This is a genomic window from Mycolicibacterium sp. SMGY-1XX (assembly GCF_059132455.1).
Genome location: NZ_CP101139.1, coordinates 3,155,925 through 3,270,354, shown reverse-complemented (window position 1 = coordinate 3,270,354; position 114,430 = coordinate 3,155,925). Strand labels below are relative to the sequence as shown.

Sequence of the window (114,430 nt, the reverse complement as noted above, 5' to 3'; positions counted from 1 at the left end):
CGCCGCCGCGACGAAACGCGGGTCGAGGTCAGCCCCGAGGCCAATGACCGCTATTTCGCCGAGATGATGCGTAAACGGCACCGGCAGATCTTCTGGCAGGACAGCTGCGCCGCCGCCAACAGTTACTACTTCGACAGCCACGGGGACGTACCACTGCGCCCCGCGACCACCTTCGCCGCGGATTGGCGCAGCCGGCACTTCGACCTCGACGACTACCGGTTCACGTCCGCTGCACCTGCCTCAGAACGCGGGTGAGACGTCCCCGCCGGGCCACTGCTCCTTGATGAAGTCGCGGGTGGCATCGCTGTGCAACAACTCGTTGAGTTTCACGATGTCGGGGTTGTCGGCGTTGTCCTGGCGACTGGCCAGGAAGTTGGCGTACGGGTTGTCCTCGATCGACTCGACGATCAGGGCGTCGTCGAGGGTGTAGCCGGCTTCCAGGAAGTAGTTGCCGTTGAGGATCGCCAGGTCGACATCCGGGACGGCCTTGGCCTGCAGATCCGGTGCGGCTTCGATGAATTGGAGATTCTTCGGGTTGCCTACGGTGTAGACGTTGACGTCTCCGCTCGCCGGCAGCGTCACCAGATTCTTCGACGCCAGCAGCGCCAGTGCCCTGGCCTGGTTGGAGCCGTCGTCGGTGATGCTGATGCGGGCGCCGTCCGGCAGGTCCTCGGCATTGGTGAACTTCTCCGAGAAGGCGGCATACGGTTCGATGTGCACACCCGGGAACTCGTGCAGCTGATAACCGAAGTCGGCCACCTGCTCCTCGAAGTACGGTTTGTGCTGGAAGTAGTTGGCGTCGATATCACCTTCGGAGAGCCAGCGGTTGCCCAGCGAGTAGTCGTCGAACACCCGGATGTCGAAGTCCAGGCCGGCATCCTTGGCCGGGCCGTTCTTGATGAACTCGAGGATTTCGGCGTGCGGGATCTGGGTGGCTGCCACGGTGAGGCGGTGCTTGTTCTCGTCACCGCGCAGCCAGAAGAACCCGGCGACGGCCAGAACGAGGACCACCACTGCACCGAGCGCGGCGTACAGCGGCCACTTGGGTTTCGGCGGGCCTGCGGGGGTTTCGGTCATGATGTGTGAATCCGTTCAGTCGATGGTGTGGAAGGACAACCGCTACAAGGACACTCGCTCGAGGCCAGCAGTCTCACCCCCTCCGCGTCGGGCCCGGTGGTCGGTCTTGCGGGCGAAATAGTCGCCCACCACCTGGAAAATGGTGGCCAGCACGATCAGCAGCAGCACCGTCGTCCAGAGCACCGGCCCGTCGTACGAGCGGGCGCCGTAGCGGATCGCCAGGTCACCCAGTCCCCCACCGCCGATCACGCCGGCCAGCGCGGAGTACCCCAGCAGGGCGATGATCGTGATCGTCAGCCCGGCGATGATGCTGCTGATGGCCTCCGGCAGAAGCGTTTTGGTGATGATCTGCCACCGGGTGGCGCCCACCACCCTGGCCGCGTCGATCTTGCCGGCGTTCACCTCGCGCAACGACGACTCCACCAGCCGCGCCAGGAACGGGATGGTGCCGATGGTCAGCGGCACCATGGCCGCGACGGTGCCCAGGCTCGACCCCACCAGCAGCCGGCCCAGCGGCCAGAGGGCGATCACCAGCACCAGGAACGGCAGCGAGCGCAGTACGTTGACGATGACTCCGAGGGTGCGGTTGAGCCAGCGGACCGGCGAAAGTCCGCCTGGCGCCGTGGTGTACAGCAGCACACCCAGCGGGATACCGAAGATGATCACCACGACGAACGGGATGAACACCAGCTGCAGGGTCTGGTTCAGCGCCACCGGTACCGCGTCGGTGTCGAGCAGGATCGAGTCGTGCAGCCAGGCGGTGAATCCGTCGAAGATGCTCACGCCGGTACCACCGCTGAGAGGCCCTGTGCCGCGAACCATTTCGTGTAGCGATCGGCGTGTTCCGGAGCCGAGTGCCCGATTCCGGTCAGGCTCAGCTGGAACTGTGACACCGACTGCCCGCCCAGATGCAGCACTTCGCCGTCGAGGATGCGCACCTCGGTGTCGAGGTCGCGGGCCAATGCGCCGATGAACGCCGCCGAGGCATCGGCGCCGGCGTGCACGTTGACGATGAGCTCGCCGGCGGCGGGGGCCGGTGGGGCCGCCAGCGGCGGCAGCAGACCCGAAGCCGGATCGCTGGCGACCTCAGCCAGCGAGCCGGCAGCGATGACCCGCCCCGAAGACAGCACCGCCACCCGATCGGCGATCTGCCGGACGATGCCCAGGTCATGGGTGATCAGCAGGATCGTCACATCCAGCTCGTCCCGTAACTGGGTCAACAACCCCAGGATCTCCTGCGTGGTGGTGGGGTCCAGCGCGCTGGTCGGTTCGTCGGCCAGCAGCACCGACGGCTTGGCCGCCAGCGCCCGGGCGATGCCCACCCGCTGCTGCTGACCGCCGGACAGCTGCGCCGGGTAGTCCTCGCCGCGGCCGGCCAGGCCCACCAGCTCCAGCAGTTCCTGAGCCCGGTGCCAGCGTTTGGTCCGGTCCCATCCGGCGATCTCCAGCGGGTATTCGATATTGCGCCGCGCGGTGCGGTTGTCCAACAGGTTCGCCGACTGGAAGACATTGCCGAGACGCCGGCGCGCGGTCCGCAGTTCCCGCTCGGACAGTGCGGTGAGGTCCTGGCCGTCGAGCACCACCCGGCCTCTGGTGGGGCGTTCCAGCAGCGCGATGTTGCGGACCAGCGTGCTCTTGCCCGAGCCGCTGCTGCCCACGACGCCGAGGATCTCGCCTTGGCCGACGGAGATCGACACCCCGTCGAGCGCCCGCGTCTCGCCGTAGACCTTCGTCAGGTCTTCGGTGTGGATAGACATTCTGGGCCTGCCTCAACGGTCTGCACGGACAACGCGCTAGATACTAAGAAGCAGCGGCCACCGGTCCTGACCACCCGGCGATGAATTCACCCTTTCCGCAGGGGTTTTCGCTCAAATCAAGGTGAGTAAAACTCGGCGACCGAAAAAGCGACGAGGGTCGTGATCCCAGACGGATCACGACCCTCGAAGCAATCTGGAGACTAGACGGAAGCCTTCAGGTCGTCGACCTTGTTGACCTGCTCCCACGGCAGTTCGATATCGGTGCGGCCGAAGTGACCGTAGGCGGCGGTCTGCGCGTAGATCGGCCGCAGCAGATCCAGATCGCGCACGATCGCACCCGGACGCAGGTCGAAGACCGACGTGATGGCCTTCTCGATGCGGGCCGGGTCGACGGTCTCGGTGCCGAAGGTCTCCACGAACAGACCCACCGGAGCCGCCTTGCCGATGGCGTAGGCGACCTGGACCTCGACGCGCTCGGCCAGGCCGGCGGCGACGACGTTCTTGGCAACCCAGCGCATCGCATACGCGGCCGAGCGGTCCACCTTGGACGGATCCTTGCCGGAGAAGGCGCCGCCACCGTGGCGGGCCCAGCCGCCGTAGGTGTCGACGATGATCTTGCGACCGGTCAGTCCGGCGTCACCCATCGGACCGCCGAGCACGAACTTGCCGGTCGGGTTGACCAGCAGGCGGAAATCGGAGGTGTCCAGGGTCTCGTGCGCCAAGTCGTCGAGCACGGTGTTGACGACCTTTTCCCGGATGTCGGGCGACAGCATGGTGTCCAGGTCGATGTCGGCGGCGTGCTGCGTCGAGAGCACCACGGTGTCCAGCCGTACCGGGGTGGTGCCGTCGTACTGGATGGTCACCTGGGTCTTGCCGTCGGGACGCAGGTACGGCAGGACGCCGTTCTTGCGCACCTCGGTCAGGCGGCGCGACAGCCGGTGGGCCAGCGCGATCGGCAGCGGCATCAGCTCGGGGGTGTCCTTGATGGCGTAGCCGAACATCAGGCCCTGGTCGCCGGCGCCCTGCAGATCCAACGGATCCACGGCGCCTTCCACCCGGGTCTCATGAGCGGTGTCGACACCCTGGGCGATATCCGGCGACTGCGCGCCGATGGCGATGTTCACCCCGCACGAGGCGCCGTCGAAGCCCTTGGTCGACGAGTCATAGCCGATGTCGAGGATGCGGTCACGCACGATCTTCGGGATGTCGGCGTAAGCGCTGGTGGTCACCTCGCCCGCGACATGCACCTGACCCGTGGTCACCAGCGTCTCGACCGCCACCCGCGAACGAGGATCCTCAGCCAGGAGCGCGTCGAGCACCGAGTCACTGATGGCGTCACAGATCTTGTCGGGATGCCCCTCGGTCACCGACTCGCTCGTGAACAGCCGTGCTTTGCTCACGTCCCCATCCCTTCCGGCGCTAGGCCCTCATTCACAGTTCAGCCGGGCGAAGTTTATCGCCGTTGTCGTCGTCAGCCCCCGCAGCGTGCCCGTATGCAGCCGTCATGCGCAACTCGGGGTAGCGGGTGTCAGTTTCTCCCAGACTGAAGAATTTGTCCGATCGCGTCCACAATACGGCTCGCCATGAGTGTTTTGGACCCGTGCTCCAGCGCCGCTTCGGTGCCGTCGGCGGCCAGCAACCACCCGTCATTGCTGTCCACCTCGAATGCGCGCCCTTCGCCGACGGCGTTGACCACCAGCAGGTCGCAGCCCTTGCGCTTGAGCTTCGCGCGGGCGTGGAACAACACATCACCCGAGGCGTCGCCGGTTTCTGCGGCGAAGCCGACGATCGCCTGCATGTTGGGCAGCTGACCGTCGGTGCGGGCGCGGACGGCGCCCGCGAGCACGTCGTCGTTGCGCACCAGCTCGATGGACGTCGGTTCCGAGTCGCCGCCCTTCTTCATCTTTGTCGCCGCGACCTGGGCGGGGCGGAAATCGGCGACCGCGGCCGCCATCACCAAGACGTTCACGTCCGGGGCGTGTTTGGACACCGCGTCGCGCAACTGCGCGGCCGATCCGATGTGCACGACGTCGACGCCGGCGGGGTCGGGCAGCGCGGCGGTGTTACCGGCGATCAGGGTGACCTCGGCGCCACGTTGAGCGGCCACCCGGGCCACGGCGTAGCCCTGCTTACCGGAGCTGCGGTTGCCGAGGAAGCGCACCGGGTCCAGCGCCTCGCGGGTGCCACCCGCGGTCACCAGCATCTTGACCCCGGTGAGGTCGAAGGGCAACGCATCGGCCCGGGCCAGCAGCAGTTCAGCGAATGTGGTGATCTCTTCGGGTTCCGGCAACCGGCCCGGTCCGGAGTCGCGACCGGTCAGTCGGCCGGAGGCGGGCTCGAGGACCACGGCGCCACGCTGTCGCAGCGTCGCCACGTTGTCGACGGTGGCCGGATGCAGCCACATCTCGGTGTGCATCGCCGGGGCGAACAGCACCGGACAGCGCGCGGTCAAGAGAGTGGCGGTCAGCAGGTCGTCCGCACGGCCGGCGACCGCACGGGCCAGCAGGTCGGCGGTGGCCGGGGCGATCACCACCAGATCGGCCTCCTGGCCGATGCGCACGTGCGGCACCTCGGAGACGTCCTCGAAGACGCCGGTGTGTACGGGGTGCCCGGAAAGGGCTTCGAAGGTGGCCGCGCCGACGAAACGCAGCGCGGACTCGGTGGGCACGACGCGCACGTCGTGCCCGGCTTCGGAAAGCTGACGGATCACCGAGCAGGCCTTGTAGGCGGCGATACCGCCTGCCACTCCGACGACGACCCGTTTGCGGCTCACGGGCGACAGCTCTGGTCGACGGGCGGACAGTGACGCCCCTGGTCTTGGCCCCCGAGCCTCATCCGCGCAGCGCCTGCCCTATTCGCCTTCGGTGTGCTCGAGGAGGTCGCCGTGGATCTCGCGCATGGCGATCGAGAGCGGCTTCTCCTGCAGACCCGGCTCGACGAGCGGACCCACGTATTCGAGGATGCCGTCGCCCAGCTGGTTGTAGTAGTCGTTGATCTGACGGGCGCGCTTGGCGGCGTAGATCACCAGCGCGTACTTGCTCGACGCACGGTCGAGCAGCTCGTCGATGGGCGGGTTGGTGATGCCCAGCGGCGTGTCGTAGGCACCCTGGAGCGCCGAGCCCGCAGCCGTGTCGAACTGGTCAACACCGGACAGCGTATCGGGATTGGTCACGTAGAAATCTCCTGGCGATTATCGGGTGGAGCTCAAAAATGCGCGTCAAGACGACGTCGATGAAGCGTCCGGCGCAGTTCCTGCCAGCAAGGATACCAATTCCGCGCAGGCAGCCTCTAATTGCCTGTTCACGACAATGACATCGAAGTCATTCTGGGCGGCGATCTCGGCCCGCGCGGTGTCGAGACGGCGCCGCATCACCTCGGGTGACTCGGTGCCGCGGCCGACGAGCCGGCGCTCGAGATCTTCCCAGCTGGGCGGCGCCAGGAACACCGACACCGCCTCGGGCATGGCTTGCTTGACCGATCGGGCGCCGGCCAAGTCGACCTCGATGAGCACCGGATTCCCGGCCGCCACCGCCTCCAGGACCGGTTGCGCCGGGGTCCCGGAGCGGTGCAGGCCGCGGTGGATCTCCGCCCACTCGAGCAGCGCGCCCCGGTCGATCAATCGCTGGAACGCCTCGGTGGACACGAAGTGGTAATCCACTCCGTCGACCTCCCCAGGGCGCGGGGCCCTGGTGGTGGCCGACACACTGAAATGCAGCTGCGGAAGCCGTTCCCGCAGGCATCTGACCACGGTGGACTTACCGACCGCAGAGGGACCGGACAGCACGACCACACGGCCTCGGGAGCCTGGGCTCCCAGGGCCGCGGGGCGCGCCGCTATCCGGTCCCCCGACAGCGATCACCGACCTCTACGAGGGGTCGAACTTGTCCAGCAGCGCCTTGCGCTGCCGGTCGCCCAGGCCGCGCAGACGACGCGTCGGGGCGATCTCCAGCTCGGTCATGATCTCCTGCGCCTTGACCTTGCCGACCTTGGGCAGGGCTTCCAGCAGTGCGGAGACCTTCATCTTGCCCAAGACCTCATCGGTCTCGGCATCCTTGAGCACCTGGGAGAGGTTGGTGCCGCCACGCTTGAGCCGATCTTTGAGTTCGGCTCGTGCTCGACGAGCGGCAGCAGCCTTCTCCAACGCTGCCGCGCGCTGTTCGTCGGTCAACTGGGGAAGGGCCACGGTTCCTCCGTCTCATAACCATCTTGTCGATCGCGACCTGAACAGATCGCGATCATTGTTTTGTCTCGGCCGGGGTACGCCAGCCAGCGACGACGACCGTACCCACGCTGACTGACGAAATCTAACCCCACCCCCCTTCGGCTCCGACAAAGGCCCAGCGTGTAGGCCCCGACACGCCGTGATCCGGACCGGTGGGCGGGCACCGGCAGACGCGTCGGCGGCGGGTTGCCCGGAGCCGCGGGCCGCCGGTGAATCCGCTGCGCAACACCGCTTTTCGCCATACCCGCCAGTTCTCTGCCACGTCCCGGCTGTCACTCGGGCGCCCGATCGGCCGACTCCAGCGGCTTCTCAGAAGACTTCCTGGCGTGTCGCGCGTGTCGGCAAAAGTCCGCTGACCACGGCAAGAGCACTTTTCATCGCATCTGTCACGCCAGTCACTCCGAACGCATAGGACGGCTAACGGTTCACCGCGACGGATCCGTTACCGGTTGCACAGGCTGGGCCCATCGGCGCCACATCGCGGCCACACGGTCGCTCCATAGCGTCAGCGGCGTTGGTCAACCGCCAACCACGAGATCCTCGACAGATTCGGAGTCGTTCCAGATGAAGTTCACCCGCATGATCGCCACCTCGACGCTCGCGGCCGGCGTCGCCGCCGCCGGCCTCTTCGGCCTCGGAACGGGCGTTGCCGCCGCGAACCCGGGTCAGCCGTGCGGTGGGCCCGGGCAGGCGGTCTGCCAGCCGAACCCCGGGCCGAACGGCAACCTCCCGGTCAACCAGCGCGGAATCGACCAGGGCCGACAGGACCACAAGCCGTTCATGTACGAGGGCCATCAGGTGACCCCGTTGCCCGCGGGCAATGGGGCGGGCTGGGGTTTCTGGTTCCTGGGGCGATGGATCGCGCTCTAGACCGGCCGGTCGAGAGACGGCCGTTCTTGGCTAGCGCTTGATCTCCACCAACAGCACCCACGCGTTGGCGGTGGCAGACAGAAAACCCGTGGCGACGGCGGCGGTCACCCAGTACAGACCGCCGCCGGCGCCGGCGGCCAACGAGACGCCGGCAAGAACGAACATCAGGGCCGGCCCCAGCAGCACCGACACCTGATACCAGGTGCGAGCCGGAGGGCGGCCCTGCCGGTGCCGCAGTCCGGCCACCAGCGCCGCCACCGACATCGCCACACCCAGGGCACCCAGTTCAGCGGCCACGACGCCGACCGGCTGCCCGGGCGTCACCAACAAGATCGAGGCCACCAGGATCGTCACGGTGAGACCCAACGTCGCGGCCGCACGCGCCGGGACACCGGGATAGGCGAGCACGTCGCTGAGATTCAGCGACAGCCCGACGAACAGCAGTCCTGCGAATGCGGCGGCACCTCCCCCGACCGCCTGCGCGAAATCCGACCAGGCAGCCACGTCATAGGCCGTCACCGTGCCCCCTACCCTCGCCCCCTACCCTCGCCGTGCTCCGAGAGTCTAGAGCGGACGGATTCAGCGGCGGGCGATTCCCGAGGTACGTGCGGAGGCCTTCTCCGCGGCCCTGGCCGCGTCTCTGGCCGAGGCATCGGCGATCCAGCGCTGCAACCTGCCCGCGGTGCGCCACAGCGCGGCCTGCAGCGCCTCCGACCCGGCCTCGGCCTGCGCGCCGCGGATGAGCTGGTCGGCGATCCGGGTGACGATGGCCACGGGGATCCGCACCGTCGTGTCACCGGAGGCCTGAACGCGCCCGGCCAGCGTCCTGCTGTCCTCGGCCAGCTCACCGACAGCCTGCGCCGCCCCGGAGTCCGGCTGCTGACGGTAGGCTTGCGCGAGCGCTCCCATGCACGTAATTGCCTGGTGTGCAGTACTTTTCGGTATCATCACGGTGGCACCCGGAGTCATACCCGGATACTGCCTCATCCGCCTTGCCGCCAGGCAACACCCGCGACAACACCGTCCGAACTCCCAGCGGGCGGTTGGTGATTCGGGCCAGCGTCAGGCCAGATGTGCCACGGCGTCGCGCAGCCGCTCGGCGGCGGCACGCACTGCCGCGACGTCGGGCCCGGCCCGCAACACCTCTCGTGACACCGCCGGCAGCAGCTGACCCGGTAGCGCACCTCCCAGGCCGGCCAACGCCTCCGGACGGCCACCCTGAGCGCCGACGCCGGGCACCAGCACGGGGCCGGACAGTGCGCTCACATCCGGTGGGTCGGGCAAGGTGGCGCCGACGACGACGCCCACCGACCCGGGCTCCGGTGCCCGGGTGCGGTTGACGGCTGCTGCGGCGTCCACCATCGACTGCGCGAGGGTGCGCCCGTCCGCCGTCACCGCCTGCTGCACGCCGGCGCCTTCCGGATTCGACGTGGCCGCCAGGACGAAGACACCGCGGTCGTGCGCCGCCGCGGTGTCTAGCAGGGGCGCAAGCGAGCCGAACCCCAGGTACGGCGAGGCCGTCACCGCGTCACATGCCAACGGTGAATCCCCGGCCCACGCCGCGGCGTAGGCCGCCATGGTGGTGCCGATGTCCCCGCGTTTGGCGTCGGCGAGCACCAGCACCCCGGCGCTGCGCAGTTCGGCGATGGTCCGTTCCAGCACGGCGTAGCCCGCCGAGCCGTAGGTCTCGAAGAACGCGACCTGTGGTTTGACGACGGCGAACCCGTCGAGGGCCGTCACGCACACCTCACAGAACGCGGCCAGCCCGTCGGCATCCGCCGTGAGCCCCCATGCGGTCAGCAACTCGGGATGCGGGTCGATCCCCACACACAGCGGGCCACGGGCTTGTACCGCGTCGCGCAACCGGGCACCGAAACCGGGCACCTGGCTAGTTCCCGTCCAGCGCGGCGTGCAACTCCTGCAGCGACCGCACCCCGATATCGCCCCGGATACCGGCCTCGATGCCCTGCACCGCCGCCGAGGCACCCTGCACCGTCGTCACACACGGGATGTTCATCTGCACCGCCGCGGCGCGGATCTCGTAGCCGTCGATACGCGGGCCGGAGTTGCCGTACGGGGTGTTGATCACCATGTTGACCTCGCCGGCGCGGATCACGTCGACCGCCGACCTCGCCGGCCGGTCGGGAGTGGCCTCCTCGAAGATCTTGCGCACCACGTCACAGGGAATCCCGTTGCGGCGCAGCATCTCCGCGGTGCCGTCGGTGGCCAGGACCTTGAAACCCAGATCGGCCAGGCGCTTCACCGGAAACACCAGCGAACGCTTGTCACGATTGGCCACCGACACGAACACCGTGCCCTGGGCCGGCAACGAGCCGTAGGCCGCGGTCTGGCTCTTGGCGAACGCACTGCCGAAGTTCTGGTCGATGCCCATCACCTCACCGGTGGACTTCATCTCCGGCCCCAGCAGCGATTCGACATTGGACCCGTCGGCCTTGCGGAACCGGTGGAACGGCAGCACGGCTTCCTTCACGGCGATCGGCGCGTTCGGCGCCGGGCTGGCCCCGTCACCCTCGGCGGCCAAGAGGCCCTCACTGCGCAGCTGCGCGATGGTGGCGCCCAACATGATTCGCGCGCAGGCCTTCGCCAGCGGCACCGCGGTGGCCTTCGACACGAACGGCACCGTGCGGCTGGCGCGCGGGTTGGCCTCCAGCACGTAGAGCACGTCGTCCTTGAGCGCGTACTGCACGTTGAGCAGGCCCACCACGCCGATACCGTGGGCGATCGCCTCGGTGGCCCGGCGCACCGAGTCGATGTCCTGGCGGCCCAGGGTCACCGGCGGCAGCGCGCATGCGGAGTCGCCGGAATGGATGCCGGCTTCCTCGATGTGTTCCATCACCCCGCCGATGTAGACGTCGGTGCCGTCGCACAGCGCGTCGACGTCGATCTCGATGGCGTCTTCGAGGAAGCGGTCCACCAGCACCGGATGTTCCGGGGACAGTTCGGTCGCGCGGGTGATGTAACCCTCGAGAGTCTGCTCGTCGTAGACGATCTCCATGCCGCGACCACCGAGCACATACGACGGGCGCACCAGCACCGGGTAGCCGATGTCGGCGGCGATCTTGCGGGCCTGCTCGAAGCTGGTGGCGGTGCCGAACCGGGGCGCGGGCAGTCCTGCACCTGCCAGCACCTCACCGAACCGGCCACGGTCCTCGGCCAGGTCGATCGCCTCGGGCCTGGTGCCCACGATCGGCACGCCCGCCTTCTCCAGCCGCTCGGCCAGTCCCAGCGGCGTCTGCCCGCCGAGCTGGACGATCACCCCGACGACGCCCGGTCCGCCTTCACCGGAGGCCTGTTCGGCGTGGTAGACCTCGAGGACGTCCTCGAAGGTCAGGGGTTCGAAGTACAGCCGGTCGGCGGTGTCGTAGTCGGTGGACACCGTCTCCGGGTTGCAGTTCACCATCACCGTTTCGAACCCGGCCTGGCTCAGCGTGGTGGCCGCGTGCACACAGCTGTAGTCGAATTCGATGCCCTGGCCGATCCGGTTCGGGCCCGAACCCAGGATCAGCACCTTGGGCTTCTCCGTCTGCGGCGCCACCTCGGTCTCGGCGCCGGGATCGAGCTCATAGCTGCTGTAGTGATAGGGCGTGCGGGCCTCGAACTCGGCGGCACAGGTGTCGACGGTCTTGTACACCGGACGGATGCCCAGGCGCTGACGCAGCGAACGAACCCCGTTCTCGCCTGCCAGTTCCGGCCGCAGCGCCGCGATCTGACCGTCCGAGAGGCCCTTGTGCTTGCTGCGCCGCAGCAGGTCCTGGTCGAGCACGGGAGCGTCGAGCAGTTCGGCGCGCAATTCGACCAGTCCGGCGATCTGGTCGACGAACCACGGGTCGACGCCGGAGGCCTGGGCCACCTGCTCCACGGTGCCGCCAAGGCGCAGCGCGTATTCGATGTCGTAGAGGCGACCGTCGGTGGGGGTCTGCAGCCTGGTCAGCACCTCTTCCAGCGAACCCTCCGCGGCCGGGCCCGTCCAGAAGCCCGCCTTCTTGGTCTCCAGCGAGCGCATCACCTTGCCGAGGGCTTCGATGAAGTTGCGGCCCAACGACATCGCCTCGCCCACCGACTTCATGGTGGTGGTCAGGGTGGCATCGGCGCCGGGGAACTTCTCGAACGCGAACCGCGGCGCCTTGACCACCACGTAGTCCAGCGTCGGCTCGAAGCAGGCCGGGGTCTCCTTGGTGATGTCGTTGACGATCTCGTCGAGGGTGTAGCCGATGGCCAGCTTGGCGGCGATCTTGGCGATCGGGAAGCCGGTGGCCTTCGAGGCCAGCGCGCTGGAGCGGGACACCCGCGGGTTCATCTCGATGACGATCAACCGGCCGTCGTTCGGGTTCACCGCGAACTGGATGTTGCAGCCGCCGGTGTCGACGCCGACCTCACGCAGGATCGCGATACCCAGGTCACGCATCACCTGGTACTCACGGTCGGTCAGCGTCATCGCCGGGGCGACGGTCACCGAGTCGCCGGTGTGCACGCCCATGGGGTCGACGTTCTCGATGGAGCACACCACCACCACGTTGTCGCGGCCGTCGCGCATCAGCTCGAGTTCGTACTCTTTCCACCCGTAGATCGATTCCTCGATCAGCACGTTGGCACTCGGCGAGGCGGCCAGCCCGTCACCGGCCATCCGCTCCACGTCTTCGACCGTGGCGGCCATGCCCGAGCCCAGCCCACCCATGGTGAAGCTGGGCCGCACCACGACCGGCAACCCGAGCTCCTCGACGGTCTCGCGCACTTCCTCCATGGTGAAACAGACTCGGCTGCGGGCGGATTCACCGCCCACCTTCGCCACGATGTCCTTGAACTTCTGCCGGTCCTCACCACGCTGGATGGCGTCGAAGTCGGCGCCGATGAGTTCGACGCCGTACCTTTCCAGCGCTCCGTTCTCCGACAGCGCGACCGCGGTGTTGAGCGCGGTCTGCCCGCCCAGAGTGGCCAGCAGCGCGTCGATCTTGTTACCGCGCTCGGCCTGCTGGGCGATCACCCGCTCGACGAACGCCGGGGTGATCGGTTCGATGTACGTGTTGTCGGCGTACTCCGGGTCGGTCATGATCGTCGCCGGATTGGAATTGATCAAGGTGACCTGCAGCCCCTCGGCACGCAGCACCCGGCAGGCCTGGGTTCCGGAGTAGTCGAACTCGGCGGCCTGGCCGATCAGGATCGGGCCGGAGCCGATGACCAGGACGTGGTTGAGGTCGGTACGACGCGGCATTACTTGCTTCTCTCCTCAGCGCGAGCGCGCGTGTTTGTACAGATTTCAGCGGCGTGTTGCGCACAGACACGCGCGCTCGCGGGGAAGGTCACTTGTCCCCCGCCATGAGCTCGATGAACTGGTCGAACAGATAGTTGGCGTCGTGCGGTCCGGCCGCGGCCTCCGGGTGGTACTGCACCGAGAAGGCCCGGCCGTTGGCGAGCTTGATCCCCTCCACCACACCGTCATTGGCGCAGGTGTGGCTGACCACGGCGCGGCCGAACTCGGTGTCGAACTCCTCACCGGCCTCACCTTCCAATGCGAACCCGTGGTTCTGCGCGGTGATCGCCACCCGGCCGGTGGTGTGATCGATCACCGGGACGTTGATACCGCGATGGCCGAACGTCATCTTGTAGGTGCCGCGGCCCAGCGCACGGCCCAGGATCTGGTTGCCGAAACAGATGCCGAACAGCGGAATCCCGGCGCCGAGCACCTCCCGGGTCACCGCCACCACATGGTCGGCGGTGGCCGGGTCGCCCGGCCCGTTGGACAGGAACACCCCGTCCGGGTTGAGCGCGGTGATATCGCTGAAACTCGCCGATGACGGCAGCACATGGCTGCGGATACCGCGGTTGGCGAAGTTGCGCGGCGTGTTGGTCTTGATGCCCAGGTCCAGCGCGGCGACGGTGAACCGTTGCTCCCCAACCGGATCCACCACGTAACCGTTGTCCGTGGTGACCTCGCCGGCCAGGTCGGCGCCCAGCATCGCTTCCTGGCCGCGCACTCGTGCCACCAGCTCGTCGAGATCGGCCAGCGCGTCGCCGGAGAACACGCCCGCCTTCATCGAGCCGCGGCTGCGCAGGTGGCGCACCACCGCGCGGGTGTCGATGCCGGCGACACCCACGATCCGCTGCCGGATCAGTTCGTCTTCGAGAGTGCCGGTGGCGCGCCAGTTCGACGCGCGCGGCGACGGGTCACGCACCACGTAACCGGCCACCCAGATCTTGTCGCCGCGGCTCTCGCCGTCTTCGTCGTTCCAGCCGGTGTTACCGATCTGCGGTGCGGTCGCGACGACGATCTGGCGGTGATAGCTCGGATCGGTCAGCGTCTCCTGGTAGCCGGACATGCCGGTGGAGAACACCGCTTCCCCGAGCGTCTGCCCGACGGCACCGAATGCGGTGCCGGTGAAGGACCGGCCGTCCTCCAGAACCAAAATCGCTGTATTCGTGGTCATGCTGTGCTTCCTTCTCCGGGCGTTCCGGCTGGGCTCCCATCGGACCCCGGCGTCACCCACTTGCTGTAATCGGCGCGGTTCTCGCCGCGGAATCCGGTATCGATCTCGGTGCCCGACGGGAGTTTCCACCGGATCGCGAGAATGCCGTCGTGGGTCATCGCCTTGCCGGCGATACCGCGCTCGGCACGGATCGCGGTGATGGACTCGTCGGGAATCCAGATGGGCGTCGCCCCGCTGCGCTGCATCATGATGCCCTCGGGATAGCGGGTCAGCACCGCTTTGGTGCGGTACCCGAGATCGCCGACGGCGATGCGGTCCTGCCAGCTCGGTGCGAGTGTGCTGCCGACGTAGAGCCCTTTGGTGGGGGCGATCAACGCCGGGCCGACGGAATCAGGTAGCGCGGGCAGTCGTCCCACCAGCTCCACCTGCCGTAACGCACGACGTTTCCAGCCGCGCAGCATCAACGTGATCAGCACCGCGATCACGATCGCGATGACGGCCGCGAAGATCAGTGAACCGATGAGGGTCCCAGTGTTCACTGGCGCACTTTCCCGTCCCTGGCGGTGATCGTGCCGCGCAACAGAGTCGCTGTCACCGTGCCCGGCAGCGTCATCGCCTGGTACGGAGTGTTGGCCGACTTGCTGGCCAGATCGGTGCCCTCGACGGTCCAGGTGGCGTCCGGGTCGACGACGGTCAGGTTGGCCGGCTCACCCACCTCCAGGGGACGGCCCTGATCGGGCAGGCCGACGATGCGGGCCGGGTTCTCACTCATCACCGCTGCGACCCCGCGCCAGGTCAACAGCCCGGGGTTCACCATCGTTTCGACGACCACCGACAGGGCGGTCTGCAGACCCAGCATGCCCGGGCGCGCGTTGGCGAACTCCACACACTTCTCGTGCTCGGCGTGCGGGGCGTGATCGGTGGCCACGCAGTCGATCACACCCTCGGCCAAGGCCTGGCGCAGCGCCTGGGCATCGGAGGCCTCGCGCAGCGGCGGGTTCACCTTGTTCACCCCGTCATAGCTGTCCAACCGGCTGTCATCGAGCAGCAGGTGGTGCGGAGTCACCTCGGCGGTGATCGAAATACCTTGCGCCTTGGCCCATTTCAGCAACTCGACGGTGCCCGCGGTAGAGGCGTGACAGATGTGGACACGCGCGCCGGCGTCGCGGGCCAGCAGCGCGTCGCGGGCCACGATGGACTCTTCGGCCACCCGCGGCCAGCCGGCCAGCCCGAGGCGGGCAGCGTTGGGACCTTCATGGGCCACCGCGTTGACGGTCAGCCGAGGCTCTTCGGCGTGCTGGGCGATCAGCACCCCCAGGCCGGTGGCGTACTCCAGCGCGCGACGCATCACCAGGGGGTCCTGCACGCAAACCCCGTCGTCGGAGAACATCCGGACCTGGCCGGCGCTGGCCGCCATCAACGCCATCTCGGTGAGCTGTTTGCCCGCCAATCCGATGGTGATGGCCCCGACGGGATGCACGTCCACCAGTCCCACCTGCTGGCCGCGGTGCCACACATGGTCGGTCACCACCGAGGAGTCGGCGACCGGGCTGGTGTTGGCCATCGCGAACACCGCGGTGTAACCACCGAGAGCGGCTGCCGCAGAGCCGGTTTCGATGGTCTCGGTGTCCTCGCGGCCGGGTTCGCGCAGGTGCGTGTGCAGGTCGACGAACCCGGGCAACAGGATCTGTCCGGTGGCGTCGATCACGGTCTCGGCGTCCAGACCACTACCGATCTCGGCGATCTGCCCGTCGGCCACCAGCACGTCGACGGGATCACCTTCGCCGTAGAGTCGCACACCTTTGAGAACCAGGCTCACGCGCTGATCGCCTCCTGTTCAGCCCCGACCAGCAGATGGAAGAGCACCGCCATCCGCACATGTACACCGTTGGATACCTGTTGCAGCACCGCCGATTGCGGCGAGTCCGCCACCGACGAGGAGATCTCCATCCCGCGCAGCATCGGGCCGGGATGCAACACCACCGCATGCTCGGGCAGCAGCGCCTGGCGCTTGTCCGAGAGCCCGTAGAGCACCGAGTACTCGCGGGTGGAGGGGAAGAAACCGCCGTTCATCCGCTCGGCCTGGACCCGCAGCATCAGTACTGCGTCCGCGGCGGGCAGCTCGGCGTCCAGGTCGTGCGACACCGTGACCGGCCAGCCGGACACCCCGACCGGCAGCAGCGTCGGCGGCGCCACCAGCACCACCTCGGCGCCGAGGGTGGCCAGGAGCATGACGTTGGACCGCGCGACCCGGCTGTGCAGCACGTCGCCGACGATCACCACACGCTTGCCGTCGATCGAGCCGAGCCGCTGGCGGATGGTCAGTGCGTCCAGCAGGGCCTGCGTCGGATGTTCGTGCGTGCCGTCGCCGGCGTTGATGATGCTGGGCCCGGCTCCGTCGGCCTCGGCCGTCCACTCGGCCAACTGCTGCGGCGCACCCGAAGCGGGATGACGGATGATCAGTGCATCGGCGCCGGCCGCCCGCAAGGTGAGCGCGGTGTCGCGCAGCGACTCCCCTTTGGCCACCGACGATCCCGACGCGCTGACGTTGATCACGTCGGCGCTCATCCACTTGCCCGCCACCTCGAACGACACCCGGGTGCGGGTGGAGTTCTCGTAGAACATGGTGATCACCGTGCGCCCGCGCAGCGTCGGGAGTTTCTTCACTTCCCGGCCTAGCAGCGCCTGGCGGAACTTGTCGGCGTCGTCGAGGATGGCCACCGCATCATCGCGGGTCAGGTCAGCGGCCGTCAGCAGATGTTTCACCGGGGCGGTCCTCCATAGGGGGCGATGCGCACACCGTCGCGCCCATCGTGTTCGGTCAGCTGCACCTTGACGTTCTCGCTGCGCGAGGTCGGCACGTTCTTCCCTACATAATCGGCGCGGATGGGCAGTTCGCGATGACCCCGGTCCACCAGAACGGCCAGCTGCACCACCCGCGGGCGACCGACATCGCGCAGCGCGTCCAGTGCCGCGCGCACCGAGCGGCCGGAATACAGCACGTCGTCGACCAGCACCACCAGCGCACCGTCGATGCCACCATCGGGGATGGAGGTGTCGGCCAGCGGTCGCGGCGGCTTGGACATCAGGTCGTCGCGGTACAAGGTGATGTCCAGGCCACCGTGCTCGACGGCGACGCCGGAGAACTCGCTGATCTGGCGGGCCAGCCGGGCAGCCAGATCGGTGCCTCGGGTAGGGATGCCCAGGAGGACGACGCGCGGAGCATCCGGTCCGTCCAGCGCCGTCTTCTCGATGATCTGATGAGCCATCCGGGAGATGGTGCGGCTGACGTCAGCCGACGACAACAACTCCCGATCGACTTCTTGCCCAGTGTTGTCTGGTGCGCCCACGGTCTACCTTGACCTCCTTCTCCGCCTCACCGGACGGTTCTTTAAAGGATGTCGAACTGCCGGGCAGCTTAACACGGCGTCCGCGTAACCTCGGCGTGGTGAATCTGGACCCGAATCAGGCATCCATCCGTGAGGCGTGTGACAACGGACTGCTCGCCGGAGCAGTGACCCTGGTGTGGCAGCGCGGAAAGATACTGCAGGTCAACGAGATCGGCTATCGCGATGTCGAGGCGCGATTGCCGATGCAACGCGACACCATCTTCCGGATCGCATCCATGACCAAACCGGTGACCATTGCCGCCGCCATGACCCTGGTGGACGAGGGCAAGCTCACATTGGCCGAGCCGATCACCCGCTGGCTGCCGGAATTCGCGTCGGTGCGGGTGCTGGCGGAGCCCCGCGGCCCGCTCGAGGCGACGGTGCCCGCGTCGCGACCGATCACCGTGCTCGATCTGATGACCCACCAGAGCGGCCTGGCGTACCCGTTCTCGGTGCTGGGACCGTTGGCCAAGGCCTACGGCAAGCTGCCGCACCGGCAGGAACAGGACCGCTGGCTGGCCGAGCTGGTGGCGCTGCCGTTGGCGCATCAACCCGGCGAGCGGTTGACCTACAGTGTGGCCACCGATGTGCTCGGGATCCTGGTGTCGCGGGTGGTGGGCAAACCCCTCCACGAGGTGCTGCAGGAGCGGATCCTCGGCCCGCTGGGGATGACCGACACCGGGTTCTTCGTCACCCCGGCCGGGCGCCGCCGGGCCGCCACGATGTACAAGCTCGACGAGACCAACACGCTGACCCATGACGTGATGGGCCCGCCGCCGATCGCGCCGCCGCCGTTCTGCCAGGGCGGTGCCGGACTGTGGTCGACCGCCGACGACTACCTGCGATTCATCCGCATGTTGCTCGGTTTCGGCGAGGTCGACGGCCTCCGGGTGGTATCGGAGAAATCGGTCCGCCTGATGCGCACCGATCAGCTGACCGACGCCCAGAAAGCGGTGCCCTTCCTGGGCATGCCGTTCTGGGTGGGCCGCGGGTTCGGACTCAATCTGTCACTGGTCACCGACCCCGCCAAGGCCGGCCAGTTGTACGGGCCGGGCGGCCGCGGCACGTTCAGCTGGCCGGGCGCCTACGGCACCTGGTGGCAGGCCGACCCCGAGAACGACCTGATCCTGATGTATCTGATCCAGAACCTGCCGAACCTGACGGCCGACGCCGCCGCGATCGGCGGTAACACCTCGATCGCCAAACTGCAGTCAGCCCAGCCCCGCTTCGTTCGGCGCACCTATCAGGCCCTCGAACGCTGAGTTGCCGAATCAGCAAGGCCGCTTGCGTATTTGGCCGCACCGGATCGTTCCGGGGTATCAGGCGCTGCACACCATGACCGCGATCCTGCTGGCCGAACGCGCACCGGCTCAAGCGCGGGTACTGATCCTCGGGGCGGGTGGCGGGCTGGAAACCAAAGCGCTGGCCGAGATGCACCCGGGGTGGTCCTTCGACGGTGTGGACCCCTCGGCGGACATGCTCGGCCTCGCCACGCGTGTCCTGGGTCCACACCTCGGCCGGACCCGGCTGCACCACGGTGTCATCGACGACGCTCCCGACGGTCCGTTCGACGCCGCCGTCTGTCAGCTGACCCTGCATTTCCTCGACATCGACGAACGGCGGCGGACCGTCGATCAGGTGCGGCGCCGACTGCGTCCCGGTGCTCCATTCGTGTTGGCGCACATGAGCTTTCCCGCGGAGGACGACGGCGAGCGCGAAACGTGGCTGTCGAGGTACGCGGCCTACGCGATCGGCTCCGGCGGCGATCCCGACGTCATCGACGGTGCGCGCACCGCCATCGCCCAACGCGTGCACACCCTCACACCCGAACAGGACCGTGCTGTCCTGGCCGACGCGGGGTTCACCGGCATCACCGAGTTCTACCGCGCCTTCACGTTTTGCGGATGGGTGGCCTATGCGTGAGATGCCGCCGCTGCGGCTTCTCAAGTTTCGCGTCCACACTGAGCTTGCTGACCTGCGCCGTCAGCGGAGGAAATGAGACACCGCGAGCTGGTGCGTTGCGCTACCCAAAGGCGTTCTCGCTGCTGTCTCGTTTTCTCGAACCGAGACAGGGTTTAGCTGGTCATAGATCGGACGCGCCGCCATCGACGAGTAGCTCCGTGCCGGTGGTATAGGTGGCGTCGAACCCGAGGAAGAGGATCGCTTTTGCCACTTCTTCGGGTTCGCCGAAGCGTCGCATCGGGTTGTCGGCTTTGATCTGCTCGAGGAAAGCGCGGGCGGCCTCGACTGGCATGGTGCGCTCAAGGATGCCGGTGTCGATCGGCCCCGGGGAGACCGCGTTCACCCGGACGCCCCGGTCGAGAAGTTCGCGGGCGAAGGTCCGGGTCATAGATCGCAGTGCCGCTTTGGTTGCCGAATACACGCCTGTCGTCGCGATTCCCTTGGTATTGCTGACCGATGTCGTGAGCACCACGGCGCTGCCTGCGGCCAACAGCGGCAGAAATTTCTGCATCGTGAAGAACGGCGCTTTGGTGTTGAGTTCGAAAAGCCTGTTGTACATAGCTTCGTCGGTGTCCACGACCGTCGCGGCATCGGTGCCACCGGCGTTGAGCACCAGCAGGTCGACGCCACCGAACTCTGATGTCACCCGGTCCACGAGGGTGTCGATGCCGGACACGGCATCGATGTCGACGACGACGGCGCCGGGACCGAGTGTCGCGCGGGCCGATTGCAGCGAGGATGGGGTGCGACCAGTCACCAGCACGCGCGCGCCACGGTCGACCAACATCCTGGCGGTGGCCAGCCCGATTCCGCTCGTCCCTCCGGTGATGACGACGCGCTTGCCTTCGTATATCGTCACTGTCAGTTCGCCTTTCACAGTTGCGGTTCGCCTCCGTCGACGACAAGTTCGATTCCGGCAACATACGTGGCGTCGAAAGCCAGAAACGCCACGGCCGGGGCGAACTCGTCGGGGTGCCCCCACCGCTGCATCGGACTGCTCGCCTCGAACTGCGCCTTCAGTTGCGCGGCTTTCTCCGGTGCTTCCTTCTCCAACTTGCCGGTTTCGATCGACCCAGGGCTGATCGCGTTGACGCGAATTCCGTTGGGCAGCAGCTCCTTGCTGAGCGTCCGGGCCATCGACCGCAACGCCGCCTTGCTCGCCGAGTAGACGCTGAGCGCATCCCAACCGGTCTGGTTCGCAATCGAGGTCGTCAGCACCACGCCGCTGCCCTCGGCCAGCAGCGGGGCCAGCTTCTGCACCGTGAAGAAAGGGCCTTTGGTGTTGATCGCGAAGACGTCGTCGAAGGTCTGCTCGGTGACCGTGAAGAACGGGTCGAAACTCCCGATGCCCGCGTTGACGATCAACGCATCGACGGTACCGAAGTCGCGCCGGGCACGGTCGGCGAGTGCGTCGATCGCCGCGAGCGAGCTCGCGTCGCTCTGCACCGCGATCCCGCGATCACCTAGTTGGCGGGCGGCATCGTCGAGCGTGTTCTGATTGCGCCCGGTCACCATGACCCGGGCGCCGTGCTGGATTAGATAGCGGGCGGCGGCCAGTCCCAGGCCACTGCTTCCGCCGGTGATCACCACATTCTTGCCGTCGTATCTGCTCATACTGTCGAGTCTTCGGCCGCCGGGAGTATCTGTCCAAGACCTGATCGGTACCCCGCTATGCCAAAACGGAATACCTCTGAACGCAGCGAGGTTGAACGCCGAGTGAACGATCTTGGAATCGACCTGGAGCTGAGGCTGATCCGATATTTCACCGTGGTCGCCGAGCATCAGAGCTTCAGTCGCGCTGCGGCCAAACTCCATGTGGCACAGCCGTCGTTGAGCAGGCAGATCCAGCGTCTGGAGCATCGTCTGGGCGTCCGGCTGCTCGACCGCACCCCGCAAGGGGCGCTGCTCACCGAAGCCGGCAAGGCGTTTGTCCCTGAGGCACAGGCCCTTCTACGCGCGGCCCGCCAAGCGGCACTCACCGCCCGCGCTTACGCACCCGCAGGCAAAGTCGTGATCGGCTACGTCGAAGACCTCGTCATCACTCCCGCCGTCCGCGAATTGCGGCGCCGGCACCCCCACGCGGACATCGCGACCCGGCACCTGGAATGCCACGAAGAGGGGGTCTTCACCGACGGGCAGATCGACGTGCTGGTCGCCAGGACGCCGCTATTCATCCCGATCGACGACGTCCGCGTCGTTGCGCTGTACGACGAGCCGCGCATGCTCGTGATGCCCGCCGATCACTGGCTGGCTGACCGGCAGTCGGTGTCGCTGGACGACTTCGCCGAAGGCGAGTCGATCATCTGCTCACACGGCGGAACCCGCGCGATCTTCCCGACAGAGTCCTACCAGCCGAGCGACCCGGGCCCGCTGTCGGCCGGAGCCATCGTCGAAAGTTTCGAGGACAGAATGGAACTGGTCGCAAGCGGCCAGGCCGTTGCGGTCCTTCCGGTCGGCGACCACCGCAGCTCGGTACGCCCGGATCTGACCACGGTGCCACTGGACGGTTTCCCCGCCAGCAGCGTAGTCGTCGCCTCCCGGATCGGCGACGCGAACCCACTAGTCGCCGATTTCGTCTCAGCAGCAAAGATTGCACTCGTGGGTTGACAATGCACAGAGGTGGCCAATCCAAATGGCGGCCGTGGTGGTTGGACATGAGGTGAAGGCAACGACCGAGACAACATGTGAGCCGTCCAACTTCTCTGGATTCGAGACTGGAGCTCCGCCCAAAAGCCGTTGCATTCGGTCTGGGCGGTGAGTTTCAATGCCTGGACATGATTGCTCATGGTTGGTCATCGATTGCCGATGAGTTGGCGGTGGCCGCCACTCTCTTCGGCTCCGACGGCAGCGCGATTGTGGCCTCTTGGTTGGACGTCGAGGCGTCGCGAGTAAGCGACGACGACTTCGCCGCACAGTTCTACAAGCATCTGTCGCTGCCCGGGGTTTTGCCGAGCGACTACTTACACCGCATCATCCGCACCTCCGACGGTGGCCTGTTGGGCGGTATTCGTTTCCGCGGGCGAGACGTCAACCGCCCCTTCGTGGAGATCATCGCGCACGGATTCGACGACCTCCACCGACTGCGCGCATGCGTCCGTGACGAATGGTCGATGTTCAGACCAGAATACTTGAGAATATGCGCCCGCCCTGGCCGCATCTCAGAGCCAAATGCATTGCTAGACATGAGCATTTATGTTTCGCGGTACCGAGACATGCTCGCCCCGGAGCCGTCGGTGCGATTGATCCCGTTTCCGACTGCAGAACATGCGATCGAGATGGTGCGTCGCCGCTATGAACACATGGCAACCCATGATCCAACTGTGGCGCGCAACGTCTCCCCTGCGGCCCCTGACGACCTCCGTCGATGGCACCGTGCAGGCCAGTTGCAGGCAATCACGGTCGACGGCGTGTCGGTCGGAGCCATTGCGATTGCACCAGGTGCTGTTCGCTGGATTGAGGGTGACGAAATCCAGGAAGAGGTGACCGACACCGAGCACAGTGGACACGGCTACGCAGCGCTGGCCCAAGCGGCGTGGGCCAGAAACATCACGGTTGATCCGGACCGGCTTCTGATCGGCACCATCGACGGTCTCAATATCGCGTCGCACAAGACAGCCACCCGCGCCCGTCGTCGCCGCGTGCTCGATCGAGTATTTGTCTCGGTGTGACCGCAGGTGCTCACCGTCTCAGGTGTGTATACCCGAGACAGGGATCGACCTCGGTTCTTCAGATTCGAGAAGGAGACGCCTCATGTTGTAGTGCGCTGCGGGCGGCGAGGTGTCCACACATGCCGTGGACGCCTCCTCCGGGCGGTGTTGATGACGAGCACAGGTAGTGCCCTCTGACCCCAAGCCAGTAGGGGTTTGCACTCAGGCGTGGTCGGGCGAAGAACGTCTGAAGGTCCATTGAGCCGCCGTTGATGTCGCCACCGACATTGTTGGGATTACTTCGCTCGAAGTCGGCGGGACGGCATACCGCCGTTGCGGCGATGCGGTCACGAAAGCCAGGGGCGAAACGCTCGATCTGGGTCACGATGGCCTCTTGGGCGTCGCCGGTGTATCCGTGTGGGACGTGCGCGTAGGTGTAGATCGGTTTCAGGTCACCAGTTGCTCGGCCAGGATCTATTTCTGCCTGCTGGGCGACGATGATGAATGGGCGTTCGGGCATCCGGTTGTTGTAGGTGTCGTGTTCGGCAGCGATCACCTCCTCGGCATTGCCGCAGACATGTACCGTCCCGGCCCGCTGCACGCGGTGGTGGGTCCAGGGAATGCCCTCGTGCACAGCAAAATCCATCTTGAAGGCAGCCGCGCCGTATCGGTATCTGGATAGTGCGCGGCGAATTCGAGAGGGAATCCGATCGCCGAGAAGTCGGGCGGGCAGACCAGGGTTGGTGTCGTAGAGAACGACATCGAAGTCACCGACGTCGCCGATCGACTTGATGGTGACCGCGGTTTCGATGTGACCACCGTGCGATCGCAGGATGCTGGCTAGGCCAGCGGCAAGTTTGGCTGTTCCTCCCTTCACTGCAGGCCAACCGTAACGGTGCCCGACAGCTCCGAACATCAATGCCACCGCGGCCGAGGGTGGGCGCGTCAGGGGTGTCCAGGCATGAGCGGCGTTGCCGGCGAAAAGCGCTCGGCCTGCGGGAGTCCCGAAGATACGCATCATCACCGCGGCTGGCATCATCGCGGGCACACCAAATGTGCCGAGCCGCAACGGGTGCCGGGGAACCTTCACTATCGGGGCGAGCAAGTCCTGGGCAAGGGCGTCGTAGTTGCGTGACAGGGGGCCGAACAGATGTCGCCAGCGACGGCCATCACTGCCCAACCCGTCGGTGGTGCGTGCCAACGACCGATACAGAATGCCCGCCGAGCCGTTATCGAGGGGATGAGCCAAGTCGACGTCCGGCCAGGCCCAGTGGACGCCGTGAGACTCCAGATCCAGTGACTGCAGGAACGGTGAGGACACGGCGGTCGGCACGATGGCTGCGCAATGATCATGCAGTAATCCCGGCAAGGTCAGCTCGCTGCTGCGAAGTCCGCCTCCAATGGAGTCGGCAGCTTCTGCGACGGTGACCTCAACGCCCTCCCGGGCCAGCGTGATCGCGGCAGCGAGACCATTGGGGCCAGAACCGACGACCAGTGCCGACCTCACGGGCATTCGTTTCGAGTGTCGTGCTCTGCGGTGCTGGTGGGTGGTCGCCAGTGACTGACCGATCCCGCCATGAGTCCGAACAGGGGGCTAGGCGTGAGCCGTAAAGCCAGATTGCGGGCCTTCTCCGCAACGTCAAGGCGGGGAGTCGCGAAATATGATCCGGCTTTGGAGGCCGTGTACAGCGCGAGCACGCGTGACCGGCGTCTGTTCAGTCCCGCGAAGCCACAGCGGGCAAGGGTGATGGCGTCCTCCATGGCCAGCGCTGCGCCTTGGCCGAATGTCGGACGCATGGTGTGGGCGGCATCGCCGATCAGTGCGGCCTTGCCGCGCACGAGCTGGCGGGGTGGCCGAGCTTCGAAAATCTCCGGAGTGGCTATCCGCCCAGGATCGGCGGCGTCAATCAGCGTCGATAGGGGTGTTGGCCAATGCCGGTAGTCGTGTAGTTCGGTCCCCCGGTCCTGGGTTCCGCCGTAAATGTAGGTACGGCCATCAGTAAGGGGCAAGATCCCGAAATCCGTGGTGCGTCCCCAGATAGGGCCGAACCCGGCGTCAAGCTCCCGGTCATCGATCCAGGCCCACCCCGTGATGCCGGTAGAGCGTGCCGATGGCGCCTCCGGCCACAGCAATCGTCTGGTGATGCCCCGTGTTCCGTCTGCGCCGATAATCAGATCGAACCGTTGCTCTGTTCCGCCCACAACGACAGCACCGTCGGGCTGCACTCCGGTGACGGTGCTGGAGTAGCGCAGGCACTCCCGGGGGCAGCCTCTCAGTCAGCCAGGTGAGCAGCTGACCGCGTGGCACGGTTGCGTAGTGCTCTCCCCCGGTGAGCTGGGCGAGCGTTCGTCGGATCAGGACATCGCCATCTGAGGTTCGCACGGTGGCCGGCGTTTGCGACCATGGCTCCGTCACCACATGCGCTCGAACACCGAGAATTGACAGACATGTGAGTGCATTCGAAGCCAGAGAGATAGCGCCACCAGCGGCCGACGGCCCAGAACATTTCTCGAAAACACTTACTTCGTGACCGCCTTGGCGGAAAGCAATAGCTGCCGCCAGTCCGGCGAAACCACCACCGACAATCCCCACCCTCATCACACCAAGCTATGACCGCTCGTAGTAGATGTCGAGAAGTTTCCCGCAATAGGGCTGGCACGCTGCAGTCGTGCTCGCGACCGTTCGCGCCGGGAGGTTCACGGCGTTTTTCGACACGCCAGCTACAGCCATGTCACCGATGAAGTCCTGAACCCGAGGTTCGAGACCGCCGACCCGGCAGCGGTGCTCATCGTTGACGGGATTTTCCTGCAGCGTGCCGAGCTCAGCGCCCACTGGGATCTCACCGTTTTCCTCGACGTGGGGTTCACCGAGACGGCCCGGCGCATGGCGCTACGAGACGGAACTTCGCCAGACCCCGAAGACCCGAGTATGCGTCGATACGTCGGGGGGCAACGCATCTACTTCCGCGACTGCCGCCCGCAGCAGCGGGCGAGCATCCTGATCGACAACAACGACCTCCACGACCCGACGATCCTGCGAGGCTGAAGGCGACAAGCCTGACACCCCGTTTTCAACACACGTGACAGCGGGCCCAGGAGGCGGGGTTGATCAACTCGTGGCGCGGGTGGTGCGCAGGTCGACGGTGGCGGGACCTCCGGATCGCTTCCAATATGGTGAACCCCAGCCAAACTTGTTGCACCGCAGCGGATTCACCGTCTCAAACCACCCACCCTGGCTTTTACACTCGTCATCGGCGAAACAGAAAGATCGATGCAATTCTGACTTACGTGGCCCATTGGCCTATGTGTGAGGCTCAGAGCACCACGCCGAGCCGCGGCGGGTTGGTGCCGCGCAGGGTGTGATTACCGAGATGGACGTACTTCCAGCGGGCCGGGTCATGCAGCGAATGCACCCGGACGTTGCGCCAGTGCCGGTCCAGCGCGTACTGAGCGTCGGTTGCCGACGACCCGGCCAATTCCAGGACACCGCTGGCGATTTCGACGGCGAACTCCTGTGCCAGCGCTTTGGCGGCGGCGACCTTCAATGACGCCGCGGCGGCCGCCTCCCGCGTCAGCTCTGCCTCGGCCAGTGCGGCGTCCACCAGCTTCGCGCCCTGCTCCAACAGGGCCTCCAACGCGTACAGCCGCGCGGTGAGCTCCCCGAAGCGGCGCACCACGTGCGGCTCGTCGGCGGCGTTGTCGACACCGGCTTCGAACCACGGCCTGCTGCGGTTGACCACGAACTCGGCGCCGTCGGACAGCGCGGCCCGCGCGATCCCGATGTCGACGGCGGCGTGCAGCGCCTGGTCGAAGGCGCCCAGCACCGCAGGCGGCGCGGTCACCGGATCCAGGTCGGGGCCTTCGTCGATCACATAGGCGTCGTCCACCGCGACCTCGTCGAAGATCACCTCTCCGCTGGCGGTTCCCCGCTGCCCGAACGACGACCACCGGTCGAGGTTCAGCGTGACGCCGGCCTGGTCGGGACGGACGAACACGGTGGCCCCGTGGGTGGGCTCGGTGTCGGGGATCCGGGCGGCGACGGCGATCCAGGAGGCACCGAGCGTGCCGGTGGCGTAGTACTTCGTGCCGCGCAGTACCCAGCCGCCGTCGGCGCCGCGGGTCACCGTGGTCAACCGCTCGGTGGACAACCGGGTGCCGCGTTCGACGGTGGCGTTGCCCAGTTGCGCCCCGGCCAGGATGTCGGCGTAGATCCGCGGCGCGGGATCGTTGGGGCCCAGCTCACGAATGGCCGCCGACAGGACGAAATGGGCCAGCAGCAACTGCCCCACCGCGGAGTCGGCCTGCGACAGCACACGCAACACCTCCACCGCGGTGGACCTCGGCAGGTCCGGTCCCCCGTGTTCTGCGGGCACGATGATGCCCAGCAGACCCGCACGGGCAACCCAGCGAAGCTGCTCTTGCGGCCACACCCCGTCGAGTTCACGCTGCACTGCGCCTGCGGCGATCTCCCCGGCGACCGCGTGTGCGGCCGCCAGCGCGTCGGCAGTAGTGGTCAGCACAGGCACGGGGATATCGGTGATGGTCATACAGCTCCTCACTCAGGGCGACTTCTCGGACGGGAGGTCGCGTCGGCTTCTTCGGTACAGCTGGCTCACACAACGCTGAAAGGGCTTGCAGGCACGCTCGACCCGCGGTTGTCGGTCGAGCGCTCGCCCACCGAACGGACCATGGCGACCAGCACCGCAAGGGCGGTGCCGCTGCGTGGCGGGTGCCTCAGCGCCAGTGCCACCCGCCGCACCGGCGGTCGCCCGGAAACCCTCCGCACCACCACGTCGTCGCGGTTTTGCCTCAACGCCAGCGACGGCACCAGCGAGACACCGAGGCCGGCGGCCACCAGCCCCTGGACGGCCAGGTGATCCTCCGGCGTGAACGTCACCGAGGGAATGAATCCGGCCCGCTCACAAGCTTTCCGGAAAACCCGGCTATCCGGGCACGTTCCGGTGGCCGAACTGACCACCCACTCGTCGCCCGCCAGGGCTGCGAGGTCCACCTCGGGCGCGCCGGCCAACCGGTGCGTACGCGGGAGCATCACGACGAACTCGTCCTCGTAGACCGGGATGGTGAGCAGCCCCGGGAAAGCTGGTGCGTCGCCGGGAACCTCGGTGACCACTGCTACGTCGGCGCCGCCGTGCCGCAGCAACACCACACCGTCCTCCGGGTCGGCAGGCACCAACCGCAGCCGCACCCCCGGGTAGGCGACCCGGAACCGCGCCAGCGCCGGCGCCAGGATCAGCGCGGCAGCACTGGCGAAGGAAGCCACCCGTAGCTGGTCCGGTGCCGCATTCGAGCCTTGTCGCAGATCCCGTTCGGCCGCGGCGACGGCACCGAGGATGGTCGCCGCATGCTCCAGCAGTCGCGTCCCAGCCGGGGTGGGCACCGCGCCGCCTGGCCCGCGCACCAGCACGGCGACGCCGAGTTCACGCTCCAACGCCGAAATCTGTTGCGACACCGCCGAGGTGGTGTAGTTCAGCGCTGTTGCCGCAGCGCTGAGCGATCCGCACCTGGCGACCTCCTGCAACACCAGGAGGCGACGGACGTCGAACACAGCGGCCACAGTAGGAGCCGCTGCCGGCGCAGCCCAGAGTTGCGATCAGCCGGAAGTAATCTCACCTGATGCCGTGATGCAGCGCCGCGACGTCGGGATGAGCCCGGGTGCGCGACTTCCAGGCGTTTTCCCCGTAGGTGGTGAAGATCGGGTTGTGCGGATCGGCCTCCACTCCGCGCGACTGCGCGGCCAATTCCGGCGGAAGCGCGATCAGCGGAACCTGTGCGTCCAGTGCCGGGTTGAGGAAGAACGGGATCGACACCCGGTCCGTGCCCGGTGCCGGCGCCAGCACCCGGTGCCGGGTGGCCCTGAGGTAGCCGCCGGTGGCCACCTCCAACAACTCGCCGGTGTTCACCACGAACGCACCGTCGACCGGCGGCACGTCGATCCACTGTCTGGGCGACAGTTCCACCTGCAGCCCCACCGAACCGGGCTCCAGCAGCAACAGGGTCAGCACACCCGAATCCTTGTGCGCGCCAACACCCTGAGCGGTCTTTACGGTGCCCGGATACCGGACCACCTTGATCAGGGTGGCCGGGGCCTCGGCGAACGCCGCGTCGAACAACTCCTCGGCAGCACCCAGCGATACCGCCCAGTGGCGCAGCAGGCGAAGGCCGACCTCGGCCAAGGCGGTGCTCCAGCCCTCGAACGCCGGCCTCAGCGCGGGCAGAGCGCTCGGCCACAGATTGGGGCCCTGCAGACGCCAGTACCCCTGCGCGCCGGCGATCACCTGGCGTTCCGGTCCGATGTCGATCTGCTCGCGCCAGTCGACCGTGCCGTTGGTCAGTTCACCGCCCAGCCGCGAATACCCGCGGAACTGGGGACTTTTGAGCTGGCTGATCTCGTCCTTGGCCTCCGGCGACAGGGCGAAGAACTGCCGCGCCAACCCCAGCACCTCGGCTACCTGAGCAGCCGGGATGCCGTGCCCGGTCAGGTAGAAGAAGCCGTACCGGTGCGCCGCCTCACGCAGCGCGGCGCGGAACACCACCGGGCCGGTGTCGGCTTCGCCGACGTCCAGAACAGGGAGCATGTCCCCATCATGACGCGATGGCAGGTGGGCATCGGCGAAGGCTCAGCCGAACACGACATGGTGCACACCGTGTGGAAGGTCGATGCGCTGCACTTCGGTCAGGCCGGGCTCGTCGTCGGGGCCCAGCTCGTAGACCCGGAGTCCAGGGCTGGCTTCGAAGACGGTGGCGACGAAATAGCGGCCGCTGGGGTCGAATGCACCACCTTCGGGCAGCACCCCAGTCAGCGGGTAGTCACCGATTTTCGTCAAAGCGCCCGTGTCGAACCGGAACAGGCTCACCGACGCCTCGTCGTCGTGACCCGGCTCGCCCTCGGGTATCGCCGTGCCGCGCATGTTGACCGTCGCCACCCAGCGGCCGTCCGCACTGATGGCAAGACCTTCCGCCGATCGATCGGAGACCACGGTGGTGACCACCCGACCGGTCGCCACGTCGATCACCGAGAGGGTCGACGGCGCCGACGGAAGCCGGCCCGCCAGGTCAGGGGCGGTCAGGTCGCGCCCCCAGTTCGACGTCAGGTAGTGCGCGCCGTCGGGTGTGAACCGGCCGACGAAGGGGTCAGGACCGGTGTCGACCACGCCGCGCACGTGCGCGCCTTCGGGGCCGACGCCGACGAACGCGACCCGGTTCTGGTTGTTGATGTTGCCCGCCAGCAGATCACCGTCGGGATGCCACTGGATGTTGGTGATGTTGGCATCCGGGCCGAACAGCGGGAACTCGCGTGGTGCACCGAAGCCGGCGGCGCCCTGCCAGGGCACCAGGGTCAGCACCGCCGGGGTGTTGGAGACGACGGCGACGGTGCCGCCGTCGGGACTGACGGCCAGCGCTTCCGGCGACTCGGCGATCGTCACCTCCGTCCTCACCTGGGGGGCACTGCGGTCCGACACATCGATGGCGAACAGTCCATCACCGGGCGCCAACTGTGCTGCCGTGGTATCGGCGGGTCCACGCTGGGCCAGCCTTTCGGTGACGAATGCCGTTGCGCCATCAGGTGACAACGCGATCACCTCCGGAGCTGCGGTCACCGAGTTGGACACCTCGACCTCTGCCGTGCGCACCGCACCGTCGGTGACGGACACGGCGGACAACAGGTCGCGGTGCCCGGCTTGGGCGGGTGCGAGCACACCATCGGCGTACGTGCTCGCACGGTGGTCACCGTCGTGGAGCACGAGCATGGGATCGAGGGTGAGCCCCGGCGGCTCCGCAGTCGACGCGCAACCGGTGAGGAGCAGGGCGGTAAGGACGACGGTTCGGCGCATGTCCCCCATGCTCGACTGCCTGTGATCGCGTTTCAATCGGAATGACGGCGGCTGTGATAAGGAACTACGATCAGTGGATGGATCTCCGTTCGGTGCGATGCTTCCTGCGGGTCGCCGACACCCTGCACTTCGGCCGCGCCGCCGAGGAACTGCATCTGAGCCAGCCGGCGCTGAGTCAGCGGATCAGGACACTGGAACGCGATGTGGGTGCCACCCTGCTGGACCGCGACCGCCGCGGCGTGCAACTCACCCCGGCCGGACTCGCTTTCCTCCAACCCGCACAGGCCGCAATTGCCCACGGCGACAAGGCTGTTGACCTGGCACGCCGGGCGGCCGGTGGTTCCCTCGGGCGACTTCGACTGGGGTTCACCGTCATCGCGTCCTACACCTGGCTGCCGCGGGCCGTGCAACGGTTCCGCGGGGCGTATCCCGGCGTGACCGTCGACTTGACCGAAATGAACTCTCCCGCAACCGAAGCAGCCTTGGCCGGCGGTGACATCGACATCGGTGTGCTGCATCCGCCGCTGGCGCGCTCAGAGCTCACCGCGCGGAGGTTACCCGCCGAACCCCTGGTGCTGGCATTGCCCGCCGGGCATCGTCTGGCCGACACCGACTCGATCGCCTTCGCTGATCTGGGCGGCGAACCCCTGCTGGCGGCGCCGCGGTCGGTGGGCCCGGTGTTGTTCGACAACCTCGTCGGGTGCTACCGCGCCGCCGGTGTCGAACCACTCATCGCGCAGGAGGTCACCCCGGTCACCACGCTCGCCGGCCTGGTGGCCGCCGGCGCGGGCATCGGGTTCGTCACCGCCGGGGTGGCGCGGGCCACCCGGCCCGGTGTGGTGTTCCGCGACGTGGCGGGGGCCCCTGAAGTCCCGATGGCCGCCGCCTGGCTGGGCAGCGACCCCGGCCCCACGGCGAGCAGGTTCCTCGGCGTCGTCGAGACCGTGCTGGCTTAGGTGTCCCCGCGCACGGCCTGCGCGGCCGCCCGGATCTGCGGGGTCACCAGCATGACCTGACCCAGTACGCCGTTGACGAAGCCCGGCGAGTCGTCGGTGGACAGTTCTTTGGCCAGTTCGACCGCCTCGTCGACGGCCACCGGTTCGGGCACATCCTCGGCGTGCAACAACTCCCACACCGCCACCCGCAGGATGGCCCGGTCCACCGCGGGCAGCCGTTCCAGCGTCCAGCCCTGCAGATGGCTGCTGATCAGATCGTCGAGGTGGGCGCGATGGTCGGTGACACCGCGCGCCACGGTGACCGTGTACGCATTCAGCGGCTCGATGTCGGCCTTCGAGTTGGCCAGCAGCGTGCGTGACTCGGCCACCTCCGACGGCGTGATGCCGCGGGCCTCCGCTTCGAACAGCAGGTCCACCGCGCGCTTGCGCGCGGCGTGCCTGCCGCGGGATTTCCCGACTTTGTCAGGCATTCACGCGGCCCAGGTAGCTTCCGTCGCGAGTATCGACCTTGAGCTTGTCGCCCTGGTTGATGAACAGCGGCACCTGGATCTCGGCACCGGTCTCCACGGTGGCCGGTTTGGTGCCCGCGCTGGAGCGGTCGCCCTGCAGGCCCGGCTCGGTGAAGGTGACGACGAGTTCCACCGACACCGGCAGCTCCAGGTACAGCGGCGAGCCCTCGTTGAAGGCGATCTGCACGGGCATGCCCTCGAGCAGGAAGTCCGCCAACCGGCCGACCAACTGTTCCGACAGCGGGTGCTGCTCGTAGTCCTCGGAATCCATGAACACGAAGTCGCTGCCGTCGCGGTACAGGTAGGTGGCGTCGCGGCGGTCGACGGTGGCCGTCTCCACCTTCACACCCGCGTTGTAGGTCTTGTCGACCACTTTGCCCGACAGCACGTTCTTCAGCTTGGTGCGGACGAACGCCGGGCCCTTACCGGGCTTGACGTGCTGGAATTCGATGATCTGCCACAGCTGACCCTCGATGTTGAGGACGAGCCCGTTCTTGAAATCGGCAGTCGATGCCACGGTGGGTACTTCTCCTTGTTTGACAGGCGACCCTCGATCAGAGGATCTGGAGTTCCTTGGGGAACCGGGTAAGCAGGTCGGGCGTCTCCGGGCCGACGACCAGGGTGTCCTCGATCCGGACACCGCCGCGATCGGGCAAGTAGACACCTGGCTCCACGGTGACCGCAGAACCAGCAAGAAGTGTACCGGCGGCGGAAGCGTTGATTCCCGGCGCTTCGTGGATCTGCAGCCCGACACCGTGGCCGAGGCCGTGGCTGAACGTCTCGCCGTAGCCGGCATCGGCGATGACCTGCCGCGATGCCGCATCGACCTCCTTGAGCGAGACCCCGGGTGCCAGGGCCTCCCGGCCCGCCCGTTGTGAGGTGGCCACCAGGTCGTAGATCTCGCGTTGCCAATCGGCGGCGTTACCCAGGACGAAGGTGCGCGTCATATCGGAGTGGTAGCCGGCCACCAGCGCACCGAAGTCGATCTTCACGAAATCTCCCTCGGCCAGCACCGCGTCGGTGGGCCGGTGATGCGGGATCGCGGAGTTGGCGCCGGTGGCCACGATGGTCTCGAAGGAGGCGGCATCGGCGCCGTGATCGAGCATCAGGGCTTCCAGGTCGCGGCGAACTTCCTTCTCGGTCCGGCCGGGCCGCAAACCACCCCGTTCGATCAGGTCGGCCAGTGCGGCATCAGCGGCCTCGCAGGCCAGCCGCAGCAGCGCCACCTCACCGGCGTCCTTGATCTCGCGCAGCGCCTCCACCGTGCCGGATGCGCGCACCAGCGACGCCCCCGTGTCTCTCAGCGCACGTGCCAACGTGTCGCAGCCGTCGACGGTCACCACGTGGCTCTCGAACCCGATCCGCCGGGCGCCGTCGGCCGCCGCGCGACCAGCCAGGTAACGGGCACACGCCCGCTCGATGACCACCTCGAGATCGGGTGCCTGCTGAGCGGCCTGGGTGCGGTAGCGACCGTCGGTGCTCAACACCGCGGGGCGCCCGTCGGCGAACACCAGCAACGCCGCGTTGGATCCGGTGAATCCGGACAGGTAACGCACGTTGTTGAGGTCCGTGACCAGCATGGCGTCCAGCGTTGTGGCCCCGTCCTCACCGTCGGACGACCTTCCGATCCGGGCACTGAGGTTGTCGCGTCGCTGGGAATGTGTCACGCCCTGTCACGCTACTCGCTACGCTGCTACCCCATGGCGAAGTGGCTGCTGCGCGGACTGGTGTTCGCGGCGTTGATGGTCGTGGTCCGGCTCTTCCAAGGGGCGTTGATCAATCAGTTCGAGACGAAAGCTCTGATCATCAGCCTGGTGCTGCTGGCCGTGTTCGCCATCGTGGTGTTCACCTGGGGCCTGATCGACGGTCGCAGCGACGCGCGCGCCAACCCCGACCCGGACCGCCGCGGCGACCTCGCCATGACGTGGCTGCTCGCCGGTCTGCTCGCCGGGCTGCTGTCCGGTGCGGTTTCGTGGTTCATCTCGATGATCTACCCCGCGCTGTACGCCGGCGGGCTGGTCAACGAACTGACCACGTTCGCCGCGTTCACCGCGCTGCTGGTCTTCCTGCCGGCCATCCTGGCGGTCGCCATCGGGCGCTGGCTGCTCGATCGCAAGGCCCCGGCCTATGAACGCCGCCGCGAGGACGGCTACGACGACGATCGCGCCGATACCGACGTCTTCGCCGCGGTCCGCGACGATCGTTCCGACACCGCCGAGGGCACCGAGCCGGTGGCGCAGCAGTCCTCGGTGGCCACCATCGAGCGGGACGAGGCCGCCACCACCGACGACAAGAACGACGTCATCCCCCCGGCCGAACGCAAAGAGTAGCCAGGCCCGGCACCGGCTCGGGGGCTGGGTGTGACACCGGACCGGTTCTGCACGTCCGACCAGTGGAGCATCCTGGCGTCGGCGGCGTCGTACTCGAACCTCGCCGGTGTTCTCGGCGGCTTCCTCATCGCCGCGATCGCCCTGCTGTTCGACCGCAGCAGCCGGGAGGCCGTGCACACGCTGGCGTTGTTCGCGGGCGCGGTGTTGATCCTGATGCTGAGCAGTTTCGTGTTCAGCCTCATCACCGGCACGCAGGTCCCCGAAGGCCACGATGCCCGCGACGCCTGCGCCATCGCCTGGACCCAGGGTGCGGTGTCGACGGCCATGCTGGCGGCCGGCACCACTGCGCTGTTCGGTGGGCTGGGCTGGATGCTGGCCGCACACGCGATCAACAAGGCCACCCACGCCGGCCCGAAAGACCTGCAGGCCTTCTGTTTCCTGGCCGATTTCGGGGGCTGGCTGACCTTCGCGGCGTCGATGGCCACCACCGTGATCCTGAGCGAAGTCTTGATCGACTACCTGCGGTTCATGTACGGCCACCGCCCCCAGCTGTGGACGGTCGCGTTGATCGTGGTGGCCGGCGCCGTCGTCATCGTGGTCGATTTCGTGCTGATCCTGCGCCGCACCCGCGCGCTGCGCCGGTCCATGCGCAATCCCGACGACGACACCAAACTGGCGCTGCGCTCGGTGCAGGTGGCCACCGTCGGCGTCGGGGTGCTGGCGGTGGGCGCGTGCTGGCTGGCGGTCAGCCTGGCGCGGTTACCCCGGGAATGGCTGACAGCGCCCAACGGGGTGTTCGTGGTGTTCGTGCTGGGGGTGACGTTCGTGTTGCCGACGGTCGTCTCGACGGCGATCTGCTACTCGGTGGCCAGCGCTGACGAAGATCAGGCGGTCAGTTCGGAGTAGGCCGCGGCCAGCAGCGCCGGGTCGGGGCCTTCCAGGCGACCCGGTTTGGCCAGGCCGTCGAGCACCACGAAGCGCAGCACACCGGCGCGGCTCTTCTTGTCGCCGGCCATGTACTCCAGCAGCTGTGGCAGTGCGTCGGCGTCGTAGCTCACCGGCAGCCCCAGCAGTTGCAGCACACTGCGGTGGCGGTTGGCGGTCGCGTCGTCGAGGCGCCCGGCGAGCCGGCCCAGTTCGGCGGCGAACACCAGCCCCACCGACACCGCGGCGCCGTGGCGCCAGCGGTAGCGTTCGCGTCGCTCGATGGCGTGGGCCAGGGTGTGCCCGTAGTTGAGGATTTCGCGCAGCGCCGATTCCTTCTCGTCGGCGGCCACCACTTCGGCCTTGACGGCGATGGAGCGCCGGATCAGTTCCGGCAGAACATCTTTCGACGGGTCTACCGCGGCTTCCGGGTCGGCTTCGATGAGGTCGAGGATCACCGGGTCGGCGATGAAACCGGCCTTGACGATTTCGGCCATCCCGGCCACCAGCTCATTGCGGGGCAACGTCTGCAGGGTCGCCAGGTCGACGAGCACCGCTTTGGGTTGATGGAACGAGCCGACGAGGTTCTTGCCCGCCTCGGTGTTGATTCCGGTCTTGCCGCCCACGGCGGCGTCGACCATGCCCAACAGGGTGGTGGGTACATGCACCACCGCGACACCGCGCAGCCAGGTGGCCGCCGCGAAACCGGCCACGTCGGTGGCCGCGCCACCGCCCAGGCTGACGATGACGTCCTGGCGGCCCACGCCGATCCGGCCCAGCACGTCCCAGATGAAGCCGACGACGGGCAGATCCTTACCGGCCTCGGCATCCGGGATCTCGATGCGATGGGCGTCGATTCCCTTGTCCACCAAGTAGCTTCGAATGGACTCGGCGGTCTGGGTGAGCGTCGGCTGGTGCAGGATGGCCACCTTGTGCGCGCCGCCCACCTGTTCGGCCAGTTCACCCAGCAGCCCGGTGCCGATCACGACGGGATACGGCGGGTCCACCGCCACGTCGACGACCACCGGGTGGGAATTGTCAGTCATTACGGGTCTCCGCGCGTCGCGCCGCGAGTGCGGCGGGGGTGGCTGGGGTCGGTGGTGTGCTGGGAGGTTTGTCGGCCGCGTTGTCTTCGGATGCCGAACGGTCACAGCGGGGCGGGTTCGGGGACAACCGCCACGGCGGGCGGCGACGGCGGCGCGCCGGCTTGGCGTTCGGGTTCTCCAACCTCGTCGCCAGGTAGCGCACCACCGCACCGGGGTTGCGTCGGTTGGTGTTGATGCGCATGGTGGCGACCCGCCGGTACAGCGGAACGCGCTCGCTCATGAGTGTGCGGTACTTCTCGGCGGCGTCTCCACCGGCCAGCAGTGGCCGCACCGCGCCGCTGGTGGTGCGCCGAATGCCTTCTGCGGCACCGATTTCCAGGAAGACCACGGTGTGTCCGGCCAGCGCCTCGCGGACACCGGGTGAGGTGACCGCGCCGCCACCGAGCGACACGATCCCGTCGTGCTCTGCCAGCGCGGTGCGGATGACGTCTTCTTCGATGCGCCGGAAGCCCGGTTCGCCGTCGGTCTCGAAGATCTCGGCGATGGTGCGGCCGGTCGTCTCGACGATCTGTGCGTCCGTGTCCAGCAGTGGAACACCCATCGCCTTGGCGAGGCGCCGACCGATGGTCGACTTGCCCGATCCGGGCATACCCACCAGAACAGCTTTGGGAGCCATGGTTCTAACCCTCCATGGCCTAACCCGAAGCCGTCACGGGTTCATGAGCGGCCACGGCGTTCAGGTAGGACTCGACATTGCGCCGGGTCTCGGCCAGCGAATCGCCACCGAACTTGGCCAGCACCGCGCGCGCCAGCACCAGCGCCACCATGGTCTCGACCACCACACCCGCGGCGGGTACGGCACACACGTCGGAGCGCTGGTGGATGGCCACGGCCTCGTCACCGGTGGCCATGTCGACGGTGGCCAGTGCGCGCGGCACCGTCGAGATCGGCTTCATCGCGGCGCGCACCCGCAGCGGCTGGCCATTGGTCATCCCGCCCTCGAGACCGCCGGCGCGGTTGGTGGAGCGGACCACACCGTCCGGGCCGGGGTACATCTCGTCGTGAGCCTGGCTGCCGCGCCGGCGGGCGGTTTCGAAGCCGTCGCCGATCTCGACGCCCTTGATGGCCTGGATGCCCATCACCGCGGCGGCCAGTTGGCCGTCGAGCCGGTTGTCGCCGCTGGTGAACGATCCCAGTCCGATGGGAAGGCCGCGCACCACCACCTCGACGATCCCGCCGAGGGTGTCACCGTCCTTCTTCGCGGCCTCGATCTCGTCGATCATCGACTGCTCGGCGGCCTTGTCGAAGGCGCGCACCGGGCTCTCGTCGATCTTCGGCAGATCGGTGGCCTCCGGCGGCGGGCCGGCATACGGCTCGGAAGCGCCGATGGAGATGACGTGCGAGACCACCTCGACACCGAGCGCCTGGCGCAGGAACTCGCGGGCGACCGTGCCGGCGGCCACGCGCGCGGCGGTCTCGCGGGCGCTGGCCCGCTCCAGCACCGGGCGGGCATCGTCGAAGCCGTATTTGAGCATGCCGGCGTAGTCGGCATGGCCGGGGCGGGGCCGGGTCAGCGGCGCGTTGCGCGCTACGTCGAGGTCCTCGTCGGGCACTGGGTCCGAGGCCATCACGGTTTCCCACTTGGGCCATTCGGTGTTGCCGATCTCGATGGCGATCGGGCCGCCCAGCGTGCTGCCGTGCCGTACGCCGGCCAGCACGGTCACCTGATCTTGTTCGAACTTCATCCGCGCGCCTCGGCCGTAACCGAGTCGACGACGGGCCAATTGGCCGGCGATGTCGTCCGACGTCACATGCACACCGGCGACCATGCCCTCGATGACAGCCACCAGTGCGCGACCATGAGATTCACCAGCAGTGGTCCAACGCAACACGGGTCCCATCCTCCCATGGCGGTTTCTGCAACTGGTAATTGGTGAATTCGGCGCACCCCCGGGTCCCATAGGATCTCTATCCGATGAGCGCCGCCGACGATCCTGCCGCGCGACTGCTCATACCGACGCTGGTGTTGCTCACCACTGTCACCGGGGTGGTCAGCAGCCTCGGCGCGCCGCTGGTGCCGACCATCGCCGTCGAGCTCGGGGTATCGCTGGGCGCAGCGCAATGGACGCTGACCGCGTCGATGCTGGCCGGTGCGGTCGCCACCCCGCTGATGGGCCGTTTCGCGGTGGGCCACCGCCGCCGGCCGGTGGTGCTCGGCGGTCTGATGCTCGTGGTGGCCGGCACCATCCTGGCCGCCGCGGCCCCGGCGCTGGCGGCGGTCTCCGACGATCTGGCGCTGGGAACCCTGATCGCGGGCCGGGTCGGGCAGGGTATGGCCCTCGGGCTGGCACCCCTGGCCATGGCCGTCGCCCGGGAGATCCTGCCGCCGGCACGAATCGGCCCGGTGATGGCGGCGCTGTCGGTGGGTACCGTCGCCGGGGCCGGGCTGGGCTACCCGCTGACGGCGGTGGTGGCCCAGGCCGGCGGTGTGGCGGCGGCGTTCTGGTTCGGCACCGTCCTCACCGCCGCGACCCTGGTACTGACCTGGCGCGAATTACCCTCCGCCGCACCGGTTCCGGCGCCGAAGGTGCGGACCTCGGAGGCGCTGATGCTGTCGGTGTCGACGCTGGCGCTGCTGCTCGGGATCAGCCAGACCACCACCTGGGGGTGGGCGGATGCGCGCACCCTCGGTCTGTTCGTGCTCGGCGGCACCGCGCTGGCGGTCTGGTTGCGGTTGACGCTGCGGCACACCGATCCGCTGGTCGATCTGCGGCTGGCGTTCGGCGGTGCCGCGGCCGCCCCGAACATCACCGGACTGCTGGCCGGCGCCGGCATGTACATGGGGCTCACGCTGTTGATGGTGCTGGTGCAGGTCGACACCCCGAGCGGCTGGGGTCTGGATCAGCCGGTGGCGATAGCCGGGCTGATGCTGGTGCCGTATTCGCTGATGAGTGTGCTGGGATCGCGGATCTCGCTGTGGGTGGGCCGGCGCGTGGACCCGAGCCGGGTTCTGCCGGTGGGCTGTGCCATCTACCTGGTGTCGACGATCCAGCTGATGCTCGCCCACGACCACGTGTGGCAGGCACTGCTGTCGATGGCGTTGGCCGGCCTCGGCAGCGGCAGCACCTTCGCCACCTTGCCGGTGCTGCTGGTACGCGCGGTGCCCGCCGCGGAGACCTCCAGCGCGCTGGCGTTCAACCAGGTGCTGCGCTACATCGGTTTCTCGGTGGGCAGCGCCGTCGGTGTGACCGTGCTGGCGCTGGTCAGCGGGCCGGTGCCCGACGAGCACGGTTTTGTGGCGGCCATGGCCGTCAACGCCGCGGTCTGGGTGCTCGCCATCCTCGTCGTCCTTCGTGCGATTTCGGCGCGCTCGTAACCGCTCAGCGGTTACCAGCGCGCCCAAATCACAAGGGACAGGCCCGTCGCCAGGCACATCGACGGGCCGTGCGGCACCACGCGGGCGCGGGTGACCAGCCCCAGCAGCACCGTCAGGACCGGGGCTCCGACAGCGGCCAGCGCCCACGCCTCGGCCCCGGCCGCACCCGTCACCGCACCCAAGCCGAGGGCCAGCTTCACATCCCCGGCGCCCAGCCCGCCGAGCAGGAACCCCACCAGGTAGACCCCGGCCAACGCGGCGGCACCCACCGAAGCGGCAACAAAGCGACCGTCCAGGTGGGCGACCAGCAGGAGCACGGCCGCGCCCGGCAGTGTCAGTGCGTTCGGCAATCGGCGCTGCCGCAGGTCGTAGCAGCTCAGCACCACCAGCCACCCCATCAGCATCACGGCCATGGCGGCACGTTAAGCCAGCGCGGCCGCCATCTGTGTGCGCGGAGCCGGTTGCCCTGTGAATTGTTCGACTTGTGCGAAGGCCTGGTGCAGCAGCATCTGCAAGCCGCTGACCACGCGGCCGCCCCCCGCGGTGACGGCCACGGCCAGCGGCGTGGGCCACGGGTTGTAGATGGCGTCGAGCAGCAGCGGCGCGGCCGACAGTGTCGCGGCGAACCCGGCGGCCGCCTCGGCCGGCACCGTGCTGACCACGGCCGAGGCCGAGGCCACCTGCCCGGCCAGCGCATCCTGGTCCAGCGGGCAGAACTCGGCGTCCACCCCGACCGTTGCGGCGATGTCGAGCAGTCGGCCCGCCTTGTCCGGGTTCCGCGCGGCCACCGCGATGTGCGAGACCCCCAGCGACACCAGGCCCACCAGCGCCGCCGGCGCGGTCCCCCCGGCACCGAGCAGCAGCGCCCGCCCGGCGAGCGGACCACCCAGCGCGCCGGCCACCCCGTCGATATCGGTGTTGTCGGCTCGCCAGCCGGACTCGGTGCGCAGCAGCGTGTTCGCCGACCCGACCAACTCGGCGCGCCGGGTGCGCTCCGTCGCGTAGGCCAGTGCCGCGAACTTGTCGGGCATGGTCACCGACAGCCCCACCCATTCCGGGCCGAGGGAGTCGACGAGACCCGGCAGCTGCTCGGCGGAGCATTCGATGCGTTCGTAGGTCCAGTCGTGCAGGCCGAGGGCGCGGTAGGCGGCCAGGTGCAGCTGCGGAGACCGGGAGTGTGCGATGGGCTGCCCGAGCACTGCAGCTTTGCGCGGCGTGGAGCTACCTGGCACTGTCCAGCACGCCGTTGCGCTGCGCGATCTCGATGTTGGCCAGGTGCTGCTCGTAGTCCCGGGTGAACAGCGTGGTGCCCTGCATGTCGATGGTCACGAAGAACAGCCAGTCCCCTGCCTCCGGCCGTTCGGCGGCGGCCAGCGCGGCTTCACTGGGCGAGCAGATCGGGGTGGCGGGCAGGCCCAGCGAGGCGTAGGTGTTCCACGGCGTCACCCGGGCGCGGTCGGCGTCGGTGGTCGCGACCTCCTGCCGGTCCAGCGAGTAGTTGACCGTCGAGTCGAACTCCAGCTTGCGGTTGGCGGCCAGCCGGTTGTAGATGACGCGCGCAACCTTCGGGAAGTCCTGCGGGAGTGACTCGCGCTGCACCAGTGACCCGACCACCAGCACGTCGTAGGGAGAGATGTTCATGGCGGCCGCGGTGTCGAGCAGGCCGCCGCTCTCGTAGCGGGTGGCACTGGCCGAGATCAGCGAACCCAGGATCTGATCCGGCGACGCCGACGGGTTCACGTTCCACGTCCCGGCGGCGATCAACCCTTCGAGCCGGCGATGGTCGGAACCCATCGCAGTGGCCGGTTCGACCGCCCACTGCGGCACCCGCAGCGCCTGCAGGCTGTCGGAGGAGGCGGCATTGCGCAACTCCTCGACCGGCACACAGGACCGCTCGCCGTCGAGGTCGGTGCAGGTGGCTTCAGAAATGAGAGTGATCAAGCCTTTGGTGACGGCGCCGGTGCGCACGTCGGTCATGTCGTCGAGCTGACGGCCCTCGGGGATGGTGAAGTTGCCGACCCGGTTGGCCGGGTCGACCAGCCTCTGCACGGCCGAGGACGCCGGGATCTCGGTGCGCACCTTGTAGAAGCCGGGCTGGATGGCCGCCATGGCCTGGTTGCCGCCGGCCGAATCGACGAAGCCCTGCACTCCTGCGATGACACCGGCGTCCAGCAGCGTCTGGCCGATCGCGGTGGTCGAATCTCCTTGGTGCACTTCGATCACCACGTCGCTGCCGCCGTCGCCGGTGTAATCCGACGGCGCGCCGAACATCGAGTGCCACAGTCGGGAGCCCAGGAAGACCGTCCCGATGACCACGGCGATGAGCACCGCGACCGAGAAACCGGCGACGATGCGCCGGCGGCGACGATTGCGTTCGGCGCGGATACGCGCCGCCCGGGTCATCCCGCGCCGGGGCGGGCCGACAGCCACGGGCTGTGCGCGATCGTCCCAGTCCTCAGCCATGATTCGCCTCCGGTGTGACTCCCCCCGGCTGTTCGGTCAATAACGTACGTCGCTGGTCGAGCCACCCCTGCAGGATCGCCACCGCTGCCGCCTGGTCGACGACGGACCGCTGACTCCTGGCCCGGACGCCGGCCTCACGCAGGGACCGTTGGGCCGTCACCGTGGTGAGGCGCTCGTCGGCCAAGCGCACTGGCACGGGGGCGATCCGTTCGGCCAGCAGGTCCGCGATCTCGATCGCATCCACCGCCGAGGTGCCGGCCCGGTCGGCCAGTGTGCGCGGTAACCCGACGATCACCTCGACGGCTTCGTACTCCTGGACCAACTGGCGCAGCCGGCGCAGATGCCGGCCCGAGCGTTCCCGGCGAACGGTTTCCACCGGGGTGGCCAGGATCCCGTCTGGATCGCAGGTGGCCACGCCGATGCGGACGGTGCCGACATCCACGCCGAGCCGGCGCCCACGGCCGGGGTCATCACCGCCGGGCCGGTCGGGCAGCCGGTGCTCGCTGGAAGTCACTGCGGATTAGCTCCGGGCGACTTCCGCGCGCAGCGCCTCGAGTGCGGCGTCGATCCCTGCGGCGTTCTTGCCGGACCCCTGGGCGAGATCAGGCTTCCCGCCGCCGCGGCCATCCACCGCCGACGAGATGACCTTGACCAGGTCACCGCTCTTGAGGCCCAGATCCTGCGCGGCGTTGTTGGCCGCCACCACGTACGGCACGGCGCCACCTTCACCCTCGGCGATCAGCGCCACCACGGCTGCTTCGTTGCCCAGTTTGCCGCGGATGTCTCCGATCAGCGAGCGCAGATCGTTTGCGCTCATCTCCCCCGACATCCGCTGCGCCACGAGACGGACCTTACCGACGCGCTCGGCGCCCGCGGCGGCATTGACCGCCGCCGAGCGTGCCGTGGCCAGCCGGACCTTCTCCAGTTCCTTCTCCGCGACGCGCAGCCGCTCCACCAGGTTGGCCACCCGGGCGGGCACCTCTTCCGAGGGCACCTTGAGCGACGACGCCAGTCCGGCCATCAACGCGCGTTCCTTGGCCAGGTGCTTGAACGAGTCCAGCCCGACGTAGGCCTCGACACGGCGCACGCCGGAGCCCACCGACGACTCGCCCAGCAGGGTCACCGGACCGATCTGTGCGGAGTTGTGCACGTGGGTGCCGCCGCACAGCTCCAGCGAGAAGGGCCCGCCGATCTCGACCACGCGCACTTCGTCGGGGTAGGCCTCGCCGAAGAGCGCCATGGCGCCCATCGCCTTGGCCTTGTCCAGTTGGGTGTTGAAGGTGTTGACCGCGAAATCTGCTTCGACCGCTTCGTTGGCGACGATCTCGATCTCGTTGCGCTGTTCCTCGGTGAGCCCGCCCTGCCAGTTGAAGTCGAACCGCAGGTACCCGGGCCGGTTCAGCGATCCGGCCTGAACCGCGTTGGGCCCCAACACCTGTCGCAATGCTGCATGCACCATGTGGGTGCCGGAGTGGCCCTGGGTGGCGCCGTGGCGCCACGTGGGGTCGACGTCGGCGGTCACGGTGTCGCCCTCGACGAACTCACCGGACTCGACGTTGACGCGGTGCACGAACAGCGTCTTGGCGATCTTCTGCACGTCGGTCACCTGGGCGCGAGCGGCACCGCCGGCTCCGGAGAGGGCGCCGATGTCGGCGATCTGGCCGCCGGATTCGGCATACAGCGGGGTGCGGTCCAGAACGATCTCCACCCGGTCGGGGGCTCCGTCCGGGCCACCGTGGGCGACGACGGGCACCCGCTTGCCGTCCACGAAGATGCCCAGAATCGTTGCCTGCGAGGACAATTCGTCGAAACCGGTGAACTCGGTGGGGCCGGCGTCCACCAGCTCGCGGTAGGCGGACAGGTCAGCGTGGGCGTGCTTGCGGGCGGCGGCGTCGGCCTTGGCGCGCTGCCGCTGCTCGTTCATCAACTCCCGGAAACCGGCCTCGTCCACGGAGAGTCCCGCTTCGGCGGCCATCTCGAGGGTGAGATCGATCGGGAAGCCGTAGGTGTCGTGCAGCGTGAAGGCGTTGGATCCCGACAGCACCGTGGCGCCGGCGGCCTTGGTGGACTGCGCGGCGTCGTCGAACAGCTTGGACCCGGCAGCCAGCGTGCGGTTGAATGCCGTCTCCTCGGCCACCGCGATGCGGTTGATCCGGTCGAAGTCGGTGACCAGTTCCGGGTACGACGGGCCCATCTCGTCGCGCACCGTGGTCATCAGCTGGCTCATGATGGGCTGCTCGACGCCCAGCAGCTTGGCGGCGCGGATGATCCGGCGCAGCAGGCGGCGCAACACGTAGCCGCGGCCCTCGTTACCGGGGCTCACGCCGTCGCCGATGATGATCGCCGCGGTGCGGCTGTGATCACCGATGATGCGGTAGCGGACGTCGTCGTCGTGGTTGCCTGCGCCGTAGCCGCGCGGCGCGATCGAGGCCACCAGGTCGATGACCGGGCGCACCAGGTCGGTCTCGTAGACGTTGTCGACGCCCTGCAGCAGGCAGGCGATGCGCTCCACGCCCATGCCGGTGTCGATGTTCTTGCGCGGCAGCGGGCCCAGGATCTCGAAGTCGTCCTTGCTGGTGCCTTCCCCGCGCTCGTTCTGCATGAACACGAGATTCCAGATCTCGATGTAGCGGTCTTCGTTGGCCTCGGGACCGCCGCCGACGCCGTACTCGGGACCGCGGTCGTAGTAGATCTCCGAGCACGGACCGCACGGCCCGGGGATGCCCATGGACCAGTAGTTGTCCGCCATGCCACGACGCTGGATCCGCTCCAGCGGCAGGCCCGCCACTTCCTGCCAGATGCCGATGGCCTCGTCGTCATCGAGATAGACCGTGGCCCAGAGCTTTTCCGGATCGAACCCGTATCCGCCCTCGGACACCGGGTTGGTCAGCAGACTCCAGGCCAGCTCGATGGCGCCCTTCTTGAAGTAGTCACCGAAGCTGAAGTTGCCGGCCATCTGGAAGAAGGTGTTGTGCCGGGTGGTGATGCCCACCTCGTCGATGTCGGGGGTGCGGATGCACTTCTGCACACTGGTCGCCCGGTCGTACGGGGGCGTGCGCTGGCCCAGGAAATAAGGCACGAACTGCACCATGCCGGCATTGACGAACAGCAGGTTGGGATCGTCGAGGATCACCGAGGCGCTGGGCACCTCGGTATGGCCTGCCTTCACGAAGTGATCGAGGAACCGCTTCCTGATCTCGTGTGTCTGCACGTCGTCACTTCCTGTTCGCACACCGACCGAGGTGCGCACTCGTCACGGGCGGTTCACCCGCCCTGTTCAAACGCCTAACAGTACCGGTCAGGCCTCGTGCCGCGAAAAGGCGCGGCGCACGTCACCCGCCGAGAAAGCTCAACCGCACCGACCGTCGCGGGTTGTCTCGGTTGAGGTCCACGAGCACCACACTCTGCCATGTGCCCAGCAGGGGCGTGCCGCCCTGCACCGGCAGCGTCACCGACGGCGAGACGAGGCCCGGCAACACATGGTCGGCGCCGTGACCGGGCGACCCGTGTGAGTGCCGGTACCGGTCGTCGCGGGGCAGCAACCGTTCGAGGGCATCCACCAGGTCGTCATCCGACCCAGCCCCGGTTTCGATGATGGCCACCCCCGCGGTGGCGTGGGGCACGAACACATTGCACAACCCGTCGGCGTGCCGGCCGCAGAACCGCCGCACCTCGTCGGTGAGGTCGACGAGGCGGCTGCGGCTGGTGTCGATCTCGAGCAGGTCGGTGTTCACCCCACCAGCCTACGAAGCAGCGCCCAGCGTTAATTTTCGGACGCGTTTATTCGACCGGGGCCCAGGGTATGCGGGCTTCACCGCAACTCAGCGCGTCTCCCTGGAGGAAACATGACAGTCACCGGCATCATCACCGCCATCATCATCGGCGCAGTCGTCGGCCTCCTCGGCCGCCTGCTGCTGCCCGGAAAACAGCCCATCGGCGTGCTGCTGACGATCGTCGTCGGCATTGTCGCCGCACTGCTGGGTACCGCGCTGGCGCGGGCCATGGGAATCGCCACCGCCACCAGCGGTGTCGACTGGATGGAGCTCCTGGTCCAGGTCGTCCTCGCCGTGGTCGGCGTGGCACTGGTGAGTGCACTGAGCGCCCGTCGTCGAGGCGGAGTGGCCCGGCGCTAGACACAGCCCCGCATTCCATCCCGGCTGACGTTCCCTCCCCGGAGCGTCAGCCGGGATTTATGTTTTTCCGGTGGCTCACAGCTGGGTCAGGAGCGCGTCCAGCTTCTCGTAGCCCTCTGTCATGCCGCCTTCCATCCCGGAGTTCAGCAGACCGTCGCGCGCCTCCAGCGTCGGGCAGATCGAGCGGCCCCGCAGCCGGCTGCGGCCGTCGCCGAGGTCGTCGAACCACAGGTATTCGATGTTCACGCTGTCGGGCGCACCCTCGAATTCGAAGGTCTGGATGATGAGTTCGCCGGTGCACACCTTGTGGAACGTGCCGTTGAAGGCATACGCACCCGACTCGTCGGAGTGCACGTACCGGTAGCCGCCGCCGGTGCGGAAGTCCCAGTGCTCCAAGGACATCACCAAGCCCCGGGGTCCTATCCACTGTGTGAACAGGTCCGCCTCGGCGTGGGTCCGGAACAGGGCGGTCACGGGTGCGTCGAACTCCCGGGTGAACTCCATCGCCAGTGTGTCCACCGGTGCGGTGAGGTTGAGCGCGTTCGTCATCGGTTTTCCTCCTCGGTCATCGCCGCCAGCAGTGCGTCGAGCCGGCGGTAGTTGCGTTCGGCGTCGAGCCGGTATCTGTCCAGCCATCCGGTGAGTCGCTCGAGCGCCGCGGCGTCCAGATGCACAGGACGCCGTTGCGCGTCACGGCTCCGGGTCACCAGACCCGCCTGTTCGAGGACCTGGATGTGTTTGGACACCGCCTGTTTGGTGATGGAGAACGGCTCGGCCAGCTCGTTGACGGTGGCCGGACCGCGGGACAGCCGTGCCACCAGGGCACGACGCACCGGGTCCGCCAGCGCCATGAACGCCCGGTCCAGCCGCTCGTCGGACTCGCCTTCGACTTCTCCCAATTATCAACCTTATCATTGATCAACGAATTGGTTGATTACAAAGGTATGAGGCATCACCAGGCCTGTCAAGGGTGGTTCTAGGACAACGCGTCGCCGGGAAAACCGACGCAAGCGTGGATCTCGTAGACAAAGGTGCCCGCCTGCACCCCCGGATCGGCGTCCATCACGGTCTTCGTCTCCTCGACCGTGCCGGTGAAGACCGCGACACCGCAGAATTCGGAATCATCGGGGCAGGGCAACACGATGGCCAACGCGCCGGAGTCGCGGAGCCCGAAGTTGCGCCTGCCGTGTTCCCAGATCAGCGCACCGGCCTCGTCGTCGCGGAAATGCGGGCCGGCACGGAGTATCACGACGCTGTAGGGCCGCGCGGTGGCCAGCTGCTGCTGCATCTCGTCATCGGTGAATCGCCGCATGGTCACGATTTTCGCCTGCGGATGATGGCGCGCAGCCGTTCGACGCGCCCACCGATTTCCCGCTCCGCACCCCGCCCGACCGGGTGGTAGTAGTCCACACCGACCAGTTCATTGGGTGGATACTGTTGCGGCACAACACCATCGGGGTGATCGTGCGCGTACCTGTACCCCTGGGCGTTGCCCAGGGCCGCGGCGCCCGAATAGTGCCCGTCACGCAGGTGCGGCGGCACCAGCCCGGCCTTGCCCGCCTTCACATCGGCCATCGCGGCCCCCAGCGCCATGGTCACCGCGTTGGACTTCGGCGACGTCGCCAGATGCACGGTCGCGTGCGCCAGCGTCAGCTGCGCTTCCGGCATGCCGATCAACTGCACCGTCTGTGCGGCCGCCACCGCTGTCAGCAGCGCGGTGGGGTCGGCCATGCCGATGTCCTCGCTGGCCAGGATCATCAGCCGCCGCGCCACGAAACGTGGATCCTCACCCGCGGTCAACATCCGCGCCAGGTAATGCAGCGCGGCGTCGACATCGGACCCGCGCACCGACTTGATGAAGGCACTGATGACGTCATAGTGCTGGTCACCGTCGCGGTCGTAGCGCACCGCCGCCTTGTCCAGTGATTGCTCGATGACCTCGACGGTCACCCGCTCCCCCGTCTCGGCGGCCACTTCGAGCGCGGTCAGCGCGCGCCGGGCGTCCCCGGCCGACAGCGCCACGATGAGTTCGACGGCCTCGTCGTCCACCGCAACGGCGCCACCGAGCCCGCGGGGGTCCTCGATCGCCCGCCGCAGCACGGTGCCGATATCGGCCGGGGTCAGCGGCTGCAGTTGCAGGATCAGCGACCGTGACAGCAGCGGCGCCACCACCGAGAACGACGGATTCTCCGTGGTGGCGGCGACCAGCAGCACGATGCGGTTCTCGACGGCCGCCAGCAGGGCGTCCTGCTGGGTCTTGGAGAACCGGTGTACCTCGTCGATGAACAGCACGGTCTGCTCGCCGCGCATCGCCGAACGCCGCGCCACATCGATGACGGCCCGCACCTCTTTGACGCCGGCCGACAACGCCGACAGTGCCTCGAAGCGCCTGCCGGTGGCGTGCGAGATCAACGACGCCAGCGTGGTCTTGCCGGTGCCGGGCGGGCCGTACAGGATCAGGGAAGCCGCCCCGGAGCCGTCGACCAGGCGCCGCAGCGGCGAACCCTGCTGCAGCAGATGCTGTTGGCCCACCACCTCGTCCAGCGACCGGGGACGCATGCGGACCGCCAGTGGCGCATTCGGGGGCGGCTCAACCGGCCCCGCACCGGCATGCGGGGGCTCAGGACCTCCCAGGTCGAACAAGCCGTCGGACACTGTTCAGGATTATCACGCTTTCCGGACAGACTGCGACGCGCGGCTGCCTAGGCTTTTCTGGTGCTGCTCGACCGCGCCATCGCCCAGGGCATCGCCGACGGCCGCATCACCACGGTGCTGCGCAGCTGGGATGCCCCGCGAGCCAAGGCCGGTGGCACCCAACGCACTGCGGTGGGCACCATCCGCATCGACGGCGTGACCGAATATCCCGGCCACTACCGCGTCACCGACACGCAGGCACGCTCCGCGGGCTACCCGGACCGCTCCGCCGCCCAGGCCGCACTGGGTCAGCGGGCCGCCGCGCACATCTACGTCATCACGGTGTCCTTCCTGCACGCCGACGAACGGGTGGCGCTGGCCGCCGACGCCGACCTGAGCGCCGACGACGTCGACGAGATCGCCCGTCGCTTGAACCGGTGGGATTCGGCGAGCACCACCGGTCCGTGGACACGGGCCTATCTGGCGCTGATCGCGGCCAACGAAGCAGTGCGGGCTCCGGATCTGGCCGCGCGCAGCGGTATCGACACCCCGCGATTCAAACGGCGCGTCCGGCAACTCAAAGGGCTCGGGCTGACCCTGAGCCTCGATATCGGCTACCGGCTGTCTGCGCGCGGTAAAGCTTTCCTGCTCGCTGAACAAAGTGATACACCTGTCTAGTGCCTTCACACGCGATCGCCATCACAGTCCCGGGCCGGCTCGTCGCGATCACCGTCGCGGTGGTGACGGCACTGATCGGGTTTGCCGTCCCGGCGGCGGCGATCGTCCCGCCGGCGGACGGCTACTACACCTTCAGCCAGCCGGGGAAACCGAACTCCACCTGGACCATGCAGAGTGTCTGCAGCCAGGCCAGCGGCACCCGAGCGCAGCAGGACTACACCGACCAGACCACACAAACGCTGGGGTGCAGCCTCATCATCGGGAGCCTGGTGACTCCCAGCGGGCTGAACCGCGAGCAGAATGCGGTGAGCTTCAACGGCACGGCCAAACTGGTCAGTGGCCTGTGGACGGTCACTGTCGCGGAGTCCGAGGGCGTCACCTGCCCGGACGGCAGCGCGGCAGCCTCCACCGAGACCTACGCATTCAGTGAGGCCACCCTGACGGGCACCCACACCTCGATCCATGACGCGGTGTGCGGCCTGCCGCCGGCGATGACCAAAGAGCCCTTCACCCTTGCCTTCGTCGGGCCGCTGGATCCGCCGGTGGTCGAGCGCTTCCCGATGGAATGCAACTATCTGGTGGGCCGCCCGAGCATCTGCTCGTAGTCACTCGTAGTCACTCAGGCATCGGCGCCGTGACGCTTCTGGATTGTCACGCTTCTCCTCCTGGCGCCGTGACGAAATCGATCAGCTCTTCGACCCGCCCGATCAGCGCCGGCTCCAGGTCGTTCCAGTCACGCACCGTCGAGCGGATCCGCTGCCAGGCTCGCGCGATATCGGCCTGGTCGGCGTGCGGCCAGCCCAGTGCCTGACAGATACCGTGCTTCCACTCCATGGACCGCGGGATCGTCGGCCAGGCCTTCAGCCCCAGCCGCGCGGGTTTGACGGCCTGCCAGATGTCGACGTAGGGGTGCCCGACCACCAGGGTGTGCTCGCCGTACGGTCCGCTGCGCACCGCATCGGCGATGCGTGACTCCTTGGATCCCGCCACCAGATGGTCGACGAGCACACCGAGGCGCCGGCCCGAGCCCGGTGCGAAATCGGCCACCAGTGCCGGCAGATCGTCGACGCCACCGAGGTACTCGACCACCACACCCTCGACGCGCAGGTCGTCACCCCAGACCTGTTCCACCAGTTCCGCGTCGTGACGGCCTTCCACATAGATCCGGCCACCGATAGCGGTACGCGCCCGCATCCCTTGCACCGCAACAGAACCCGAGGCGGTGCGGGTGGGCGCGCTGGGCGCGGCCTGGCGCGGCGGGGTCAGGATCACCGGTTTGCCGTCCACCAGATAACCGGGTCCCACCGGGAATCCGCGCCTGCGGCCGTGCCGGTCCTCGAGGTCCATCCGGCCGTACTCCACGCGCACCACCGCGCCGACAAAACCGGACGTGACGTCCTCGAGCACCATCCCGATCTCCACTGGCATCTCCGTCGCCCGCACCTTGCGGCGCTCGTGCGGGTTGTTGGCAAGCACATCGATTCCGTAGCGGTCCGTCACGGCGGTAGATGCTACGAATGCCCCGCCGCGCGGCGCGTGATGCCACACCGCGGTGCCGTCGATCGTGATCTGCGTGAGACCTGTTGACTTGAAGCGCTTCAACCTCGGCATAGTGACCCCATGGCCGCCATCACCGCACCGGATGCCGCTGACCTGACCATTGCGCAACTCTCCCGGCGCACCGGGCTGGCCGAATCGGCGCTGCGCTATTACGAACGGATCGGGCTCATCGACCCGGTGCCCCGGGACGAGAGCAGCGGCCACCGCCGGTATCCAGCCGATCTGGTGAACGCCGTCGAGGCCCTGGCCTGCCTGCGCGACACCGGAATGAGCGTCGCCGATATGCGGACCTACGTCCAGAACATGCGGACCGGCGCCGCCGCCACCGATCAGCACCGCTTGTTCAGCCGGCACGCACAACGGCTGCAGGACGAGATCAGCCGCCTGGTGCTGCGCCACCGCTACGTGGCGGCCAAGGCCGAGCTGTGGGGCGCCCGGGAACGCGCTGACCATGCGGCCGAGCAGGCCGTGATCCCGGAACTCATCGAACTCGCCGAGAGGATGTTGCACCCCGATGAAGCCTGACACCATCCTGGTGACCGGCGGGTCCGGTTTCCTTGCCGGGCACACCATCGCCGCCCTGCTCGACCGCGGTCACCCGGTACGCACCACCGCGCGGTCCGACCGAGGCGAAGAGCAGATCCGTCAGTCCGTGCGCAGCGACCGGCTGGAGATCGCGCGCGCCGATCTCACCGGCGACGACGGTTGGGCCGAAGCAGCGGCCGGGTGCTCGTACGTCCTGCACGTCGCCTCCCCGTTCCCGCCGGCCCAACCCGAGAACGAGAACGACGTCATCACCCCCGCCGTCGAAGGCACCTTGCGGGTGCTGACCGCGGCCCACCACGCCGGGGTCCGTCGAGTGGTGCTCACCTCGTCGTTCGCGGCGATCGGCTACAGCCCGAAACCGGCCGGCGAACCATTCGACGAAACCGACTGGACCGACCCGGCAGGCCAGTCACCGTATGTGAAATCCAAGACGCTGGCCGAGCGGGCGGCCTGGGAGTACGCGGCCGCGCATCCCGGTGCACCTGAGCTCACGGTGATCAACCCCGTCGGGATCTTCGGCCCGGTAAGGGGCTCCGATTACGCGAGCTCGGTCGCCATCGTGGCCAAGCTGCTACGCGGTAGGCCGCCCTACCTCCCGCGCGCGTCGTTCGCGGTGGTCGACGTCCGCGACGTCGCCGACCTTCACATCACCGCGATGACGCACCCGGATGCCGCCGGACACCGTTTCCTGGCCGCAGCCGGGCAGCCCGTGTCGTTGCCGGAGATCGCGGCCATCCTGCGCCACCGGCTGGGCAGCGCCGCCGCGGATGTGCCGACGCGGCAGCTCCCGGACTGGCTGGCACGGCTGATCGCCACCAGGGTGCCGGCACTGCGCGAACTGACCGGACTGCTGGGCACCCCGAAGTCGATCAGCACCGCCAAGGCCGCGAAAATGCTTGGCTGGCAGGGCCGCAACCCCGCCGACACCATCGCTGACACCGGCCGCAGCCTGCTGGCCGGAACCGTGACCGAGGCCTGAACCGAACAGCGCCCTGACTGCCCTGGCCCTGGTGTGCAGCCTGAAGCCGAGCCCGGCGGAGTCCAGCAGTGAACTGATCGCCGACCACGTCTTCGCCACCCTGGCCGACCAGGTTGTCTCGACGGAGAAGCTGCGCTGCGTCGATTTCGGCCGCCCCATGGCGGCGGGCAAGGTGACGATCGTCAGCGTGGTGGGCACCGAGGGCGGCGCCGTACACCATCCCGTCGCAAGGCTGCACGTACTGGAACGACCAGGCCATGGGCGGAGCCGACTACAAAGACCTCGACGAGGTGCCCGAGGCTGTTGCGTCCACAACGGCGACCGCGGCCCGCAACGCCGCGCATCAGTGTTTGATCCCCCGCGAGGCCGGGGAATGCACGGTGCATGCTGAAATTGACTGAGCGGGAAACGAAGTGGGATGTCAGCCGGGAGTTCGTGCTGCCCGATCTCAGTGAAGTCGTCTCCGGTGGTCACGTGCAGCGCGACACATTCGACACGGTGAGCGCATACTTCGACACCGATGACGGCGCGCTACAGGCGCACAGCATCGTCCTGCTCCGCCGCGACGGCGACCTGGACAACGGCTGGCACCTGATGTTCGGCGACTCCGACCTGTTCTGGCCGTTGTCGGACACTCCCCCGGCCGAGGCGGTGACGTTGCTCACCGGGGTCAGCGGTGGCCGCCAACTGCACAACATCGGCACCATCCACACTGTGCGGCACCGCCATCGCATCAACGAGTCCCGATCCGAGAAGGTGATCGCCGAGATCGCCGAGGACGAGGTGCGCGCGTCCAACAGCGATCGGTTGTTGGCGTGGAAGGAAATCGGCGTCGAACTGGGTCCCGCCGCAGACCGTCAACCCAAGCAGCTGCGCCGGCTGCTGGAGAAGGCCGGCGCCACCCCGGCCCGGTATCCGACGAAGCTCGCCCACCTCACCGGTACCACCCGGGTGTCGAAGCCCGCCGGTACCGCAACCGCGGCGGTGACGGCCTACCTGAACGCTCAGATCGACGCCGTGATCGCCGGTGACATCGGATTGCGCCGGGGCGTGGACCCGATTCACGACACGCGGGTGGCGTTACGCCGGCTGCGCAGCACACTGCGGGTGTTCGCCCCGCTGTTCACCCCCGAAGCTCTGGTACTGGAGGACGAGCTCAAGTGGTTTGCGGGGCTGCTCGGCGAGGTGCGCGACTGCCAGGTGCAGTACCGCCGGTTCACCGCCGCGGTGGACGAACTGCCCGACGAGCTGGTGCTCGGCCCGGTGCGGGCCCGCCTGCGCACCGATCTGGCGGCCATCGAACTGCCCGCGCGGGCCCAGGTGCGCGACCAGATGGACTCCTCGCGGTACCTGGCACTGCTGACAGCGCTGACCCAATGGCGCAGCGCGCCGCCGCTGCGGCCCGGCCTGACCAGCAAAGCGCTGCACCGGCGGGCCGACAAGGCGGCGCACAAGGCGGACCGCCGGCTGGCCGCGGCGCTGGCTGCCGACGCCGCCCAGCACGGCGAACTGCTGCACCGGGCCCGCAAGGCCGCCAAGCGGGCCCGCTATGCCGCCGAACTGCTCGAAGCACTCCCGGGCTCGAAGGTCAAGCCGAACATCAAGCGATACAAGCAAATTCAAAGCGTGCTGGGCGATCATCAGGACACCGTGGTGGCACGGGACATGCTGCGCCGGATCGGTGCGGCAGCCGGCAGCACCGAAAGCGAGAACGGTTTCACCTTCGGCATGCTGTTCGCCCGCGAGCAGGCCGTCGCCGACGATTGTTTCGCTGCAGTGCAACACCTCCGGTGAGGCGTTTTGGCGGCATCGCTCCGGGTAGACAGTGCCCATGAAAGCTGTCACCTGGCACGGTAAGCGGGATGTTCGCGTCGACTCGGTTCCTGACCCCAAGATAGAAAAGGGCACCGATGCCATCATCGAGATCACGTCCACCAACATCTGCGGATCGGATCTGCACTTGTATGAAGTGCTCGGGGCCTTCATGAAGCCGGGCGACATCCTGGGCCATGAGCCGATGGGTGTCGTCACCGAGGTGGGGCCGGAGGTCACCGGGCTCAATGTCGGGGACCGGGTGGTCATCCCGTTCCAGATCTCATGCGGCAGTTGCTTCATGTGCGACAAACAGCTGTACACACAGTGCGAGACCACCCAGGTTCGTGACCAGGGCATGGGCGCCGCGCTGTTCGGTTATTCCGAGCTCTACGGCGAGGTCCCTGGCGGTCAGGCCGAATACCTCCGGGTGCCCCAGGCGCAGTTCACCCACATCAAAGTGCCGGACGGGCCACCGGATTCACGGTTTGTGTACCTCTCCGATGTGCTTCCCACGGCATGGCAGGCGGTGGCGTACGCCGACGTGCCCGACGGCGGATCGGTGACGGTGCTCGGGGCAGGCCCGATCGGTGACATGGCCGCGCGGATCGCCCAGCACCTCGGCTACGACGTGATCGCCGTGGACCTGGTGCCCGAACGGCTGGACCGCCTCGCCGCCCGTGGGATACGCACCATCAACTCGGCCAGCATCGACGGTTCCGTCGGCGATGCGATCCGCGGGCTCACCAACGGTCGCGGCACCGACTCGGTGATCGACGCGGTGGGGATGGAAGCACACGGCTCGCCGGTAGCCAAGGCCGCGCAGCAGTTGACCGCCCTGCTACCCGACGCACTCGCCAAACCGATGATGCAGAAAGCGGGAATCGATCGCCTCGATGCGCTCTACACGGCCATCGACGCGGTGCGCCGCGGCGGCACCATCTCACTCATCGGGGTGTACGGCGGCATGGCGGATCCGATGCCGATGTTGACCTTGTTCGACAAGCAGATCCAACTGCGGATGGGCCAGGCCAACGTGAAGAGGTGGGTGGACGACATCATGCCGTTGCTCACCGATGACGACCCGCTGGGTGTCGACACGTTCGCCAGCCATGTGCTGCCACTCGAGGAGGCACCCCATGCCTATGAGATTTTCCAGAAGAAGCAGGACGGCGCCATCAAGATGATGCTCAAGCCCTGACCGACACGACACTGTGCCCCAGTGCGGCCATCCGCACTGGGGCACAGTGTTTTCGGGAGCTAGCCGGCGCTGCCCGCGGCCGCCAGTTTGGCGGGGTCGGAGGTCACCTCGTCGATCACCGTGTGGACGAAGCGCATCTTCTCCAGGACCGTCGGCGGCAACACGAACGGGTACAGGTCGTCGCGCCCCATCGAGCGGTTCACCATGTTGAGCCCCCACGCCAGCGGCAACCACATGTCGATCAGGTTGTCGAAGCCGCTGGGGCCGAGCGCTTTCCGCTCGAAGGTGGCGCCCGCCGGGGCGAAGCTGAACGCCGCGGACGTGTCCATGGTGTCGCGGATGTGCAGGTAATGGGCAAAAGTCTCGGCCCAGTCCTCGGCCGGGTGCATGGTCGCGTACGAGGAGACGAAATTCTCCTCCCACCCCGACGGTGCGCCTTCGCTGTAGTGGCGGTCCAGCGCCGCCTGGTAGTCGGCCTCGGAATCCCCGAACAGCTCGTGTGCGCGGTCCTTGTACTGCGGTGAGGTGCCGATCAGCCGGTAGTAGTAGTAATGCCCGATCTCGTGCCGGAAATGACCGAGCAGGGTGCGGTACGGCTCGTCCATCGAGATGCGCAACTGCTCGCGGTGCACATCGTCCCCCTCAGCGAGATCGAGTGTGATGACCCCGTTTTCGTGCCCGGTGAACACCTTCTCGAATTCGCTGCTCAACAGGTCGAACGCCAGCCCGAAATCCGGGTCCTCGTCGCGTCCCACGATGGGCAGCTTGAGCTCGTGCAGTTCGGCGATGAGCCGGCGCTTGGCGCCTTCGGCCACCGCGAAAGCCGCCAGCGCTTTGGTGTCACCGTCGTTGGGCCGGGTGCGGGTCAGCTTGCACGACGCACACAGCTCGCCCTGCACGGTGCTCGCGGGGTTCAGCCGCACCAACCAGTTGCACTGCGCCACATGAAGATTCGCGCACAGTCGGTACTGCCGGGCGTCCACCGCCCCGCTCTGTTGCGCGTCCTCACCGGAAGCGATCACCAGCATCGCCATATCGTCGAGCGAGAATCCCACCGGACTGCCGCACGCCAGGCAGACCGAGTTCTCGAAGGTCAGGTGCTGTCCGCAATTGGGACACAGGAAGTCACGCATCGAGGACTCCCCCTGCCCATCCTTCTGAAGGCGCCACATCCACGGCCACGTCGATCACACTGCTTTCGGAGTCGGTGTAGATGATGCCCCGCAAGGGCGGGACATCCGCGTAGTCTCTACCCCAACCGACGACGATGTAACGCTCGTCGACCATCTGATCGTTCGTCGGGTCCAGCCCCAGCCAGTCCCCCGCCGGTGTCCACACGGCCGCCCAGGCGTGGGTGGCGTCGACGCCGACCATCCGCTCCTTGCCCGGTGGCGGGTCGGTGGCCAGATAACCGGAGACGTAGGTGGCGGCCAGACCGTTGGCGCGCAGACACGCGATGGCCAGCCGGGCGAAGTCCTGGCATACCCCTTCGCGGGCGTCGAGCACCTCCGCGACCTGCGTCGACACCGTGGTGGAGCCCGAGCGGTACGTGAAGTCGGCGAAGATGCGGGCGTTCAGGTCGGTGAGCACCTCGATCAGCGGCCGGCCCGGGGTGAAGCTCGGCGCGGCGTACTCCCGCACCGCGTCGGTGATCTCGGGCGGTCGCAGATCGAGGGTGAATTCGGTGGCCAGCGCACCCATGGGACCCGCGGGGCGGGCCGCCTCCCACGGCGCGGCCGCGGCACCGGAGGTGTACAGCGACGGCGGCGGGGCGTCGACCTCCACCACCGACCGCGCCGTCACCTCCAAGGTGCGGTGGCGAGCGGTCACATGGAAGTACGAGCTGATGTTGCCGTAGGCGTCCCGGCTCACCGAGCTGTCGGCGGCACCGGGCTCGATGTCGAGGGAGTACGACAGGCACCGCTGGCGTGCGGAGTCGCGCGGAGTCAGAAAACCCCGGCCGTAGGAGCTGGTCACCACATCGGAGTACCGGTACACGGTCTGGTGGGTCACCCGGTAGCCCCGGCTGGCCCCCGGACCGGCCGGGCGCGGCAACGGACCGTCGGGGAACACGCTCATGGCATCACCCGTCGCTCGTCGGGACCCCACAGCGGCTGCATCCCGCCGGGCAGCGACAACTGCGTCGCCGTGATGACGTTGGACAGCTCCCGCAACCCGCCGTGCACGCCGTCGAGCAGACCGGCGAGTTCGCCGCGCTGCCCGTCGGGGGTCACGTCCTCGAGCTCACCGGGGTCGAGGCGGCGCAACCGGGTGCTGATCTCGTCGACCAGCCGCTCGGCCCGCGAGGAGCTCGACGCCCCGGGCACCGCACGAAGATTCGTCCGGAGCCGCTCGAGTTGGTACGCCAACGACCGCGGGTTCTCCGCGTCGAACAACAGCAGTTCGGCCACCGCGGCCACACTCACCTTGCCGAGATTGCGGCGCCGGTAGATCACCGCGGACTCGCACGCGACCAGCGTGGCCTCGGTGATGGTCTGTTCGGCGTCGGGACTGCGCACTGTGGTCATGGTGCTGCGCAGCAACGCCGTCAGCAACATGGCGCGTTCGATCCGTTTGCCGATGTCCATCATCGTCCAGCCGACGTCGTGCACCATCGACTCGGCGGCCACCCCGGACAGTGCGAGCATGCCCGCCAGTGTCTTGGCATGCGCCGACGCCATCTCGGCGTCACCGCGCAGCCGCGAATCCGGCGGCGAATCCGAGGACTGCAACACCGCGCGGTCGACGGTGGCCAGGACCATCCAGGTGTCGTTGGACATCTGGTCGCGCACCGCGCGGGCGGCCAGGCCGAGCCGCTCGACGGACTGCGCCAGAGATCCCGGACGCCGGCGATCCGAGGTGAGCAGCCACATGGTGGTGGGAGCGACGGCGATCATCTCGGCGCGGTCACCGTCGCTGCCGGTGTCGGTTCCGGTGATGTGACCCAGCGCTGTGAGCAGCACCGGCACACACTCGCTGGCGTCGAGGTCCTGGCGGTGCCGGTATTCGTGGTAACGCTCCCGGGTGACGTTGAGCAGCCGCGCCATCTGTTCGGCCCGCTCGGCGTACCGTCCGGTCCAGAACAGGTCCGACAGCACACGCGGGGAGCTGACCGCCCTGGTGCCCGCCGGGGTGACCGTGGACAGCCCGGGGGGCAGGGTCACCGTGCGTTCGGCCCCCACCCGCGCCGACGGCAGCACCCAGATATCTTTGGCCGCAACGCTGTTCAGCTTGAAAGCGGAGTTGCCCGGCGCCAGCACGTAACCGAGGCCGCCGATCATCGGCGCGTAGCCGCCGCGCTGGGACACCGCGAACAGCCGCATCCCCACCCCCGCGGCCGACAGGCCACCGGGATAGTGGTCGGTGGGCGCCGACGAGAACTGCGGCAGCTCCTGGCCCACCCACTGCCACGGCGTGGCAGTGATCCTCTCGGCCAGCCGGGTCCGCTGGGCCGCCGACAGCGCCGGCCCGACGATCGGCGCGCCGCCGGTGGCCGGTTTGATCAGCAGGGAATCGAGATTGGCCAGCAGGTGGGAGCGTTCGGCGTCGATACCTCCCCAGTACAGCGGCGCGGTGGGCAACAGCGGGGTCTCGCCGACCAGCAGTCGGGACAACTCCGGCAGGAACCGCAGGATGCCCGGGCTCTCCAGGATGCCGCTGCCCAGACTGTTGACCACGGTCACCGCGCCACGCCGCTGCGCTTCGACCAGGCCCACCACACCGAGGCGCGAATCGGCCCGCAGATCCAGTGGATCGGCATACTCGGCATCCACGCGGCGCAGCACCACGTCGACTCGTTTCAGGGTGCCCAGCGATCGCATCCACAGTTTGCCGTCACGCACCACCAGATCGGCGCTCTCCACCAGGGGAAAACCCAGCAGCGACGCCAGATACGCCTGATCGAAGGCCGTCTCGGAATGGATGCCGGGGCTGAGCACCACCACCACCGGGTCTTCGGCGGCCTCGGGTGCGGCTTCGATCAGCGACAGCCGCAGCGCCTGCGCGAACGGCGAGGTGGGGCGGGGCGCGATGCGCTCGTACAGGTCGGGGATGGTGTGCGCGACGACCCTGCGATCGGCGAGCGCGTAGCCGGCCCCGGACGGGGCCTGGGTCCAGTCCGCGTTCACCGCGAAGCCGTCGGCGCCCGCGCGGCTGATGTCACATCCGTGCAGGAACAGCTGATGCCCACCGGGCGCCTCGATACCCCGGGCGGCCCGCAGATAGCCCGGATGGGCGAACAGCAGCTCCGGCGGGAACACCCCACTGGTGATCGACCGGCGTTCGCCGTACAGATCCACCAGCACGGCATCAAGTAGCCGGGAGCGCTGCACCAGACCCGTCTGCAGCACCTCCCAGTCCGACGAGGAGATCAGCAGTGGGATGGCGTCCAGGCGCCACGGGCCGGGTTCGGCGGTGCCGTTCTCGTCGACCGCCAGCGCCTCGCCTTCGGCGTCGAGCTGGATGTAGGTGATGCCGTCGTTGTCGACCAACCCGCGAACCTCGGTGCGCAGCCGGTCCAGCCCGACGCGTCCCCGTTCGCCCAGGATCTCGGCGACGTCCTTCCAGGTGTCGCGCACGTTGCCCGCGGCGTCGACGAACTCGTCGTAGCCGGGTCTGGTCCTGCCACGGACCTCGAACAACGCCTGCTGGGCGCGGGCGTCGCGGTACCCGGCGAGCAGTCGGTCGGGGTCATGCCCCCCGGTTTCCCGGCCACCGAGCGACCCGGAAGCGGGCAGCGGTGATGACAACTCTGTCCTTTCCCTGCCGGTCCGGTCATTGCAGCACGGTGCGCACCCGACGCAAGTCGAGAATGCCCGGCGCGCCCACATCGGTGGACTGTCGGGCCTGCTTCTCGCGGATGTCGGAGAGGTCGACCTTACCGGGGGTGAAGCCGGACGCCTCGAAACGCCTGCCGCGCCGCGATTCCGCTTCCACGGCGTTGACCGGCGGGGTGTCGTAGGAGCGGCCGCCCGGATGGGACACGTGGTAGGTGCAGCCGCCGCGCGACATCACGGCGGCGACGTCCACCAGCTCGAACCGCAGCGGCCCGTCCACGGTGATGGTGGGGTGCAGCGCACTCGGTGGCTGCCAGGCGCGGTAGCGCACCCCACCCACCTGGATGTCGGGGTTGTCGGTGGCCAGCATCGGGATGGGGAAGCCGTTGCAGGTGACGATGTAGCGGTGCCGATCGGCGCCGATCAGGCGGACCTGCAGACGTTCCACCGACGAGTCGACGTAGCGGGCGGTGCCGCCGGCGGTGGATTCCTCCCCCAGCGTGTTCCACGGTTCGATGGCGCCGCGCAGTTCGATCTCCACCCCGTCGAACACCGCGGTCCCGATGCGGGGGAAGCGGAATTCGGTGAACGGGTCCAGCCAGCTGGTGTCGAAGTTGATGCCCTGGGCGCGCAGATCGGCGGCCACCGTGGCGATATCGTGAATAACGAAGTGCGGCAACAGGTATCGCCCGTGCAGGTTGGCCCCGTGGCGGATCAGCGGCGCGCGCAGCGGCTCATCCCAGAACCAGGACACCAGCGAGCGCACCAGCAGCGACTGCACCATCGCCATCTGATGGTGCGGCGGCATCTCGAACCCGCGCAGCTCCAGCAGGCCCAGCCGGCCACGGGCGCTGTCCGGGCTGTAGAGCTTGTCGATGCAGAACTCGGCGCGGTGGGTGTTGCCGGTGATATCGGTGAGAAGATGCCGCAGAGCCCGGTCGGTGACCCACGGCTGCGGGCCACCCTTCCCGGAACTGAGCCGCGCGATCTCGGCGAACGCGATCTCCAGCTCGTAGAGCGCCTCGGAGCGCCCTTCGTCCACCCGCGGCGCCTGCGAGGTGGTGCCGATGAACCGCCCGGAGAACAGGTAGGACAGCGAGGGATGGCGCTGCCAGTAGGTCAGCAGCGACACCAACAGATCGGGCCGGCGCAGCAGGGGTGACTCCGCAGGGGTGATGCCGCCGAGCGTGATGTGGTTGCCGCCGCCGGTGCCGCCGTGGGTGCCGTCATTGTCGAACTGTTCGGTGGAGAGCCGGGCTTGTCGGGCCTCCGCGTAGAGCGTTTCGAGTTGGGCGCGTTGCTCGGCGAAGCTGCGGGTGGGCGCGACGTTGACCTCGATGACACCCGGGTCGGGCGTGATGCTCATCGACTCCAGGCGCGGATCCGACGGCGGACCGTACCCTTCGACGACGATCGGGCAGTCCAGTTCGGCGGCGGCGGCTTCCAGTCGCGCCACCAGGTCGACGAAATCGTCGAGCGCCTCGGTGGGCGGTAAGAACACGTAGAGCAGGCCGTCCCGGATTTCGGCCACCATGGCGGTGGTGGGGGCGTCGTCGGAGTCGTCCACCGAGGCGGAGACGTCCGCCGTCTCCGGTGCTGCGGCCCGGCCACCCAGCGATCCCCGTTCGATCAGCGGGTCCTGAGTGTGGGTGGGCCGCGGCGGCTTCCAGTTGATGGAGTTCAGCGGCAACCGCAGACCCGCCGGTGAGTCGCCCTCCAGCAGCACGATCCGGCCGCGCCGCAGTCGCCAGTCGGCGCTGGCCCAGCCGAGGTCGTCGTCGCGGCGGTGCAACGGCAACACGTAGGCGGCGGGTTCGGTCACCGACTCCTCGAGCCGGGCCAGCAGCCGGCTGCGGTTCTCGGCGTCGTCGGCTTCGAGATCGTCCTCGGGTGCCACCGGTTTTCCGAGCGGCTGGCGGACCGCGGCGGACAGCCGGCTCAGCGCATCCTCGAAGGCGGGCCGGACCTGGGTGGCGGGCAGGCCGAGGCCGTCGGCGATCGCACCCAACAGCTGAGCCCCGGCGTCGGGGGCGATGGACTGGGGGGCTCTCTCGGCATCCCACGGGTCGGCCAGCAACGCCTCGTCGTTCCACAGCGGGGTGCCGTCCTTACGCCAGAACAGGCCGATCTGCCAGCGCGGCAAGGGTTCTCCCGGATACCACTTGCCCTGGCTGCGCTGCACCAGCCCCTGGGGCGCCCAGACCTTCTTCAGCCGGGCCGCCAGCGCGGAGGCGCGTTCGCGTTTGTGCGGTCCGTCGGCAGCGGTGGTCCACTCCGGGTCGACCTGGTTGTCGATCGACACGAACGTCGGCTCGCCGCCCATGGTCAGGCGCACGTCCCCGTCGGTCAGCCGTTTGTCGACCCGGGCCCCCAGGTCGACGATCGAACTCCACGCCGCCTCGGTGTAGGGCAGCGTGACACGGGGGTCTTCGTGCACTCGGGTGACCGTGTTGGAGAAATCCAGCACCGTCTCGGCGGTTCCGGTGGCGCCGGTGATCGGCGCCGACGACGCCGGATGCGGGGTCGCCGACAGTGGGATGTGGCCCTCTCCGGCGAAGAGTCCCGACGTCGGATCGAGGCCGATCCAGCCGGCGCCGGGGATGTAGACCTCGGTCCAGGCGTGCAGGTCGGTGAAATCGGCTGCGGGACCGGACGGTCCGTCCAGCGCCTCCACATCGGAGGCCAGCTGCACCAGATAGCCGGAGACGAACCGGGCGGCCAGACCGAGCTGACGCAGGATCGACACCAGCAGCCACGCCGAGTCGCGGCAGGAGCCGATTCCGGTGCGCAGCGTGAAATCCGGGGTCTGCACGCCGGGTTCCATCCGGACGCTGTAACCGACATCGGCGTTGACGGCCCGGTTCAGCGCCACCAGGAAGTCGATGGTGCGGATGCCGGAGCCGACGTGGAAATTACGCACCCACTCGGTGACCAGATCTCCCGGGCCGGCACCTTCGTCCGCTTCGTCGACCGGACGCAGATACGGCTTGAGATCGTCGGCCAGACCCTTGGGGTAGGTGAAGGGGACGGTCTCGGCCCACTCCTCGATGAAGAAGTCGAACGGGTTGATGACCTTGAGGTCGGCGATCAGGCCGACGTTGATGGTGAGTTGCCGGGTGCGGGTGGGAAAGACCAGCCGGGCCAGGAAATTACCGAACGCGTCCTGCTGCCAGTTGACGAAGTGGTCGGCCGGCTGGACCTCCAGCGAGTACGCCTCGATCGGGGTGCGGGAGTGCGGGGCCGGACGCAGCCGCACGACGTGCGGGTAGACCTCGACCAACCGGTCGAAGGTGTAGGTGGTGCGGTGCTCCAGCGCCACTTTGATTCCCATAGCGGTTGATCCCATCACAACCGGAACAGGCTCGCATTGCGCGAGGTCCGCGGGTCCGGACCGGCGCGACACGTAAACGGTGGCGAGGGGCTCAGCTGCGGCTCGAGTGCGGCAGCGGCATCGACCGCGGCCGCAAGACCAGCACCAGCACACCCGCCACCACGATGCCCACCAGGTTGACCACCAACTGCAACGCCGATTTGGCCGCCAGGTCCCAGTCACCGAGCGTGGCGGCCACCGCCGCGAAACCCGCCGCAGTGACGGTGTAGACCGAGATGAACACCCCCACCAGCCCGGCGGCCTTGGCCGAGACCAGCGACAGCATGCCCGCCGCACCGGCCAGCAGCGCCACCACGAACGACATCGGGCCCACCTGGAAGATGAAGTCGACCTCGTCGAGATTGTGCACGCTGTCCACCGTCAGCCAGCCGAACGCCTCGGCGCCCATGGTGGCCAGCGCGGTGATGCCCATGGCGACGGGAAACCCGACCAGCAGGGCAAGTGCCGCCCGCTTGGTCAGGTCGCGGCGGCGGCGCACCAGTGCCACCGACAATGCCGCCAACGGGCCGAACTCGGGGCCGAGCACCATGGCTCCCACCACGGTGACCGTGGAGTCGGTGACCACCCCGATGGCGGTGAGCAGGCAGGCCAGCGTCAGGAACAACACGAACGTGACGCTCAGCGACGACTCTTCGCGCGTGCGGGCGATCAGCTCGTCCCAGACCAGGGCGTCGGCGGGATCGCCCTCGGCGGCGTCCTCGGCCTTGTGCGCCTTGCTCGACAGCACCGTGTCGAGGACCTCCAGCGTGATCGCCCCGCGATGCTGGATGTCGAGCGCCTTGAGTTCTTTGATGACGTGGTTGGCGCACTCACGGGCGATGTCGGCGGTGATCTCGTCGCCGGCGGGCTCGATGGCCGCACCGGGATACAGCAACAAATTTGCGACTCCGACCTCGCGGCGCAGCACGTCGAGAACGGGCTCGCGCAGCTCCTCGGGTGCGATCACCCGTAAATGCAGCACCGCCGCAACTTAACCAAACGTCGTGGCCGAACGGCGCCGGACAGACCAAAAGTTCGCTAAATGTGGGCACTCCACACAAACGTGTTATAGATTCACACCAGAGCACCACGGAAGTAGCGGAATCCCTGATAGTCGGAGACATTTCTGTGAATTTTCAACAGCAGGTCAGGCCCTGACCATGGATGTGAAAACTCGCCGGGACCGGATCGAACAGCGCGTCCGCGCGGCGCGGGAGGTCGGTTACGCCGACCTGGCTGCGGAGTTCGACGTCTCCGAGATGACGATCCGACGTGACGTCGAAGCGCTGGAGGCCCTCGGCGTGGTACGCCGCGTGGTGGGCGGGGCTATTGCGGTGCAGGGCAAGGACACTGAGCCGTCCTTCGCCACGAGGATGGCAGATGCCGCGCAGGAGAAGAACCACATCGCCGACCAGGTCGCCGACCTGATCGGCCCCAGCGAGACGCTGATCCTGGACTCCGGCAGCACCGCGCTGGCCGTCGCCCACTCGCTGAAAAATCGCGGTCTGGGACTGACGGTGGTGACCCCCAGCGTGCTGGCCGCGCTGGCCCTGATCGACGAGCCCGACACCACCGTCGTGCTCACCGGCGGCGAATTACGCGCCGGCGAACTGAGTTTGATCGGCCCCAGCGCCGAAGACACCCTGGCCAACTACAACTGCGACACCTATGTGATGGGGGTGGCCGGCATCGACGGTGACCGCGGGATCTCCGACTATCACCAGGCTGAGAGCCGGGTGAAACGTGCCGCCAGCAGCCGCGCCGACCGCGTGATCGTCGCCGCCGACAGGCGCAAGCTGGGCCGGGTCACCTTCGTCAGCATCGCCGCGCTCGCCGAGATCCACACCATCGTCACCGACGGACCGCCCGACCATCCCACCCTGGTCGCAGCACGCAGCGTCGGCGTCGAGGTCATCTGCGTTGCGGGACAGAACTACTCGATCGCCCGCGACGGCCAGTCCGAGACCGGAACACGATGACGAACCAAGCAGGGACGAGCCGCTACACCGTCGGGATCGACATCGGCACCACCGGCACCAAGACGGTGCTGTTGGACAGCCAGAGCGGCATCGTGGCGACCGCCACCCGCGAGACGGCGCTGCACTCCCCCTCGCCCGGTTTCGCCGAAGCCGACACCGGCCAGTGGTACGGCAATGTCATCGAGTCGATCCGGGAGGTGCTCACCACCAGCGGTGTGGCCCCGGATTCCGTCGGCGCGGTCGCGACCTCGGGCATGGTGCCTGCGGTGATCCCGGTGGACGGGACGGGAAAACCCCTGCGCCACGCCATCCTCCAGAACGACGCGCGGGCCCACCGCGAGGTCACCACCCTCGCCGAGGCGCTCGACGGCGTCGATCTGGTGACGTTGACCGGATCGGCGCTCACCCAGCAGTCGGTCGCCCCGACGGTGGTCTGGCTGCGCGAGCACGAACCCGACGTCTACGCCCGCGCCGTGCACTGGGTCGGTTCCTATGACTGGGTGCTGTCGGCGTTGGGCGCCCCGGTGCACGTCGAACAGAACTGGGCCCTGGAGTCGGGATTGTTCACCGTCGACGGCGACACCGCCGACGTCGTGCTCGACGCCGCGGGAATCGACCCCGCCACGCTGGCCCCGGTACACCGCCCAGGCACCCGAGTCGGTGAACTCAGCCGCGAGGCCGCCGAGCAGACCGGTCTGGTGGCGGGCACCGCACTGGTGGTCGGCGGCGCCGACCACGTGCTGTCGGCCTTCGCCGCCGGCGTCAACAACCCTGGTGACGCATTGGTGAAACTCGGTGGTGCAGGGGACATCCTGGTCGCCAGCGACACCAAGGTGGTCGATGAACGGCTGTATCTGGATGCCCACCCGGTACCCGGCCACTGGCTGCCCAACGGGTGCATGGCCACCAGCGGCAGCCTGATCCGGTGGTTCCAGAGCCTGATCGGCGGCACCTCTTTGCCCGACCTCGACGACGAGGCCGCCAGCCGCGCCCCCGCCGAAGTGCTGTGCCTGCCCTACTTCCTGGGCGAGAAGAGCCCGATCCATGACCCCGATCTGCGCGGCGTCTTCGCCGGGATGCATCTGGGCCACACCCGGGCCGACCTGTACCGCTCGGTGCTGGAGGGCATCGCGTTCGGCTTCCGGCACCACGTGGATGTGTTCGGGGACATCGGGATTCCGTTCACACGCGTGATGATCACCAACGGCGGTTCGAAATCCAGGCTGTGGAAGCAGATCCACGCCGACGTCCTCGGTCACGAGATGATGCCGGTGTGGGGGCACCCCGGCGCCTCACTGGGCGCCGCGGTGATCGCCGCGATCGGCATCGGTGCCCTCGATGACTGGTCCGACGCCGCCCGGTTCATCACCCTCGAAGCTCCCTTCGTGCCGGACCCGGCCCGCCGCGACACCTATGACGCGGCGTATGCGACCTGGCGGGAACTGAGCACCGCCATGACCCCGATTTCCCACGCCATCGCGCGCACCACCCGTTGAGAACAACTGAAAGGAACTGTGCTCACATGAGATTCGCCCAAAATCCCACTCCGCGGCGGAAGTCGGAAGGCTTCCGCCGGAAGAAAACAGCCCTGATCGCCCTCGGAGCCGCCTTCGCGCTCACCCTGTCCGCCTGCGCCGGCTCGGGTGGACCCGAACAGGCCGAATCCACCGGATCCGGCGAGGTTTCCGCCGATGTCTCGGGCACCGTGCGCATCCTGATGGAGAATGTGCCCGACACCGACATCGTGCAGTCGATGGTGGCCGACTTCAACGCCGACTACCCCGACGTCGAGGTCAACATCGAGACGCTGACCTACGACCAGATGCGCGACAAGCTGGTGTCGTCGTTCCAGTCGTCGTCACCCACGTATGACCTGATCGTCGTGGACAACCCGTGGATGGTGGACTTCGCCAACGCGAACTTCCTGCAGCCGCTCGATTCCCGCATCGACAGCACACCGGACTACGACGCGGCAGATTTCTTCACACCGCTGACCGACATCACCGAAGTCGACGGCAGCCACTACGCCGTGCCGTTCTACAACTACGCGCTCGGATACCTGTACAACACCGACGATCTCGCGGCCGCCAATCAGCAGGTGCCGACCAATCTCGACGAGCTCGTCGCCGTCAGCAAGGCGCTCAAGACCCCCGAGCGCGCCGGTATCGCCATGCAGCCGCAGCGCGGTTACAAGATCTTCGAGGAGTGGGGCAACTGGCTGTTCGCGGCCGGCGGCTCGATCTACGACGCCGACGGCAAGGTCACGCTGAACACCCCGGAGGCCAAGCGGGCCCTCGAGGCGTACATCGACACCTACAACAACGCCGCGCCTGCCAACAGCCTGAACTGGAGCATGGACGAGGCCCAGCGTTCGGTGTCGGCCAACCAGTCGGCGTCGATGATCAACTACAACTGGCAGCTGCCCGCGATCAACGAGCCCGGCTCGGGTCCGGCGGCCGGTAAGGTCAAGCTGGCGCCCATCCCCGGCGGCAAGCAGGTGCTGGGATCGTGGAGCTGGGCCATCCCCACCAACTCGGCCACTCCGGACGCCGCATGGGCCTTCGTCTCGTGGATCACCAGCAAGCCCAACGATGTTGCGCGCACCGAGAAGGGCGGCGCGGCCATCCGGCAGAGCACCCTGAAGGACCCGGCCGTGCTGGAGGGCCGGTTCGGCGCCGAGTACTACCAGACCGTCGAGAAGTTGCTGGCCAACTCCGCGCCCCTGAGCCAGGGGCCCAGCGGTGAAGAGATGATCCAGGCCGTGGGCACCGAACTCAACGAAGCGGTGGCAGGCACCAAGAGCGTCGACGACGCGCTGGCCGCCGCGCAAGCCGAGGCCGAGCGGATCCAGGGCTGACCCACCCCCAGCCGGAAACCGACCACCCCACGAAAGGAGCGAAGACTACCGTGTTATCCCCCCTGAAGTTCCAACACGGCATGGTCGCACCCCTCGTCGCACTCTTCGTCGGGGTGGTCGGTTTCCCCCTTGGTTACGCGGCCTACTTGAGCGTCACCGACTACAAGCTCACCGACCGCGGCGCGCCCGCGCTGGTGGGCGCCGACAACTTCGTCGCGACCTTCGGTGACAGCGGGTTCTGGAATGCCTTCGGCACCACGGCGCTGTACGTGCTGGTGGCCGTCGGCCTCGAGCTCATCATCGGGCTGGCCATCGCGCTGGCCCTCCAAAAGCAGCGCTGGGCCCGCGATCTCACCCGGTCGATGTTGCTGGCGCCGATGTTCATCACCCCGATCGCGGTGGGCCTGACGTTCCGGTTCCTGCTCAACGACCAGCTGGGTGCCATCCCGGCGATGCTGCACGCGGTCGGCCTCGACTACGACTTCTTCGGGCCGGGGCGGGCGTTGTTCACCCTGGCGGTGATCGACGTGTGGCAGTGGACGCCGTTCATGGTGCTGCTGATTCTGGCTGGGCTGGAATCGATCCCGAAGGAACCCTTGGATGCGGCCCGGGTGGACGGGGCCAGCGGCCTCTACGTGCTGCGGCGGGTGACACTGCCGCTGCTGGCCCCGGTACTGGTGGTGGCGATCCTGCTGCGCAGCCTCGATGCGATGAAGGTGTTCGAGTACGTGTTCGCCACCACGCGCGGTGGCCCCGGTACCGAAACCGAGACGCTGCAGTACTTCATCTACCAGACCGGCATCCAGTTCTTCCGGCTCGGATCCGCCTCGTCCATGGCGTTCGTGGTGCTGATCCTGGTGCTGGCGGTCATCGTGTTCGCGTTCCGCCGGATGGAAAGGGCCAAAAGCCGATGACCCGCTCGAGCATGGTCACGGTGCTGCGGGTCGCGCTGCTGTGGGCAGCGGGTATCACGGTGCTGTTCCCCATCGTCTGGATCGCCCTGGCGAGTGTGAAAACGCCTGAGCAGCTCAATGATCCGTTCCTGTTCGCCTTCACCCCCGATTTCGCCAGCTGGCAGAACGTCCTGACCTCGGGCATTCTGGGCGCCGCCGGCCGCAGCGCACTGGTGGCGCTGGTGACCGTCGGCATCAGCGTCGTGGTGGGCAGCATGGGCGCCTACGCCATCGCCCGCTACCGGGCCGGCGGCACCCTGACCCGATTCGGCATGCTGGCCGCCCAGGTGCTGCCACCTGCGGTGCTGGTCTTCCCGTTCCTGACGATGGCGTATGCGCTGCGGCTCACCGACACCCTGGTTCCGGTGATCTTCGCGCACCTGAGTTTTGTTCTGCCCGTGGTGACCTGGTTCCTCATCGGCTTCTTCGAGGCCGTGCCCCGGTCGCTGGAGGAACAGGCCCAGGTCGACGGGTTCACCCGCTTCGCCGCGTTCCGGTTGGTGGTGCTGCCCCAGGTGCTGCCCGGCATCGGCGCCGCGGCGATCTTCGGTTTCACCCTGTCCTGGAACGACCTGTTCTACGGACTCATCCTGGCGCCGGGCAAGGCAGCGATCCTGCCGGTGGCCATCGCAGGCTTCAACACATTCCGCGGGGTGCAGATCGGCTCGATGAGCGCGGCGATCCTCATCGCGGTGGTACCCGTCGTCATCGCGAGCTTCTTCATCCAGCGCAAGCTGGTGCAGGGCATCAGCGGCGGCGCGGTCAAGTTCTAGACAGTGAGGAATTGCGCGCTCCATGGCAACCGTCAGATTCTCCGGCGTCACCAAGTCGTACGGACCCACCACCGTCGTCAGTGACCTGGACCTGGAACTGCCCGATGGCTCCTTCACCGTGCTGGTCGGTCCGTCCGGCTGCGGCAAGTCCACCTCGTTGAGGATGCTGGCCGGCCTGGAGACGGTGACCTCGGGCACCATCAGCATCGGCGACCGCGACGTCACGCACCTGCAACCGCGTGACCGCGACATCGCGATGGTGTTCCAGAATTACGCCCTGTACCCACACCTGAGCGTCGCCGAGAACATCGCTTTTCCGTTGCGGGCCACCAAGACACCACGACGCGAAGCGCTGGCACGCGCGGCCACCATCGCCGAGTCATTGGGGCTGGGCAAGCTGGTGGACCGCAAGCCCAAGGACCTCAGCGGCGGCCAGCAGCAGCGGGTGGCGATCGGTCGGGCCATCATCCGCGAACCCGCGGTGTTCCTGTTCGACGAACCGCTGTCGAACCTCGACGCCAAGCTACGGGTCGAGACCAGGACCGAGCTGCTGCAGATCCAGCGCCGCCTGGGCATCACGTCGGTCTACGTCACCCACGACCAGGAAGAGGCGATGACGCTCTCGGACCGGATGGTCGTGATGCGAGACGGCAAGATCGCCCAGCAGGGCGCCCCGCAGGAGGTGTACGCGCAGCCCGCGGACACCTTCGTCGCGACGTTTGTCGGCAGTCCCAAGATGAACCTGCTCGAGGGTGAAGTCACTGACGGGACATTCACGCTCCCAACGGGATTCACGTTGACCACCGAGACCCTCGGTACCCGCGGGTCCCTCACGCTCGGAATTCGGCCCGACGATCTGCTGCCCAGCCCGTCCGACGCCGACGATGCCGCCCGCGTAGTCCTGATCGAGGACCTCGGCCCCCGCGCGATCGTCACCATCGACGCCCGGGGTACCGAGTTGACCAGCGTGGTGGAGACCGCACGCCTCAGCGGCATCAGTGAGGGCGCCGCCGTCGACCTCGCAGCGCGCCCCGGCGCCACCCATCTCTTCGACACCCACACCGGCCAGCGTCTGGCCGGCTGACACAACAGATAGGAATCCAGCACCTGATGACCAACACAGTCGTAGTCACCGGCGCAGGCTCGGGCATCGGCCGTGCCATCGCGAACACACTGGCCCAACGGGATTGGCGGGTCATCGTCACCGATCTCGACGCTGACGCCGCCCGCGAGGTGGCGGCCGCGCTGCCCAACCCCGAGGCGGGCCACGAATCGGCCCAACTGGATGTCACCTCACCGGAGGCCGCGGCAGCGGTGGCCGCCGACGTGGCCGGCCGGTTCGGGCTGGACGCCTGGGTGAGCAACGCGGGAATCTCGTTCATGCACCGGTTCCTCGACGCGCCGGTGGAACGCTACGAGCAGACCATGGACGTCAACCTCAAGGGCGTCTTCGTCTGCGGTCAGGCCGCCGCCCGTGAGATGGTGCGCGCACGCACCGCCGGCGCCATCGTCAACACCGCTTCGATGGCGGGCAAGCAGGGCCGGGTGCCCTTCCTCGCCGACTACGTCGCGTCCAAGTTCGGCGTTGTCGGTCTCACCCAGGCCATGGCCTACGAACTCGGCGAGCACCGCATCACCGTCAACTGCGTGTGTCCCGGTTTTGTCGAAACGCCAATGCAGTCACGGGAATTGGAGTGGGAGGCCGAACTCCGCGGCACCACCCCCGACGGGGTCCGCACCATGATGATCGACGACACGCCGCTGGGCCGCCTCGAGCAACCCGAGGACGTGGCACGCGCCGTGGCCTTCCTGCTGTCCGAGGATGCCCGGTTCATCACCGGAGAAGCGCTCGCCGTCAACGGCGGCGCATACATGGACTGACTCCCGCAGCCCCCAGCCCAGTTTCAAAGTAGAGAAAGGCACTCAAGTGACCACCACCTGGCTCGACGAGGTATTCGGTGTCCGAAAACCCGTCATCGCCATGCTTCACCTCAGCGCGCTTCCGGGCGACCCGGGCTACGACAGCACGAACGGCATCGCCGCCGTCGTCAACCGGGCCCGCACCGAACTCGACGCACTGCAGAGTGGCGGGGTTGATGGCGTCATGATCTCCAACGAGTTCAGCCTGCCGTACCTGACCAAGACCGAGCCCATCACCGCGATCACCATGGCCCGGATCATCGGCGAACTGCTGCCCGACATCTCGGTGCCCTACGGCGTCAACGTGTTGTGGGACGGCCGTGCCTCGATCGACCTGGCCGTCGCCACCGGCGCGAAGTTCGTCCGGGAGATCTTCACCGGCGTCTACGCCAGTGACTTCGGGTTGTGGGACACCAATGTCGGTGAGGTGGCCCGCCACCGCGCCCGGGTCGGCGGATCCGATGTGAAGTTGCTGTTCAACATCGTCCCCGAGTCGGCCAAGTACCTGGCGGACCGTGACCTCGAATCCATCACCAGGACCACGGTTTTCGCCACCCTGCCCGACGCCATCTGCGTCTCCGGGGCCACCGCGGGCTCCCCCACCGATCTGGAGTCGCTCAAGGTGGTCAAGGCCGCGGCGGGCAAGGTGCCGGTGTTCGTCAACACGGGGGTGCGTGCCGAGAACGTGGCGCTGCAACTCGGCATCGCCGACGGCGCCGTCGTCGGTACCTACTTCAAAGAGGATGGTGTGTTCGAGAACCCCGCCCAGAAGTCGCGGGTCGAGGAACTGATGGGCGCCGCCAAGGAGTTCCGCGCCACGCTGTAATCAGCACCTTCAGTTGAGGCAGAACTCAGACAACGATTTCGGTGATTTCTGTTGCCTGAGTTCTGCCTCAAACCGCATGCACGCCGAGATCTCTGGAGTCGACGGCCGTCCTGACCGCCCGCTCGACTCACGGATCGTCGGGGGCGAGGATCCGGTCGGGGTGGTGATAGACATTGACGCGGGTTTGCCCGCAGTCCAGTTCCGGGGGCGGAATCCACTCGGTGATGCCGTCCTCAGGCCGGTTTCGGGTGGTCCAACCGGTGGTCTCCACCATCCGGTTATCCGGCCCGCAGGCCAGGGTGAGGTCTTCGATATTGGTTTCGCCGCCGTCTTTCCAGCCTTTGGTGGCGTGATGGACTTGGCAGCGGTACCCGCAGGCGGTGCATCCGGGCATGGTGCAGCCACCGTGTTGGGCCAGCAGCATGATCCGCTGTCCGCGGGAGGCGGTCCTGCGGGCCCGACCCAGGTGCAACGGCACCCCCTTCCCGTCGAACAACGCCAGGTAATGAAACGCGTGAGAAGCCATCCGGATGACCTCGGGCATCGGGATCAACGTGCCGTCGGCGGTCAGGCCGTGGCCCACCCCTTTCTCCAGGTCGGTCAGAGTCGCTTTGACGATGACGGTGACGGGCAGCCCGTTGTGCTGGCCGAGGTCACCGGAGGCCAACAACGCCCGACCCATCGCCAGCAACGCATCATGATTGCGTTGCCCCTGGGTGCGGGCATCGGTGCGAGCTTTTTCGGCGTCGGGCTCGCCGTCGACCTGCGGGGTTTCGTCGGCGGGGTTGCACATGCCTGGGGCGGCCAGTTTGGCGTGCGCGGCGTGCAGGGTGGCCGCGCAGTCCGGGGTGAGCCTGCCGTGCACCGGAACGTTGCCGTCGGCGTCCTGCTTGCCGATGGTGAAATACCGGCCGGCTTGGCGGTCGACATCGCTGTACTCGCCGTCTTGGTTGAGGAGGTATTTCAGTCGGTCGGCGACTTCGGTGAAGCCGTCGACATCCAGGGTCGAGGCGTGGCGGGCCAGGTCGGCTTCGGCGGCTTCACGGGCCGAGAAGTCCACCGCTGCCGGGAGTTTTTGAAGAACGTTTTGACCTTCGCCACATGTTCCGGACCGATCAGGCCGTGGGCTTGGGCGGCGGCGATGTTCGGCAACGCCGGCTCCAACGGTTCCCCGGTCAGCGCGGTCCGCGGGCCCAAAAGTGAGGCCGACGTGAGGCGGCGGGCGGCCTCGGCCTCACTGATCCGCAACCGGGCCGCCAAGACCTTCTTGAAGCTGGTGGAGCCCAACTGTTTCGGCGTGCTTTCAACGGTTAGGCGTTGGTACACCTTGTGATCCAGGGTGGGCTGCATCCAGGCGACGGTTTCGCGGCGCTGCATCAGCGCCAACAACTCCAGCGGGGTGAACGCGTCGATTGACAACGAGTTCATCTGCGCGGTCAAGGCTTCGATCTGGGTCTGGGCAGCCAGCATCGCCTCCTTGTCGGCGATCGCTGAAGTACCCATACCCCGAAGCTAGACCCAGGGTCCGACAAAACAGCCCGCGGAGTGACACCTGATAGTCAAGGGACACAGGAGTTTTGGTTGAAGTCGAGGCCGAACTCAGACCGGCGATGCCCGCGCCGATTTCTCTCGTCTGAGTTCTGACTCGAACCGCATGCACGCACCTTCAGCCGGCGGATCCACTGGGTCGTCGGCTGTCGGTATTTCAAAACACCAGCAAGGGTGCCCCGGTGAGCATCTCGGCCAGGAAGTTCACGAAGAAGAACCCGAAGAACGGGGCACACAGCAACACCGCCCCGTTCGCAAAGATCGTCGGTCGTGCCGGTTGCGGTAGACGCCGGTTCAGGTAGACCACCAGGAACGGGAAGATCAGCATTCCCAGGGTTGCCATGTTGCCCGAAATCTGCAGCAGGGTCGCCGGGACGGCCAGGTGGAGCATCACTGCCATCACCGCCGCGAAGCCGATCATGGAGATGAAGTAGAACCGGCGGGGGTCTTTCCGCACCCGGCTGCCCAGGCCCGACGCACTGCCATTGATGGCATCGACGAGCACCCGAACCAGACCTTCGAACACGTTGATCGAGGTCTTGACGAGCAGCAGGGCACCCAGGATCAGTGTGAGCCAAAACAACATCCGGCCGTGCTGAGCGCCGAGAATGTCGGCAACGTAGGTCGGCATGGTGCCGGCGGTCGGCTGGTTGTCGGTACTGCGGGCCAGGTGTGATACCAGCACCGCGGGCAGCAGCATCCCCAACAGGGCTGCGGGGAAGAACACCACCCACATGTCGATCCGCAGCAACCGCCTCCACCGTTTCCACTGCTCACGGTTGTACTCGGTGTCCGCGAACGTCACACCGATGGCGTGAATCTCTCGTTGTTCCCCGCGTCCACCGGCGATGAAGCCCACTCGATGACCCATGCCGTATCCCTTGTCGCGAGTGGCCCATGATGTACCAGTTGAGGCCCGATACCAAGGCGGTGTAGCCGACAAGTGCGCCGACCGCAGTGGCAGTGGTGCCGGACTGCGGCAACGTAGGTGTGACGAACGCGCTGAGCGCCTCTCGCCAGATGCCTGCGGGCACCAGCGCAAGGTCCAGAATGACCAGCCCCGCCAGTGAGGCGGTGACGATGACGACGTTGAGGCGTTCGAGTGCCGCGGAGACCTTTTTGGCGACCAGCACCAACACCATGGCAGCGGCCAGCACTGCCAGCGCGAGGAGGCGGGTGATCTGAATATCACCTGGAAGCGCAACATGTCCGAACAACAAGGGATACAGCGCCTGTCCGGCGACGGCAAAGGTGCCCCCGAAGATGTAGCTCAGATACAGGACACCGAGACTGATCGGTACCCAGAACAGGAAGCCCGGCGGTACCCGGCCGAATCCGACGATCGGGACTTCGCCGGTGGCAAGAACGTAACGGGCGATTTCGATGTTGTAGATGGTCTGCAGCAGGGCGGAAAGGAACACGGCGAAGAACACTCCGGTGAACGGACCGTCTCCCATAGCGAGTGGGCCCAGGATCCATTCCCCATCACCGATGGATACTCCCAGCGCGATCAGGCTCGGGCCGATGGCGCAGGTGAGGATTTGCTTGCGGCCGAGCCGTGGGATGTCGACCAGCGGGGCGCGACGGCCCAAATGGAAGCTGTGTGTCATATTGTGCTTCATCAGTATTCGGTGACAGTGCGCGTTGGCTAGTACTCGTTGGCGACGAACAACTCCTGGGCCGGGAACTTCGTGAGGATCACCGGGCCGTCGTCGGTGACCACCACTTCCTCCTCGATCCGCGCGGCGGAGGTCCCATCGGAGGCCGGACAGTAGGTCTCCATCGCAAACACCATGCCCGCCTGCAACTCGATCGGATTCTCCAGCGAGTTCAGGCGCGAGATGATCGGCCGCTCATGCAAACCGAGCCCGAGCCCGTGGGCGAACTGCAGCCCGAAGGCAGCCATCTCGTTCTCGAACCCGAAATCCTCGGCCTTGGGTAACAACCGCGCAATCTGGTCCGAGCCAACCCCGGGCCGGATCGCCTCGATGGAGCGATCCATCCATTCCCGTGCGGTCTTGTAGGCATCACGCTGGCTCTGCGTGGCCGACCCCACCCCGAAGGTGCGGTAGTAGCAGGTGCGATACCCGTTGTAGGAATGGATGATATCGAAGAATGCCTGATCACCCGGGCGGATGATGCGGTCGGTGAAGTTGTGCGGATGCGGATTGCACCGCTCACCGGAGATCGCGTTGACGGCCTCCACCTGATCCGAGCCCAGCTCATAGAGCCGCTTGTTGGCCAAAGCGACGATCTCGTTTTCCCGCACACCGGGTTTGAGCACATCCACGATGTCCTGGTACACCCCGTCGACCATCGCGGCCGCCTGGTTGAGCAACATGATCTCGTCCTGCGACTTGATCACCCGGGCATCGAGCATGCTCTGCTGGGCATCCACCACCGTCAGGCCCTGGCGCTGCATCTCGAACAGGAACGGCGGCTCCACGATGTCCATGCCCACCGGGGCGTCCGCCACCCCGGCCTCCACCAGAAGCGCCTTGATCTCGGTCACCGCATCGCGCATCAGCCCGGCTTCCGGGGCCACCGCGCCGCGGAACCCGAGGAACCCGGCCCGCCAGTTCTCCTGCGGCAACCACGGCGAGTACAGCTTGTGATGCCGCACCGCCGAGCCGAAATCCCACAGGATCGGGTCCCGGTCGCGGGTCAGCAGGCAGTAGCGAATCATCTTGTCGCCCAGTGCCCCACCGATCCACGTCTGGGTGGTGTAGCGGATGTTGTAGAAATCGAACAGCAGGAACGCCCCACAACCGCTGGCTTCCAACGCCGCCTTGGCCCGCCCGATGCGGTAGTCCCGCAACCGGGCGAAATCCACCCGCTCCTCGTAGTCCACGCCCATGTGGCCCGGCGAACCGATCGGAGGCGTGATGCTCGTCTGGAGATTCGCTCCATCCGTTGTCGGAATGATCATGTCGCCCGTCTTTGATGAGTAGCGCGATGTCGCCCGGCGCAGTTGTCCGCCAAGGCGCCGTCGGGAACGAAGTGAGTCGCCGGCCACGCGGGGCATTGCCGGGTAGTAATGCAAACCTTTGCATGACGTACACCGGCCAGTGTTACCCATTGCCGTCTGACTGTCAAGAACAGACAGTGATTGGCAGCCAATGCCTTTCAGGAAGCAGCGGCGGCACTGCAGGCCGCGTCTGCCGAAGCGCGCGAGCTCACGCGCTCAAACGACGGTCCGGCTGAGCCGGCGCGCTCACCGACTCACGAATGACCAACTGCGGCTCCAGCTGAATGGTCCCGGGCGGTTCGTGTTGACCGTCGACCTGGTTCAGGAGCATGGCGCCTGCCCGTCGGCCGAGGTCGTGGCTGGGGAGCCTGACCGTGGTGAGCCGAGGAGTCAGGTGCGCCGTCAGCGGCGCGTCGTTGTAACCGATCAGCGAGATATCCTGCGGACAACGCAAACCTGCCTCGTCCATCGCCTCGAGCACGCCGACGGCCATCAGGTCGTTGTGGGCGAAGATGGCAGTCGGTCGCCCTTGGTCCGATCGGAGCAGAGCGGACGCGAGTCGCCTGCCCTCGGCTGTGGTGGGTTCGACGGCCTGCTCGCCGACGGCCAACTCTGAGTAATTGTGCTCGACCATTACCTCGCTGAAGCCCCGTGCGCGCCCCGCGAATGACGACACATCGGGCGGCCCCTGCAGTTGGGCGATCCGCCGATGACCAGAAGCGATCAGGTGTTCGGTCACCATACGGGCCCCCAGGACGTCGTCATGGGCGACCGTGTGGTGACCGCCTCCGCTGACGCGGCGCACCACAAGAACCACCGGAACCGATTGTTCCAGCGCGCTGATGAACGAGCCGTCATCGATATGCGCTGCGCTGATGACGATTCCGTCGACCCGCCGTGAGAGCAGGTGCTCGCAGATGCGGCGCAGGGCAGCCGGATCCTCCCGCGTCTCCGATACCGCGGTCATGAATCCGCGCGGACCGAGGACGTCTTCCAGTCCTCGAAGAATAGGTGGGAGGAAAGGGTTACCCAGATCGGCCACCACGGCCCCGATCACCCCGGTGCTGCCTTTGCGTAGACCACGCGCCATCACGTTGGCCTGATAGCCCAGTTCGCGTGCGGCCGCCTCGACCCTCTCCCGCGTTTCAGGGCTGACCTTGTGCGCGCGTTTCGGATCCAGTGCCCGCGACACGGTTCCGAAATGAACGCCGGCCCGATCGGCAACGTCCTTCAACGTCACGTCAGGCATTGCACTCCTCTGCCTTCAGCACACCTGGGCGGACCACGGACGAGGTCATCCTAACCCCGGTGCAAAAGTTTGCACAGTGTTTCGCCCGTGATTCGCAGTCGGCTACTTCGCGAGTTCAGCGCGTGCGGTTTCCCGGACACCGAAGATCAGCGTCACGGCTCCGATCCCCCCGCACGCCGCAGCCCACGCGGCGACAGGCACGAGGCTGCCGGACACATTCACCACCTCGGCGGCCAGGGTAGGCCCGAAGCTGATGACGATCAGGCCGAGATTGATGCCCAGAGCCGAACCGGTGTAACGGACTGCTCGCGGCATCACTTCAACCGTCACCAGGTATGTGGTTGCGATGGTGACGCCGTTGATGACGTAGTACACGAGCAGCACGATGCCGAGAACGACGAGGCTCTGCGAGTTCTCCAGCGACCAGAACAAGGGATACGCCAGCACCGCAAGTGTGCCATAGCCGGCCAGCATCACGCCCCGGCGTCCGAATCGGTCCGACAGAGAGCCGATGACCGGGAAAGTCAACAGTGCCAACGAGATAACAACCGCCATCATCCAGTAGTACGGCTGTGCATCGAAGCCGCGAATCTTGATGAAGAACGTGGGGAAATAAGCGAGTACCAGTGTGGAGGTTCCGAACGTCGCAAACGTCAGCAGGGCGGCCTGGAGCACCTGCCAAGGATTCTGGGACAGAACCTGCCGCAGCGGGCTCTTGGCGACCTGCTTGCCGGACATCTCCAGGAACTCCGGGGAGTCCTCAAGCTTGAGCCGGAAGAAGGTGCAGATCAACGTGATTGGCGCCACCACCAGGAACGGAATCCGCCATCCCCAGGACTGCATCTGCTCGGGCGTGGTGGCGATGGTTGTCAGCCCGACGACGATCGCGGCGGCGGCATAGCCTCCCGTTGTCCCCATCGGGGTGAACGACGTGAAGAAGCCACGGCGTTGCGCCGGCGCGGATTCCGCCGTGTAGGACGCCGCTCCGGCAACTTCACCGCCGGCGCAGAATCCTTGAAGAGCACGCAACACCAGGAGCCCGACGGGTGCCACGATCCCGATCGTGCTGTAACCCGGCAGCAGTCCGATAGCGGTCGTGCACACCCCCATGGACAGAACAGTGACCACGAGCGCCTTGCTGCGTCCGTGCCTGTCGCCCATCCGCCCGAAATACCAGCCGCCAAGCGGGCGCACGATGTAGCCGACGGTGAAGGCGCCCATGGTGGCCAAGACGCCGATCGCCGGCTCGTCGCTGGGGAAGAAATGGCCCGCGATGTAGACGGCGACAAAGCCGTAGATTGCGAAATCGAAGTACTCGACCAGCGACCCCAGGCCACCGGCGACTGCGGCTCGCATCGGTTTCGGCCCTGATGGTCGGGCGACCGTCCCGGCGCCGGTGCCACGGTGGTCGGGTATTGGTGTCATCAGGTGATCCTCACTCGAAAGACTGATTGCACTTCGCCGGCCGTTTCCGCTGCCGCGCTGGCCGTTCTGTGCAAACCTTTGCATTACTGAGACTCAGCTTCCCGCAGGAGAGCCAACGTGTCAACCCTCACACTTTGACAGGGCCGCGACGATCGTCCTAAGCTGTGAGCAATCGTTTGCATCAGTGCGTCGCAACACACCCGTTGCAGCTGCAGCGGCACCCGGTCTCACCTGGACCGCGGAAGAGCAGACGCAAACATGATCGACAATCCCCGCAATCACGACACCCGAACGGAGCAGGTGAAACGCCATGCGAGCAGCTGTTTTTCATGGTCGAGGCGACGTCCGCATCGAGCAGGTACCCGACGTATCGGCCGCGCCTGGCGAACTGTTGCTGAAAGTGTGCGCGGTCGGCATCTGCGGAACCGACGCCCATGAGTTCGACACCGGTCCCGACATGTTCCCCATCGAGCATGCACATCCGGTCTCCGGCCACGTAGGACCGATGATCCCGGGGCACGAGTTGGCGGGCATCGTGATCAGCAAGGGGGCGGACGTCGCAGGTTTTGATATCGGGTCGCTGGCCGTGTCGGGTGCGGGCATCTCCTGCGGCGAGTGCTTCTGGTGCTTACGCAACATGACCAACCTGTGCCAGAGATATTCGACCCTGGGGTTGAACCAGAATGGGGCGCTGGCGGAATATGTTGCGGTACCTGCCTCCATCTGCGTTGATGCGTCGGGTCTAGACATCACCGGTGACACTGCCGCGCTGGCTCAGCCGATGTCGATTGCGGTGCACGCCATGCGGCGGGGACGACTTGCACCCGACGAATCGGCGGTCATTCTAGGAGCCGGCGGTATCGGCGCATTCCTGACTTACGCGGCCGTCGACCGGTGCCATAGTGTCGTCGTCTGCGACCTGGACGCCGGCCGGCTCCGAGTGGCCGATGCTCTCGGAGCCACGCACACCGTACGTATCGGGGGCGAGCACGATGTCGTGGAGGTGCTGTCCGAACACGGCATCATCGCCTCGGTCATCTACGAAGTTTCCGGCAGCACAAGTGGTTTCAAACAGGCCATTGATCTTGCGCCACGCGGCGCGAGGGTGGTCATGGTGGGCCTCCAGCACAATCCGGTGGAGATCGATGCACGCGAGATCTCACTACGCGAAGTCGAGTTGATCGGTACCAACGCCCACGTCTGCGCTCTGGATCTGCCTGAGGCGCTGCGCTTGCTGGCGTCACGTCGCGGTGGGTGGAGCGACGTCGCGCCGGTGGCGCTCTCACTCGACGACCTGGTCGAGAAGGGCCTTCGCCCGCTGGCGGAACGGCGCAGTACACGAATCAAAACGTTGATCGATCCGTGGGCGCCCGACACCCGCGAGACGCGGTTCTCATGAGCACGTTAACAGTTGCATTCCTCGGCCTGGGCCGAATGGGTCGCCCGATGGCCGCCAATATCGCCGGCGCCGGCTTTTCGGTGGTCGTGTGCAACCGCACCCGCCGTCTCGCCGAGGACTTCGCGCGCACACGGCCCGGAATCACTGTGGCCGACGACCCGCGGGAAGCAGCCGAGAACGCGGACGTCGTGGTGACCATGCTCGCCGATGAGCATGCCCTCCGTGCCGTCTACCAAGGGCCTCGAGGCCTGCTCGCCGGGTGGTCGCCCGGCAAGGTCGCACTGGACATGGGCACCACCGGCCCGGCAGGGACAGCCTGGCTGGCCCGGGAGATCGACGCCGCCGGCGGAACGGCGGTCGATGCGCCGGTATCCGGTGCCGTGAGAGCGGCGGAGGCCGCTGCTCTCACCATCATGGTCGGAGGTCCGACCACCGTCGTGACGCGTCTACGGCCACTGCTGCAGTCAATGGGTGCGGTGATCTATCACCTCGGCGACTCTGGATCCGGTGCGGTGATGAAACTCGCCGTCAACAACGTGATCTACGGGCTCGGTCAGGCGGTATCCGAATCACTGGTGCTGACCGAGCGCGCCGGTATCGACCGCGAGCAGGCCTACGATGTGTTCTGCAACAGCGCCGTGGCCGCCCCTATGGTGAACTACCGTCGCGACAACTACGTCCGTCCAGATAGCGCGGCCACTCAGTTCGCGCTGACGCTTGCGGCCAAAGACCTCGGGCTGATCACGACGTTGGCCGCAGAGCTCGGCGCGCTGATGCCACAGGCTTTGGTCAACCGCGACACCACACTCCGGGCAATCGACCACGGTCTGGGCGATCAGGACATGGCCGCGGTGGCGGTCTATCTGCGTGCCCTCAGCTGATGCGGGTCAGCCGCCCGGCTGCATGAAGGGCTCAAGTCGGGCACTTGTCCGCGTCTCGATCGAGTAGAGCGAAGTGCTGGCCGTGAGGAACAAGGTGCTCCAGCCGGGGCCGCCTATTGTGCCGATGTGCTGCCCGTTCGGTGCGAATACCCACAGGCCGCCGGGGGCGGTGACCCAGACATTGCCCGCGGCATCGCATTTCATGCCGTCCGGTACCCCGAGGTCGTCGTTGCGCGTGCCGGAGGTGTCAGCCTTCCACAGACCTGACGCGAATTCGCGTGGGTTTTCGAGCCGTCCATCGGGGCGGACGTCGAAAACCCGGATGTTCGCCTGATCGGTGTCGTTGATGTACAGCAGCGTCTCATCCGGGGAGAAACACAGGCCTTTGGGCTGTGTGAACATCTCACGCTCGACGACCAGCTCGAGGTCACCCTCCACCGGTAGCCGATAGACCCCTTGAAATCCCAATTCGGACCGGCGTTCCAATCCGTATCCCGGCATCCGGCCGTACATCGGGTCGGTGAAGTAGATCGACCCGTCCGCCCGGACAACCACGTCGTTCGGGCTGTTGAGTTCGCGACCCTCGAAATGTGTTGCCAGCACGGACCTCAATCCTGCCCGGTCGAACCGAGCGATGCAGGACGTGCTGTGCTCACACACCACCAGATTCAGGTTCCGGTCGAAGGTCATGCCGTTGGCGTGTGGGGTCGGCCGTGCGACCTCCACCACGCCGGACGCGTCCCACCGCCGTCGCGGGTCGCCGGGAATGTCCGAGAACAACAGATAGCGCTCGGTGGGGTGCCACACCGGGCCTTCGACGAAAGCGTAACCGTTGCCCAGCCGGCGCACCCGGGCCTCCACGTCGAGAAGCACTCGAAGCTCCGGTCGAGCGCCTGATGGCGGGTCGTGGCCGGCCGACTCAGCCCTGCTGCTGAAGGCCGGTCAAGACAAAGCGACCCGGCCACTGATCCTCGATCTCGGAGATGCGCCGCGCAATGCGCCAGCGCCCATCCGCGTCGCGCCGCATGGTGTCAAGGTAGCGGCCCATCCCCCACACGAAGGACGGTTCGTCCTCACGGGGATCGAACCGGAACATGTAGCTCACCACATCAGCTGTGTCCCCGTGGATTTCGATTCGACTGTTCAGCACCAGGTGCTTGTGGTACTGCTCGGGTGCGTGTGAGTGGCGAGTGGCGAAGTCGATGGTTCCGGCGCGGCCCTCCCAGCGGTGCACAGACCCGTCCGGGCGCCGGTTCTCGCGCACCGCGTCGTCGGTGAAGCAGTCCACCAATCGGTCGAAGTCGCCGTAATCGATTGCGTGCCCGTACTGCGTCAAGGTGTCGAGAATGGCGTTGCGATCCTCGATCTTTTGCACACGCGCCAAAAGCGCCGCGAAATCATCCTGGGACATTCCCCACTCCAATCATGTTGCGATACAACCTATAACAGACAGCTGTTCATGTGCAATCGTTTGCATTATGCCATGGGAGTCCGATGTCATGCAACAGGCCCACAAGGCCACGGGCATTTCGGCGACCACCCACGGTGTGACTTCAGTTCGAGAAATGTGACGGCATTCTCGGGACCAAACCGACGTCGCGGCGCATTCGAGCAGGGCCGCCGGTACGGTGCCAGCATGGCCACCTGGGCGGACGTCGCGCGACTGGTCGGCGAGCTTCCCGAGACCGCGGAGCCGTCACCGCGCAACTGGCGGGTGCGCACGAAGCTGATCGTGTGGGAGCGACCATTGCGCAAAGCCGATATGGCGGCACTGGGCGACTCCGCGCCGACGGGCGACATCCTCGGCGCTCGTGTTGCCGACGAAGGCGTCAAGTTCGCCCTCATCGCCGAGGAACCCGACGTGTACTTCACCACCCCGCATTTCGACGGCTACGCCGCGGTACTGGTGCGGCTGGCCCGGATCGATGTGCCGGCGCTGCGAGAGTTGGTCACCGACGCCTGGCTGGCACAGGCCCCCAAGAAATTGGTCAAGGATTTCCTGGACGATTCCGCCTGACCGGCGTGGCTGCGGAGGATCATCAGCGACATGGCTGCCACCGATTCCACCTTCTACCGCAGCCCGGGCGCCGCCATCACCGCGGCACCCGAGCAGCTTGCCTATGTCGCCGCCTACGATCCGACGGCCCGCATCAACGACGCCCTCGCAGTGCTCGACTGCAATCCCAGATCAGACAGCTACGGTTGCGTGGTCGGCTGGTCGGAACTACCGAGCGCCGGCAACGAACTGCACCACTTCGGCTGGAACGCGTGCTCGAGCGCGCTCTGCCATGACGGTCATGACCACCACAACCTCGAGCGGCGGTTCCTGCTGGTACCGGGTCTTCGGTCGTCGCACACCTATGTCCTCGACACCAAACCCGACCCACTGAACCCGAAGCTCAGCCACGTCATCGATGCCGCCGAACTGTCGGCCAAGGCCGGCTACTCGCGGCCACACACCGTTCACTGCGGACCCGGTGCCATCTTCATGTCCGCTCTGGGTGGCGCCAACGGCGACGACGGGCCCGGCGGCGTGGCGTTGATCGACCACGACACCTTCGAGGTGCTCGGCCCGTGGGAGCAGGACCGCGGAGCGCAGTACTTCGCCTACGACGTGTGGTGGCACCTGCGGCAGGACACCGTGGTGACCTCCGAGTGGGCCACGCCCTCCATGATCGAACCCGGATTGAATCCGGAGGATCTACTGGGCCGCCGGTTCGGCCACCACATCAATTTCTGGAGTATGTCGGAGCGGAAGCTGACCCAGCGCATCGACCTCGGCGACGAGCACCAGATGGTGCTCGAACTGCGCCCCGCCCACGACCCGACCAAGTCCTGGGGGTTCGTCGGCGTGGTGATCAGCGTCGAGGATCTGTCGGCGTCGATCTGGTTGTGGCACCGCGACGGTGACGCCTGGGCCGTCGACAAGGTGATCACCATTCCGGCCGAGCCGGCCGACGCTGCCGATTTGCCCCCGGCCCTGCAACCTTTCGGCGCGGTACCACCTCTGGTCTCCGACATCGATCTGTCCGTCGATGATCAGTGGCTCTACGTATCATGTTGGGCCACAGGAGAACTCAAACAATACGATGTCAGCGACCCGTTCCACCCGAAGGAGACGGCCTCGGTGCGGTTGGGCGGCGTGGCACGCCGGGAGCCGCACCCGGCCGAGCCCGGCCTGCGCCTGGCCGGCGGGCCGCAGATGGTGGAGATCAGCCGGGACGGCCGACGGGTGTATGTCACCAACTCGCTGTACGCGTCGTGGGACGACGTCTTCTACCCGGACGGGGTGGGAGCCTGGATGGCCAAGCTCGATGCCGACCCCTCCGGCGGCTTGACAGCCGATCCGCGCTTCTTCCCGCACGGCGAGGACTTCCGCGGTCTGCGGGTGCATCAGACCCGGCTGCAGGGCGGTGACGCGTCCAGCGACTCCTACTGCTTCACCGGTTGAGCAACTGCACACCCAGCTCGTCGGCGGGGACGTCGTGCCCGTCGGCGCAACGCATCTGCACAGCGGTCTCGGCTCCACAACCGTTGTGCACCAGCTGGATTCGGGAACGGTGGGGCAGGTGCTGTCGGCCCCACTGGAACATGGCCCACACCACCGGCATGAAGTCGACACCGGCCTCGGTGAGCACGTACTCCTCGCGGGCCCGCTGACCCGGTTCACGGTAGGGCCGTTTGGTCAACAGACCCGCCTCGACGAGTTCGGTCAGCCGCGCCGACGTCGCCGCTTTGGTGATGCCGACCCGCCTGGCGAAATCGTCGAACCGCGTGGTGCCGTAGTACGCCTCGCGCATCATCAGCATCGCGGACTTCTGCCCCACGACCGCCATCGTCTTCTCGATCGGGCATTCGCCCACCGCCGACCAGGCATCGCGGTCGACCAGCGGACCCTGCAGCACCGGCATCGGAATCCTTTCATCATCTGAGTTGTTCTAACTATACCCAGGTGCTATATCTGGATATACACAACGATACTCAGCGGTGAGCGTCAGGAGGAAAAATGACCGGATTTTCAGACCGGGATGCGGTGATCGTGGGTGCGGTGCGCACACCGATCGGCAAGGGCAAAGCCAACGGCGCTTTGCACGGCGTGCTGCCCGCCGACCTACTGGCGCACAGCCTGCGCGAACTCGTCGCCCGCACCGGGATCGACCCCGCGGAGGTCGATGACGTCATCGCCGGAGCCGTCACCCAGGTGGGCGATCAGGCCGTCAACATCGCCCGCAACGCCCTGTTGGGCGCGGGCTTCCCGGAAACCGTTCCGGGTACCACCGTCGACCGCCAGTGCGGCAGCAGCCAACAGGCCATCAGTTTCGCCGCCCAGGGTGTGCTCGCGGGCGCCTACGACATCGTCATCGCCGCGGGTGTGGAGTCCATGAGCCGGGTGCCGATGGGTAGTTCGGTCCTGCCCGGCAGTAACCCGTTCGGCAACGACATGGCCGCCCGCTATCCCGAAGGTCTTGTGCCGCAGGGCATCAGCGCCGAGTTGATCGCCGCCAAGTGGGGCCTCTCGCGCCTCGAGCTCGACGAGTTCTCCGCGGCCAGCCACGAGAAGGCCGCCCGGGCCACCAAGGAAGGGCTGTTCGACAACGAGCTGGCGCCGATCGCCGGTCTGAGCACCGACGAGATCATCCGGCCCGGCACCACTGTCGAGACGCTGGCCGGGCTCAAGCCGGCGTTCTACAACGAGGCGTACAGCGCCCGCTTCCCGCAGATCAACTGGGAGATCACGCCGGGCAACTCGTCGCCCCTGTCAGACGGCAGCGCCGCGGTGATGATCACCAGCGGTGCGACGGCGCGACGCCTCGGGCTCGAGCCCTTGGCCCGCATCCACACCACCACGGTCGTCGGTTCCGACCCGCTGTACATGCTGACCGGCGTCATCCCCGCCACCGAGAAGGTGTTGCACCGGGCCGGATTGACCATCAAGGACATCGATCTGTTCGAGGTGAACGAGGCGTTTGCGCCCGTGGTGCTCAGCTGGGCCCGGGACACCGGGGCTGACCTGGCCAAGACCAACGTCAACGGCGGTGCCATCGCGATCGGACACCCGCTGGGCGCCAGCGGTGCCCGCATCATGACCACTCTGGTCAACGCCCTGCACCAGCGCGGCGGCCGCTACGGCCTGCAGACCATGTGTGAAGGCGGCGGCATGGCCAACGCCACCATCATCGAAGCTCTTTGAGATTTCGGCGCGCTCACAACCGCTGAGCGGTTACGAGCGCGCCGAACTCACGCTCGGGTGAGCTCGAACAGCGGGATGACGCGGGTTGTCTTGGCCTGGTACTCACCGAAACCCGGGGCGACGGCCACCACCTTGGCGTACAGCTCGTCGCGCTCGTCGGAGGGCAATTCGCGCACGTTCACGTCGTAGGCGTCGGTGCCGACTTCGATGTGTGCGCGGGGGTTGGCCCGCAGGTTGTGCACCCACGCCGGGTCTTTCGGCGCACCCGCGTAGGAGCCGACGATCAGCATCTTGCCGTTGATGGTCAGATACGCCAGCGGTGAGAGCCGGGGTTGACCACTCTTGGCTCCGGTGGTGTGCAGCAACAGCAGGGTGGCGCCGTCGAACGGCCCGCCCACCTTGCCGCCATTGGTGCGGAACTCTTCTACGATCGCGGCGTTGAATGCGTTCAAGTCAGGCATGTCGGTCACGACTGCCATCGTGCCTCACGCCGAGCACGCCCATCGCGTGCTCCCGGTGAACAGCGAACAACGCCACAGCGGCGTCCACATCCCCGACGCGCAACACCTCGGCGAGCTCCCGGTGCTCGGCGGGCAGATGGGTCAGGTAATCGGTGGTGTCCACCCCGATTCGGGTCAGCAGCAGCAGATACACCTGCGAGCGGATGGCCTGCCACGCCACGGTCAACCGCGAGTGCTTGGCCGCGTGGTACACGGCGTCGTGGAAAGCGATATCGCAGCGCACCATGTCGTGCGCGGTCTCGGCGCGAGCCATGGCCGCCACCGCCTGGTCCACCTCCGTCAGATCCCGGTCGCCGCCCACCACCAACCGGACCGCAAGCTCCTCCAATGCGCTACGCAGCGAATGCAATTCGGCGACATCTTCCTCCGACAGCGCAGCCACCGTGGTTCCACGGTGCCACTCACTGCGCACCAGGCCTTCGCGTTCCAGCAGCAGAAGCGCCTCTCGCACCGGGCCGCGGCTCACGCGCAGCGCCGCGGAGAGTTCCACCTCTCGCAGCGACGAACCGGGCGGGTAGCCGCCGGCGAAGATCGCGTCGCGGATGTTGTCGGCCACCTCCGCGGCCAATCCGCGCCGCCGGGCGGGTGCAACGGTCACAGCGCCTCCCTCGATTTGTCAGAATGTTAACATTCAGACATCCGCTGATCCCGTTGAAAGGTGCGACGTGAGCGCAGTCCTCGACTCCCCCATCCCCCGCTTTCATCTGGCGGTGCCGGTCGACGATCTCGACGCCGCCCGCACGTTCTACGGCGACATCCTGGGATGCGAGCAGGGCCGCACCGACACCAACTGGACCGACTGGAACTTCCACGGCCACCAGCTCGTCACCCACAAGGTTGCGCAACCACCGGCACGAGCCCACAATCCCGTCGACGGCCACGACGTTCCCGTGCCGCACTTCGGGCTGGTCCTCACCGTCACCCGATTCCACGAACTCGCGGCCCGGCTCAAAGCCGCCGAGCAACAGTTCGTCATCGAGCCGTACGTCCGCTTCGAGGGTCAGCCGGGCGAACAGTGGACCATGTTCCTCTACGACCCGGCCGGAAATGCGTTGGAGTTCAAGGCATTCGCCGACGACGACCAGGTGTTCGCGGTCTAGCCGGCCGCCGCGGTAAGAGGCCTAAACCGCCTTGGGTTTGGCGTCCTCGGCGGACTTCGGCTTGGCGTCGATACCGGATTCTTTGCGCTGCTGCGGTGTGATCGGCGCGGGTGCATCGGTCAGCGGGTCGACGCCGCCGCCGGACTTCGGGAACGCGATCACCTCGCGGATGGAGTCCACCCCGGATAGCAGCGCGACGATGCGGTCCCAGCCGAAGGCGATACCGCCGTGCGGCGGTGCGCCGAAGGTGAACGCGTCCAACAGGAAGCCGAACTTGTCCTGGGCCTCGTCGTGGTCGATGCCCATCATCGCGAACACCCGCTCCTGCACGTCGCGGCGGTGGATACGGATGGAACCGCCACCGATCTCGTTGCCGTTGCACACGATGTCGTAAGCGTTGGCCAGCGCCGAGCCGGGGTCGGTGTCGAAGGTGTCCAGCGACGACGGCTGCGGTGAGGTGAACGCGTGGTGCACAGCGGTCCAGGCCCCAGAGCCGACGGCGACGTCACCGTGGGCTGCGGCCTCGTCCGCCGGCTCGAACAGCGGCCAGTCCACCACCCAGGTGAACGCCCACGCGTTCGGGTCGATCAGGTCGAGGCGCTTGGCGATCTCGATGCGGGTGGCGCCCAGCAACCCGCGAGCAGCCTTCGGGGTGCCGGCGGCGAAGAAGACGCAGTCGCCGGGCTCGGCGCCGACGTGCGCGGCCAGGCCCTCGCGTTCGGCGTCGGACAGGTTCTTGGCGACGGGCCCGCCCAGGGTGCCGTCCTCGGCGATCAGGACATAGGCCAGGCCCTTGTGCCCACGCTGTTTGGCGAACTCCTGCCAGCCGTCCAGGGTGCGCCGCGGCTGCGACGCGCCGCCGGGCATGACGACCGCGCCGACATACGGCGCCTGGAACACCCGGAACGGGGTCTCTTTGAAATAGTCGGTGCACTCGACGAGCTCGACACCGAAGCGCAGATCGGGCTTGTCCGAACCGAATCGGCTCATGGCCTCGGCGTAGCCGATACGCGGCAACGGCAGCGGCAGGTCGTAGCCGATGAGCGCCCACAGGGCTTTGAGGATCTGCTCGGACACCGCGATCACGTCGTCGGCGTCGACGAAACTCAGCTCCATGTCCAGCTGGGTGAATTCGGGCTGGCGGTCGGCGCGGAAATCCTCGTCGCGGTAGCAGCGCGCGATCTGGTAGTAGCGCTCCATCCCGGCAACCATCAGCAGCTGCTTGAACAGCTGCGGGCTCTGCGGCAGGGCGTAGAACGAGCCCGGCTGCAGGCGCGCGGGCACCAGGAAGTCGCGGGCGCCTTCCGGCGTCGAACGGGTCAGCGTCGGCGTCTCGATCTCCACGAAATCGTGCTCGGCCAGCACCGAACGGGCGGCGGCGTTGACTTTGGAGCGCAGCCGCAACGCATTGCCGGGGCCTTCGCGGCGCAGGTCGAGGTAGCGGTACTTCAGCCGGGCTTCCTCGCCGGCGGTGTCGTCGAGCTGGAACGGCAGCGGCGCGCTCTCGCTCAGCACCGTCAGCGAGGTGGCGTTCACCTCGATCTCGCCGGTCGCGATCTCGGTGTTCGCGTTGCCCTCGGGACGGATCTCCACCACACCCTCGACCAGGACACAGAACTCGGCGCGCAACCGGTGCGCCTGCTCGAGCACGCCCGCCTCGCGGAACACCACCTGGGACACTCCGGAAGAGTCGCGCAGGTCGATGAAGATGACACCGCCGTGATCGCGGCGGCGCGCCACCCAGCCCGCCAACGTCACGGTCTGGCCGGCGTCGGTTGCCCGCAACGAACCCGCGGTGTGACTGCGCAGCACAAATACTCCTTGTTCGGATGGCTCGAAAGACTGGAACAGTCTAGGTGGCCGGTCGACGAGCCTGCGGTACGAGGGGGAGACAGGGCCGGACACCATGAAAAGAGGGCGTCGCCCGGCATTCCCCGCCACGGCAGTAGACAGTTATCGTGAGCTGTCTACCTGGAGGTGCCCATGGCCAAGAGCTATCCCTGCGAGCACGTCGACCTGAGCTTCGTCGACACCGCGCCCTACCGGTTCGTGAGCACCGTCGACCTGGCCATCACCCCGCAACAACTGTTCGAGGTCCTCTCCGACGAGACCTCCTGGCCGCAGTGGGCCTCGGTGATCACCAAAGTCATCTGGACCAGCCCGAAGCCGTTCGGCGTCGGCACCACCCGCACCGTGCACATGCGCGGCTTCATCGTGGGCGAGGAGGAGTTCCTGGCCTGGGAACCGTTCACGCACATGGCTTTCCGGTTCAACACCGCGACCACCAACGCCATCTCCGCCTTCGCCGAGGAATACCGCGTCGTCGAGACTGCGCAGGGTTGCCACCTGACCTGGGTGATGGCCATCAAACCGAACGGGCCGGCGGGCAGCCTCGGCATGTTCCTTGGCCGGCCGGTGATGGGGTGGCTGTTCCAGCGGTTCCTGCACAACCTGCGCCGCTACACCGACGCCCGGCTAGTACAGGCCTGACCAGGCAGCGCGACGAACCCGGTCGGGATCCTCGACGGTGATGTCGCGGGCGGTCTGGATGACGCGGGTGGCGCGGGCGTCGGCGTCGTAGCGCGGCCACTCCGGATCCCACACCGGATCCCGCCCGGCGTCCGGTTCCCAGCCGTGAGTGGCGAAGTTCAGCCAGGTCCGCTGCATCCGCCGCCCCACCCCGGGCTGGAGCCGACGGCCGAGCGGGTGCAGCTTGCGGCCCAGGTACGACCCGTAGCTGTGCTGGATGTGCACGATCTCGCTGCCGTGGGTGGCGCCGAGACCGAGCGCCCGCAGCGTCCAGGTGGTGTGCTCGAAGCGGTAGACGTAGGTGGGGGCATGCGCGCTGTACGCGTCGGTGAACGCCCAAACCGGGGCACCGAACATCACATCGGAACCGATCGAGATCAACGCCCGCCGGCGCGGGAATTCCGGATATCCGCCCAGCACCTGTTCGCGTGCACGCGGATCGGCGCGGGAGAAGAAGGCGTCGACGGTCTCCAGCGTCGTCGGCAGCATCGGCGGCTTGGTCCAGGCGAACATCGACGCCTCGTGGCTGTTGGTGCCGATGATCAGCGGCACCCGGCTCACGGCGCCGCGGCGGGCGGCCTCGATGGGATGGTGCGGCAACAGTTCGGTCCCATGGGTCAGCCCGTAGGCCAGCGTCGGGGACGTCGCCGCGCTGTGCAACTGGATCACGCCGGCAGCGCGGCGCAGCCGCCGCTGCGGCAACTCCTTGAGCTCCGCGGGTCCCACACCCACCGTCTCCAGGAAACGCTCGGCCTGTGCGGCGCGCGTTTCCCGGTCGGCGATCAGCGGCAGGGCCGGGCTCTGCGCGATGGCCCGGGCAAACAGGCCCTCGGCCGCCGGGCACGCCAACAGCGCCAGCACCGACGTCGCACCCGCCGACTCGCCGAATACCGTGACCCGCTCTGGGTCGCCGCCGAACGCCGCGATGTTCTCGCGCACCCAGCGCAGCGCCGCGAGTTGGTCACGCAGACAGAGATTGTCGTCGAACCCGTCGCCCAGTGAGCCCAGTTCGAAACCCCCGAACACCCCGATCCGGTAGGTGACGTTGACGACGACGACACCGTTGGCGGCCAGCCGCGACCCGTTGTACAGCTGCAGTTGCCCGGCGCCGTAGACGAACGCGCCCCCTGGAATCCAGACCATCACCGGCAACGAGCCCGACGTGTCGGGAGACCACACCGTCACCGTCAGGCAGGCCTCGTCCCTGATCTTGGGATCGTCGCGGCCGCCGCCGACGAAGGACCTGCCCTGCGGAGGCAGGGGCCCGTGCTCCACCACATCACGGACACCCGACCAGGGACGCAGCGGCGCGGGGGCCTGGAAGCGCCGGTCACCCACCGGCTGCTGCGCGTAGGGCACACCACGCCAGACCGCCACCCCACCTTCGGTGGTGCCGCGCAGCACACCCTCCGACGTGTGCGCCAGAGTCGAGAGTTCGACGAGGTGGGTCACGTCAGAATCCTAGTGTGCGAAGCTTTATGCGCACGTTGAGGCCGGTGGCCCAAGAGCTGTCAGGGAGGGGTCTGCGATGACTTTCAACGAAGGTATGCAGATCGACACGAGCACCACCACATCCAGCGGCGGCGGTCGCGGCCCCGGTCGCGGCATGGCCATCGGTGGCGGTGTCGGGGGTCTGGTGATCGTGGTGCTGGCGCTGTTCCTCGGGGTGGACCCGGGAAACATCCTGAGCCAACAACCACTCGACACCCAGGGGGTCGAGGCGCCCGGCGTGGACATCAGCCAGTGCCGCAGCGGTGTGGACGCCAACACCAACGTCGACTGCCGGGTGATCGCCACCGGCAACTCCGTGGATGCGGTGTGGGCCGAGTTGCTGCCCGACTACAGCCGGCCGCAGATGCGGCTCTTCACCGGATCGGTCGACACCGCATGCGGGCCGGCCACCAGTGACGTGGGACCGTTCTACTGCCCCGGTGATCAGACCGCCTATTTCGACACCGATTTCTTCGACGTTCTGGTCACTCAATTCGGTTCCAGCGGTGGACCGTTGGCGCAGGAGTACGTGGTGGCCCATGAGTACGGCCACCACGTGCAGAACCTGCTCGGCGTGCTGGGCCGCGCGCAGCAGGGCGCACAGGGCGCCACGGGCAACGGTGTGCGCACCGAACTGCAGGCCGACTGCTATGCCGGGGTCTGGGCGCACTACGCCGCCATCACCAAACAGCCGGGAACCGATGTGACTTTTCTACAACCGTTGAGCGACAACGACATCAACGATGCCCTGTCCGCGGCGGCGTCGGTGGGCGACGACCGCATCCAGGAGGCGGCGACGGGCCGGGTGAATCCCGAGGCCTGGACCCACGGTTCGGCCGAACAACGCCAGAAATGGTTCACGCAGGGTTATCGCACCGGCGACCCGAACACCTGCGACACCTTCGCGACGAACGACCTTGGCTAGGGGCACTACGGCGGTCGACGAGGTCGCCGAACGCTACCTGGACACCTTTGCCACGCTGGACCCCTGCGGCGCAACCGAACTCGGCGTCCTCGGGCATGACGACGAGCTGACCGACTACTCCCCCGACGGAGTGACGGCACGCGCCGACGCCGCCCGGGCGGCACTGGCCGAGCTCGGCACCGTCGACCCGGTGGACGACACCGACCGGGTCACGGTGGCCGCAATGCGCGAGCGCCTCGGCGTCACCCTGGATCGGCACGAGGCGGGCCTCGACATCGGCGAGCTGAACGTCATCGACTCCCCGTTGCAGATCATGCGCAACGTCTTCGATCTGATGCCCACCGACACCGATTCGGACTGGGCGGTGATCGATCGCCGGCTGGCGCTGATCCCCGAACGGGTGCGCGGTTACGCCGCGGCGCTGCGGGAGGCCGCCGGCCGGGGCCATGCACCGGCGGCCCGTCAGGTCGAGCGCGGTATCGCCCAGGCACACCGGACCCAGGGGCTGTTCGTGGGGATGGTCGCCGGGGAGCCGGCCAAGAGCCCGCTGCTCAACAACGACCTGTTGCGCCATGCCGAAGCCGCCGGCACCGCTTACGCCGAGTTGGCGGACGCGCTGAAGAGCGACATCCTGCCGGCGGCCGGCGCTGAGGACGCCTGTGGGCGTGAGGCGTACCGGCTGCACTCGCGGGCCTTCCTGGGCGCCGAGGTGGACCTCGACGAAACCTACGCCTGGGGTTTGCAGCAACTGGAAAGCATTGTCGCCGAACAGGAATCGATCGCCCAGCAGCTGTATCCGGGCGAGTCGGTGGCGGGCGCGATCAAACGCCTCGACGCGGACCCGCGCTACGTCATCACCGGAACCGATGCGCTTCAGCGGTGGATGCAGGATCTGTCGGACCGCGCGGTGGACGCCCTGGCCGACACCCACTTCGACATCGCCGACCCGTTGCGCAAACTGGAGTGCCGGATCGCGCCGACGCAGAACGGCGGCATCTACTACACCGGGCCCTCCGAGGACCTGACCCGCCCGGGCAGGATGTGGTGGTCGGTGCCGCCTGCGGTGGACACCTTCCACACCTGGCAGGAGACCACCACGGTGTTCCACGAGGGTGTGCCGGGGCATCACCTGCAGATCGGCCGCGCGGTGGTGCTGGCCGATCAGCTCAACCGCTGGAGACGGTTGGCGTGCTGGGTGTCCGGGCACGGTGAGGGTTGGGCGCTCTACGCCGAACGCCTGATGGCCGAGCTGGGTTGGCTCGACGACCCGGGCACCCGGATGGGCATGCTGGACGCGCAGCGGTTCCGCGCCGCCCGGGTGGTCATCGACATCGGTGTCCATTGCGGACTCAGCGCACCCGACGGCGGCACCTGGGATGCCGCGCGCGCATGGGAGTTCCTCACCACCCACAGCGCGATGGCCGAGGACAATCTGCGCTTCGAGCTGGACCGCTATCTGGGCTGGCCGGGACAGGCACCGTCGTACGCGGTGGGTCAGCGAATCTGGCAGCAGTTGCGCAACAAGGTCACCGCAGACGGGGTCTCGCTGCGGGAATTCCACCGCCGCGCACTGGATCTGGGCGGCCTGCCGCTGAGCGTGCTCGCCTCGGCCCTGAGCAACGAATTCGCGTGAGCTACAACCGGCTCTTCGACTCGATCGAGTTGTCGACCGCACGCAGCGGGCGGATCAACCCCTCCTGGACGAACGACGCCAGCAGGGCGCCATCCTCGGTGTGCACCGTGCCGCGCACGTAGGACATGCCGGCGCCCACCTGGGTGCTCTCGTGGGTGTAGAGCAGCCAGCCGTCCCAGCGCACGGGCTCGTGAAAACTGACGGTCACGGTCATGGGCGCCGTCGACACGGTCAGATGCGCCTGGCTGGTGCCGATCCCGGCGTGTGCCCGCATGGTGGTCGAGATACCCAGGTGGCCGGTGAAATAGGCGATCAGCGCTTTGGCCAGATCCTCACGCGTGGGCACCGGGTCGTAGTGCAGCCAGGCGTGCAGTTCCGGTGGCCCCACCTCGTCGGGGCTGTTGACGTCCACCACATCCACCAGGCGCACCTGCCTGCCGGTCATGGGCATGTGCGCGACATTGGCGTCTGCGGGTGCGGTCACCTCCGGCTTGGGCAGATGGTGGGTGATGACATCGCCGGAGGGCACATCGGCGAGCACCGTGACGGTGATGGCCCGTTTACCGTTCTGCGCGGCGGTCACCACCGCGGTGGCCGTGGACCGTCCCTCATGCACCACGTCGATGGCCAGTTCCACCGGGGCGCCGACAAACACCGCCCTGCTGAACACCGCATGCGCTGACCGGATGGACTTGTCCGGAAACCGTTTGGCGACCGCGACGATCGCCTGGGCCAGCACCTGGGTGCCCTCCACCACCTGTCGGTCGTCCTCGCCGGCCCGACCGGTGTCGGCGCTCACCTGATCACTTCCGGTGAGCTCGACGTCGAAGAGGTCGATGAGCTCGCCGAGCGTCCACAACGCCTGGTCCGAATCGGTTGTCATGACCCTCCCACCTGCAGTGACAGCGGATATCGCACCCCTGATGCAGCGGCGCATCAGCATGGTAACGTCGTTTGCACTAAAGCGGTAATGCCATTGCCATTTTCGGCATACGGACTACAGGGAGGTGGGCCGGTGACGCAGGCCGCAAGCCCGGAACAGATCCTGTTCGCCTCCACGGCTCAGGCCTTCCTGGACAAGGAAGCGTCCCTGGCCAGGGTCCGCGAACTGCACCGACAAGGCACGTCTTTCACCCCGGACTGGTGGCAGCGCGCGGCAGAACTGGGCTGGGCCAGTCTCTTGGTTCCCGAAGAACTCGGCGGCGGCAGCGTGTCCGGGGACGGGGTGTCCGACCTGGCGCTGGTGGCTCAGCAAATCGGGCGCACCGTGGCGCCCGGCCCGCTGCATCCGGTCAGCACGGTGCTGGCCGCACTGGCCGAAGCCCCCGCCGGGCACGAAAGCACCATCGAAGCCCTGGTCTCGGGCGAACTGGTGGCCTCCTGGGCGGTGTACGAACCTCGACGGCCATGGGCACCGTCGACACCTCAGGTGACGGCCGCCGCGACCGGCTCCGGTTACCGTCTCGACGGGGTGAAAGATCGGGTCGAAGCCGGCGACCAGGCCGGTGTGCTGCTGGTGGTTGCCGCCACCGATGCCGGGGTGCGCCAGTTCCTGGTGCCGACGGACTCCGCCGGTGTCAGCGTCGAGCCGCAACGGTCGGTGGACATGGTGAAGCGTTATGCGCGTGTCCGTTTCGACGGCGTCGACGTCGGCGAAGGCGCCCTGGTGGGCAGCCCGGAGCAGACGGAGGCGCTCATCGACCGGCAGACTCAGATTGCGCGGGTGCTGCAGTGCGCCGAATCCGTGGGGATCTTCGACGCCGTGCTGACCATGACGGTGCAGTGGGCCTTCGACCGGCACACTTTCGGTCGCCCACTGGCGTCCTACCAAGCACTCAAACACAAGTTCGCCGACATGAAGCTGTGGCTCGAATGCTGCCGCGCCACCACCGCGGCCGCGGTGGCCGACGTGGCGCAGCGCTCACCGAACGCGGCGCTGTCCACACAGATCGCCAAATCCTATGTGGGCGAACACCTGCCGGTCGCGGTTCAGCAGTGTGTGCAGTTGCACGGCGGGATCGGCGTCACCTGGGAACACGACCTCCACCTCTACCTGCGCCGGGCTGCCCTTTACCGGTCGCTGTTCGGCACCCCGGAGGATCTGAACATCGCCGTCTACCATCAGCTCAACGAAGTGGAACTCGCCTCATGACCGACACGGTTGCCACCGAGACCGTAGCCGAGTTCGCCGCCAGGGCGCGCACCTGGCTGGCCGAGAACATGCCGCGTATCGATCCGGACAACCCGCCGTTCTCCGACCGCGGCGACGAAGGGTCGTGGCTCCGTGCACGCGAGCTGCAAAAACTGTTGTGGACAGGCGGATTCGCCGGAATCTGCTTCCCCCGCGAATATGGCGGGCTGGGGCTGCCGATCCAGTACCAGAAGGCGTTCGACGCGGAAACCCGCAGCTATGAGATGCCGCTGATCCTCAACACACCGAGTTTCACCATCTGCTGCGCCACCATTCTCGACACCGGCAGTGAGGATCAGAAGCGCGACCGCATCTCGGCCGCACTGCGGGGCGACGAGGTGTTGGTGCAGCTGCTGTCCGAACCCAACGGTGGGTCCGATCTGGCCGGCGTCATCACCCGAGCTGACCGTCAGGGCGACACGTGGATCATCAACGGCGCCAAGACCTGGAGCACCAGCGCGTTCGCCGCGGACTACGGTTTGATGCTGGCGCGCACCGATTGGGCCGTACCCAAGCACGAGGGCCTCACCATGTTCCTGGTGCCGATCAACAGCCCCAGCATCACCATGCGGCGCATCAAGCAGGTCGACGGGTCGGAGGAGTTCTGCGAGGAGTTCTTCGACGGCCTCGAACTCGGCGACGACGCCGTGGTGGGCGAGGTCAATGCCGGCTGGACGGTGGCCTCCCGGCAGCTGTACCACGAACGCCGCGCGGTGGGCGGCGGCTCGGAGTTCGCCAGCGGCAAGGGAAGTGAGAACGCCCAGGAGGCGCCCACCGACTTCGCCGCTCTCGCCGAGGCCACCGGCCAGGCCGACGATCCACGGATCCAGGCGCTGGCCGGGCGCGCCCTGGTGCACCGAGCGGTCAAAGAACAGCTGATCGACCACGTGTTCCGCGGGGTCAACGACGGTTCGCTGCCGCCGACGGCGGGCACCTTGATCCGGCTCTACCACGCCGAACAGGTGGAACTCGAAGTCGACACCGCACTGGCGATCGCAGGCACCGCCGGTGTGGTCGACGAACTCGACGGGCTTCTCGGCGTCGGTGAGCGGTATCTGTCCCGGCAAACCGCCGCCCTGGGCGGCGGAAGCACCGAGATGGCCAAGAACGTCATCGGCGAACGGATTCTCGGCTTCCCCCGCGAGTACGCCGCCGACCGGGGCGTGCCGTTCAACCAGGTCAAGCGCAGCCGCACCTGAAACCACCCGCTCCGACACCTGCTCGTTCCGCGCCGCCTCGGACTCCGGTTTGGCTATTCTGTCCCGATGAGCCAGCCCACCACCGAAGTCTCCCCCGCTCTGGCCGCATCGCAAGCCTCCTGGAAAGCCGTCCAGTCGCACGACAAGCAGGCGTGGCTGGGGTTGATGGCCGACGACGTGGTGATCGAGGACCCGATCGGCCAGGCCATCACCAATCCCGACGGCACCGGCGTGCGCGGCAAGGAGGCGGTGTCGGCGTTCTATGACACCAACATCGCGTCGAACAAGCTCCGTATCACTTGCGAGGAGACCTTCCCCTCCAGCTCACCCGACGAGATCGCGCACATCCTTGTCCTGCGCAGCGAGTTCGAGGGCGGGTTCAGCAGTGAGGTCCGCGGTGTGTTCACCTACCGCGTCGACAGCGAAGGCAAGATCGCCAACATGCGCGGCTACTGGAACATGGACGTCATGAAATTCGAATCGGCACAACAGAATTAGACAGCGAGATCAGAACAGCGTCGGCTGCAGGTCCTCGGCAGGTGCAGCCTCGGGCGGCGACACCCGGGAGAACCGGCGCTCGTCGCCGGTGAGCCCGTACTTGGCCACCAGTGGAGCAGCCCGCTGGCGCAACATGGCGCGGTACTCCTCCGGTAGGTAGGCCCCGTGGCGATAGAGCTGGCGGTAGGGCGTCACCAGTTGCGGATAGGCGCTTGCCAGCCATGACATGAACCAGCCCCTGGTGGTGCCACGCAGGTGCAGGCCGAACACTGTGACGCTGGTGGCGCCGGCCTCGGCGATCTGCCCCAACAGGATGTCGAGGTGCTCGACCGAATCGGTGAGATACGGCAGCACCGGGGCCACCATGACGTGGCAGTCCAGACCGGCCGCGCGGATGGCGGAGATCAGCTGCAGCCGCGCGTGCGGGGTCGGGGTGCCGGGTTCCACCTGCCGGTGCAACTCGGCATCGCCGATGGCCAGCGAGACAGACACCGACACAGGCATTTCCGTGGCCGACTCGGCGATCAGCGGGAGGTCGCGCCGCAGCAGCGTGCCTTTGGTGAGGATCGAGAACGGCGTCTTGAAGTCGGTGAGCGCGGCGATGATCCCGGGCATCAGGGCATAGCGCCCCTCGGCTCGCTGATACGGGTCGGTGTTGGTGCCCAGCGCCACCGTTTCGCGGCGCCAGCCGGGCCGGCTCAGTTCCCGCCGCAGCACATCGACGACATTGGTCTTGACCACGACCTGGGTGTCGAAGTCGTTACCGCAATCGAGATCCAGGTACTCGTGGGTGGGGCGGGCGAAACAGTACCGACAGGCGTGCGAGCAGCCGCGGTAGCCGTTCACGGTGAACTTGAACGGGAGCATGGACGCGTCGGGCACTTTGTTCAGCGCCGACTTGCACAGCACCTCGTGAAAGGTGATGCCGTCGAACTGTGGAGTGCGGACACTGCGGATGAAGCCGATGCGCTGCAGACCGGGCAGCGCCCCGTCGTCGACGTTCACACCCTGAGCTGCCCACCGCATGCGTTCAATGCGAACACATGTTCGACAGCGCTGTCAATGGGGCGCCCAGGGCGGTCAGCCGTTGATCACCACTGCGACAGCTGGCACCGCACGTTGTAGGGATCGTCGTGGGCAACCTGGACCACGCCGTCGACGGCGATGTCGCAGTGCACGTTCGGAGCGGCCCGCCCACCGTGGGTGGTGCTGCCGACCTGGAGGATGGCCCACTGCGGGTCGGCCATGGTGGTTTCGAAGACCCACGGCACACCCGGGGCCAGGTTCACCGTCTCGCGCTTGGCATAGGCGTAGGCGTCAGCATTGAAGGCTGCCATGCTGGGCGGCTGCGACGTCAGGTAGAAGAGGTCGAACTCATAGGGCGCCGCGGACACCAGCGTGTACCTGACCTGCTGGCCCACCGGCTCGGCGCCGGCCACGCCCGGACCCGCGATACCCGCAGCGGCCAGGAGAGCCGCCGCACCAACTGTGATTGACGCTTTTCGCATGTTGGTCATATCTGCCGACGCTACCTGATCGTTACACCGCCGCCGGAAGTTTGGTCAGACCACGCAACACCAACTAGCTAAGCCGATAGCCAAGCTGTCAAACATCGGGATAACCCCGTCTGGCCACCAGGTTAATTTGTTCGTGACACACAGATATTTCCCAGAAACATAACCGCCTTAAGTTCCGATTCGGCACCCGCGGGGGGTGCCGGTCGGGTCGCGACGAGCCATTTTCACGGGCATTTCTGGTCGCGGGCCGCACTTACTTTTCACGAAAGGCTCTCGATGCGTGGATCTGTGCGTCTCCATCGCTCGTCGTTGAAACGGTCGGCACTTGCTGCCGGCGGCGTGCTGTTTGCTACCAGCTTGATCCTGTCCGGCTGCGGTAGCAAAGCGAGTGACACCGGCACCGCCGCAGAGGCGGCATCGTGCGTCGACACCGAGGGACCCACGATCAAGGTGGGCTCGCTGAACTCGCTGTCGGGCACCATGGCCATCTCCGAGGTGACCGTGCGCGACGCCATCAAGCTGGCGGTGGACGAGATCAACGCAGCCGGCGGCGTCTTGGACAAGCAGATCGAACTCATCGGTGAAGACGGCGCCTCCGAGCCCACCGTGTTCGCCGAGAAGGCCGAGAAGCTGATCAGCAGCGACTGTGTCGCCGCGGTGTTCGGCGGCTGGACGTCCTCGAGCCGCAAGGCCATGCTCCCGGTGTTCGAGAGCGCCAACTCGCTGCTGTACTACCCGGTGCAGTATGAGGGCCTGGAGTCCTCGCCCAACATCTTCTACACCGGCGCCACCACCAACCAGCAGATCGTGCCCGCCTTGGACTACCTGAAGGAGAAGGGCGTCAAGTCCCTCTACCTGGTGGGCAGCGACTACGTGTTCCCGCAGACCGCCAACCGCATCATCAAGGCCTACGCCGAGGCCAATGGCATCGAGATCAAGGGCGAGGACTACACCCCGCTGGGCTCCACCGACTTCTCCACCATCGTCAACAAGGTCCGCACCGCCGATGCCGACGCGGTGTTCAACACCCTCAACGGCGACTCCAACGTGGCGTTCTTCCGCGAGTACCGCAACGTGGGCCTCACCCCGCAGGACATGCCGGTGGTCTCGGTGTCGATCGCCGAAGAAGAAGTGGGCGGTATCGGCGTGGAGAACATCACCGGCCAGCTGACCGCGTGGAACTACTACCAGACCATCGACACTCCGGTGAACACCGCCTTCGTCGAGGCCTACAAGAAGGCCTACGGAGCCAACAAGCCGACCTCGGACCCCATGGAAGCGGCCTACACCTCGGTGTACCTGTGGAAGAACACCGTCGAGAAGGCCGGCGCCTTCGACACCAAGGCCATCCAGGACAACGCCGACGGCGTGACGTTCGACGCTCCTGAAGGTCTGGTCACCATCGACGGCGAGAACCACCACATCACCAAGACCGCGCGCATCGGCGAGATCCGGCCCGACGGTTTGATCTACACCATCTGGGAGTCGCCCGGCCCGATCGAGCCGGATCCGTTCCTGAAGTCCTACCCGTGGGCCGCCGGACTCTCCGGCTGAGGCACGACTAGATGGATGTCCTGATCGGACAGCTGGCAACAGGATTGAGCCTCGGCTCGATCCTGTTGCTCGCTGCACTCGGATTGTCGTTGACCTTCGGTCAGATGGGCGTCATCAACATGGCGCACGGCGAGTTCATCATGGCCGGCTGCTACACCGCCTTCCTGGTGCAACAGATCGTTTCCAGTGCCGGTGTCTCACTGATCATTTCGCTGATCGTCGGATTCCTCATCGGCGGCCTGCTGGGTGTGTTGCTGGAAGTCACGCTGATCCAGCGGATGTACCACCGGCCGCTGGACACGCTGCTGGTGACGTTCGGTGTCGGCCTGATCCTGCAGCAGGTCGCCCGCGACATCTTCGGTGCACCCGCGGTCAACGTCATCGCCCCGTCCTGGCTGTCCGGCGGCTTCGACATCATGGGCGCGGTGGTGCCCAAGACCCGCATCTTCATCCTGGTGCTGGCCGTCGTGTGTGTGACCGTGCTGGCCGTCGTGCTCAAGGTCAGTCCCATGGGCCGCCGCATCCGAGCCGTGGTGCAGAACCGCGATCTCGCTGAGACCAGCGGTATCTCCTCACGCAAGACCGACATCACCACGTTCTTCATCGGCTCCGGCCTGGCCGGTGTGGCCGGTGTGGCGCTGACGTTGATCGGTTCGACGAGCCCGACCATCGGCCAGAGTTATCTGATCGACGCGTTCCTGGTGGTCGTCGTCGGTGGCCTGGGCCAGATCAAGGGCACCGTGATCGCGGCGTTCGGCATCGGGTTCTTGAACTCGTTCATCGAGTACAACACCACGGCGTCGCTGGCGAAGGTGATCCTCTTCGTGCTCATCGTCATCTTCCTGCAGGTCCGGCCACAGGGCCTGTTCACCGTTCGGACAAGGAGTCTCGTATGACACGGCTTCTCGGCCGGTGGCAGACGTGGGCGGGGTTCGGTATCGCCGCGGTGCTGCTCTTCGGCGTCATGCCCGCGGTGCTGTCGGACTTCCGGCTCAGCCTGCTCGGCAGATTCCTGTGCTTTGCCATCGTGGCGGTCGGCATCGGGCTGGCCTGGGGCCGCGGCGGCATGCTGGTGCTGGGCCAGGGCGTGTTCTTCGGCCTCGGCGGCTACATGATGGCGATGCACCTCAAGGTCGCCGATGCCCAGATCGCCGGCGACGACGTGCCGGATTTCATGCAGATCCAGGGTGTCCGTGAATTGCCCGGATACTGGGCACCTTTCGCCTCTCCCCTGGTGACATTGCTGGCCATCTTGATCATCCCGGCCGGGATCGCGGCGGCTCTGGGGTTCGGGGTGTTCAAGCGCCGGGTCAAGGGCGCCTATTTCGCCATCCTGTCCCAGGCGCTGGCGGCGGCGCTGGCCATCCTGCTGATCGGTCAGACCGGCCTCGGAGGTTCCAACGGGCTCAACCGGTTCCGCACGTTCTTCGGGTTCAACCTCAACGACCCGCTGAACCGCCAGATGCTGTACTTCATCGCCGCCGGAGTGCTGCTCGCCGTGGTCGCCATCGCACGGCAGCTCATGCAGAGCCGATATGGCGAACTGCTGGTGGCGGTGCGCGACGGCGAGGAGCGGGTGCGCTTCCTGGGGTATGACCCCGCCAACATCAAGGTGGTGGCCTACACCGTCGCCGCCTTGTTCGCCAGCATCGCCGGTGCACTGTTCGCGCCGATCGTCGGGTTCATCGCCCCATCGCAGGTCGGCATCCTGCCGTCCATCGCGTTCCTCATCGGCGTGGCGATCGGCGGCCGCACCACCCTGCTGGGCCCGGTGCTCGGCGCCATCGGTGTGGCCTGGGCGCAAACCCTGTTCTCCGAACAGTTCCCGTCGGCGTGGACCTACGGGCAGGGCCTGCTGTTCATCCTGGTCGTCGGCTTCTTCCCCGCCGGCTTCGCCGGGCTGGCGGTGTTCCTCAAGCGGAAACGCAAGGCCGCGGAGAAAGAACCTGTACCGGACTCCGACCCTGACCTCGAGAACGAGAAAGTGGGGGCGCCCTCATGAGTCACCCGGGCACGCTGGAACCCGTCGCGGGCGGCAACGCCGGCATGGGCGCCCAGTACCTCGAAGTGCGCGGGCTCACCGTGGATTTCGACGGGTTCAAGGCGGTACAGAACGTCGACCTCACCCTCTTCCAGGGTGATCTCCGGTTTCTGATCGGGCCGAACGGCGCCGGCAAGACCACGGTGATCGACGCGATCACCGGCCTGGTGTCGGCCACCGGATCGATCAACAAGTCCGGCAAGGAACTGGTGGGCAAGAAGGTGCACCAGATCGCCAAGCTCGGAGTGGGACGCACGTTCCAGACGGCGAGTGTGTTCGAAAAGCTCACGGTACTGCAGAATCTCGACATCGCAGCCGGCGCCGACCGGTCGTGGTGGACACTGCTGCGCCGCCGCGGGACGGTACTGCCGTCCATCGAGGAGGCCCTGGAGATCACCGGGCTCGCACATCTGGCCGACAGACCGGCGGGGGTGCTGGCACACGGGCAGAAGCAGTGGCTGGAGATCGGCATGCTGCTGGTGCAGAACGCCGACGTGCTGCTGCTCGACGAGCCCGTCGCTGGGATGAGCACCGAGGAGCGGGAGGAGACCGGAAACCTGTTGCGGCGCATCGGCGCCGAACGCACGGTGGTGGTGGTGGAACACGACATGGACTTCATGCGCGCGTTCGCCACCTCGGTGACGGTGCTGGCCCGCGGCCAGGTGATCGCCGAAGGCACCGTCGCCGAGGTGCAGGCCAACCCCAAGGTGCAAGAGGTCTATCTGGGAACCGCCGCGGCCGGCGCCGACGGACTCGACGAAACGGAGGCGTCGTAGATGCTGCAACTGGTTGATGTACACACCGGATACGGCCGGTCCGAAGTCATCCACGGCGCCAGCGTCGAGGTGCCCTCGGACGGCGTGGCCGCGGTGATGGGCCACAACGGAGCCGGCAAGACGACACTGCTGCGGGCCGCGGTCGGGCTGCTCAAGTGCACGGCGGGCAAGGTGATGTTCGACGGTGAGGACATCACCAAGCTGCGCCCGTCGGCGCGGGTGGCCCGTGGGCTGGCCTACGTCCCGCAGGGCCAGCAGTCCTTCGGGCAGCTGACCACCATGGAGAACCTGCAGGTGGTGGCCGATGGCCGCAAGAACGGCAAGCAGCTGATCGATGAGCAGCTGGACCTGTTCCCGGCCCTCAAGGAACTGCTGACCCGTCGCGCCGGTCTGCTCTCGGGCGGCCAGCGCCAGCAGCTGGCCATCGCGCGGGCGCTGATCACCACGCCCAAGACACTGATCCTCGACGAACCCACCGAAGGTATCCAGCCGTCGGTGGTGCACGAGATCGAGGAGACCATCACGGCGTTGACGCAGCGCGGCAACCTCGGGGTCCTGCTGGTCGAGCAGCACATCGGGTTCGCGCTGGAATCGGCACAGCAGTACTACATCCTCGAGGCCGGCCGGGTGACCCACAGCGGCACCGGCGGCTCGGCCTCCGAAGAGGACGTCCGCGCCGCGATGGCGATCTGAGAACCATGGCCATCTGAGAACCAGGGCCATCTGAGAACCAGGCCGAGCGCGCGTGTTTGCACAGCAACACGCCGAGTTTCTCGTACAAACACGCGCGCTCGTCACCGGGGCGGTGGCAGGCTGCAGGGCATGACTGCGCCTGCCACGCCCCGGATCCTCGCCGACACCGGCGGACTGGTGGTCACCGACGACGGCCGACGGGTCAACGTGATCGACCGCGCGACCGGAGGATTGACCATCGCGGCCTTCGTGCTGGGTGTGGTGGCACTCGTGGTCGGTGGTTTCGGCGTGGTGGCCGTCGCGACGGGCGCTCCGTCGCGGTTGCTCGGTGCGGTGTTCACCGCCGCCGGTCTGGCCGTCGCCGCCCTGATGCTGCTGGTGGTGCGCAAGGTCAAGCAGCGTCGCACCGCGCCGCTGGGCAGCTGTCGGTCGGTCGCCGTCCTGGATCGCAAACTCAACCTGTTCACCGTCGCGGGCGGCGCACTGCTGCCCCTGGACCGGATCCGTTTCGAACGCCGCATGCAGCTGGGCTCCAGCTCGTCCAAACTGGTGGCCGTCACCCCCGGCGGCGTCCATGTCCTCAAGCGCGGCAACCCTTTTGACGGCAGCATCGGTGAGGCCGACCAGATCCTCAACGAGGTGGTGCAGGGCGGTGCCCTGCCCGCATGACCGACCGCCCGTACCCGCGGCGAGCGTGCGTGATGTGCGCGCTGGGACCGGTGTGTCGCGGGCAGACACGCGCGCTCGCCCTAGGTGGGAGGTCAGTGGGATAGGCGTGAAAGCACTTCGGCGACAACGGCATCGGATGCGACGTCCACCTGCTCGCCGGTGCCGAGGTTCTTGACGCCGACGGTGCCCGCCTCGATATCACGGTCACCGGCCACCAGCGCGATCGAGGCGCCCGAACGGTCGGCGGCTTTCATCGCGGCTTTGAGGCTGCGGTCACCGTAGGCCAGGTCGGCGCGCACTCCGGCGGCCCGCAACGTCGCGGCGAGCACCGCCAGTTCGAGCTTGGCCTGCTCCCCCAGCGGCACACAGAACACGTCGACCCGGCTCGCCGAACTGACGGTCTTGCCCTCGGCCTTCAAGGCCAGCAGCGTGCGGTCCACCCCGAGACCGAATCCGATACCGGACAGATCCTGCCCGCCCAGCTGACTCATCAGCCCGTCGTAGCGTCCGCCGCCACCGATGCCCGACTGGGCGCCGAGCCCGTCGTGCACGAACTCGAACGTCGTCTTGGTGTAGTAGTCCAGGCCGCGCACCATGCGCGGATTGATCACGTACGGCACCCCGATCCGGTCCAGGTGCGCCAGCACGGTGTCGAAATGGGCCTTGGCGGCATCGGAGAGGTGGTCGAGCATCACCGGAGCATCGGCGGTCATCGCCCTCACCTCGGGCCGCTTGTCGTCGAGCACCCGCAACGGGTTGATCTGCGCGCGCGTGCGCGTGGCCTCGTCGAGATCGAGCTTGAACAGGAAATCCTGCAACAGCTCCCGGTACGCGGGCCGGCAGGTGTCATCACCGAGTGAGGTCAGCTCGAGGCGGAAACCGGTCAGGCCCAGCGACCGGAACCCGGCGTCGGCGATCGCGATGACCTCGGCGTCCAGCGCCGGATCGTCGACTCCGATGGCCTCGACGCCGACTTGCTGCAGCTGGCGGTACCGGCCCGCCTGCGGTCGTTCATAGCGGAAGAACGGACCCGAGTAGCAGAGCTTGACCGGCAGCGCCCCACGGTCGAGACCGTGTTCGATCACGGCGCGCATCACCCCGGCCGTGCCCTCCGGGCGCAGCGTCACCGAGCGGTCGCCGCGGTCGGCGAAGGTGTACATCTCCTTCGACACCACATCGGTGGACTCCCCCACGCCACGCGCGAACAGCGCCGTCTCCTCGAAGATCGGCAGTTCGACATCGCCGTACCCGGCGCGGCGCGCGACCGCGAGCAGACCGTCACGGACGGCGACGAATTGCGCCGAGTCCGGTGGCAGATAGTCGGGAATGCCTTTGGGCGCCTTGAACTCGCTCACTTGCAGTGTCAGCTCTCTTAATCAGTTGCGGGTGAGTCGGCGCACGGCGCCGACGGTGGTGGACGAGCCGTGACCCGGTAGTACCACGGCGTCGTCCTCGAGGACCATCAGTTTTCCCAGGGCCGCAGGCGCGGCATCCCCGATGAACACCACCGGGACGGATTCTTCGTCGCTGTCGGCGGTCACCCGGTACACCACCGAGCCGGCGGTGTGACCCGGCGTGTGGTCGACGGTGACGAGGATATCCGCGATCTCCAGCTCGTCGCCGTCGCGCACGTCCATCAGGGTGTCCGGCTGTTCTGCACCCATGTCTTCCAGCAGCGACCGGTCGGCGAAGTGGAGATAGGTCGGGATGCCCCAGCCGACGCTCAGGTCGAACGCCGAGGCAGCGTGGGCGGCATGGCCGTGGGTCAGTAGGACAGCGGCCGGGGTGAAGCCGTTGACCGCGAAGTAGTACTCCAGGGTGGGCACCGCCTCGTCACCGGGATCGATGACGATCGCCTCCGCGCCCGGCGCCGCGGCCACCAGGTAGCAGTTGACGCCGCCGGGTCCGGTGGCGAAGCCTGTGATCAGCACGCCGACAAGTTTCGCACGCGGGTCGACACCGACCCAGCGGCCGCGGGCTGGCACACTCGGAGCCAACGAAGTCAATCGACCCCCAGAGAAAACACGGAGGGCATCGGCGGTGCCGACGAACGAAGAACGACGAGAGACAGCCAAGCGCAAGCTCGAGGAGCAGGTGCAGCAGCGCGAGGCGCAGGCCAGGAAGCGCCGGACGATGACCATCATCGGAGGCTCGGTGGCAGCGGTTGTCGTGATCGCGGCGGTGGTGGCCACCGTGGTGATCACCCAGCGTGATTCCAGCAGCACCACCGCCTCCGCCTCCACCACCGAACCCACCTCGTCGGTGTTCGACGCGCCGACAGCGGCTCCGCCCGCCACCGGCCAGCTGCCGCCTTTCACCCCGCTGGCCAGCACCGGGGCTGATTGCCAGTATCCCGCCGCACAGCCCGCCAGCAAGGAGAACACCCCTCCGCGCACCGGCAAGGTGCCCACCGACCCGGCGTTGATCAGTGCCAGCATGGCGACCTCCCAGGGCAACATCGGCCTGCAGCTGGACAACGCCAAGTCGCCCTGCACGGTGAACAGCTTCGCCAGCCTGGCCCAGCAGGGCTATTTCAACGACACCCCGTGCCACCGGCTGACCACCTCGCCGTCGTTGTCGGTTCTGCAGTGCGGTGACCCGACCGGGCAGGGCACCGGCGGCCCGGGCTATGAGTTCGCCAACGAGTACCCCACCGACCAGTACCCGCAGAACGATCCCGGACTGCAACAGCCGGTGTTGTACCCCCGCGGCACCCTGGCCATGGCGAACGCCGGCCCTGGCACCAACGGCAGTCAGTTCTTCCTGGTCTACGCCGATTCGCAGTTGCCGCCGCAGTACACGGTGTTCGGCACCATCGACGAGACCGGATTGGCGACCCTGGACAAGATCGGCGAGGCCGGGGTCGACGGCGGTGGCCAGGACGGCCCACCGGCGCAAGAAGTGACGATCAAGACGCTCGCGCTGGACTGATCTCGCCGATGACGGTCCCGCCGCCCTACGGGCCGCCGCCGAGCCCGCAGTGGCCGGGCCCGCCGCAGCCCTGGCCCTACCCCGACCCTCCCGAGCCGCACAAACCCACCAACGGCCTGGCCATCGCGTCGCTGATCTGTGCGGTGTTGTTCGCCCCGCTGGGGGTGCTGTTGGGCCATCTGTCGCTCTGGCAGATCAAGCGCCGCGGCCCCGATGCCCAGGAGGGGCGCAACTTCGCCGTGGCGGGGCTGATCGTCGGCTATTCACTCACCGTCATCGCGGTGGTGTCCGTGGTGGCGGTGTCGTCGTTCTTCTCGTGGGCCAACAGCCAATTCGACAGCCGCGCCGGCTTTCCCGAGCCTCCGCCGCTCACGGCCCGCCCGATGCCGCAGGATCTGCCGGCGTTCGATCCACCCGCGGATCTGGGCAGCGCGTGCACCTACTCCCCGACCGGTGAGCCGGCGAGCAAGCCGGCCAGGCCGCCGCGTGGTGGAGTGGTGCCCACCGACCCCGCCACGGTGGCGGCCACTCTGCTGACCAACGACGGCGCGATCGGACTGGAGTTGGACAACGGCAGAGCGCCGTGCACGGTCAACAGCTTCGTCAGCCTGGCGCAGCAGGGCTTCTTCGACGACACCCCGTGCCACCGGCTGACCGCCAACAACTCGTTGTCGGTACTTCAGTGCGGCGACCCGACCGGCACGGGCACCGGCGGACCCGGATACGAGTTCGCCAACGAGTACCCCACGAACCAGTACCCGCCGGACGATCCGGGCCTGCAAAAGCCGTTGCTGTATCCGCGCGGCACCCTGGCCATGGCCAATGCCGGTGCCGACACCAACGGCAGCCAGTTCTTCATCGTCTACGAGGACTCCAGGCTGCCGCCGACCTACACGGTGTTCGGCTCGGTCGACGAGACGGGACTGGCGACGGTCGACGAGATCGCCGCCCGCGGGGTCACCGGGGGCAATCTGGACGGTGAACCGGCAAAGCCGGTCACCGTCGAATCCATCCGGCTGGACTGAATCCGCACGCTCGATTGCGCGCGCAGGGGTGAGAGCCCGAAAGCGAACGAAGATTCAGCAAACGAACCGATACAAAACAACTTCTTGCTGACCCCGTTGCTTGCATTTATGGTCGATAGAGACACATGAGCAACTTGAGACTGTGTTGCCCCACCGGGGATGCGGTAGCACTGTTCAAGAGGGGGCAAAATGGCTGATCAAACGGCGGTTATGACCCGAACTACGCCACCGTGGTGGCGCGCGACGACAGCCCTGTCCGGCCGGATGCGAGATCTGACGGCCGCTGACAGATGTGCGCTGACCGAAGCAACCACCGACTCGCAGCTAATGAATTCGTCGACGCCCACGTCAATTGTTTGTCTATATGTCTCGATCACCGGACTGGCGCTGGACTGCGATACGGGCTCGGTCACCGGGTCGCTGGCAACCTCCAGCCCGCTGACGTTCATCCCGGGCGCGGTGCGCACCGCACGCGGGTTGGCCCGGGTCTACCGGGACGGCACGGTTCATTACACGCCGTCCACCGAAGCGCGCCGAGCGGCCTCGCGGCCCGACGCCGCATTCCTCGGTCACCACCGCGACACTGTGTCTGTGATCGCCAAGGACGCCGACGGCGAACCGGTCCGGGTCCAGACCACCATCGCCATCCTCGGATTCTGACCCGTTCACGTCCCACACCCGCGGCAAGGGTTGCACTAGCCTGCTGCCCATGCCGCTGGAAAGCGACCTCTATCCGCCGGTCAAGGCGCTGCTCGAAGGTCAGGGTTACGTCGTCAAGGGCGAAGTCAGCCACTGCGATGTGGTGGGGGTCCGCGGGGATGAGCCGCCGGTGATCGTGGAACTCAAACGCGCATTCAGCCTGGGCCTACTGCTCCAGGGCGTCGACAGGCTGACACTGACCGACACCGTGTACCTCGGCATCGGGCGAATACCCAAGCAGAGCAAGGAGATCCGCACCCTGTGCCGGCGGCTGGGGCTGGGGCTGATCGTGGTGACCGGTCAACGGGCCGAAGTGCTGATCGACCCCGCGCCGTACGCCCCGCGCAAGAACAAGCGCAAGGCCGGGCGGCTGCTCGGCGAACACGCCCGCCGGGTCGGGGACCCCAACCTCGGCGGTTCGTCGACCCGGGTCCCGATGATCACCGCCTACCGCCAGGAGGCGGTCCGCTGTGCCGAGTTGCTGCGCGACGGCCCGATGCGGTTGGCGGACATGCGGGCCAGCGCCGATGTGCCCAACGCTGCCAAGATCCTGCAGAAGGACTACTACGGCTGGTTCGAGCGCGTCGAGCGTGGCACGTACGCGCTCACACCCGTGGGTCAGACCGGGATCGCGCGGTACTCACCGAGTTCTGCAACCGGGTCATGAACGCCGGTCAGGCGGGCGGTGCCTGATCGCCGCCTTCCTCCCCACGCTCGTACCTCGCGAGGGTCGGTCAGGCGGCGGCGCCTGATCGCCGCCTTCCCCCCACGCTCGTACCTCGCGAGGGTCGGTCAGGCGGCGGTGCCTGATCGCCGCCTTCCTCCCCACGCTCGTACCTCGCGAGGGTCGGTCAGGCGGCGGACGTCACTCGGTACACGTCGTAGACACCCTCGACATTGCGCACCACGTTCAGCACGTGTCCCAGGTGCTTGGGATCGCCCATCTCGAAGGTGAACCGGCTGATCGCCACCCGGTCATCGGAGGTGGTGACCGAGGCGGACAGGATGTTGACCTTCTCGTCGGCCAGCACGCGGGTGACATCCGAGAGCAACCGGTGCCGGTCGAGCGCCTCGACCTGAATGGCCACCAGGAACACCGAACTGGGCCCCGGCGCCCACTGGACGTCGATGATGCGCTCGGACTGCTCCTGCAGCGAGGCGGCGTTGGTGCAGTCGGTGCGGTGCACGCTCACCCCGCCGCCACGGGTGACGAAACCCATGATGGCGTCACCAGGCACCGGCGTGCAGCACTTGGCGAGCTTGCTCAGCACCCCGGGCGCGCCGGGCACGGCGATCCCGACGTCGTCGCTGCTGCGTTGCCGGATCGGCACGTTCGACGGGGTGGACCGCTCGGCGATCTCATCCTCGGCGTCGTCGGCTCCTCCCAGAGTGGCGATGAGACGCTGCACCACATGGTGCGCCGAGATGTGACCTTCACCGACCGCGGTGTAGAGCGCCGACAGATCGGTGTAGCGGAGCTCGCGCGCCAGCGCACCCATGGACTCGGCAGTCATCAACCGCTGCAACGGAAGTCCGCCGCGGCGCACCTCGCGGGCGATGGCGTCCTTGCCGGATTCCAGGGCCTCTTCGCGACGCTCCTTGGCGAACCACTGCCGAATCTTGGCCTTCGCCCGCGGTGAAACCACAAACGTCTGCCAGTCGCGCGACGGCCCCGCATTGGGCGCCTTGGAGGTGAAGACCTCGACCACTTCCCCGTTCTCGAGTTTGCGTTCCAGCGCGACGAGACGGCCGTTGACGCGAGCTCCGATACAGCGGTGCCCGACCTCGGTGTGCACGGCGTAGGCGAAGTCCACCGGCGTCGAGCCCGCCGGCAGCGTGATGACATCACCTTTGGGGGTGAAGACGAAGATCTCCTGTACCGCAAGGTCGTAACGCAGCGACTCGAGGAACTCGCCCGGGTCGGCGGCTTCCCGCTGCCAGTCGAGCAGTTGACGCA

At 67.2% G+C, this 114,430-nt stretch carries 113 protein-coding genes and 3 pseudogenes (2 of these 116 only partly in view); 49 read left to right on the top strand and 67 right to left on the bottom strand.

Annotated features, from left to right (window positions below; translation table 11 throughout):
• A protein-coding gene (locus tag NL241_RS16145) for a flavin-containing monooxygenase (RefSeq protein ID WP_494398069.1) crosses the window boundary here: on the top strand, positions 1–255 show its 3' portion. 1,242 nt of this gene lie to the left of the window's left edge; only the last 255 of its 1,497 coding nucleotides appear in the window; its start codon lies off the left edge, out of view; its stop codon occupies positions 253–255.
• Here NL241_RS16145 and NL241_RS16140 read toward each other — a convergent pair.
• The 8 genes from NL241_RS16140 to mihF all read right to left on the bottom strand — a co-directional run bounded on the left by NL241_RS16140 (position 241) and on the right by mihF (position 7,017).
• A complete protein-coding gene (locus tag NL241_RS16140) occupies positions 241–1,077 on the bottom strand; it encodes a MetQ/NlpA family ABC transporter substrate-binding protein (RefSeq protein WP_487693586.1) in 837 nt (278 codons plus the stop codon). The genes NL241_RS16145 and NL241_RS16140 overlap by 15 nt on opposite strands.
• A 42-nt stretch (positions 1,078–1,119) precedes the next feature.
• On the bottom strand, positions 1,120–1,860 hold the full coding sequence (locus tag NL241_RS16135; RefSeq protein WP_487693585.1) for a methionine ABC transporter permease: 741 nt from the start codon (positions 1,858–1,860) through the stop codon (positions 1,120–1,122).
• A complete protein-coding gene (locus NL241_RS16130; RefSeq protein WP_494398068.1) occupies positions 1,857–2,834 on the bottom strand; it encodes a methionine ABC transporter ATP-binding protein in 978 nt (325 codons plus the stop codon). Before NL241_RS16130 ends, NL241_RS16135 begins: the two co-directional genes overlap by 4 nt.
• 200 nt (positions 2,835–3,034) lie before the next feature.
• The gene (gene metK, locus NL241_RS16125) at positions 3,035–4,234 is read right to left on the bottom strand and encodes a methionine adenosyltransferase (RefSeq protein ID WP_487693583.1); all 1,200 of its coding nucleotides are present in this window, start codon (positions 4,232–4,234) and stop codon (positions 3,035–3,037) included.
• A 128-nt stretch (positions 4,235–4,362) separates the two neighbouring features.
• A complete protein-coding gene (gene coaBC, locus NL241_RS16120; protein ID WP_494398067.1) occupies positions 4,363–5,607 on the bottom strand; it encodes a bifunctional phosphopantothenoylcysteine decarboxylase/phosphopantothenate--cysteine ligase CoaBC in 1,245 nt (414 codons plus the stop codon).
• A 78-nt stretch (positions 5,608–5,685) separates the two neighbouring features.
• Entirely contained in the window at positions 5,686–5,988 is a 303-nt protein-coding gene (gene rpoZ / locus NL241_RS16115) for a DNA-directed RNA polymerase subunit omega (RefSeq protein ID WP_487693715.1), read from the bottom strand.
• A 63-nt stretch (positions 5,989–6,051) separates the two neighbouring features.
• Positions 6,052–6,690 carry a guanylate kinase gene (gene gmk, locus NL241_RS16110; RefSeq protein WP_487693714.1) on the bottom strand — a complete coding sequence of 213 codons (639 nt, stop codon included), beginning with the start codon at positions 6,688–6,690 and terminating at the stop codon, positions 6,052–6,054.
• Positions 6,691–6,699: 9 nt separating this feature from the next.
• The gene (gene mihF, locus NL241_RS16105; protein ID WP_068916654.1) at positions 6,700–7,017 is read right to left on the bottom strand and encodes an integration host factor, actinobacterial type; all 318 of its coding nucleotides are present in this window, start codon (positions 7,015–7,017) and stop codon (positions 6,700–6,702) included.
• Between the two features lie 603 nt (positions 7,018–7,620).
• Between mihF and NL241_RS16100 the strand changes: the two genes are divergently transcribed.
• The gene (locus NL241_RS16100; RefSeq protein WP_494398066.1) at positions 7,621–7,926 is read left to right on the top strand and encodes a hypothetical protein; all 306 of its coding nucleotides are present in this window, start codon (positions 7,621–7,623) and stop codon (positions 7,924–7,926) included.
• A gap of 30 nt (positions 7,927–7,956) precedes the next feature.
• On the opposite strand, the gene NL241_RS16095 is transcribed toward NL241_RS16100, so the two are convergent.
• The 9 genes from NL241_RS16095 to pyrR all read right to left on the bottom strand — a co-directional run bounded on the left by NL241_RS16095 (position 7,957) and on the right by pyrR (position 17,719).
• Positions 7,957–8,445, bottom strand: coding sequence for a hypothetical protein (locus tag NL241_RS16095; RefSeq protein ID WP_487693581.1), 489 nt, complete (start codon positions 8,443–8,445; stop codon positions 7,957–7,959).
• Between the two features lie 60 nt (positions 8,446–8,505).
• The gene (locus NL241_RS16090) at positions 8,506–8,835 is read right to left on the bottom strand and encodes a hypothetical protein (RefSeq protein WP_487693580.1); all 330 of its coding nucleotides are present in this window, start codon (positions 8,833–8,835) and stop codon (positions 8,506–8,508) included.
• Between the two features lie 153 nt (positions 8,836–8,988).
• Positions 8,989–9,810 (bottom strand): orotidine-5'-phosphate decarboxylase, encoded by an 822-nt coding sequence (gene pyrF / locus NL241_RS16085; protein ID WP_487693579.1) that lies wholly within the window; start codon positions 9,808–9,810, stop codon positions 8,989–8,991.
• Between the two features lie 4 nt (positions 9,811–9,814).
• Positions 9,815–13,156: a carbamoyl-phosphate synthase large subunit gene (gene carB / locus NL241_RS16080; protein ID WP_487693578.1), complete on the bottom strand. Its 3,342-nt coding sequence runs from the start codon at positions 13,154–13,156 to the stop codon at positions 9,815–9,817.
• A gap of 88 nt (positions 13,157–13,244) precedes the next feature.
• On the bottom strand, positions 13,245–14,369 hold the full coding sequence (carA, locus tag NL241_RS16075; protein WP_487693577.1) for a glutamine-hydrolyzing carbamoyl-phosphate synthase small subunit: 1,125 nt from the start codon (positions 14,367–14,369) through the stop codon (positions 13,245–13,247).
• On the bottom strand, positions 14,366–14,908 hold the full coding sequence (locus NL241_RS16070) for a PH-like domain-containing protein (protein ID WP_487693576.1): 543 nt from the start codon (positions 14,906–14,908) through the stop codon (positions 14,366–14,368). The genes carA and NL241_RS16070 overlap by 4 nt, the downstream gene beginning before the upstream one ends.
• Positions 14,905–16,188, bottom strand: coding sequence for a dihydroorotase (locus NL241_RS16065; protein WP_494398065.1), 1,284 nt, complete (start codon positions 16,186–16,188; stop codon positions 14,905–14,907). The genes NL241_RS16070 and NL241_RS16065 overlap by 4 nt, the downstream gene beginning before the upstream one ends.
• Positions 16,185–17,135, bottom strand: a complete 951-nt coding sequence (locus NL241_RS16060) for an aspartate carbamoyltransferase catalytic subunit (RefSeq protein WP_487693574.1) — start codon at positions 17,133–17,135, stop codon at positions 16,185–16,187. The genes NL241_RS16065 and NL241_RS16060 overlap by 4 nt, the downstream gene beginning before the upstream one ends.
• Positions 17,132–17,719, bottom strand: coding sequence for a bifunctional pyr operon transcriptional regulator/uracil phosphoribosyltransferase PyrR (gene pyrR, locus NL241_RS16055; RefSeq protein WP_487693573.1), 588 nt, complete (start codon positions 17,717–17,719; stop codon positions 17,132–17,134). The genes NL241_RS16060 and pyrR overlap by 4 nt, the downstream gene beginning before the upstream one ends.
• A 98-nt stretch (positions 17,720–17,817) precedes the next feature.
• Between pyrR and NL241_RS16050 the strand changes: the two genes are divergently transcribed.
• Both NL241_RS16050 and NL241_RS16045 read left to right on the top strand, forming a co-directional pair.
• The gene (locus NL241_RS16050; RefSeq protein WP_494398064.1) at positions 17,818–19,020 is read left to right on the top strand and encodes a serine hydrolase domain-containing protein; all 1,203 of its coding nucleotides are present in this window, start codon (positions 17,818–17,820) and stop codon (positions 19,018–19,020) included.
• Between the two features lie 22 nt (positions 19,021–19,042).
• Positions 19,043–19,681, top strand: coding sequence for a class I SAM-dependent methyltransferase (locus NL241_RS16045; protein WP_494398063.1), 639 nt, complete (start codon positions 19,043–19,045; stop codon positions 19,679–19,681).
• A gap of 160 nt (positions 19,682–19,841) precedes the next feature.
• Here NL241_RS16045 and NL241_RS16040 read toward each other — a convergent pair whose 3' ends face one another.
• Together NL241_RS16040 and NL241_RS16035 are read right to left on the bottom strand one after the other, a co-directional pair.
• Positions 19,842–20,597, bottom strand: a complete 756-nt coding sequence (locus NL241_RS16040) for an SDR family oxidoreductase (RefSeq protein ID WP_494398062.1) — start codon at positions 20,595–20,597, stop codon at positions 19,842–19,844.
• Entirely contained in the window at positions 20,594–21,334 is a 741-nt protein-coding gene (locus NL241_RS16035) for an SDR family oxidoreductase (protein ID WP_494398061.1), read from the bottom strand. The genes NL241_RS16040 and NL241_RS16035 overlap by 4 nt, the downstream gene beginning before the upstream one ends.
• A gap of 102 nt (positions 21,335–21,436) precedes the next feature.
• Here NL241_RS16035 and NL241_RS16030 point away from each other — a divergent pair, with 102 nt between their 5' ends.
• Complete coding sequence (locus NL241_RS16030) at positions 21,437–22,327, top strand: LysR family transcriptional regulator (protein WP_494398060.1); 891 nt, start codon at positions 21,437–21,439, stop codon at positions 22,325–22,327.
• Between the two features lie 167 nt (positions 22,328–22,494).
• On the top strand, positions 22,495–23,388 hold the full coding sequence (locus tag NL241_RS16025) for a hypothetical protein (RefSeq protein WP_494398059.1): 894 nt from the start codon (positions 22,495–22,497) through the stop codon (positions 23,386–23,388).
• Between the two features lie 58 nt (positions 23,389–23,446).
• Here NL241_RS16025 and NL241_RS16020 read toward each other — a convergent pair whose 3' ends face one another.
• The 3 genes and pseudogenes from NL241_RS16020 to NL241_RS16010 form a co-directional block, all read right to left on the bottom strand.
• The gene (locus NL241_RS16020; protein WP_494398058.1) at positions 23,447–24,874 is read right to left on the bottom strand and encodes a phytoene desaturase family protein; all 1,428 of its coding nucleotides are present in this window, start codon (positions 24,872–24,874) and stop codon (positions 23,447–23,449) included.
• A complete protein-coding gene (locus NL241_RS16015) occupies positions 24,871–25,593 on the bottom strand; it encodes an FAD-dependent monooxygenase (RefSeq protein ID WP_494398057.1) in 723 nt (240 codons plus the stop codon). The genes NL241_RS16020 and NL241_RS16015 overlap by 4 nt, the downstream gene beginning before the upstream one ends.
• 55 nt (positions 25,594–25,648) lie before the next feature.
• Positions 25,649–25,966: pseudogene (locus NL241_RS16010) on the bottom strand (NAD(P)-binding protein); the annotation flags it as partial.
• Between the two features lie 183 nt (positions 25,967–26,149).
• On the opposite strand from NL241_RS16010, the gene NL241_RS16005 reads away from it, so the two are divergent.
• On the top strand, positions 26,150–26,413 hold the full coding sequence (locus NL241_RS16005; RefSeq protein WP_494398056.1) for a nucleoside/nucleotide kinase family protein: 264 nt from the start codon (positions 26,150–26,152) through the stop codon (positions 26,411–26,413).
• A gap of 268 nt (positions 26,414–26,681) precedes the next feature.
• Here NL241_RS16005 and NL241_RS16000 read toward each other — a convergent pair whose 3' ends face one another.
• The 4 genes from NL241_RS16000 to NL241_RS15985 all read right to left on the bottom strand — a co-directional run bounded on the left by NL241_RS16000 (position 26,682) and on the right by NL241_RS15985 (position 31,220).
• Positions 26,682–27,914 (bottom strand): acyl-CoA dehydrogenase family protein, encoded by a 1,233-nt coding sequence (locus NL241_RS16000; RefSeq protein WP_494398055.1) that lies wholly within the window; start codon positions 27,912–27,914, stop codon positions 26,682–26,684.
• 65 nt (positions 27,915–27,979) lie between these two features.
• Positions 27,980–28,933, bottom strand: a complete 954-nt coding sequence (locus NL241_RS15995) for a LysR family transcriptional regulator (protein WP_494398054.1) — start codon at positions 28,931–28,933, stop codon at positions 27,980–27,982.
• A gap of 61 nt (positions 28,934–28,994) precedes the next feature.
• Positions 28,995–29,963 (bottom strand): isopenicillin N synthase family dioxygenase, encoded by a 969-nt coding sequence (locus NL241_RS15990; protein WP_494398053.1) that lies wholly within the window; start codon positions 29,961–29,963, stop codon positions 28,995–28,997.
• A 42-nt stretch (positions 29,964–30,005) separates the two neighbouring features.
• Positions 30,006–31,220 (bottom strand): lactonase family protein, encoded by a 1,215-nt coding sequence (locus tag NL241_RS15985; RefSeq protein WP_494398052.1) that lies wholly within the window; start codon positions 31,218–31,220, stop codon positions 30,006–30,008.
• Between the two features lie 77 nt (positions 31,221–31,297).
• On the opposite strand from NL241_RS15985, the gene NL241_RS15980 reads away from it, so the two are divergent.
• The gene (locus tag NL241_RS15980) at positions 31,298–32,176 is read left to right on the top strand and encodes a LysR family transcriptional regulator (protein WP_494398051.1); all 879 of its coding nucleotides are present in this window, start codon (positions 31,298–31,300) and stop codon (positions 32,174–32,176) included.
• On the opposite strand, the gene nusB is transcribed toward NL241_RS15980, so the two are convergent.
• Genes nusB through NL241_RS15965 form a run of 3 tightly spaced genes read right to left on the bottom strand, consistent with a single transcriptional unit; the run spans position 32,173 to position 34,352 of the window.
• Complete coding sequence (gene nusB / locus NL241_RS15975) at positions 32,173–32,646, bottom strand: transcription antitermination factor NusB (RefSeq protein ID WP_487693559.1); 474 nt, start codon at positions 32,644–32,646, stop codon at positions 32,173–32,175. The two genes, NL241_RS15980 and nusB, sit on opposite strands and share 4 nt — an antisense overlap.
• Complete coding sequence (efp, locus tag NL241_RS15970) at positions 32,639–33,202, bottom strand: elongation factor P (RefSeq protein WP_487693558.1); 564 nt, start codon at positions 33,200–33,202, stop codon at positions 32,639–32,641. Before efp ends, nusB begins: the two co-directional genes overlap by 8 nt.
• 37 nt (positions 33,203–33,239) lie before the next feature.
• Positions 33,240–34,352, bottom strand: coding sequence for a M24 family metallopeptidase (locus tag NL241_RS15965; protein ID WP_494398050.1), 1,113 nt, complete (start codon positions 34,350–34,352; stop codon positions 33,240–33,242).
• Positions 34,353–34,385: 33 nt separating this feature from the next.
• Between NL241_RS15965 and NL241_RS15960 the strand changes: the two genes are divergently transcribed.
• Positions 34,386–35,015 (top strand): B-4DMT family transporter, encoded by a 630-nt coding sequence (locus tag NL241_RS15960; RefSeq protein ID WP_494398049.1) that lies wholly within the window; start codon positions 34,386–34,388, stop codon positions 35,013–35,015.
• Positions 35,016–35,045: 30 nt separating this feature from the next.
• Entirely contained in the window at positions 35,046–35,921 is an 876-nt protein-coding gene (locus tag NL241_RS15955; RefSeq protein ID WP_494398048.1) for a hypothetical protein, read from the top strand.
• On the opposite strand, the gene aroB is transcribed toward NL241_RS15955, so the two are convergent.
• From aroB to aroC, 3 genes are read right to left on the bottom strand one after another with little or no spacing between them, the layout of a single operon-like run.
• Positions 35,900–36,985, bottom strand: coding sequence for a 3-dehydroquinate synthase (aroB, locus tag NL241_RS15950; protein WP_494398047.1), 1,086 nt, complete (start codon positions 36,983–36,985; stop codon positions 35,900–35,902). The genes NL241_RS15955 and aroB overlap by 22 nt on opposite strands.
• Positions 36,978–37,661: a shikimate kinase gene (locus NL241_RS15945; protein WP_487693552.1), complete on the bottom strand. Its 684-nt coding sequence runs from the start codon at positions 37,659–37,661 to the stop codon at positions 36,978–36,980. Before NL241_RS15945 ends, aroB begins: the two co-directional genes overlap by 8 nt.
• 19 nt (positions 37,662–37,680) lie before the next feature.
• On the bottom strand, positions 37,681–38,877 hold the full coding sequence (gene aroC / locus NL241_RS15940) for a chorismate synthase (RefSeq protein WP_494398046.1): 1,197 nt from the start codon (positions 38,875–38,877) through the stop codon (positions 37,681–37,683).
• Between the two features lie 83 nt (positions 38,878–38,960).
• Between aroC and NL241_RS15935 the strand changes: the two genes are divergently transcribed.
• Positions 38,961–40,361 carry an MFS transporter gene (locus NL241_RS15935; RefSeq protein ID WP_494398045.1) on the top strand — a complete coding sequence of 467 codons (1,401 nt, stop codon included), beginning with the start codon at positions 38,961–38,963 and terminating at the stop codon, positions 40,359–40,361.
• 11 nt (positions 40,362–40,372) lie between these two features.
• Here the strand turns inward: NL241_RS15935 and NL241_RS15930 are convergent, their stop codons facing one another.
• The 6 genes from NL241_RS15930 to NL241_RS15905 form a co-directional block, all read right to left on the bottom strand.
• A complete protein-coding gene (locus NL241_RS15930; RefSeq protein ID WP_494398044.1) occupies positions 40,373–40,774 on the bottom strand; it encodes a prepilin peptidase in 402 nt (133 codons plus the stop codon).
• Between the two features lie 9 nt (positions 40,775–40,783).
• Positions 40,784–41,593, bottom strand: coding sequence for a shikimate dehydrogenase (locus NL241_RS15925; protein ID WP_494398043.1), 810 nt, complete (start codon positions 41,591–41,593; stop codon positions 40,784–40,786).
• A complete protein-coding gene (locus tag NL241_RS15920) occupies positions 41,583–42,824 on the bottom strand; it encodes an endolytic transglycosylase MltG (RefSeq protein WP_487693547.1) in 1,242 nt (413 codons plus the stop codon). The genes NL241_RS15925 and NL241_RS15920 overlap by 11 nt, the downstream gene beginning before the upstream one ends.
• Positions 42,817–43,338 carry a Holliday junction resolvase RuvX gene (ruvX, locus tag NL241_RS15915; RefSeq protein WP_487693546.1) on the bottom strand — a complete coding sequence of 174 codons (522 nt, stop codon included), beginning with the start codon at positions 43,336–43,338 and terminating at the stop codon, positions 42,817–42,819. Before ruvX ends, NL241_RS15920 begins: the two co-directional genes overlap by 8 nt.
• A gap of 6 nt (positions 43,339–43,344) precedes the next feature.
• Positions 43,345–46,035 (bottom strand): alanine--tRNA ligase, encoded by a 2,691-nt coding sequence (alaS, locus tag NL241_RS15910; RefSeq protein ID WP_487693544.1) that lies wholly within the window; start codon positions 46,033–46,035, stop codon positions 43,345–43,347.
• Positions 46,036–46,156: 121 nt separating this feature from the next.
• A complete protein-coding gene (locus tag NL241_RS15905; RefSeq protein WP_494398042.1) occupies positions 46,157–46,558 on the bottom strand; it encodes a secondary thiamine-phosphate synthase enzyme YjbQ in 402 nt (133 codons plus the stop codon).
• 111 nt (positions 46,559–46,669) lie between these two features.
• Between NL241_RS15905 and NL241_RS15900 the strand changes: the two genes are divergently transcribed.
• Entirely contained in the window at positions 46,670–46,957 is a 288-nt protein-coding gene (locus NL241_RS15900) for a GlsB/YeaQ/YmgE family stress response membrane protein (RefSeq protein WP_487693542.1), read from the top strand.
• 75 nt (positions 46,958–47,032) lie between these two features.
• Here NL241_RS15900 and NL241_RS15895 read toward each other — a convergent pair whose 3' ends face one another.
• The 4 genes from NL241_RS15895 to NL241_RS15880 form a co-directional block, all read right to left on the bottom strand.
• A complete protein-coding gene (locus NL241_RS15895) occupies positions 47,033–47,506 on the bottom strand; it encodes an SRPBCC family protein (RefSeq protein WP_494398041.1) in 474 nt (157 codons plus the stop codon).
• On the bottom strand, positions 47,503–47,808 hold the full coding sequence (locus NL241_RS15890) for an ArsR/SmtB family transcription factor (protein WP_487693710.1): 306 nt from the start codon (positions 47,806–47,808) through the stop codon (positions 47,503–47,505). Before NL241_RS15890 ends, NL241_RS15895 begins: the two co-directional genes overlap by 4 nt.
• 125 nt (positions 47,809–47,933) lie before the next feature.
• Positions 47,934–48,269: a hypothetical protein gene (locus tag NL241_RS15885; protein WP_494398040.1), complete on the bottom strand. Its 336-nt coding sequence runs from the start codon at positions 48,267–48,269 to the stop codon at positions 47,934–47,936.
• A gap of 2 nt (positions 48,270–48,271) precedes the next feature.
• Positions 48,272–49,612, bottom strand: a complete 1,341-nt coding sequence (locus NL241_RS15880) for a replication-associated recombination protein A (protein ID WP_494398039.1) — start codon at positions 49,610–49,612, stop codon at positions 48,272–48,274.
• Between the two features lie 60 nt (positions 49,613–49,672).
• Between NL241_RS15880 and NL241_RS15875 the strand changes: the two genes are divergently transcribed.
• Entirely contained in the window at positions 49,673–50,269 is a 597-nt protein-coding gene (locus NL241_RS15875) for a hypothetical protein (RefSeq protein WP_494398038.1), read from the top strand.
• On the top strand, positions 50,269–50,874 hold the full coding sequence (locus tag NL241_RS15870) for a hypothetical protein (protein ID WP_487693537.1): 606 nt from the start codon (positions 50,269–50,271) through the stop codon (positions 50,872–50,874). The genes NL241_RS15875 and NL241_RS15870 overlap by 1 nt, the downstream gene beginning before the upstream one ends.
• A gap of 46 nt (positions 50,875–50,920) precedes the next feature.
• On the opposite strand, the gene NL241_RS15865 is transcribed toward NL241_RS15870, so the two are convergent.
• Positions 50,921–51,769 (bottom strand): DUF3097 domain-containing protein, encoded by an 849-nt coding sequence (locus tag NL241_RS15865; protein ID WP_494398037.1) that lies wholly within the window; start codon positions 51,767–51,769, stop codon positions 50,921–50,923.
• 120 nt (positions 51,770–51,889) lie between these two features.
• Between NL241_RS15865 and NL241_RS15860 the strand changes: the two genes are divergently transcribed.
• The 5 genes and pseudogenes from NL241_RS15860 (at position 51,890) to NL241_RS15840 (ending at position 56,367) form a co-directional block, all read left to right on the top strand.
• Positions 51,890–52,354, top strand: a complete 465-nt coding sequence (locus tag NL241_RS15860; RefSeq protein ID WP_494398036.1) for a MerR family transcriptional regulator — start codon at positions 51,890–51,892, stop codon at positions 52,352–52,354.
• A complete protein-coding gene (locus NL241_RS15855) occupies positions 52,344–53,354 on the top strand; it encodes an SDR family oxidoreductase (RefSeq protein ID WP_494398035.1) in 1,011 nt (336 codons plus the stop codon). Before NL241_RS15860 ends, NL241_RS15855 begins: the two co-directional genes overlap by 11 nt.
• Positions 53,355–53,367: 13 nt before the next feature.
• Positions 53,368–53,755 (top strand): annotated as a pseudogene (locus NL241_RS15850) (hypothetical protein).
• Positions 53,739–55,148: a CYTH and CHAD domain-containing protein gene (locus NL241_RS15845; protein WP_494398034.1), complete on the top strand. Its 1,410-nt coding sequence runs from the start codon at positions 53,739–53,741 to the stop codon at positions 55,146–55,148. The pseudogene NL241_RS15850 and the gene NL241_RS15845 overlap by 17 nt, the downstream one beginning before the upstream one ends.
• Positions 55,149–55,185: 37 nt before the next feature.
• Entirely contained in the window at positions 55,186–56,367 is a 1,182-nt protein-coding gene (locus NL241_RS15840) for a zinc-dependent alcohol dehydrogenase (RefSeq protein WP_487693531.1), read from the top strand.
• Positions 56,368–56,426: 59 nt separating this feature from the next.
• On the opposite strand, the gene NL241_RS15835 is transcribed toward NL241_RS15840, so the two are convergent.
• The 5 genes from NL241_RS15835 to NL241_RS15815 all read right to left on the bottom strand — a co-directional run bounded on the left by NL241_RS15835 (position 56,427) and on the right by NL241_RS15815 (position 65,494).
• Positions 56,427–57,500, bottom strand: a complete 1,074-nt coding sequence (locus tag NL241_RS15835) for a zinc-binding metallopeptidase family protein (RefSeq protein ID WP_487693530.1) — start codon at positions 57,498–57,500, stop codon at positions 56,427–56,429.
• Entirely contained in the window at positions 57,493–58,446 is a 954-nt protein-coding gene (locus NL241_RS15830; RefSeq protein ID WP_494398033.1) for a transglutaminase family protein, read from the bottom strand. The genes NL241_RS15835 and NL241_RS15830 overlap by 8 nt, the downstream gene beginning before the upstream one ends.
• Positions 58,443–61,115, bottom strand: a complete 2,673-nt coding sequence (locus NL241_RS15825; protein WP_494398032.1) for a circularly permuted type 2 ATP-grasp protein — start codon at positions 61,113–61,115, stop codon at positions 58,443–58,445. Before NL241_RS15825 ends, NL241_RS15830 begins: the two co-directional genes overlap by 4 nt.
• Positions 61,116–61,140: 25 nt before the next feature.
• Entirely contained in the window at positions 61,141–64,473 is a 3,333-nt protein-coding gene (locus tag NL241_RS15820) for a transglutaminase family protein (protein ID WP_494398031.1), read from the bottom strand.
• Between the two features lie 91 nt (positions 64,474–64,564).
• On the bottom strand, positions 64,565–65,494 hold the full coding sequence (locus tag NL241_RS15815) for a DUF389 domain-containing protein (RefSeq protein WP_487693525.1): 930 nt from the start codon (positions 65,492–65,494) through the stop codon (positions 64,565–64,567).
• 178 nt (positions 65,495–65,672) lie between these two features.
• Here NL241_RS15815 and NL241_RS15810 point away from each other — a divergent pair, with 178 nt between their 5' ends.
• The 8 genes from NL241_RS15810 (at position 65,673) to NL241_RS15775 (ending at position 73,820) form a co-directional block, all read left to right on the top strand.
• Positions 65,673–66,491 carry a DeoR/GlpR family DNA-binding transcription regulator gene (locus NL241_RS15810; RefSeq protein WP_487693524.1) on the top strand — a complete coding sequence of 273 codons (819 nt, stop codon included), beginning with the start codon at positions 65,673–65,675 and terminating at the stop codon, positions 66,489–66,491.
• Complete coding sequence (locus NL241_RS15805) at positions 66,488–67,987, top strand: FGGY-family carbohydrate kinase (protein ID WP_494398030.1); 1,500 nt, start codon at positions 66,488–66,490, stop codon at positions 67,985–67,987. The genes NL241_RS15810 and NL241_RS15805 overlap by 4 nt, the downstream gene beginning before the upstream one ends.
• A 26-nt stretch (positions 67,988–68,013) precedes the next feature.
• Entirely contained in the window at positions 68,014–69,348 is a 1,335-nt protein-coding gene (locus NL241_RS15800) for an ABC transporter substrate-binding protein (protein WP_487693522.1), read from the top strand.
• Positions 69,349–69,410: 62 nt separating this feature from the next.
• Positions 69,411–70,262 carry a carbohydrate ABC transporter permease gene (locus tag NL241_RS15795; RefSeq protein ID WP_487693708.1) on the top strand — a complete coding sequence of 284 codons (852 nt, stop codon included), beginning with the start codon at positions 69,411–69,413 and terminating at the stop codon, positions 70,260–70,262.
• On the top strand, positions 70,259–71,074 hold the full coding sequence (locus NL241_RS15790; RefSeq protein WP_487693521.1) for a carbohydrate ABC transporter permease: 816 nt from the start codon (positions 70,259–70,261) through the stop codon (positions 71,072–71,074). The genes NL241_RS15795 and NL241_RS15790 overlap by 4 nt, the downstream gene beginning before the upstream one ends.
• A gap of 22 nt (positions 71,075–71,096) precedes the next feature.
• Positions 71,097–72,158 carry an ABC transporter ATP-binding protein gene (locus tag NL241_RS15785; RefSeq protein ID WP_494398029.1) on the top strand — a complete coding sequence of 354 codons (1,062 nt, stop codon included), beginning with the start codon at positions 71,097–71,099 and terminating at the stop codon, positions 72,156–72,158.
• 26 nt (positions 72,159–72,184) lie between these two features.
• On the top strand, positions 72,185–72,955 hold the full coding sequence (locus NL241_RS15780) for an SDR family NAD(P)-dependent oxidoreductase (protein WP_494398028.1): 771 nt from the start codon (positions 72,185–72,187) through the stop codon (positions 72,953–72,955).
• Between the two features lie 46 nt (positions 72,956–73,001).
• Complete coding sequence (locus NL241_RS15775) at positions 73,002–73,820, top strand: BtpA/SgcQ family protein (RefSeq protein ID WP_487693516.1); 819 nt, start codon at positions 73,002–73,004, stop codon at positions 73,818–73,820.
• Between the two features lie 127 nt (positions 73,821–73,947).
• On the opposite strand, the pseudogene NL241_RS15770 reads toward NL241_RS15775, so the two are convergent.
• From NL241_RS15770 to NL241_RS15745, 6 genes and pseudogenes are all read right to left on the bottom strand, one after another.
• A pseudogene (locus NL241_RS15770) lies at positions 73,948–75,170 on the bottom strand (HNH endonuclease signature motif containing protein).
• A 355-nt stretch (positions 75,171–75,525) separates the two neighbouring features.
• A complete protein-coding gene (locus NL241_RS15765) occupies positions 75,526–76,239 on the bottom strand; it encodes an Nramp family divalent metal transporter (RefSeq protein WP_494398027.1) in 714 nt (237 codons plus the stop codon).
• Positions 76,142–76,978, bottom strand: coding sequence for a hypothetical protein (locus NL241_RS15760; protein WP_494398026.1), 837 nt, complete (start codon positions 76,976–76,978; stop codon positions 76,142–76,144). Before NL241_RS15760 ends, NL241_RS15765 begins: the two co-directional genes overlap by 98 nt.
• Positions 76,979–77,016: 38 nt before the next feature.
• A complete protein-coding gene (locus NL241_RS15755) occupies positions 77,017–78,297 on the bottom strand; it encodes a M24 family metallopeptidase (protein ID WP_494398025.1) in 1,281 nt (426 codons plus the stop codon).
• Between the two features lie 247 nt (positions 78,298–78,544).
• A complete protein-coding gene (locus NL241_RS15750; protein ID WP_494398024.1) occupies positions 78,545–79,576 on the bottom strand; it encodes a LacI family DNA-binding transcriptional regulator in 1,032 nt (343 codons plus the stop codon).
• Between the two features lie 111 nt (positions 79,577–79,687).
• Positions 79,688–81,010, bottom strand: a complete 1,323-nt coding sequence (locus NL241_RS15745) for an MFS transporter (protein WP_487692726.1) — start codon at positions 81,008–81,010, stop codon at positions 79,688–79,690.
• A gap of 310 nt (positions 81,011–81,320) precedes the next feature.
• On the opposite strand from NL241_RS15745, the gene NL241_RS15740 reads away from it, so the two are divergent.
• Together NL241_RS15740 and NL241_RS15735 are read left to right on the top strand one after the other, a co-directional pair.
• Positions 81,321–82,409, top strand: a complete 1,089-nt coding sequence (locus tag NL241_RS15740; protein ID WP_487692725.1) for a zinc-dependent alcohol dehydrogenase — start codon at positions 81,321–81,323, stop codon at positions 82,407–82,409.
• Complete coding sequence (locus tag NL241_RS15735) at positions 82,406–83,290, top strand: NAD(P)-dependent oxidoreductase (protein ID WP_487692724.1); 885 nt, start codon at positions 82,406–82,408, stop codon at positions 83,288–83,290. Before NL241_RS15740 ends, NL241_RS15735 begins: the two co-directional genes overlap by 4 nt.
• A 6-nt stretch (positions 83,291–83,296) precedes the next feature.
• Here the strand turns inward: NL241_RS15735 and NL241_RS15730 are convergent, their stop codons facing one another.
• On the bottom strand, positions 83,297–84,163 hold the full coding sequence (locus tag NL241_RS15730) for an SMP-30/gluconolactonase/LRE family protein (RefSeq protein WP_494398023.1): 867 nt from the start codon (positions 84,161–84,163) through the stop codon (positions 83,297–83,299).
• A 46-nt stretch (positions 84,164–84,209) separates the two neighbouring features.
• Entirely contained in the window at positions 84,210–84,701 is a 492-nt protein-coding gene (locus NL241_RS15725; RefSeq protein WP_487692722.1) for a nuclear transport factor 2 family protein, read from the bottom strand.
• Positions 84,702–84,926: 225 nt separating this feature from the next.
• Here NL241_RS15725 and NL241_RS15720 point away from each other — a divergent pair, with 225 nt between their 5' ends.
• Entirely contained in the window at positions 84,927–85,307 is a 381-nt protein-coding gene (locus NL241_RS15720) for an MmcQ/YjbR family DNA-binding protein (protein ID WP_487692721.1), read from the top strand.
• 30 nt (positions 85,308–85,337) lie between these two features.
• A complete protein-coding gene (locus NL241_RS15715; protein ID WP_487692720.1) occupies positions 85,338–86,741 on the top strand; it encodes a selenium-binding protein SBP56-related protein in 1,404 nt (467 codons plus the stop codon).
• Here NL241_RS15715 and NL241_RS15710 read toward each other — a convergent pair.
• Positions 86,731–87,201: a winged helix-turn-helix transcriptional regulator gene (locus tag NL241_RS15710; protein WP_494398022.1), complete on the bottom strand. Its 471-nt coding sequence runs from the start codon at positions 87,199–87,201 to the stop codon at positions 86,731–86,733. The genes NL241_RS15715 and NL241_RS15710 overlap by 11 nt on opposite strands.
• Positions 87,202–87,296: 95 nt before the next feature.
• Here NL241_RS15710 and NL241_RS15705 point away from each other — a divergent pair, with 95 nt between their 5' ends.
• Positions 87,297–88,481: a thiolase family protein gene (locus tag NL241_RS15705; protein WP_494398021.1), complete on the top strand. Its 1,185-nt coding sequence runs from the start codon at positions 87,297–87,299 to the stop codon at positions 88,479–88,481.
• Positions 88,482–88,528: 47 nt separating this feature from the next.
• Here the strand turns inward: NL241_RS15705 and NL241_RS15700 are convergent, their stop codons facing one another.
• Positions 88,529–88,942: a nitroreductase family deazaflavin-dependent oxidoreductase gene (locus tag NL241_RS15700; RefSeq protein ID WP_494398320.1), complete on the bottom strand. Its 414-nt coding sequence runs from the start codon at positions 88,940–88,942 to the stop codon at positions 88,529–88,531.
• Complete coding sequence (locus NL241_RS15695; protein ID WP_494398020.1) at positions 88,935–89,600, bottom strand: GntR family transcriptional regulator; 666 nt, start codon at positions 89,598–89,600, stop codon at positions 88,935–88,937. Before NL241_RS15695 ends, NL241_RS15700 begins: the two co-directional genes overlap by 8 nt.
• Positions 89,601–89,667: 67 nt before the next feature.
• On the opposite strand from NL241_RS15695, the gene NL241_RS15690 reads away from it, so the two are divergent.
• Entirely contained in the window at positions 89,668–90,102 is a 435-nt protein-coding gene (locus NL241_RS15690) for a VOC family protein (protein ID WP_487692716.1), read from the top strand.
• 21 nt (positions 90,103–90,123) lie between these two features.
• Here the strand turns inward: NL241_RS15690 and aspS are convergent, their stop codons facing one another.
• On the bottom strand, positions 90,124–91,914 hold the full coding sequence (gene aspS / locus NL241_RS15685) for an aspartate--tRNA ligase (protein WP_494398019.1): 1,791 nt from the start codon (positions 91,912–91,914) through the stop codon (positions 90,124–90,126).
• A gap of 171 nt (positions 91,915–92,085) precedes the next feature.
• Here aspS and NL241_RS15680 point away from each other — a divergent pair, with 171 nt between their 5' ends.
• On the top strand, positions 92,086–92,592 hold the full coding sequence (locus NL241_RS15680) for an SRPBCC family protein (protein ID WP_487692714.1): 507 nt from the start codon (positions 92,086–92,088) through the stop codon (positions 92,590–92,592).
• On the opposite strand, the gene NL241_RS15675 is transcribed toward NL241_RS15680, so the two are convergent.
• Positions 92,578–94,083: a carboxylesterase/lipase family protein gene (locus NL241_RS15675; RefSeq protein WP_487692713.1), complete on the bottom strand. Its 1,506-nt coding sequence runs from the start codon at positions 94,081–94,083 to the stop codon at positions 92,578–92,580. The two genes, NL241_RS15680 and NL241_RS15675, sit on opposite strands and share 15 nt — an antisense overlap.
• Positions 94,084–94,159: 76 nt before the next feature.
• Here NL241_RS15675 and ypfJ point away from each other — a divergent pair, with 76 nt between their 5' ends.
• Entirely contained in the window at positions 94,160–95,047 is an 888-nt protein-coding gene (gene ypfJ / locus NL241_RS15670) for a KPN_02809 family neutral zinc metallopeptidase (protein ID WP_487692712.1), read from the top strand.
• Complete coding sequence (locus NL241_RS15665) at positions 95,040–96,680, top strand: DUF885 domain-containing protein (RefSeq protein ID WP_494398018.1); 1,641 nt, start codon at positions 95,040–95,042, stop codon at positions 96,678–96,680. The genes ypfJ and NL241_RS15665 overlap by 8 nt, the downstream gene beginning before the upstream one ends.
• Position 96,681: 1 nt before the next feature.
• On the opposite strand, the gene NL241_RS15660 is transcribed toward NL241_RS15665, so the two are convergent.
• Complete coding sequence (locus tag NL241_RS15660) at positions 96,682–97,563, bottom strand: acyl-CoA thioesterase (RefSeq protein ID WP_494398017.1); 882 nt, start codon at positions 97,561–97,563, stop codon at positions 96,682–96,684.
• Between the two features lie 132 nt (positions 97,564–97,695).
• On the opposite strand from NL241_RS15660, the gene NL241_RS15655 reads away from it, so the two are divergent.
• From NL241_RS15655 to NL241_RS15645, 3 genes are all read left to right on the top strand, one after another.
• Positions 97,696–98,832 (top strand): acyl-CoA dehydrogenase family protein, encoded by a 1,137-nt coding sequence (locus NL241_RS15655; RefSeq protein ID WP_494398016.1) that lies wholly within the window; start codon positions 97,696–97,698, stop codon positions 98,830–98,832.
• The gene (locus tag NL241_RS15650; protein ID WP_494398015.1) at positions 98,829–100,070 is read left to right on the top strand and encodes an acyl-CoA dehydrogenase family protein; all 1,242 of its coding nucleotides are present in this window, start codon (positions 98,829–98,831) and stop codon (positions 100,068–100,070) included. Before NL241_RS15655 ends, NL241_RS15650 begins: the two co-directional genes overlap by 4 nt.
• A gap of 66 nt (positions 100,071–100,136) precedes the next feature.
• Positions 100,137–100,568, top strand: coding sequence for a nuclear transport factor 2 family protein (locus NL241_RS15645; RefSeq protein ID WP_487692707.1), 432 nt, complete (start codon positions 100,137–100,139; stop codon positions 100,566–100,568).
• 9 nt (positions 100,569–100,577) lie between these two features.
• Here the strand turns inward: NL241_RS15645 and NL241_RS15640 are convergent, their stop codons facing one another.
• Positions 100,578–101,594 (bottom strand): Rv2578c family radical SAM protein, encoded by a 1,017-nt coding sequence (locus tag NL241_RS15640; protein ID WP_487692706.1) that lies wholly within the window; start codon positions 101,592–101,594, stop codon positions 100,578–100,580.
• Between the two features lie 65 nt (positions 101,595–101,659).
• On the bottom strand, positions 101,660–102,085 hold the full coding sequence (locus tag NL241_RS15635) for an Rv2576c family protein (protein WP_487692705.1): 426 nt from the start codon (positions 102,083–102,085) through the stop codon (positions 101,660–101,662).
• A 288-nt stretch (positions 102,086–102,373) separates the two neighbouring features.
• Here NL241_RS15635 and urtA point away from each other — a divergent pair, with 288 nt between their 5' ends.
• From urtA to NL241_RS15605, 6 genes are all read left to right on the top strand, one after another.
• Positions 102,374–103,639, top strand: coding sequence for an urea ABC transporter substrate-binding protein (gene urtA, locus NL241_RS15630; RefSeq protein ID WP_494398014.1), 1,266 nt, complete (start codon positions 102,374–102,376; stop codon positions 103,637–103,639).
• 11 nt (positions 103,640–103,650) lie between these two features.
• Positions 103,651–104,535, top strand: coding sequence for an urea ABC transporter permease subunit UrtB (gene urtB / locus NL241_RS15625; RefSeq protein ID WP_487692703.1), 885 nt, complete (start codon positions 103,651–103,653; stop codon positions 104,533–104,535).
• Complete coding sequence (gene urtC / locus NL241_RS15620) at positions 104,532–105,641, top strand: urea ABC transporter permease subunit UrtC (RefSeq protein ID WP_494398013.1); 1,110 nt, start codon at positions 104,532–104,534, stop codon at positions 105,639–105,641. Before urtB ends, urtC begins: the two co-directional genes overlap by 4 nt.
• On the top strand, positions 105,638–106,456 hold the full coding sequence (gene urtD, locus NL241_RS15615; RefSeq protein WP_487692701.1) for an urea ABC transporter ATP-binding protein UrtD: 819 nt from the start codon (positions 105,638–105,640) through the stop codon (positions 106,454–106,456). Before urtC ends, urtD begins: the two co-directional genes overlap by 4 nt.
• Complete coding sequence (gene urtE, locus NL241_RS15610) at positions 106,457–107,149, top strand: urea ABC transporter ATP-binding subunit UrtE (protein WP_494398012.1); 693 nt, start codon at positions 106,457–106,459, stop codon at positions 107,147–107,149. It begins immediately after the preceding gene.
• A 129-nt stretch (positions 107,150–107,278) separates the two neighbouring features.
• Positions 107,279–107,818 (top strand): hypothetical protein, encoded by a 540-nt coding sequence (locus NL241_RS15605; RefSeq protein WP_494398011.1) that lies wholly within the window; start codon positions 107,279–107,281, stop codon positions 107,816–107,818.
• A 92-nt stretch (positions 107,819–107,910) separates the two neighbouring features.
• On the opposite strand, the gene hisS is transcribed toward NL241_RS15605, so the two are convergent.
• Positions 107,911–109,173, bottom strand: coding sequence for a histidine--tRNA ligase (gene hisS / locus NL241_RS15600; RefSeq protein ID WP_494398010.1), 1,263 nt, complete (start codon positions 109,171–109,173; stop codon positions 107,911–107,913).
• A gap of 21 nt (positions 109,174–109,194) precedes the next feature.
• Positions 109,195–109,749 (bottom strand): MBL fold metallo-hydrolase, encoded by a 555-nt coding sequence (locus NL241_RS15595; protein ID WP_487692698.1) that lies wholly within the window; start codon positions 109,747–109,749, stop codon positions 109,195–109,197.
• A gap of 109 nt (positions 109,750–109,858) precedes the next feature.
• On the opposite strand from NL241_RS15595, the gene NL241_RS15590 reads away from it, so the two are divergent.
• The 4 genes from NL241_RS15590 (at position 109,859) to NL241_RS15575 (ending at position 113,140) form a co-directional block, all read left to right on the top strand.
• Positions 109,859–110,749 (top strand): peptidylprolyl isomerase, encoded by an 891-nt coding sequence (locus NL241_RS15590; RefSeq protein WP_487692697.1) that lies wholly within the window; start codon positions 109,859–109,861, stop codon positions 110,747–110,749.
• A gap of 8 nt (positions 110,750–110,757) precedes the next feature.
• On the top strand, positions 110,758–111,774 hold the full coding sequence (locus NL241_RS15585; protein ID WP_487692696.1) for a peptidylprolyl isomerase: 1,017 nt from the start codon (positions 110,758–110,760) through the stop codon (positions 111,772–111,774).
• 189 nt (positions 111,775–111,963) lie between these two features.
• A complete protein-coding gene (locus NL241_RS15580; RefSeq protein WP_494398009.1) occupies positions 111,964–112,434 on the top strand; it encodes a hypothetical protein in 471 nt (156 codons plus the stop codon).
• A 49-nt stretch (positions 112,435–112,483) separates the two neighbouring features.
• Positions 112,484–113,140, top strand: coding sequence for a DUF2161 domain-containing phosphodiesterase (locus tag NL241_RS15575; protein WP_494398008.1), 657 nt, complete (start codon positions 112,484–112,486; stop codon positions 113,138–113,140).
• A gap of 184 nt (positions 113,141–113,324) precedes the next feature.
• Here NL241_RS15575 and NL241_RS15570 read toward each other — a convergent pair whose 3' ends face one another.
• Positions 113,325–114,430: the 3' portion of a RelA/SpoT family protein gene (locus tag NL241_RS15570; protein ID WP_494398319.1), read on the bottom strand. 1,195 nt of this gene lie beyond the right edge of the window; only the last 1,106 of its 2,301 coding nucleotides appear in the window; its start codon lies beyond the right edge, outside the window; the stop codon is at positions 113,325–113,327.

Bases quoted from the DNA above. Each gene is read 5' to 3' on its own strand.
- NL241_RS16140 (WP_487693586.1), bottom strand. From the start codon at position 1,077: ATGACCGAAACCCCCGCAGGCCCGCCGAAACCCAAGTGGCCGCTGTAC.
- NL241_RS16130 (WP_494398068.1), bottom strand. From the start codon at position 2,834: ATGTCTATCCACACCGAAGACCTGACGAAGGTCTACGGCGAGACGCGG.
- NL241_RS16100 (WP_494398066.1), top strand. From the start codon at position 7,621: ATGAAGTTCACCCGCATGATCGCCACCTCGACGCTCGCGGCCGGCGTC.
- NL241_RS16090 (WP_487693580.1), bottom strand. From the start codon at position 8,835: ATGGGAGCGCTCGCGCAAGCCTACCGTCAGCAGCCGGACTCCGGGGCG.
- carB (WP_487693578.1), bottom strand. From the start codon at position 13,156: ATGCCGCGTCGTACCGACCTCAACCACGTCCTGGTCATCGGCTCCGGC.
- carA (WP_487693577.1), bottom strand. From the start codon at position 14,369: ATGACCACGAATACAGCGATTTTGGTTCTGGAGGACGGCCGGTCCTTC.
- NL241_RS16035 (WP_494398061.1), bottom strand. From the start codon at position 21,334: ATGAGCAGATACGACGGCAAGAATGTGGTGATCACCGGCGGAAGCAGT.
- NL241_RS16025 (WP_494398059.1), top strand. From the start codon at position 22,495: ATGATTGCTCATGGTTGGTCATCGATTGCCGATGAGTTGGCGGTGGCC.
- NL241_RS16000 (WP_494398055.1), bottom strand. From the start codon at position 27,914: ATGACCATCACCGATATCCCCGTGCCTGTGCTGACCACTACTGCCGAC.
- NL241_RS15990 (WP_494398053.1), bottom strand. From the start codon at position 29,963: ATGCTCCCTGTTCTGGACGTCGGCGAAGCCGACACCGGCCCGGTGGTG.
- NL241_RS15985 (WP_494398052.1), bottom strand. From the start codon at position 31,220: ATGCGCCGAACCGTCGTCCTTACCGCCCTGCTCCTCACCGGTTGCGCG.
- NL241_RS15980 (WP_494398051.1), top strand. From the start codon at position 31,298: ATGGATCTCCGTTCGGTGCGATGCTTCCTGCGGGTCGCCGACACCCTG.
- nusB (WP_487693559.1), bottom strand. From the start codon at position 32,646: ATGCCTGACAAAGTCGGGAAATCCCGCGGCAGGCACGCCGCGCGCAAG.
- NL241_RS15960 (WP_494398049.1), top strand. From the start codon at position 34,386: ATGGCGAAGTGGCTGCTGCGCGGACTGGTGTTCGCGGCGTTGATGGTC.
- aroB (WP_494398047.1), bottom strand. From the start codon at position 36,985: ATGACTGACAATTCCCACCCGGTGGTCGTCGACGTGGCGGTGGACCCG.
- NL241_RS15945 (WP_487693552.1), bottom strand. From the start codon at position 37,661: ATGGCTCCCAAAGCTGTTCTGGTGGGTATGCCCGGATCGGGCAAGTCG.
- NL241_RS15935 (WP_494398045.1), top strand. From the start codon at position 38,961: ATGAGCGCCGCCGACGATCCTGCCGCGCGACTGCTCATACCGACGCTG.
- NL241_RS15930 (WP_494398044.1), bottom strand. From the start codon at position 40,774: ATGGCCGTGATGCTGATGGGGTGGCTGGTGGTGCTGAGCTGCTACGAC.
- NL241_RS15920 (WP_487693547.1), bottom strand. From the start codon at position 42,824: ATGGCTGAGGACTGGGACGATCGCGCACAGCCCGTGGCTGTCGGCCCG.
- NL241_RS15900 (WP_487693542.1), top strand. From the start codon at position 46,670: ATGACAGTCACCGGCATCATCACCGCCATCATCATCGGCGCAGTCGTC.
- NL241_RS15895 (WP_494398041.1), bottom strand. From the start codon at position 47,506: ATGACGAACGCGCTCAACCTCACCGCACCGGTGGACACACTGGCGATG.
- NL241_RS15890 (WP_487693710.1), bottom strand. From the start codon at position 47,808: ATGGCGCTGGCGGACCCGGTGCGTCGTGCCCTGGTGGCACGGCTGTCC.
- NL241_RS15885 (WP_494398040.1), bottom strand. From the start codon at position 48,269: ATGCGGCGATTCACCGATGACGAGATGCAGCAGCAGCTGGCCACCGCG.
- NL241_RS15860 (WP_494398036.1), top strand. From the start codon at position 51,890: ATGGCCGCCATCACCGCACCGGATGCCGCTGACCTGACCATTGCGCAA.
- NL241_RS15855 (WP_494398035.1), top strand. From the start codon at position 52,344: ATGAAGCCTGACACCATCCTGGTGACCGGCGGGTCCGGTTTCCTTGCC.
- NL241_RS15845 (WP_494398034.1), top strand. From the start codon at position 53,739: ATGCTGAAATTGACTGAGCGGGAAACGAAGTGGGATGTCAGCCGGGAG.
- NL241_RS15840 (WP_487693531.1), top strand. From the start codon at position 55,186: ATGAAAGCTGTCACCTGGCACGGTAAGCGGGATGTTCGCGTCGACTCG.
- NL241_RS15835 (WP_487693530.1), bottom strand. From the start codon at position 57,500: ATGCGTGACTTCCTGTGTCCCAATTGCGGACAGCACCTGACCTTCGAG.
- NL241_RS15830 (WP_494398033.1), bottom strand. From the start codon at position 58,446: ATGAGCGTGTTCCCCGACGGTCCGTTGCCGCGCCCGGCCGGTCCGGGG.
- NL241_RS15820 (WP_494398031.1), bottom strand. From the start codon at position 64,473: ATGGGAATCAAAGTGGCGCTGGAGCACCGCACCACCTACACCTTCGAC.
- NL241_RS15810 (WP_487693524.1), top strand. From the start codon at position 65,673: ATGGATGTGAAAACTCGCCGGGACCGGATCGAACAGCGCGTCCGCGCG.
- NL241_RS15805 (WP_494398030.1), top strand. From the start codon at position 66,488: ATGACGAACCAAGCAGGGACGAGCCGCTACACCGTCGGGATCGACATC.
- NL241_RS15800 (WP_487693522.1), top strand. From the start codon at position 68,014: ATGAGATTCGCCCAAAATCCCACTCCGCGGCGGAAGTCGGAAGGCTTC.
- NL241_RS15790 (WP_487693521.1), top strand. From the start codon at position 70,259: ATGACCCGCTCGAGCATGGTCACGGTGCTGCGGGTCGCGCTGCTGTGG.
- NL241_RS15785 (WP_494398029.1), top strand. From the start codon at position 71,097: ATGGCAACCGTCAGATTCTCCGGCGTCACCAAGTCGTACGGACCCACC.
- NL241_RS15780 (WP_494398028.1), top strand. From the start codon at position 72,185: ATGACCAACACAGTCGTAGTCACCGGCGCAGGCTCGGGCATCGGCCGT.
- NL241_RS15765 (WP_494398027.1), bottom strand. From the start codon at position 76,239: ATGGGTCATCGAGTGGGCTTCATCGCCGGTGGACGCGGGGAACAACGA.
- NL241_RS15760 (WP_494398026.1), bottom strand. From the start codon at position 76,978: ATGACACACAGCTTCCATTTGGGCCGTCGCGCCCCGCTGGTCGACATC.
- NL241_RS15755 (WP_494398025.1), bottom strand. From the start codon at position 78,297: ATGATCATTCCGACAACGGATGGAGCGAATCTCCAGACGAGCATCACG.
- NL241_RS15745 (WP_487692726.1), bottom strand. From the start codon at position 81,010: ATGACACCAATACCCGACCACCGTGGCACCGGCGCCGGGACGGTCGCC.
- NL241_RS15740 (WP_487692725.1), top strand. From the start codon at position 81,321: ATGCGAGCAGCTGTTTTTCATGGTCGAGGCGACGTCCGCATCGAGCAG.
- NL241_RS15735 (WP_487692724.1), top strand. From the start codon at position 82,406: ATGAGCACGTTAACAGTTGCATTCCTCGGCCTGGGCCGAATGGGTCGC.
- NL241_RS15725 (WP_487692722.1), bottom strand. From the start codon at position 84,701: ATGTCCCAGGATGATTTCGCGGCGCTTTTGGCGCGTGTGCAAAAGATC.
- NL241_RS15720 (WP_487692721.1), top strand. From the start codon at position 84,927: ATGGCCACCTGGGCGGACGTCGCGCGACTGGTCGGCGAGCTTCCCGAG.
- NL241_RS15715 (WP_487692720.1), top strand. From the start codon at position 85,338: ATGGCTGCCACCGATTCCACCTTCTACCGCAGCCCGGGCGCCGCCATC.
- NL241_RS15710 (WP_494398022.1), bottom strand. From the start codon at position 87,201: ATGCCGGTGCTGCAGGGTCCGCTGGTCGACCGCGATGCCTGGTCGGCG.
- NL241_RS15705 (WP_494398021.1), top strand. From the start codon at position 87,297: ATGACCGGATTTTCAGACCGGGATGCGGTGATCGTGGGTGCGGTGCGC.
- NL241_RS15700 (WP_494398320.1), bottom strand. From the start codon at position 88,942: ATGCCTGACTTGAACGCATTCAACGCCGCGATCGTAGAAGAGTTCCGC.
- NL241_RS15680 (WP_487692714.1), top strand. From the start codon at position 92,086: ATGGCCAAGAGCTATCCCTGCGAGCACGTCGACCTGAGCTTCGTCGAC.
- ypfJ (WP_487692712.1), top strand. From the start codon at position 94,160: ATGACTTTCAACGAAGGTATGCAGATCGACACGAGCACCACCACATCC.
- NL241_RS15660 (WP_494398017.1), bottom strand. From the start codon at position 97,563: ATGACAACCGATTCGGACCAGGCGTTGTGGACGCTCGGCGAGCTCATC.
- NL241_RS15650 (WP_494398015.1), top strand. From the start codon at position 98,829: ATGACCGACACGGTTGCCACCGAGACCGTAGCCGAGTTCGCCGCCAGG.
- NL241_RS15645 (WP_487692707.1), top strand. From the start codon at position 100,137: ATGAGCCAGCCCACCACCGAAGTCTCCCCCGCTCTGGCCGCATCGCAA.
- NL241_RS15640 (WP_487692706.1), bottom strand. From the start codon at position 101,594: ATGCGGTGGGCAGCTCAGGGTGTGAACGTCGACGACGGGGCGCTGCCC.
- NL241_RS15635 (WP_487692705.1), bottom strand. From the start codon at position 102,085: ATGACCAACATGCGAAAAGCGTCAATCACAGTTGGTGCGGCGGCTCTC.
- urtB (WP_487692703.1), top strand. From the start codon at position 103,651: ATGGATGTCCTGATCGGACAGCTGGCAACAGGATTGAGCCTCGGCTCG.
- urtC (WP_494398013.1), top strand. From the start codon at position 104,532: ATGACACGGCTTCTCGGCCGGTGGCAGACGTGGGCGGGGTTCGGTATC.
- urtD (WP_487692701.1), top strand. From the start codon at position 105,638: ATGAGTCACCCGGGCACGCTGGAACCCGTCGCGGGCGGCAACGCCGGC.
- urtE (WP_494398012.1), top strand. From the start codon at position 106,457: ATGCTGCAACTGGTTGATGTACACACCGGATACGGCCGGTCCGAAGTC.
- NL241_RS15605 (WP_494398011.1), top strand. From the start codon at position 107,279: ATGACTGCGCCTGCCACGCCCCGGATCCTCGCCGACACCGGCGGACTG.
- NL241_RS15585 (WP_487692696.1), top strand. From the start codon at position 110,758: ATGACGGTCCCGCCGCCCTACGGGCCGCCGCCGAGCCCGCAGTGGCCG.
- NL241_RS15580 (WP_494398009.1), top strand. From the start codon at position 111,964: ATGGCTGATCAAACGGCGGTTATGACCCGAACTACGCCACCGTGGTGG.
- NL241_RS15575 (WP_494398008.1), top strand. From the start codon at position 112,484: ATGCCGCTGGAAAGCGACCTCTATCCGCCGGTCAAGGCGCTGCTCGAA.